The 115343-nt window shown below is 48.4% G+C and carries 110 protein-coding genes, 1 other RNA gene, 1 pseudogene and 2 other annotated features (2 of these 114 cut by a window edge); of the genes and pseudogenes, 98 read left to right on the forward strand and 14 right to left on the reverse strand.

Annotation, left to right across the window (positions count from 1 at the left end):
- The 4 genes from lonB to HP398_RS09270 all read left to right on the forward strand — a co-directional run.
- A protein-coding gene (gene lonB, locus HP398_RS09255; RefSeq protein ID WP_173622437.1) for an ATP-dependent protease LonB crosses the window boundary here: on the forward strand, nt 1-1240 show its 3' portion. The gene continues 458 nt to the left of window position 1, outside the view; the window shows 1240 of its 1698 coding nt (coding positions 459-1698); its start codon lies beyond the left edge, outside the window; it ends in the stop codon at nt 1238-1240.
- A 246-nt stretch (nt 1241-1486) separates the two neighbouring features.
- Complete coding sequence (lon, locus tag HP398_RS09260; RefSeq protein ID WP_017247497.1) at nt 1487-3826, forward strand: endopeptidase La; 2340 nt, start codon at nt 1487-1489, stop codon at nt 3824-3826.
- A complete protein-coding gene (yihA, locus tag HP398_RS09265) occupies nt 3823-4470 on the forward strand; it encodes a ribosome biogenesis GTP-binding protein YihA/YsxC (RefSeq protein WP_017247498.1) in 648 nt (215 codons plus the stop codon). The genes lon and yihA overlap by 4 nt, the downstream gene beginning before the upstream one ends.
- A 39-nt stretch (nt 4471-4509) precedes the next feature.
- Complete coding sequence (locus HP398_RS09270) at nt 4510-5862, forward strand: protein O-GlcNAcase (protein WP_173622438.1); 1353 nt, start codon at nt 4510-4512, stop codon at nt 5860-5862.
- Between the two features lie 48 nt (nt 5863-5910).
- Here HP398_RS09270 and HP398_RS09275 read toward each other — a convergent pair whose 3' ends face one another.
- Nucleotides 5911-6852, reverse strand: coding sequence for a DMT family transporter (locus HP398_RS09275; protein WP_305852147.1), 942 nt, complete (start codon nt 6850-6852; stop codon nt 5911-5913).
- Nucleotides 6853-7085: 233 nt separating this feature from the next.
- Between HP398_RS09275 and hemA the strand changes: the two genes are divergently transcribed.
- The 7 genes from hemA (at nt 7086) to HP398_RS09310 (ending at nt 14126) form a co-directional block, all read left to right on the forward strand.
- On the forward strand, nt 7086-8450 hold the full coding sequence (hemA, locus tag HP398_RS09280; RefSeq protein WP_173622440.1) for a glutamyl-tRNA reductase: 1365 nt from the start codon (nt 7086-7088) through the stop codon (nt 8448-8450).
- Between the two features lie 242 nt (nt 8451-8692).
- Nucleotides 8693-9511, forward strand: coding sequence for a cytochrome C assembly family protein (locus tag HP398_RS09285; RefSeq protein WP_017247503.1), 819 nt, complete (start codon nt 8693-8695; stop codon nt 9509-9511).
- A 24-nt stretch (nt 9512-9535) separates the two neighbouring features.
- Nucleotides 9536-10465: a hydroxymethylbilane synthase gene (gene hemC, locus HP398_RS09290; protein ID WP_173622441.1), complete on the forward strand. Its 930-nt coding sequence runs from the start codon at nt 9536-9538 to the stop codon at nt 10463-10465.
- Nucleotides 10462-11274 (forward strand): uroporphyrinogen-III synthase, encoded by an 813-nt coding sequence (locus HP398_RS09295; RefSeq protein WP_017247505.1) that lies wholly within the window; start codon nt 10462-10464, stop codon nt 11272-11274. Before hemC ends, HP398_RS09295 begins: the two co-directional genes overlap by 4 nt.
- Nucleotides 11258-12232 carry a porphobilinogen synthase gene (gene hemB, locus HP398_RS09300; protein WP_017247506.1) on the forward strand — a complete coding sequence of 325 codons (975 nt, stop codon included), beginning with the start codon at nt 11258-11260 and terminating at the stop codon, nt 12230-12232. Before HP398_RS09295 ends, hemB begins: the two co-directional genes overlap by 17 nt.
- Before the next feature lie 7 nt (nt 12233-12239).
- Nucleotides 12240-13529, forward strand: coding sequence for a glutamate-1-semialdehyde 2,1-aminomutase (gene hemL / locus HP398_RS09305; protein WP_017247507.1), 1290 nt, complete (start codon nt 12240-12242; stop codon nt 13527-13529).
- Between the two features lie 120 nt (nt 13530-13649).
- Nucleotides 13650-14126 (forward strand): GyrI-like domain-containing protein, encoded by a 477-nt coding sequence (locus HP398_RS09310; RefSeq protein ID WP_173622442.1) that lies wholly within the window; start codon nt 13650-13652, stop codon nt 14124-14126.
- Nucleotides 14127-14177: 51 nt separating this feature from the next.
- Here HP398_RS09310 and HP398_RS09315 read toward each other — a convergent pair whose 3' ends face one another.
- A complete protein-coding gene (locus tag HP398_RS09315; protein WP_173622443.1) occupies nt 14178-14855 on the reverse strand; it encodes an alpha/beta fold hydrolase in 678 nt (225 codons plus the stop codon).
- Between the two features lie 110 nt (nt 14856-14965).
- Here HP398_RS09315 and HP398_RS09320 point away from each other — a divergent pair, with 110 nt between their 5' ends.
- From HP398_RS09320 to HP398_RS09370, 11 genes are all read left to right on the forward strand, one after another.
- The gene (locus tag HP398_RS09320; RefSeq protein WP_173622444.1) at nt 14966-15757 is read left to right on the forward strand and encodes an alpha/beta fold hydrolase; all 792 of its coding nucleotides are present in this window, start codon (nt 14966-14968) and stop codon (nt 15755-15757) included.
- An 86-nt stretch (nt 15758-15843) separates the two neighbouring features.
- The gene (locus tag HP398_RS09325) at nt 15844-17718 is read left to right on the forward strand and encodes a bifunctional metallophosphatase/5'-nucleotidase (protein WP_017247512.1); all 1875 of its coding nucleotides are present in this window, start codon (nt 15844-15846) and stop codon (nt 17716-17718) included.
- A gap of 152 nt (nt 17719-17870) precedes the next feature.
- Nucleotides 17871-18200: a PadR family transcriptional regulator gene (locus HP398_RS09330; protein ID WP_017247513.1), complete on the forward strand. Its 330-nt coding sequence runs from the start codon at nt 17871-17873 to the stop codon at nt 18198-18200.
- Entirely contained in the window at nt 18187-18738 is a 552-nt protein-coding gene (locus HP398_RS09335) for an HAAS signaling domain-containing protein (protein ID WP_017247514.1), read from the forward strand. Before HP398_RS09330 ends, HP398_RS09335 begins: the two co-directional genes overlap by 14 nt.
- Before the next feature lies 1 nt (nt 18739).
- A complete protein-coding gene (locus HP398_RS09340) occupies nt 18740-19588 on the forward strand; it encodes a DUF4097 family beta strand repeat-containing protein (protein ID WP_173622445.1) in 849 nt (282 codons plus the stop codon).
- Between the two features lie 138 nt (nt 19589-19726).
- Nucleotides 19727-20764, forward strand: coding sequence for a uroporphyrinogen decarboxylase (gene hemE / locus HP398_RS09345; protein ID WP_017247517.1), 1038 nt, complete (start codon nt 19727-19729; stop codon nt 20762-20764).
- A gap of 17 nt (nt 20765-20781) precedes the next feature.
- The gene (hemH, locus tag HP398_RS09350; protein ID WP_173622446.1) at nt 20782-21714 is read left to right on the forward strand and encodes a ferrochelatase; all 933 of its coding nucleotides are present in this window, start codon (nt 20782-20784) and stop codon (nt 21712-21714) included.
- A gap of 12 nt (nt 21715-21726) precedes the next feature.
- The gene (gene hemY / locus HP398_RS09355; protein ID WP_173622447.1) at nt 21727-23136 is read left to right on the forward strand and encodes a protoporphyrinogen oxidase; all 1410 of its coding nucleotides are present in this window, start codon (nt 21727-21729) and stop codon (nt 23134-23136) included.
- 94 nt (nt 23137-23230) lie between these two features.
- Nucleotides 23231-24715 (forward strand): LysM peptidoglycan-binding domain-containing protein, encoded by a 1485-nt coding sequence (locus HP398_RS09360; protein WP_017247520.1) that lies wholly within the window; start codon nt 23231-23233, stop codon nt 24713-24715.
- 14 nt (nt 24716-24729) lie between these two features.
- Nucleotides 24730-25728 (forward strand): phosphotransferase, encoded by a 999-nt coding sequence (locus HP398_RS09365; RefSeq protein ID WP_173622448.1) that lies wholly within the window; start codon nt 24730-24732, stop codon nt 25726-25728.
- The gene (locus HP398_RS09370; RefSeq protein WP_017247522.1) at nt 25715-26710 is read left to right on the forward strand and encodes a protein kinase family protein; all 996 of its coding nucleotides are present in this window, start codon (nt 25715-25717) and stop codon (nt 26708-26710) included. The genes HP398_RS09365 and HP398_RS09370 overlap by 14 nt, the downstream gene beginning before the upstream one ends.
- A 40-nt stretch (nt 26711-26750) precedes the next feature.
- Here HP398_RS09370 and HP398_RS09375 read toward each other — a convergent pair whose 3' ends face one another.
- The gene (locus HP398_RS09375) at nt 26751-26933 is read right to left on the reverse strand and encodes a hypothetical protein (protein WP_007726679.1); all 183 of its coding nucleotides are present in this window, start codon (nt 26931-26933) and stop codon (nt 26751-26753) included.
- A 250-nt stretch (nt 26934-27183) separates the two neighbouring features.
- Here HP398_RS09375 and HP398_RS09380 point away from each other — a divergent pair, with 250 nt between their 5' ends.
- The 22 genes from HP398_RS09380 (at nt 27184) to HP398_RS09485 (ending at nt 51388) form a co-directional block, all read left to right on the forward strand.
- Nucleotides 27184-28386, forward strand: coding sequence for a PP2C family protein-serine/threonine phosphatase (locus HP398_RS09380; RefSeq protein ID WP_173622449.1), 1203 nt, complete (start codon nt 27184-27186; stop codon nt 28384-28386).
- Between the two features lie 25 nt (nt 28387-28411).
- Nucleotides 28412-29650 (forward strand): ATP-binding protein, encoded by a 1239-nt coding sequence (locus HP398_RS09385; protein WP_017247524.1) that lies wholly within the window; start codon nt 28412-28414, stop codon nt 29648-29650.
- A 107-nt stretch (nt 29651-29757) separates the two neighbouring features.
- Nucleotides 29758-30084, forward strand: coding sequence for an STAS domain-containing protein (locus HP398_RS09390; RefSeq protein WP_007726674.1), 327 nt, complete (start codon nt 29758-29760; stop codon nt 30082-30084).
- Nucleotides 30085-30143: 59 nt separating this feature from the next.
- Nucleotides 30144-30385 (forward strand) — a binding site (T-box leader).
- Nucleotides 30386-30442: 57 nt separating this feature from the next.
- Nucleotides 30443-33115 carry a valine--tRNA ligase gene (locus tag HP398_RS09395; protein WP_017247526.1) on the forward strand — a complete coding sequence of 891 codons (2673 nt, stop codon included), beginning with the start codon at nt 30443-30445 and terminating at the stop codon, nt 33113-33115.
- A 43-nt stretch (nt 33116-33158) separates the two neighbouring features.
- Nucleotides 33159-34532 carry a bifunctional folylpolyglutamate synthase/dihydrofolate synthase gene (locus HP398_RS09400; protein ID WP_173622450.1) on the forward strand — a complete coding sequence of 458 codons (1374 nt, stop codon included), beginning with the start codon at nt 33159-33161 and terminating at the stop codon, nt 34530-34532.
- A gap of 1 nt (nt 34533) precedes the next feature.
- Nucleotides 34534-35916, forward strand: coding sequence for a UDP-N-acetylmuramate--L-alanine ligase (murC, locus tag HP398_RS09405; protein WP_017247528.1), 1383 nt, complete (start codon nt 34534-34536; stop codon nt 35914-35916).
- A gap of 464 nt (nt 35917-36380) precedes the next feature.
- Nucleotides 36381-37376, forward strand: a complete 996-nt coding sequence (locus tag HP398_RS09410) for a ketoacyl-ACP synthase III (RefSeq protein WP_173622451.1) — start codon at nt 36381-36383, stop codon at nt 37374-37376.
- Between the two features lie 105 nt (nt 37377-37481).
- A complete protein-coding gene (locus HP398_RS09415) occupies nt 37482-37916 on the forward strand; it encodes a prepilin peptidase (protein ID WP_069850552.1) in 435 nt (144 codons plus the stop codon).
- A gap of 117 nt (nt 37917-38033) precedes the next feature.
- Nucleotides 38034-39326, forward strand: coding sequence for a hypothetical protein (locus HP398_RS09420; protein ID WP_017247531.1), 1293 nt, complete (start codon nt 38034-38036; stop codon nt 39324-39326).
- A 159-nt stretch (nt 39327-39485) separates the two neighbouring features.
- Nucleotides 39486-39725 (forward strand): DUF4321 domain-containing protein, encoded by a 240-nt coding sequence (locus HP398_RS09425; protein WP_069850743.1) that lies wholly within the window; start codon nt 39486-39488, stop codon nt 39723-39725.
- Between the two features lie 8 nt (nt 39726-39733).
- Nucleotides 39734-40321 carry a Maf family protein gene (locus HP398_RS09430; RefSeq protein ID WP_017247533.1) on the forward strand — a complete coding sequence of 196 codons (588 nt, stop codon included), beginning with the start codon at nt 39734-39736 and terminating at the stop codon, nt 40319-40321.
- A gap of 101 nt (nt 40322-40422) precedes the next feature.
- A complete protein-coding gene (gene radC, locus HP398_RS09435) occupies nt 40423-41121 on the forward strand; it encodes a RadC family protein (RefSeq protein WP_017247534.1) in 699 nt (232 codons plus the stop codon).
- 156 nt (nt 41122-41277) lie between these two features.
- Nucleotides 41278-42321: a rod shape-determining protein gene (locus tag HP398_RS09440; protein ID WP_017247535.1), complete on the forward strand. Its 1044-nt coding sequence runs from the start codon at nt 41278-41280 to the stop codon at nt 42319-42321.
- Nucleotides 42322-42335: 14 nt separating this feature from the next.
- Nucleotides 42336-43295, forward strand: a complete 960-nt coding sequence (mreC, locus tag HP398_RS09445) for a rod shape-determining protein MreC (protein ID WP_017247536.1) — start codon at nt 42336-42338, stop codon at nt 43293-43295.
- The gene (gene mreD / locus HP398_RS09450) at nt 43295-43819 is read left to right on the forward strand and encodes a rod shape-determining protein MreD (protein ID WP_017247537.1); all 525 of its coding nucleotides are present in this window, start codon (nt 43295-43297) and stop codon (nt 43817-43819) included. Before mreC ends, mreD begins: the two co-directional genes overlap by 1 nt.
- 21 nt (nt 43820-43840) lie before the next feature.
- Nucleotides 43841-46273, forward strand: a complete 2433-nt coding sequence (locus HP398_RS09455) for a peptidoglycan D,D-transpeptidase FtsI family protein (RefSeq protein ID WP_017247538.1) — start codon at nt 43841-43843, stop codon at nt 46271-46273.
- A 127-nt stretch (nt 46274-46400) separates the two neighbouring features.
- Nucleotides 46401-47102, forward strand: a complete 702-nt coding sequence (gene minC, locus HP398_RS09460) for a septum site-determining protein MinC (RefSeq protein ID WP_017247539.1) — start codon at nt 46401-46403, stop codon at nt 47100-47102.
- Between the two features lie 20 nt (nt 47103-47122).
- Entirely contained in the window at nt 47123-47917 is a 795-nt protein-coding gene (gene minD / locus HP398_RS09465) for a septum site-determining protein MinD (RefSeq protein ID WP_017247540.1), read from the forward strand.
- A gap of 58 nt (nt 47918-47975) precedes the next feature.
- On the forward strand, nt 47976-49106 hold the full coding sequence (gene rodA, locus HP398_RS09470; protein WP_017247541.1) for a rod shape-determining protein RodA: 1131 nt from the start codon (nt 47976-47978) through the stop codon (nt 49104-49106).
- A 308-nt stretch (nt 49107-49414) separates the two neighbouring features.
- Nucleotides 49415-49615, forward strand: coding sequence for a cold-shock protein (locus tag HP398_RS09475; RefSeq protein ID WP_005832370.1), 201 nt, complete (start codon nt 49415-49417; stop codon nt 49613-49615).
- Nucleotides 49616-49773: 158 nt separating this feature from the next.
- Nucleotides 49774-50559 carry a M23 family metallopeptidase gene (locus HP398_RS09480; RefSeq protein ID WP_173622452.1) on the forward strand — a complete coding sequence of 262 codons (786 nt, stop codon included), beginning with the start codon at nt 49774-49776 and terminating at the stop codon, nt 50557-50559.
- Complete coding sequence (locus HP398_RS09485) at nt 50552-51388, forward strand: M50 family metallopeptidase (RefSeq protein ID WP_069850542.1); 837 nt, start codon at nt 50552-50554, stop codon at nt 51386-51388. Before HP398_RS09480 ends, HP398_RS09485 begins: the two co-directional genes overlap by 8 nt.
- Here HP398_RS09485 and aac(6')-35 read toward each other — a convergent pair.
- On the reverse strand, nt 51385-51936 hold the full coding sequence (aac(6')-35, locus tag HP398_RS09490) for an aminoglycoside 6'-N-acetyltransferase AAC(6')-35 (RefSeq protein ID WP_017247544.1): 552 nt from the start codon (nt 51934-51936) through the stop codon (nt 51385-51387). The genes HP398_RS09485 and aac(6')-35 overlap by 4 nt on opposite strands.
- Nucleotides 51937-52043: 107 nt before the next feature.
- Here aac(6')-35 and HP398_RS09495 point away from each other — a divergent pair, with 107 nt between their 5' ends.
- From HP398_RS09495 to HP398_RS09535, 9 genes are all read left to right on the forward strand, one after another.
- Complete coding sequence (locus tag HP398_RS09495) at nt 52044-53519, forward strand: Rne/Rng family ribonuclease (RefSeq protein ID WP_017247545.1); 1476 nt, start codon at nt 52044-52046, stop codon at nt 53517-53519.
- Nucleotides 53520-53576: 57 nt separating this feature from the next.
- Nucleotides 53577-53655, forward strand: a sequence feature (ribosomal protein L21 leader region).
- 10 nt (nt 53656-53665) lie between these two features.
- Entirely contained in the window at nt 53666-53977 is a 312-nt protein-coding gene (rplU, locus tag HP398_RS09500; RefSeq protein ID WP_016739197.1) for a 50S ribosomal protein L21, read from the forward strand.
- 13 nt (nt 53978-53990) lie between these two features.
- Entirely contained in the window at nt 53991-54341 is a 351-nt protein-coding gene (locus HP398_RS09505) for a ribosomal-processing cysteine protease Prp (RefSeq protein WP_017247546.1), read from the forward strand.
- Between the two features lie 7 nt (nt 54342-54348).
- Nucleotides 54349-54642 (forward strand): 50S ribosomal protein L27, encoded by a 294-nt coding sequence (gene rpmA / locus HP398_RS09510; RefSeq protein WP_005832382.1) that lies wholly within the window; start codon nt 54349-54351, stop codon nt 54640-54642.
- Between the two features lie 108 nt (nt 54643-54750).
- Nucleotides 54751-55335, forward strand: coding sequence for a Spo0B C-terminal domain-containing protein (locus tag HP398_RS09515; RefSeq protein ID WP_017247547.1), 585 nt, complete (start codon nt 54751-54753; stop codon nt 55333-55335).
- Nucleotides 55336-55348: 13 nt separating this feature from the next.
- Nucleotides 55349-56626 (forward strand): GTPase ObgE, encoded by a 1278-nt coding sequence (gene obgE, locus HP398_RS09520; RefSeq protein WP_173622453.1) that lies wholly within the window; start codon nt 55349-55351, stop codon nt 56624-56626.
- Nucleotides 56627-56634: 8 nt separating this feature from the next.
- Entirely contained in the window at nt 56635-57300 is a 666-nt protein-coding gene (locus HP398_RS09525; protein ID WP_017247549.1) for a PilZ domain-containing protein, read from the forward strand.
- Nucleotides 57301-57590: 290 nt separating this feature from the next.
- Complete coding sequence (locus tag HP398_RS09530; RefSeq protein ID WP_173622454.1) at nt 57591-58046, forward strand: helical membrane plugin domain-containing protein; 456 nt, start codon at nt 57591-57593, stop codon at nt 58044-58046.
- Nucleotides 58047-58089: 43 nt separating this feature from the next.
- A complete protein-coding gene (locus HP398_RS09535) occupies nt 58090-59268 on the forward strand; it encodes an NAD(P)/FAD-dependent oxidoreductase (protein WP_017247550.1) in 1179 nt (392 codons plus the stop codon).
- 50 nt (nt 59269-59318) lie between these two features.
- On the opposite strand, the gene HP398_RS09540 is transcribed toward HP398_RS09535, so the two are convergent.
- Nucleotides 59319-59471: a hypothetical protein gene (locus HP398_RS09540; protein WP_007728640.1), complete on the reverse strand. Its 153-nt coding sequence runs from the start codon at nt 59469-59471 to the stop codon at nt 59319-59321.
- Nucleotides 59472-59656: 185 nt separating this feature from the next.
- Here HP398_RS09540 and HP398_RS09545 point away from each other — a divergent pair, with 185 nt between their 5' ends.
- The 6 genes and pseudogenes from HP398_RS09545 to HP398_RS30885 all read left to right on the forward strand — a co-directional run.
- Nucleotides 59657-60100 carry an ACT domain-containing protein gene (locus HP398_RS09545; protein ID WP_017247551.1) on the forward strand — a complete coding sequence of 148 codons (444 nt, stop codon included), beginning with the start codon at nt 59657-59659 and terminating at the stop codon, nt 60098-60100.
- Between the two features lie 38 nt (nt 60101-60138).
- The gene (locus HP398_RS09550; RefSeq protein ID WP_017247552.1) at nt 60139-61440 is read left to right on the forward strand and encodes a homoserine dehydrogenase; all 1302 of its coding nucleotides are present in this window, start codon (nt 60139-60141) and stop codon (nt 61438-61440) included.
- Complete coding sequence (gene thrC / locus HP398_RS09555) at nt 61440-62522, forward strand: threonine synthase (protein WP_173622455.1); 1083 nt, start codon at nt 61440-61442, stop codon at nt 62520-62522. The genes HP398_RS09550 and thrC overlap by 1 nt, the downstream gene beginning before the upstream one ends.
- Nucleotides 62519-63448: a homoserine kinase gene (gene thrB, locus HP398_RS09560; RefSeq protein ID WP_017247554.1), complete on the forward strand. Its 930-nt coding sequence runs from the start codon at nt 62519-62521 to the stop codon at nt 63446-63448. The genes thrC and thrB overlap by 4 nt, the downstream gene beginning before the upstream one ends.
- A gap of 22 nt (nt 63449-63470) precedes the next feature.
- Nucleotides 63471-64334, forward strand: a complete 864-nt coding sequence (gene pheA / locus HP398_RS09565) for a prephenate dehydratase (RefSeq protein ID WP_017247555.1) — start codon at nt 63471-63473, stop codon at nt 64332-64334.
- A gap of 149 nt (nt 64335-64483) precedes the next feature.
- Nucleotides 64484-64537, forward strand: a pseudogene (locus HP398_RS30885) (LysM peptidoglycan-binding domain-containing protein); the annotation flags it as partial.
- A gap of 125 nt (nt 64538-64662) precedes the next feature.
- On the opposite strand, the gene HP398_RS30890 reads toward HP398_RS30885, so the two are convergent.
- Nucleotides 64663-65082: a hypothetical protein gene (locus HP398_RS30890; RefSeq protein WP_254475992.1), complete on the reverse strand. Its 420-nt coding sequence runs from the start codon at nt 65080-65082 to the stop codon at nt 64663-64665.
- A gap of 147 nt (nt 65083-65229) precedes the next feature.
- Between HP398_RS30890 and HP398_RS31170 the strand changes: the two genes are divergently transcribed.
- Together HP398_RS31170 and HP398_RS09575 are read left to right on the forward strand one after the other, a co-directional pair.
- A complete protein-coding gene (locus HP398_RS31170) occupies nt 65230-65916 on the forward strand; it encodes a prolipoprotein diacylglyceryl transferase (RefSeq protein ID WP_256436333.1) in 687 nt (228 codons plus the stop codon).
- 183 nt (nt 65917-66099) lie between these two features.
- A complete protein-coding gene (locus tag HP398_RS09575) occupies nt 66100-67128 on the forward strand; it encodes a phosphotransferase (protein ID WP_017247559.1) in 1029 nt (342 codons plus the stop codon).
- A gap of 55 nt (nt 67129-67183) precedes the next feature.
- On the opposite strand, the gene HP398_RS09580 is transcribed toward HP398_RS09575, so the two are convergent.
- Nucleotides 67184-69172, reverse strand: a complete 1989-nt coding sequence (locus HP398_RS09580; RefSeq protein WP_173622457.1) for a bifunctional 2',3'-cyclic-nucleotide 2'-phosphodiesterase/3'-nucleotidase — start codon at nt 69170-69172, stop codon at nt 67184-67186.
- A gap of 217 nt (nt 69173-69389) precedes the next feature.
- On the opposite strand from HP398_RS09580, the gene HP398_RS09585 reads away from it, so the two are divergent.
- Nucleotides 69390-69962: a BofC C-terminal domain-containing protein gene (locus tag HP398_RS09585; protein WP_017247561.1), complete on the forward strand. Its 573-nt coding sequence runs from the start codon at nt 69390-69392 to the stop codon at nt 69960-69962.
- Nucleotides 69963-70048: 86 nt separating this feature from the next.
- Here HP398_RS09585 and HP398_RS09590 read toward each other — a convergent pair whose 3' ends face one another.
- Nucleotides 70049-71137 (reverse strand): hypothetical protein, encoded by a 1089-nt coding sequence (locus HP398_RS09590; protein WP_173622458.1) that lies wholly within the window; start codon nt 71135-71137, stop codon nt 70049-70051.
- A 129-nt stretch (nt 71138-71266) separates the two neighbouring features.
- On the opposite strand from HP398_RS09590, the gene HP398_RS09595 reads away from it, so the two are divergent.
- From HP398_RS09595 to yajC, 9 genes are all read left to right on the forward strand, one after another.
- Nucleotides 71267-71458: a hypothetical protein gene (locus tag HP398_RS09595; RefSeq protein ID WP_017247563.1), complete on the forward strand. Its 192-nt coding sequence runs from the start codon at nt 71267-71269 to the stop codon at nt 71456-71458.
- Nucleotides 71459-71621: 163 nt separating this feature from the next.
- Nucleotides 71622-72122 (forward strand): crossover junction endodeoxyribonuclease RuvC, encoded by a 501-nt coding sequence (gene ruvC, locus HP398_RS09600; RefSeq protein ID WP_017247564.1) that lies wholly within the window; start codon nt 71622-71624, stop codon nt 72120-72122.
- Entirely contained in the window at nt 72119-72736 is a 618-nt protein-coding gene (ruvA, locus tag HP398_RS09605) for a Holliday junction branch migration protein RuvA (RefSeq protein WP_012685581.1), read from the forward strand. Before ruvC ends, ruvA begins: the two co-directional genes overlap by 4 nt.
- Nucleotides 72737-72740: 4 nt before the next feature.
- Nucleotides 72741-73739 (forward strand): Holliday junction branch migration DNA helicase RuvB, encoded by a 999-nt coding sequence (gene ruvB, locus HP398_RS09610; protein WP_012685582.1) that lies wholly within the window; start codon nt 72741-72743, stop codon nt 73737-73739.
- Nucleotides 73736-73954: a DUF2905 domain-containing protein gene (locus tag HP398_RS09615; protein WP_012685583.1), complete on the forward strand. Its 219-nt coding sequence runs from the start codon at nt 73736-73738 to the stop codon at nt 73952-73954. Before ruvB ends, HP398_RS09615 begins: the two co-directional genes overlap by 4 nt.
- 173 nt (nt 73955-74127) lie before the next feature.
- Nucleotides 74128-76062, forward strand: coding sequence for a SpoIID/LytB domain-containing protein (locus HP398_RS09620; RefSeq protein WP_173622459.1), 1935 nt, complete (start codon nt 74128-74130; stop codon nt 76060-76062).
- Nucleotides 76063-76105: 43 nt separating this feature from the next.
- Nucleotides 76106-77134, forward strand: coding sequence for a tRNA preQ1(34) S-adenosylmethionine ribosyltransferase-isomerase QueA (queA, locus tag HP398_RS09625; protein ID WP_173622460.1), 1029 nt, complete (start codon nt 76106-76108; stop codon nt 77132-77134).
- Nucleotides 77135-77251: 117 nt separating this feature from the next.
- Nucleotides 77252-78382 carry a tRNA guanosine(34) transglycosylase Tgt gene (gene tgt / locus HP398_RS09630; RefSeq protein ID WP_007717557.1) on the forward strand — a complete coding sequence of 377 codons (1131 nt, stop codon included), beginning with the start codon at nt 77252-77254 and terminating at the stop codon, nt 78380-78382.
- Nucleotides 78383-78400: 18 nt separating this feature from the next.
- Complete coding sequence (gene yajC, locus HP398_RS09635; RefSeq protein ID WP_017247568.1) at nt 78401-78721, forward strand: preprotein translocase subunit YajC; 321 nt, start codon at nt 78401-78403, stop codon at nt 78719-78721.
- A 49-nt stretch (nt 78722-78770) separates the two neighbouring features.
- Here yajC and HP398_RS09640 read toward each other — a convergent pair whose 3' ends face one another.
- Entirely contained in the window at nt 78771-79187 is a 417-nt protein-coding gene (locus tag HP398_RS09640) for a TIGR04086 family membrane protein (RefSeq protein WP_017247569.1), read from the reverse strand.
- Nucleotides 79188-79318: 131 nt separating this feature from the next.
- On the opposite strand from HP398_RS09640, the gene corA reads away from it, so the two are divergent.
- Both corA and HP398_RS09650 read left to right on the forward strand, forming a co-directional pair.
- On the forward strand, nt 79319-80296 hold the full coding sequence (gene corA / locus HP398_RS09645) for a magnesium/cobalt transporter CorA (RefSeq protein WP_007717563.1): 978 nt from the start codon (nt 79319-79321) through the stop codon (nt 80294-80296).
- A gap of 67 nt (nt 80297-80363) precedes the next feature.
- Nucleotides 80364-81077 (forward strand): DUF421 domain-containing protein, encoded by a 714-nt coding sequence (locus HP398_RS09650; protein ID WP_017247571.1) that lies wholly within the window; start codon nt 80364-80366, stop codon nt 81075-81077.
- Nucleotides 81078-81080: 3 nt separating this feature from the next.
- Here the strand turns inward: HP398_RS09650 and spoVB are convergent, their stop codons facing one another.
- Nucleotides 81081-82667, reverse strand: coding sequence for a stage V sporulation protein B (spoVB, locus tag HP398_RS09655; RefSeq protein WP_017247572.1), 1587 nt, complete (start codon nt 82665-82667; stop codon nt 81081-81083).
- 87 nt (nt 82668-82754) lie between these two features.
- Here spoVB and HP398_RS09660 point away from each other — a divergent pair, with 87 nt between their 5' ends.
- The 8 genes from HP398_RS09660 (at nt 82755) to HP398_RS09695 (ending at nt 91990) form a co-directional block, all read left to right on the forward strand.
- A complete protein-coding gene (locus HP398_RS09660; RefSeq protein WP_017247573.1) occupies nt 82755-82991 on the forward strand; it encodes a post-transcriptional regulator in 237 nt (78 codons plus the stop codon).
- A gap of 185 nt (nt 82992-83176) precedes the next feature.
- Entirely contained in the window at nt 83177-84415 is a 1239-nt protein-coding gene (gene secD / locus HP398_RS09665; RefSeq protein WP_017247574.1) for a protein translocase subunit SecD, read from the forward strand.
- Entirely contained in the window at nt 84405-85322 is a 918-nt protein-coding gene (gene secF / locus HP398_RS09670) for a protein translocase subunit SecF (RefSeq protein ID WP_173622461.1), read from the forward strand. Before secD ends, secF begins: the two co-directional genes overlap by 11 nt.
- A gap of 164 nt (nt 85323-85486) precedes the next feature.
- A complete protein-coding gene (gene recJ, locus HP398_RS09675) occupies nt 85487-87835 on the forward strand; it encodes a single-stranded-DNA-specific exonuclease RecJ (protein WP_173622462.1) in 2349 nt (782 codons plus the stop codon).
- A gap of 12 nt (nt 87836-87847) precedes the next feature.
- The gene (locus HP398_RS09680; protein WP_017247577.1) at nt 87848-88360 is read left to right on the forward strand and encodes an adenine phosphoribosyltransferase; all 513 of its coding nucleotides are present in this window, start codon (nt 87848-87850) and stop codon (nt 88358-88360) included.
- Between the two features lie 383 nt (nt 88361-88743).
- Entirely contained in the window at nt 88744-90915 is a 2172-nt protein-coding gene (locus HP398_RS09685; RefSeq protein ID WP_173622463.1) for a RelA/SpoT family protein, read from the forward strand.
- Nucleotides 90916-90966: 51 nt separating this feature from the next.
- A complete protein-coding gene (dtd, locus tag HP398_RS09690) occupies nt 90967-91404 on the forward strand; it encodes a D-aminoacyl-tRNA deacylase (protein WP_173622464.1) in 438 nt (145 codons plus the stop codon).
- A 25-nt stretch (nt 91405-91429) separates the two neighbouring features.
- A complete protein-coding gene (locus HP398_RS09695) occupies nt 91430-91990 on the forward strand; it encodes a short-chain dehydrogenase (protein WP_173622465.1) in 561 nt (186 codons plus the stop codon).
- A 65-nt stretch (nt 91991-92055) separates the two neighbouring features.
- Here the strand turns inward: HP398_RS09695 and HP398_RS09700 are convergent, their stop codons facing one another.
- Together HP398_RS09700 and HP398_RS09705 are read right to left on the reverse strand one after the other, a co-directional pair.
- Nucleotides 92056-92550 carry a DinB family protein gene (locus HP398_RS09700; RefSeq protein ID WP_026042973.1) on the reverse strand — a complete coding sequence of 165 codons (495 nt, stop codon included), beginning with the start codon at nt 92548-92550 and terminating at the stop codon, nt 92056-92058.
- A gap of 235 nt (nt 92551-92785) precedes the next feature.
- A complete protein-coding gene (locus tag HP398_RS09705; RefSeq protein ID WP_017247582.1) occupies nt 92786-94675 on the reverse strand; it encodes an N-acetylmuramoyl-L-alanine amidase family protein in 1890 nt (629 codons plus the stop codon).
- Nucleotides 94676-94830: 155 nt separating this feature from the next.
- Between HP398_RS09705 and HP398_RS09710 the strand changes: the two genes are divergently transcribed.
- The 7 genes from HP398_RS09710 to HP398_RS09740 all read left to right on the forward strand — a co-directional run bounded on the left by HP398_RS09710 (nt 94831) and on the right by HP398_RS09740 (nt 102755).
- Nucleotides 94831-95001 (forward strand): hypothetical protein, encoded by a 171-nt coding sequence (locus tag HP398_RS09710; RefSeq protein ID WP_017247583.1) that lies wholly within the window; start codon nt 94831-94833, stop codon nt 94999-95001.
- Between the two features lie 94 nt (nt 95002-95095).
- Nucleotides 95096-96619: a coproporphyrinogen III oxidase gene (locus tag HP398_RS09715; protein ID WP_173622466.1), complete on the forward strand. Its 1524-nt coding sequence runs from the start codon at nt 95096-95098 to the stop codon at nt 96617-96619.
- A gap of 600 nt (nt 96620-97219) precedes the next feature.
- Entirely contained in the window at nt 97220-98494 is a 1275-nt protein-coding gene (gene hisS / locus HP398_RS09720; RefSeq protein ID WP_017247585.1) for a histidine--tRNA ligase, read from the forward strand.
- Between the two features lie 24 nt (nt 98495-98518).
- Nucleotides 98519-100309, forward strand: a complete 1791-nt coding sequence (gene aspS / locus HP398_RS09725; RefSeq protein ID WP_017247586.1) for an aspartate--tRNA ligase — start codon at nt 98519-98521, stop codon at nt 100307-100309.
- A gap of 50 nt (nt 100310-100359) precedes the next feature.
- Nucleotides 100360-100541: non-coding RNA, 6S RNA (gene ssrS / locus HP398_RS09730), on the forward strand.
- Nucleotides 100542-100634: 93 nt separating this feature from the next.
- A complete protein-coding gene (locus tag HP398_RS09735) occupies nt 100635-101390 on the forward strand; it encodes a tRNA threonylcarbamoyladenosine dehydratase (RefSeq protein ID WP_017247587.1) in 756 nt (251 codons plus the stop codon).
- A 6-nt stretch (nt 101391-101396) separates the two neighbouring features.
- Nucleotides 101397-102755, forward strand: a complete 1359-nt coding sequence (locus tag HP398_RS09740) for an AAA family ATPase (RefSeq protein ID WP_173622467.1) — start codon at nt 101397-101399, stop codon at nt 102753-102755.
- Nucleotides 102756-102771: 16 nt separating this feature from the next.
- Here the strand turns inward: HP398_RS09740 and HP398_RS09745 are convergent, their stop codons facing one another.
- Nucleotides 102772-102945 (reverse strand): hypothetical protein, encoded by a 174-nt coding sequence (locus HP398_RS09745; protein ID WP_016739245.1) that lies wholly within the window; start codon nt 102943-102945, stop codon nt 102772-102774.
- A gap of 97 nt (nt 102946-103042) precedes the next feature.
- Here HP398_RS09745 and cymR point away from each other — a divergent pair, with 97 nt between their 5' ends.
- The 7 genes from cymR to HP398_RS09780 all read left to right on the forward strand — a co-directional run bounded on the left by cymR (nt 103043) and on the right by HP398_RS09780 (nt 109827).
- A complete protein-coding gene (gene cymR, locus HP398_RS09750) occupies nt 103043-103462 on the forward strand; it encodes a cysteine metabolism transcriptional regulator CymR (RefSeq protein WP_017247589.1) in 420 nt (139 codons plus the stop codon).
- 27 nt (nt 103463-103489) lie between these two features.
- The gene (locus tag HP398_RS09755) at nt 103490-104635 is read left to right on the forward strand and encodes a cysteine desulfurase family protein (protein WP_017247590.1); all 1146 of its coding nucleotides are present in this window, start codon (nt 103490-103492) and stop codon (nt 104633-104635) included.
- Between the two features lie 168 nt (nt 104636-104803).
- Entirely contained in the window at nt 104804-106468 is a 1665-nt protein-coding gene (locus tag HP398_RS09760) for a methyl-accepting chemotaxis protein (RefSeq protein ID WP_173622468.1), read from the forward strand.
- A gap of 80 nt (nt 106469-106548) precedes the next feature.
- Nucleotides 106549-108810 carry an SF1B family DNA helicase RecD2 gene (gene recD2, locus HP398_RS09765; protein WP_069850476.1) on the forward strand — a complete coding sequence of 754 codons (2262 nt, stop codon included), beginning with the start codon at nt 106549-106551 and terminating at the stop codon, nt 108808-108810.
- 74 nt (nt 108811-108884) lie between these two features.
- Complete coding sequence (locus tag HP398_RS09770) at nt 108885-109364, forward strand: PRC-barrel domain-containing protein (protein ID WP_017247593.1); 480 nt, start codon at nt 108885-108887, stop codon at nt 109362-109364.
- 34 nt (nt 109365-109398) lie between these two features.
- Nucleotides 109399-109605 carry a hypothetical protein gene (locus HP398_RS09775; RefSeq protein ID WP_007717618.1) on the forward strand — a complete coding sequence of 69 codons (207 nt, stop codon included), beginning with the start codon at nt 109399-109401 and terminating at the stop codon, nt 109603-109605.
- Nucleotides 109606-109632: 27 nt separating this feature from the next.
- Complete coding sequence (locus HP398_RS09780; protein ID WP_228088569.1) at nt 109633-109827, forward strand: hypothetical protein; 195 nt, start codon at nt 109633-109635, stop codon at nt 109825-109827.
- 118 nt (nt 109828-109945) lie between these two features.
- Here the strand turns inward: HP398_RS09780 and HP398_RS09785 are convergent, their stop codons facing one another.
- Nucleotides 109946-110632 carry a TerC family protein gene (locus HP398_RS09785; RefSeq protein WP_017247595.1) on the reverse strand — a complete coding sequence of 229 codons (687 nt, stop codon included), beginning with the start codon at nt 110630-110632 and terminating at the stop codon, nt 109946-109948.
- A 379-nt stretch (nt 110633-111011) separates the two neighbouring features.
- Here HP398_RS09785 and HP398_RS09790 point away from each other — a divergent pair, with 379 nt between their 5' ends.
- From HP398_RS09790 to HP398_RS09800, 3 genes are all read left to right on the forward strand, one after another.
- On the forward strand, nt 111012-112076 hold the full coding sequence (locus tag HP398_RS09790) for an AI-2E family transporter (RefSeq protein WP_173622469.1): 1065 nt from the start codon (nt 111012-111014) through the stop codon (nt 112074-112076).
- Nucleotides 112077-112389: 313 nt separating this feature from the next.
- On the forward strand, nt 112390-115038 hold the full coding sequence (gene alaS, locus HP398_RS09795; protein ID WP_173622470.1) for an alanine--tRNA ligase: 2649 nt from the start codon (nt 112390-112392) through the stop codon (nt 115036-115038).
- A gap of 110 nt (nt 115039-115148) precedes the next feature.
- On the forward strand, nt 115149-115343 hold the 5' portion of the coding sequence (locus HP398_RS09800; protein ID WP_007727936.1) for an IreB family regulatory phosphoprotein. It continues 66 nt past the right edge of the window; the window shows 195 of its 261 coding nt (coding positions 1-195); its start codon is at nt 115149-115151; its stop codon lies beyond the right edge, outside the window.

Genomic DNA, 115343 nt, shown 5'->3' on the forward strand with positions numbered 1-115343 from the left:
TGATCCTATTTATCAAGGGGCAGGCTCGCTTGGGCAGGCGGGAATTCCGCAGCCAAAGCCAGGCGCTGTGACGAAAGCGCACGGTGGCATGCTTTTTCTTGATGAAATAGGGGAACTTCATCCTGTGCAGATGAATAAGTTACTAAAGGTTCTTGAAGACCGTAAAGTCATGCTAGAGAGTGCTTACTACAGCGAGGAAAATAACCAAATTCCTTCGCATATTCATGACGTTTTCAAATACGGTTTGCCGGCCGACTTCCGCCTGGTTGGAGCGACGACAAGGCTACCAGAAGAACTGCCTGCTGCGCTTCGTTCCCGTTGCCTGGAAATCTTTTTCCGCCCATTGAAGGCTGGAGAAATTGGGAGTATCGTGCGTACGGCCGTGCCTAAAATGAATATGAATATGGAAGATGGTGCTGTTTCCGTGATCGAGCGCTACGCGACCAATGGACGTGAAGCGATCAATACACTGCAAATCGCTGCGGGAATTGCCTTGACGGAAGACCGCAATGAAATCCAGGCTGCCGATGTGGAATGGGTGATGCACAGCAGTCAAAAATCGCCTCGCCCAGAAAAGCAGGTACATGATACACCGCAGGTCGGATTGGTCAACGGTCTTGCTGTGTACGGTCCGAACATGGGCAGTGTGATGGAGCTGGAAGTGACTGCTTCTCCCACCGCTGTTCCAGGTCAAGGTCGAATGGCGATGACAGGAATGGCTGAGGAAGAGGAGATGGGCAGCCGTAGCCGGACGATCCGCCGGAAGTCGATGGCAAAAGGATCGATCGAAAACGTTTTGACTGTCCTGAACAGAATGGGCGTCCGCCCGTATGATTACGATCTGCATATCAATTTTCCTGGAGGCATCCCTGTTGATGGTCCTTCTGCGGGCATTACCATTGCTACTGCGATCTACTCGGCGATTTTTAATCAGCCTGTCGATAATTTACTGGCCATGACTGGCGAAGTCAGTATTCATGGGAAGGTAAAGCCAGTTGGAGGTGTAGTTGCGAAGGTAGAGGCCGCCAAACAAGCGGGAGCGACCAGAGTCCTCATTCCACAGGAAAACTGGCAAAGCATTTTTTCAGACATGAAAGGGATCGAAATCATACCAGTGTCAACTGTCACTGAGGTAATTGAGCTAGCTGTACCGCAAGCTACTATGCAAGAAGAAGAGGCGACGGGATTTACTTTGCAAATCCCAGCAGAGGATCTCGCTTCCTCTCCGCTATCCCTGTAACAGTCGGGTATGCTCGCGGATTAGACATCGGATTGTGTTTGCGCTACAATGGAAAAAAGCTTCTGCTTGCAAAGAGCCTGAGGCCTTGCCCGGCCTGAAACGAGCTCCACAAAAAATGATTGCGAGATCTTTTTTGTCTCGTTTTTTGGGGCCGGGCGGGCGTTTGAAAAACGGCTTTGAGGGCCGTTTTTGTCTGTTATAAGGCTCTTTGTAAGAGGGTAGATCAACAAGGAGAGGTGCATCCGCTTGGGCGAACGTTCCGGTAAACGAGAATTACCGCTTCTCCCGTTGCGAGGATTGCTTGTTTATCCGACAATGGTACTCCATTTGGACGTTGGACGGGAAAAGTCCATCCGCGCATTGGAGCAAGCCATGGTAGACGATAACAAGATTTTGCTTGCGACACAGGAAGAGGTCCATATAGAAGAGCCAGATGCTGAGCAAATTTACAGTATTGGTACCGTTGCGCGTGTGAAACAAATGCTGAAGCTGCCGAATGGGACAATCCGTGTATTGGTAGAAGGCTTGCAACGCGCGAAGATCGAGGAGTATCTTCAACAGGAAGATTATTTCGTCGTGTCGATTACATATTTGCAAGATGAAAAAACAGAGCAAAACGAAGTGGAAGCATTAATGCGTTCCTTGCTGGGCCACTTTGAGCAGTACATCAAGCTGTCCAAAAAGGTTTCTCCAGAGACGCTAACCTCTGTGCAGGACATTGAGGAACCGGGACGTTTGGCAGATGTGATTGCTTCGCATTTGCCACTCAAGATGAAGGACAAACAGGAAATTTTGGAGACGACCAACATCAAGGAACGTCTCGAAATTCTTTTAACCATTTTGAACAACGAGCGCGAAGTACTAGAGCTGGAGCGCAAGATCGGCAACCGCGTGAAGAAACAGATGGAGCGCACGCAAAAGGAATATTACCTGCGTGAGCAAATGAAAGCTATCCAAAAAGAGCTGGGCGACAAGGACGGACGCCAAGGTGAAGTAGATGAGCTGCGTGCTCAGCTCGAAAAATCGGATGCTCCTGAGCGGATCAAAGCAAAGATCGAGAAGGAGCTCGAGCGTCTGGAAAAGATGCCGGCGACTTCTGCGGAAGGCTCAGTCATCCGTACGTATATCGATACCTTGTTTGCACTGCCATGGGCGAAGACGACCGAAGACAATCTGGATATTCATCATGCACAGCAAGTTCTCGATGAAGATCATTACGGCTTGGATAAACCGAAGGAGCGCGTCTTGGAGTATTTGGCAGTACAAAAGCTGGTAAACTCCATGCGTGGACCAATCCTTTGTCTGGTAGGCCCTCCGGGTGTCGGGAAAACATCTCTGGCCCGTTCCGTAGCGCGTGCAATCGGGCGCAATTTCGTTCGCATTTCCTTGGGTGGAGTACGCGATGAAGCAGAAATTCGCGGACACCGCCGCACGTATGTCGGTGCTCTCCCAGGACGAATCATACAAGGAATGAAGCAAGCAGGTACGATTAATCCTGTCTTTTTGCTGGATGAGATCGACAAGCTCGCGTCCGATTTCCGTGGAGACCCTGCTTCTGCGCTGCTCGAAGTACTCGATCCAAACCAAAATGATAAATTCAGTGACCACTATATCGAAGAGACCTATGATTTGACGAACGTCATGTTTATTACGACCGCAAACAGTCTCGATACGATTCCGCGTCCGCTCTTGGACCGGATGGAGGTCATCTCGATTTCCAGCTATACCGAATTGGAAAAGCTGAACATTTTGCGTGATTACCTCTTGCCGAAGCAAATGCAGGATCACGGTCTGGGCAAAGATAAGCTGAAAATGAACGACGATGCGATGCTGAAGCTCGTTCGTTTGTACACGCGAGAAGCGGGTGTTCGCAACCTCAATCGCGAAGCAGCTAATGTATGCCGCAAAGCTGCCAAGCTGATCGTGAGCGGGGAGAAGAAGCGTGTCGTGGTTACGGTAAAGACATTGGAGACACTGCTTGGCAAACCGCGTTACCGCTATGGACTGGCGGAGAAAAAAGATCAAGTCGGCTCCGTTACGGGTCTGGCTTGGACACAAGCAGGTGGAGATACGCTGAATGTAGAAGTCAGTATTTTGCCTGGAAAAGGTAAGCTCACCCTGACAGGGAAACTGGGTGACGTCATGAAGGAATCTGCGCAGGCTGCGTTTAGCTATATTCGCTCCCATGCAGATCAGTGGGGAATTGATCCGTCCTTCCACGAGAAGAACGATATCCACATCCATTTTCCAGAAGGGGCGATTCCAAAAGACGGTCCTTCTGCTGGGATTACCATGGCAACCGCACTCGTATCCGCCCTGACGAAAATCCCTGTGAAAAAAGAAGTGGGGATGACCGGGGAGATTACATTGCGAGGTCGGGTACTGCCAATTGGCGGGCTGAAAGAAAAATGCATGTCTGCTCACCGTGCAGGTTTAACCACGATCATTTTGCCAAAAGACAACGAGAAGGATATCGAGGATATCCCGGAGAGCGTACGCGGTGAACTGTCATTCTATCCAGTTGATCATTTAGATGAAGTGCTGCGTCACGCGCTAACTAAACAGCCAGTAGGTGACAAAGCATGAAAGTAACATCATCAGAGTTTATTATCAGCGCGGTTGGACCGAAGCAGTATCCTACGGATGGTCTCCATGAGATCGCGCTGGTAGGACGCTCCAACGTAGGGAAATCATCCTTGCTCAATAAAATGATGAACCGCAAAGGGCTTGCCCGGATCAGTTCTCGTCCGGGTAAAACCCAGACATTGAACTATTTCCGTGTCAATCAAATGCTCTACTTCGTTGACTTCCCGGGTTATGGGTATGCAAAGGTAGCGAAGACGATCAAGGAACAATGGGGAAAAATGATCGAGGGCTATTTGAAAAACCGGAAAGAGCTTCGCTTCATTATTCAACTGGTCGATATTCGCCATGCTCCGAGTAAAGACGATATTGCGATGTACGATTGGTGCAAGCAAATCGGGATCCCTACCGTAGTCGTAGCGACGAAAGGTGATAAAATCGCTCGCGGGCGTTGGCTACAGCATACGAAGATCATCCGTCAAAGCCTGAATTTGCGCGGGGATGATACGATCATTGTATTTTCCTCGGAGACAGGTCAAGGCAAGGATGAACTGTGGGCAGAAATCATGCGTCGTATCCGTGCTGGCGAGGAAATGGCCAGGGAGACGGCTGCCAAGGCTGAGGAGACTGCTCCAGCCAATGAGTAATTCTTAGACCCAATTCGTCGTGGGGAAGGGAGCATCTGAGTGAGCGGGAGTGCTTGCTTTGCTGTACGTGGTGTGATCGAAGGCTTCTATGGAACACCTTGGACACATGAAGAGCGGCTGGATATGATCGACTTTTTGCACCGACATGATTACAACGCGTATTTCTACGCTCCAAAAGATGACGAGTATCTGCGGGAACGCTGGATGGAGTCGCTCCCTACAAAAGCCAATCAACAGTTAGAAGAGTTGATCCAGCGGGCAAAGACTCGCAACATGCAGTTTATTTATTGTCTGGGTCCTGGGCTCAGCATGGAATATACGAATCGTCAGCACTTGGAGCTATTAGGCAGGAAGTATCGGGATTTGTATGATCGTGGTGTGCGTTACTTTGCGCTATTGTTCGATGATATCCCCATGCATCTGTTGCATGAGAAGGATGTAGCCGAGTTCGCCCATTTGGCGGAGGCGCATGCCCAGACGACGCTTTATGTGTGGGATTTGATACGGAGCTGGGGCGAACCAGTCAAGTTGGTTGTCTGTCCTACACAATACAACGGGATTGGAAAAGAAGCGTACATCATGTACCTCGGCCAGCATCTGCCGTCAGAAATTGATTTGTTTTGGACGGGACGATTCGTCTGCTCGCCCTACCTAACGGATGGTGATGCCATTCGCTTTCATGAGTCTACGGGTCATCAGCCATTTTATTGGGACAACTACCCGGTGAATGATTTGGCCATGGCGAATGAACTACATATCGGTCCATTGCGTCACCGCGATCCTGACCTGTGGCAATACGCAGCAGGCTATGTGGCGAATGCGATGTCTAGACCAGAATGCTCGAAGATTCCTTTGATTACGACGGCAGCTTATTTGCGAGATCCGATCGGCTACGATCCTGATACGGTATGGAAACAAGCCATAGAGGAAGTAGCGGGACAAAAGGATGCAGATGCTTTCTTTACCTTTGCGGATAATGTGCAAAGCTCGTTTTTATGCGAGGTGGAATCGCCGCGATTGCTAGAAGCGATCCTGACCTTCCGCTTTCATTTTTTGCAGGGAGATCGGCAAAAGGCCATTGCTGACTTGACGGCCCTTTTTCAGAAGATGGAGGATTCGGCAGACAAGCTGTTGGCAGGGATGACGAATCAGAAGCTTGCAGAAGAAACGAGGCCGTGGGTGGAGAAGTTCCATCTGTGGACAAAGGTCGGTCTGTCGGCAGTCGCTCTCATTGATCAGGGGACAAGAGGGCGACTTCCACAAGCAGCGTATCACTTGCTCCGGCTCAAACAGTGGCTCAAAAGAACGGAACGTTACCCGCAAGAAGTGTGCGGACCGATCATGCAGCTTTTTGTGGATGCCGTAATGCTAGAGGTCAAGAAGAGCTCATAAAAAAGTTCCTTTCCCGCAGGGGAGAAGGAACTTTTTTGCTTTTTCGAATCAGGCGGATTCACGACTCTCATTTGGTTTTCTCTGACGGAAATTCCGCAACCATTCTTGAATCGGCAGTTCAGCGAGAATCATGCCAGTGAAAATCAGGAGACATCCGGTCAGCTGTCTTCCATTCAATACTTCATGAATAAACACGTAGGAGGTGATTGCAGCAAAAACGGGCTCCAAAGCGAAAATGAGAGCGACCCGCGTCGAGCTGGTTTGTTTTTGCAAGGCCGTCTGCGCGAGAAAGGCCAGTGCCGTAGCGAAAATAGAAGTGACGATCAAACCAAAGGCCACCTCTGGGATGAACAAGATCGTCGGATCAAAAGCACGACTCCAATCCTCAAAGAAAAAGGCGTACAGCCAGCTCATAACAGCTACCGTGCCTAATTGCGTAATGGCAAGGGGCAATGCTGCAAAACGAGGTGCGTATTTGCCGGTAGAGACGATTTGCATAGCGAAGCAGATTGCACCGAAGAATACCAGGGCATCACCGAGATTAAAGGAGAACGACTGGCTCTGTGTCAGCAAATACAAGCCGAACGCTGCTAGAATCACGCCGACGATAGCGAGAGGTTTGACACGCTCACGCAAGAGCAAAAATGAGAAGAGCGGTACCAATACGACGGCTAAACCTGTGATAAAGCCAGCTTTGGACGGCGATGTATACAAAAGTCCTACGGTCTGAAAGGCATATCCCAGACAGAGCCAAAAACCGAGGATGACGCCTGCACGAAGTAGTGGCCCTCTCCATTCAGAGTTCTGCCCACGATAACGATTGCGGATGAAATAGATGATCAGTAAAAATAACGCAGCAATGGTAAAGCGTACGGCGTTAAACGTATTGGGAGGCAGCGATGCGATTGCCTGCTGTACGATCAAAAACGTAGTTCCCCAGATAACTGCGACGAGGAGCAGCGTTATGTCTGCCATCCAAGGTTTTCTCAAAGCTTCTTTTCTCTCCTTTCTGACATTTTCGCAATTTTTCTTCTGTTTTCATGTATAGCCGACATCATAAGGGATTCCCGGACGGAACGCAAGCGGATTATAAAGGATATACCCAAAGTGCACTCCGTTAAAAAACTTTTCACAATTACTCCTATCCGATTCGGGACATAATGATATAATAATAGTGCATTTTACATATGCCGCTAACAGGTTTGTTATTCTGGGAGGACATTATGGATATTCTTTTGCTGGGTCTAAACTATAAAACAGCTCCTGTCGAAATTCGCGAAAAGTTTACATTCAGCGACGATGGGACAGCACGCGCTCTTCATCTTCTCTCCCAGACGAAGAGTATCGCAGAATGTATCATCCTGGGGACGTGCAACCGGACGGAAATCTACGTTGTTTGCGACCAGGCGAATATTGGCCGAGACTATTCCCGCCGTTTTTTGGCTGAATGGTTCGGCGTGGAGAAAGAACAATTTAAGGATCATCTCTATATAAAAGAGAACGAACAAGCAATCGAGCACTTGTTCCGAGTCTCTTCCGGTCTTGATTCGATGGTAATGGGAGAAACACAAATCCTCGGACAAGTCCGGGATGCGTTCCTGTTGGCGCAGGAGCGTCAAACGACAGGGACTGTCTTCAACACCTTGTTCAAGCAAGCGATTACGTTCGCCAAGCGTGCCCATACAGAGACAGCGATTGGACAAAATGCGGTTTCTGTCAGCTACGCTGCTGTCGAACTGGGGAAAAAGATTTTCGGTTCCTTCGCAGGGAAGTCTGTCCTGATCGTCGGAGCGGGAAAAATGAGCGAGCTGACTGCCAAGCACCTGCACGCAAATGGATCGGAACGCGTCATGGTAGCGAATCGTACATTGGAGCGAGCGCAGCTTTTGGCAGAAAAGTTCAAGGGTGACTCCTGTACGATGGAGCAGTTGCCAGAGGCACTGCTCACAGCAGACATCGTCATCAGCTCGACCGGAGCGACAGGTTATGTCCTCGGCAAAAAAGAACTGGCTCCGATCATGAAACAAAGGAAGCATCGTCCGTTGTTCATGGTGGATATCGCAGTTCCTCGCGACCTGAATCCTGACTTGCATGATCTTGATAACGTATTTTTATATGATATTGACGATCTCGAAGGCATTGTCGCGAGTAACGTTGCGGAACGTTCTCGTGAAGCGGAACGTCTGGATGTCATGATTCAAGAAGAGATCGTGGCATTCTCGACCTGGTATCAAACGCTTGGCGTGGCGCCAATCATCGCTGCACTGCGTGACAAGGCAAACACGATCCAAAGCGAAGCGATGCGAAAAATCGAAAACAAGCTGCCGAATTTGTCTGAGCGGGAGATGCACATCATCCGCAAGACAACCAAGGGTATTGTCAATCAACTGTTGCACGATCCGGTCGTGCGTTTAAAAGAAATGGCAGCTACCAAAGATGGGGAAGAAGTGCTGGATATTTTCGAGAAAATGTTTGCGTTGGAGGAGATCCTGGAGCGAAAAGAACAGGAAGCAATCTGGGCTAACGATAAAAATAAACAGACATCTTCTTCTCGGGAGCAGGTATTGGCTTCCCGGTTCCCTGAATAAGCTGACCTGACAATCTATCTGCTACTAGAGGTTGTTCAAAAAGTCGTCTTTTGATCACGAAGTAGCTCAGTAAGCTAATTCGACATCGAATATGGCGTTCACCTCCGAAGTCCGGTGCTCATGTAGATTACCTACACTCCGCTCCTCCTTCGTTCGGTTCTCGCCATCTTCTCGGTGCTAAAAAGCCGACTTTTTGAACACGCACTGTTAGAAACCGATTGGGAAAGTGGGGGAGAGAGTGCATGGCCGAGGTGAGATGGATCTACGACTTGACGATCTTTCTCTACGCTGCAAGTGTTCTCTTCTATTTTAACGACTTCTTGCAAAGCAACCGGAAAGTCAATCGTCTGGCTTTCGGGTTGCTTGTTGTCGTTTGGGCCTTGCAAACCGCATTTTTTGTCTCGCAAGCAGTCATGAAGGGGTATTTTCCAGTCATTACGTTGTTTGAGACGCTCTTTTTTTATTCATGGGTGCTGGTAGGCTTGTCGCTTGCCATTCACTATTTTTTTCGGATTGATTTACTGGTTTTTTTTACTAATATTATTGGGTTCGTCGTGCTCGTCATGTCGATGTTTTTGCCGGAAACGCCGATTGAGGCTGTATCGAGCATCTTGACCTCTGAGCTATTGCTGACGCATGTGACACTGGCTATGTTCAGCTATGGGGCGTTCTCGCTCTCCATGATCTTCTCGGCCATGTACTTGCTTCAGCACAAAATGCTCAAAGAAAGACGTTGGTCGCCGTTGCTCAGGCGATTGCCTAGCCTCGATCAACTGGAAGGCTACGCGTACCGAATGAACATGCTGGGTGTACCGATGCTCTTGCTCTCGATTGTATTAGGGATCATTTGGGGTAAAATGGTTTTGCCGGAGAAATTTTTGTTTGACTCCAAAGTAGTGCTCTCCGTGCTAGTTCTTGCGATTTATTCGCTGTGGCTGTACCAACGCTATCGGGATACGGTGCAGATGCGCAGACTTGCGCAGTGGAACGTCCTGGCGTTTTTGTTACTGCTTATCAATTTTTTAGGCTTCACTACTTCTACATTTCACGACTGGTGGTAGGGGCTGTTCATCAAGGAGGCTGTCATGGGAAAATGGAAAGTGGGAACGCGTCGCAGCAAATTGGCGCTCACCCAAACGAAATGGGTCGTAGAAAAACTGAAGGGGTTCGCACCTGAAGCTGATTTTGAATTGCATGAAATCGTGACAAAAGGCGATCGAATCCTCGATGTGACCTTGTCCAAAGTAGGCGGAAAAGGGTTGTTTGTCAAAGAAATCGAGCAATCCTTGTTCGATAAGGAAACCGATTTTGCTGTACACAGCTTGAAGGATATGCCTGCTGAATTGCCAGAGGGCTTGGTAATCGGAGCGATTCCGAAGCGTGTTGATCCTCGGGATGTTCTGCTTTCCCAGGACGGCAAGACGTTGGATGAACTGCCGCAAGGAGCTTTGGTAGGGACTAGCAGCTTGCGCCGTTCTGCACAAATTCTCGCACATCGCCCTGACATTCAGATCGAATCTCTGCGTGGAAATATTGATACGCGCATGCGCAAGCTGGAGGAAGGCAATTTTGATGCCATTATCCTCGCTGCGGCAGGACTTGAGCGCGTGAATTTCGAAGGGAACATCTCGCAGTTCCTGCCTGTTGAAATCAGCTTGCCAGCAGTCGGTCAAGGAGCGCTTGCCATCGAATGCCGTGCAGACGATGAGGAGACACTCGCTCTCTTGAAGCAGTTTGATGACGCACCGACGCGTTTAGCGGTAACAGCAGAGCGCAGCTTCCTGCATAAACTCCAAGGCGGCTGTCAGGTGCCGATTGGCGCATATGCGACAGTTGGAGAGAACAATGAAATTACTATGACGGGAATGGTTGGCTCCCCAGATGGGAAGCAAATGTTCAAAAACACGGCGACTGGGCAAGATCCGTTAGCGCTGGGCATTCAAGTGGCGGAAGCCCTCCTGGCGCAGGGAGCGGGAGAAGTACTTGCGCAAGTATTGCGGGAGAATGAGCAATGATTGTCCACGGATCGCACAAGCCGCTGACTGGCAAGTGCATCATGGTCACGCGGGCAAGAAGTCAAGTTCGCGAGCTCGTTGAACATATCGAGCGGTTAGGTGGAGAAGCGTACGCATTTCCCCTGTTAAAAATGATGCCGCCGCCGGAAACTGCCAAGCTCGACGAGGCCATCACCCAGTTGCCAACATACGACTGGGTGGTCTTCACGAGTGTGAATGGCGTACGCTTCTTCTTGGAGCGCATGCGTGAGGTCGGGGTAGGACTCGAAGCGTTCACTGGCAAAATTGCTGCGGTTGGTCCGAAGACGGCCAAGGCGCTTGAGGATCACGGGCTCGGAGTAGCTGTCATCCCGTCTGATTACGTGGCGGAAGGCTTGCTGTCGAGCTTGTATGATCAGCTGCTTCCTGGTCAGCGTGTTCTGTTGCCTCGTGCAGATATTGCCCGCAAGGCACTGCCCAAGGAGTTGGCTCGCTTGGGGCTTGCTGTGACAGAGGTAGACGTGTATCACACTGTCATTGATGCAGAGCAGGCTCCAGATGCAGCGGAAAAGCTACAACAAGGTCTCATCGATATCATCTTGTTTACCAGCTCTTCAACGGTGACGCATTTCATGGCAGCGATGGAGTCCTATGCATCGTTTGACTGGCTCAAGCACGTTCAGATAGCCTGTATCGGACCAATCACGGCAGATACAGCAAGACAAAACGGGCTTTCTGTTCATGTGGTAGCGAGTGAGTACACCGTGGAAGGCTTACTAGCAGCTATCATAGAGAATCTGGGAGGGAATCGACATGGCACAAACATTTGACCGTCATCGCCGTCTTCGCAAAAGTGCGGCTATGCGCAATTTGGTGCGGGAGAACCACGTACGGGTGGAAGACTTGATTTATCCGTTGTTCGTAGTGGAAGGAAGCGGTATTAAGAATGAGATTCCGTCCATGCCAGGCGTGTATCAGCTCTCCTTGGACACTTTGGCCGAAGAGATGAAGGAAATCGTAGCTCTAGGAATTCAAGCTGTTTTGATGTTTGGGGTACCAGTACATAAAGACGCATGCGGAACAGAGGCGTACAATGATGATGCGATTACCCAACAGGCGATGCGTCTGATCAAGGAAGCCCATCCGGAAATGCTCGTGATTGCAGATACATGCCTGTGTGAATACACCGATCATGGTCACTGTGGTGTCATTCACGAAGGCGAAGTCGTGAATGACGAGACATTGAAGCTTTTGGGTCAGACCGCCGTTTCCCAAGCAAAAGCCGGAGCAGACATTATCGCTCCTTCCAACATGATGGACGGTTTCGTGATTGCAATCCGTGAAGCTTTGGACGAGGCTGGTTTTGAGCACATTCCGATCATGTCCTATGCGGTGAAATACGCTTCTGCTTTCTACGGGCCATTCCGCGATGCGGCAGGCTCGACTCCACAATTTGGCGATCGCAAAAGCTATCAAATGGACGCGGCCAATGCACGTGAAGGTCTTCGCGAAGCAGCTTCCGATGTAAAAGAGGGAGCGGACTTTTTGATCGTGAAGCCAGGTCTTGCCTTCATGGACATGGTTCTTCGTCTGCGTGAGAACTTCAACCTGCCGATCGTGGCTTACAATGTGAGTGCAGAGTACTCCATGGTAAAAGCGGCAGCTCTGAATGGTTGGATCGATGAAGAGCGTATCGTTATGGAAACATTGGTTGGCTTCAAACGTGCAGGTGCAGATTTGATCATTACGTACCATGCAAAAGATGTTGCAAAATGGCTGGCGAGGTGAGCATGAGATGAATAGAGAAAAATCTACTCAGTTATTTGCAGAAGCACAGCATTACATACCAGGTGGAGTAAACAGTCCGGTTCGTGCCTTTAAGAGCGTCGGAGGCAATCCTGTTTACATTGCAAAAGGAGAAGGCTCCCGCATTTTTGATGTGGATGGAAACAGTTATATTGACTACATCGGCTCGTGGGGTCCATTGATCTTGGGCCATGCACATCCGCGTGTCCTTGCAGCGATTACGGAAGTAGCTGCGCTTGGAACTAGCTTCGGCGCACCGACTGAGCGGGAAACAGAAATGGCAAAGCTCGTTTGTGAGATCGTGCCATCTGTAGAAGTCGTGCGCATGGTGAACTCCGGTACAGAGGCAACGATGAGCGCTCTGCGCCTTGCGCGTGGTTATACCAGACGCAATAAAATCATGAAGTTCGAAGGCTGCTACCATGGTCATGCCGACAGCCTGTTGATCAAAGCTGGCTCCGGTGTGGCTACACTGGGACTTCCAGACAGCCCAGGTGTACCTGAAGGAACAGCACACAATACGATTACGGTTCCTTACAATGATCTGGAAAGCGTCAAACTGGCATTTGAAGCGTTTGGCGATGATCTGGCAGCAGTTATTGTGGAGCCAATCGGCGGCAACATGGGGGTTGTTCCTCCACAGCCAGGCTTCCTCGAAGGACTGCGTGAAATTACAGAGAAACATGGGACACTGCTGATTTTCGATGAAGTCATGACTGGCTTCCGGGTAGCATTGGGCGGTGCACAAGAGCTGTACGGCATTACTCCGGATTTGACCACGATGGGGAAAGTCATCGGGGGTGGCTTGCCAGTAGGTGCATACGGCGGCAAACGTGAGATCATGCAGCAAGTAGCTCCTGCAGGCCCAATCTATCAGGCAGGGACGCTGTCGGGTAATCCTTTGGCGATGGCAGCAGGCTTGACTACCTTGCAAGAGCTCAGCAAACCAGGCGCATACGAACGCTTGGAGAAGATGTCCGCTCGTTTGGCTGAAGGCTTGGCTGACAATGCCAAGAAGCTGGGCATTCCGCACACGCTCAATCGCGTGGGTTCCATGGTTTGCCTGTTCTTTACAGAGACGCCAGTTATCAACTACGAAACAGCGAAATCATCCGATCTGGAGCGTTTCTCGGCGTACTTTAGCTATCTGCTGGAGGAAGGCATCATGATCCCGCCGTCCCAGTTTGAGGGTATGTTCGTTTCCTTGGCTCATACCGATGAAGATATCGAACGTACGATTGAAGCAAGCTTCAAAGCGATGAAAAGAGCGTTTGAATAAAGAATGAAAAGAAGAAAGCACTTCCTTGCTGATGCAGGAGGTGCTTTTTTTGATTTTTTGCAGGATTTTTCCACCCCTTGTCAAAATACGAAGGAAAATGCAGATGAATGAGGTGGAGACATGGAAGGGACGATCATTCACGTACCGCAAAAGCATCTGGTTGGCCTTAGCTTCTCTGGTTCGTTTCCTATGCTAGTGGAATACATGCCGAAGCTGTGGGAGACTTTTTTGAAGCGCCAGGATGAGATTCCTCTCGTGATTTCACCAGATGTTCGTTACGACATCAGCGACGAGAATCTGACGTACCAAATGTATACCGAGTACATTGTGGTGGAAGTGGAGCGCTTCGAGCATATCCCTGAGGGCATGCTCGGGTTCACGATTCCAGAGAGGACATACGCCCGCTTTACCCATACAGGGCCTATGGAGCAGGTGCAAAATACATACCACGGACTGTTTGGTTGGCTCAACGAGAATGGCCATCAGGTGGACGAGCAAGCTCGTCGCATGGAGCGCTACGATCAACGGTACGTTCCATCTGTGCATGAGTCTGCTCGGGTCGACAATGCGTATGAAATTTTTATTCCGCTTCGGTAAAAAAAAGAAAACAACACCGCTCATTGCAAGCAAGAGGTGTTGTTTTTGATGTCAATCTATTTGCTTGTCCAGGAAACGTGCTAGTTCACCCATGACAGACTGTAGCACTTGAAGGGAATCATCGACGTAGAGATCAACATCGAGGGAGTGCTTAGCGTCTGGCGGGAGATGGAGCTGGATGTTTGGTTTGGATGTGGCAAGCTGATCAACCACGCCCTGATTGTAGTAATGATCGGCGGTGCCTGAGACGAGAAATATCGGTTGGGTAAGAGTTAGCAATTCCGTATGGAACACTTCCTCAGTCAGCAATGGCGTCAATAAGATTGCAGATGAACAGGCAAAACGAGATTCCTTGAGCAATCCGCAGGTAATCGGCACCGTACCGAGTGACTTCCCGAGGAAGAAAACTCGTTCATATCCGTACACATCCAGCACATGTGAGACAACCGTTTGCATCTCCTCGCTGATCCAAGCACTGCGTTTGGCGAATGAGCTATTCCAAAAATCCGCATTGTCTCGTCCATACTCTGCGTGTACATAGACGAGATCGAACTGTTTACTCAAAAAAAGCATGGTAGAATAATACAGATAAGGCCTGTCGAACGAATAGCTGGCTCCGGGAAAGAAAAAACAGACGGAGCGAGATGGCGTCTGACTTGCCTGAATGTGCGTATACGCCATTTCTCTCCCGTCCCTGACGATCACGGAACCTGTTTTTGGGTATACCATCTACATGTGCACCTCTTTCATGTTCTTTTGAACAGGGGTTATTTTCAAATCGTAAGGGTAAGTAGCACTTGTTGACAAGAAGTAACCAAACAATAAAGGAGTATGATTCGATGAAAAAGGAAGTCCAACTGAGTAACGGCATCAAAATAGCCTATGTAGAAGAAGGAACAGGAGAATCGCTTGTTTTGATCCACGGTTTTTGCGGGAGCTCATCTTACTGGCATAAGCTAGTGCCGCTCCTGTCTAAAACGCATCGTGTCATTGCGATCGATTTGCGTGGTCATGGAAATAGCTCGGCCCCTGATGAACCGTATTCGATGGAGCGCTTTGCAGACGATCTGGCTTTGTTTGTAGATGAGCTGGGTTTAGCGAAGATTCATCTGTTTGGACATTCGCTCGGTGGCTATGTAACCTTGGCTTTTGCAAACCAATACGCGGACAAGCTGGCGAGCTTTGGCTTGATCCATTCGACGCCATATCCGGATGACGACGCTGCCAAGGCTAACCGGGATAAAGGAGCCCAGAGTATTCGGGAGAATGGGATGGAGCCTTTTATCAAAGCACTCATCCCGAAGCTGTTCGCACCTTCGCATATCGAATCGATGAGAGAAGAAGTCCAGCTGGCAAAAGAGATTGGCTTTGCGACGAGCCCGATTGGAGCCATCCAAACACTAGGCGCCATGCGTGATCGAGTAGATCGCAATCATGTGCTGCAAGAAACGACTTTACCTGTGCTATTAGTCGCAGGAACAGAGGATCAGATCATTCCTGCAGAAAAAACTTTTACAGTAGATAGAAATAGCGTCGAGCAAGTGCTGCTGCCTGATGCTGGGCATATGGGCATGGTCGAAGCGCCAGAGAAAATGGCTGAAGCATTGGGGAGCTTTCTCAACAAAAAGTAACAAAATCACACCATAGTCCTAGCAAATTTTGCTATAATGAAAACGTTATCCTATTTATTTATACATAGACGAGAGGGGAAATTATCATGAAAAAGGCACGTCGGATTACGATGACGGCGTTTGCATCTATCGTATTTGCATCGCTGATGTCTTCCTCAGCATTTGCAGCACCATTGCATCCCGTACAGCACGCTGACTGGATGGTGAAAAAGGCAATTGTATCAGCGGGTCAAAATGGCGATCTTGCTCTGGATCGTGCTGTGACTCTCGCGGAAGCTACTGTTGTTTTCTCCAAATTGAAAGAAGTAAAAGTGGGAGCTGCCGCTAAAGGTGCTCATTGGTCTGCTCCTTACTTCGACTGGGCAAAGAGCCAAGGCGCTCTCACACAAGACGACTATAAAAACCCTGCGCAAGTGGTAACATCTGCCAAGCTGACACAAATGGCTGACAAATTGGGCTACAAAATGAAGCTCGACAACAAAGCGACGGTAACGCGCGGTGAATTTTTCCAAGCATTGGGTGATGCGGCTACCACGCATGTAACGATTGCACACACCAACGATACACATGGTCATATTCAAGAAGACAAGAACCAAAAAGAATTCGGCTTTGCCAAAATCGCAACTTTACTCAAGGAATGGCGTGCAGAGAACGAAAACTTCTTGCTCTTGGACGCTGGTGATACCTTCCAAGGTACCGTTTTCGTGAACCAATTCAAAGGCGAATCTGTTGTTCCAATCCTCAACAGCCTCGACTACAACGTAATGGCTGCCGGTAACCACGAGTTTGACTTTGGTTATGAGCAATTGCTCAAGCTGCGTGACATGCTCGAGCATCCAGTCATCTCTGCTAACGTGTTCAAGGCAGATGGAAAAGAATTGCTGCCACCTATTTTCAAAGCAGAGATTGGCGGGAAGAAATTCGCCTTTGTTGGTTTCGTAGCGGAAGACACACCTGTATTGACTCACCCTGACAACGTAAAAGGGCTGACATTTAAAAATCCGGTAGAAGTGGCGAAAGTACTTGTACCTGAGCTGAAAAAAGAAGTAGATCACGTGATTGTTGTTTCCCATATCGGAGTGACCGTAGACCGTGAAATCGCGAAAAACGTTCCTGGCATTGACCTGATTGTTGGTGGTCACTCCCATACTCCGCTGAAAGCACCTGAACTCGTAAACGGCACGTACATCGTACAAGACTGGGAGTACGGCAAGTCTCTCGGACGCGCTGACCTCTACTACCTCGGCAAAGAATTGGTAGCATTCAGCGGCGGTTTGAAAGAGTACGATGAAGCAGTTGTGGCTGATCCAGACGTAGATAAGATGGTAAAAGAAATCGTAGGCAAGATCGATACAGTAATGAATGTTGTCATTGCGAAATCCGAAGTGCCACTCGATGGTGACCGTGCACTGGTACGTACGAAAGAAACAAACGTAGGTAACCTGATCACAGATATCATGCTGGAGCGCACGAAGTCGATCAAAGGCTATGAAGCAGATGTAGCACTTGCTAACGGCGGTGGAATTCGTACACAGCTGCCAGCAGGCGATATCACGAAAAAAGGTCTGTACACGCTCCTGCCATTCGAGAATAATACACTGGCAGTCGTAGAAGTAACAGGCGAAGAGCTGAAGAAAGCCCTCGAAAACGGCGTGAGCCAGGTAGAAGAGGGAGCAGGACGCTTCCCGCAAGTGAGCGGCATGAGCTTCACGTACAACCCATCCAAGCCAGCTGGCGAGCGCGTAGTAGAAGTAAAAGTTGGCGACAAGCCGCTTGACCTGACCAAAACGTATAAATTGGCAACGATCGACTTCCTGGCAGCAGGTGGAGATGGTTACGAATCGTTGAAAAAGCCATTCTTCAACACAGGATTGTCCATGTACAGCATTGTGGAAGAAGGATTGGTCAAGCGTAAAACTGTCAATCCAAAAGTAGAAGGCCGCATTGTTGAAGCAAAATAAGGTTTGACCGGACAGGGATGGAGAAAAACCTCCCTGTCCATTTTTTACGCAGTCGCAGTTCCTTGGTATGCTGCGAAAAAGAGGTTTTGTTATTATGAAGTACCTTGCAATATATAGTAGCTATTTGGTAAGCTTTGACATGGGTGATGTTGATGAACGTACAGTTTAAAAAAGGGGTTCTGGAGCTGTGTGTTCTCGTCTTGACAGCTAAGCAGGACAGATACGGCTACGAACTGGTTGCGAGCATCTCGGAAAAATTCCATATCTCTGAAGGAACGGTTTACCCCTTACTTCGCCGTTTGACCCAGGAAGGATTTTTTACGACCTATTTGGCGGAATCACAAGAGGGACCCCCACGGAAATATTACCAGCTGACAAATCGCGGTCGTCAATACATGAATGACCTCGTCTTGGAGTGGCGAATATTTAACCGCGGGGTAAATGAGATCATAGAGGAGGGACTCGGATATGACAAGGCGTGAGTTTATGGATGAGTTAAATGCTTTGCTTAGCGCTTTGCCTGATAAAGAGCGCTTAGACATCCTTGCCGATTATACAGAGCATTTTCTCTTAGGAATGAAACAAGGGAAGACGGAGGTTGAAATTGCAGAAGGATTGGGGAGTCCGAAGCTAGTGGCACGTGAACTTTTGGCTGGCTACCGAATTGATCAAGCACAGTCCAACGCATCCGTAGGGAATATGACGCGAGCGATTGTCGCGACGATCAGCTTGGGATTTTTCAATCTCGTCTTCGTTTTGGGGCCATTTTTAGGCCTGATTGGTATACTGATGGGGTTGTATGCAATGACTGCGGCGCTTTTGGTCGCCCCAGTCGGAATATTCTTGGATTACGGGATTCCTGCCCCTTCTCAAGAGCGACTTTTCTTGTTGTTCTCCAGCATGGTTTCCGTAGGATTGGGCGGAATGTTTGCCATCGGTTTGCTGCGATTGACGAAATGGCTGTATCGCCAGTTCTTACGTTATCTCCAGTTCAACGTGAAGATGATCAGGGGGAAATGAGATGAGAAATTTGGGGAAAAGACTCTTTGGAATCAGTCTTCTTTTGTTCATCATCGGTGTATGTGGAATCATCTGGCTCTTTACGAAGCAAGAAAATTTCTCATTTTCGTTAAAACAAGTCAATGAAGAGCACATGATCGAACAAGAGGTAAAAGCGATTGAGTTGCTGACGGAAACGGCTGATGTGGAAATCATGGCAAGCAAGCAACCAAAAGCGAGTGTACGGATGGTCGGGGAAGTATCCGAACAACAGCAGGAGCGACTGGAGTTTCGGAGTGTAGTCTCACAAGATGGTACGCTGCTCGTAGAACTGCGTGAACGTCCTCACGTCAATATGTTTTATCCTCGCAACGGGAAGGTAAAGCTGGAGCTCTTCCTACCCGAAAAAGTGTATGAGCGCGTCCAGCTTGAAACGATGACAGGGGATATCAAGAGCGGAATGCTGCATGCAAAGAACACGAAAATATCCAGCAGCAATGGAGATGTGGACGTGTTGGGCTATGAAGGAGAAGCGCTTAACGTCCAGACAGCTACAGGAGATATCAATCTGACAAATGTTCGCTCGGCCGTTACCATTGAAAGTTCTACAGGCGAGATTGATAAATTGACAATGCCAGAGTTAACCCATGACGTTTCTATTCGAACGGATACGGGGGATATTCGAGTGACAGTAGCCAAGGAGCCTGCTTCAGCACAGCTCGAAGTAACGACAGATACAGGAGGCATCGAAACCACCTGGTCTAACCTTACTTATGAAAAGAATGAGGAATACAAAGTGAAGGCATCGATTGGATCAGGTGGACCCAAAATGACGGTGCGAAGTTCTACCGGAGACGTTCGCATTCAATAGGAGAAGTTTGGAAACACTGATGGATAGGATTGGAAACGGAAGAAACGAAAAGATTTTGACACAAAAGAGACATTACTTGTCGAATGACGAATGGTATCATATTGAAGGAAACATAATTGTGCAAAGCGAGGTTTATTCATGACCGCAAAAACTTTTAACGATACGTTTTTGAAAGCATGTCGCGGTGAAGCGACAGAGCGTGTTCCAGTCTGGTACATGCGTCAGGCAGGGCGTTATCAGCCAGAATACCGCGCCATCCGCGCGAAGCATAGCTTTTTTGAAATGAACTACATACCGGAAGTTTGCGCGGAAGTGACACGTCTGCCCGTTGAGCAATTGGGCGTTGACGCTGCAATCTTGTTTGCAGACATCATGACGCCACTAAAACCGATTGGCGTGGATGTGAATATCGAATCTGGCATTGGTCCTGTAATCGCAAACCCAATCGAATCCTTGAAGGATGTTGAGCGTCTGCTTGAGCTCGATCCGGAAACACATGTGCCGTACATTCTTGAGTCCATTAAGATTTTGCGTCAGCAATTATCTGTTCCATTAATCGGTTTCGCGGGTGCACCGTTTACACTGGCTAGCTATTTGATCGAAGGTGGCCCTTCCAAGCACTATCATAAGACAAAAGCATTCATGTATACCGAGCCAGTTGCTTGGCAGGCGCTGATGGAAAAACTGGGCGATATGACGATCACCTACCTCAAAGCGCAAATTAAAGCAGGCGCGCAAGCTGTGCAAGTATTTGATTCGTGGGTCGGTGCATTGAATGACGAAGATTACCGCGAGTACATTACACCAGTTATGACGCGTATCTTCAACGCACTAAAAGATACTGGCGTGCCAACGATCTATTTTGGTATCGGCGCTGGTCATCTTTTGATGGATTGGAACCGCTTGCCTGTTGATGTGGTTGGTCTGGACTGGCGTACTTCGATTACGACTGCTCGTGAGATGGGTGTGACGAAGACGCTGCAAGGCAATTTGGACCCAACGCTGCTATTGGCTCCTTGGGAGAAGCTTGAAGCGAAGGCGAAGGAAATTTTGGATGAAGGCACAAAACAACCAGGCTTCATTTTTAACCTGGGACACGGCGTATTCCCTGACGCCAAAGTAGAAACGCTGCAACAACTGACGAAGTTCATCCATAGTTACAAAAGGGACGTCTAATCAGGAGGGGCGCTATCATGTCAAAGCAGAAGATCGGACTCTTGTTAATGGCGTATGGAACGCCACGCAGTCCTGAACAGATTGAACCATACTATACGCACATTCGTCGTGGTCGTAAGCCACCACAAGAACTGCTCGATGATTTGATGGCGCGTTACGAGGCTGTAGATGGATTGAATCGATTTGCAGACATTACGGATGAGCAGGTGCGCGCTCTCGAGCAGGAAATGAACAACCGCTACTCAGACCGTGAATTTGTAGGGTACCTTGGTTTGAAGCATATCGCTCCGTTTGTCGAAGACGCAGTAGAGCAAATGAAGCGTGATGGGATTACAGAAGCGATCAGTCTAGTTCTGGCGCCTCATTATTCCAGCTATAGCGTCAAAGAATACAATGGACGAGCACAGGAGCATTCCACAGCAATTGGCGGACCTGTCATCCACAGCATTGAGAGCTGGTATCTGGAACCAGGCTTCATCGGATATTGGGCTGATGCTATTCAAGCGACGTTTGCTACGATGACGGATGAAGAGCGTGGACAAGCAGTCGTGATCTTCTCCGCTCACAGCCTGCCGGAAAAAATCCTGAAGTCAGGTGATCCGTACCCAATGCAACTGGAAGAGACAGCAAAGCTCATTGCCGAGCAAGCAGGGATCACTTCCTATGCAATCGGATGGCAAAGCGCCGGAAATACACCTGATCCGTGGCTGGGACCAGATGTACAGGATTTGACTAGAGAGCTGTACGAAGCAAAAGGCTACCAAGCATTTGTTTACTGTCCAGTCGGATTTATCGCAGAGCATTTAGAAGTTCTGTTTGATAATGATGTGGAATGCAAAACGGTTACAGATGAGCTAGGGGTACATTACTATCGTCCAGCGATGCCTAACGCCAGACCTGCGTTCATTTCCTGTCTGGCTGATGCAGTCGGAAAGAAGCTGGCGAATTAGGGGATCGATCATATGAGCGATAATACCTATCATATTACAATTATAGGCGGCGGCATCACAGGGTTGACCGCTGCTTTTTACTTACAAAAGGAAATCGAAGCAAAAGGCTTGCCCATCCGTTTTCAACTGATTGAAGAGCAAGGGCGACTTGGTGGGAAAATCAAGACATGGCGTCACGAAGGGTTTGTTATTGAGCAAGGTCCCGATTCGTTTCTCGAGCGGAAAACGAGTGCGGCTGAGCTGGCAGTGGACTTGGGGCTTGCGGATGATCTCGTTCGCAACAGTACAGGCCAAGCGTATATTTGGCATCAGGATCGCCTGAAGGCTATACCAGAAGGAGCGGTCATGGGTGTACCGACGAAGCTCATGCCTTTTGTCACGACCGATCTCATTTCTTGGCCGGGCAAGCTTCGGGCAGCTTTGGATCTCGTTCTTCCTGCATCAAAAGGAGACGGCGATATCTCCGTGGGGGACTTTTTTCGGCGTAGGCTAGGTAATGAAGTTATTGATAATCTTATAGCGCCCTTATTGTCTGGTGTCTACTCCGGGGATCTCGACAAACTCAGCTTGCTTGCGAGTTTTCCTCAATTCGCGAAAATGGAGGAGCAGCATCGCAGCTTGATCGTAGCGATGAAGCATTCTCGCCCGCAAGTAAAAACGCAAGAAAAGCCAAAAGGCATCTTCCTGACGTTGAAGAACGGCTTGCAGTCCTTAGTAGAGGCAATCGAAAAGAGCCTGCCAGAAGAAGTTATCTCGAAGAATACCGGTGTCAAAGAACTGGTGAAACGGCCAGACGGGAAGTACACCTTGGTAATGAAAAATGGGGAAACGATCGAGACAGATACGGTGCTGTTTACCGTACCACATGCTGTCGCAGAGCCGTTGTTCCGTCCTTATGTACAAGTTCCTACCTTGCCACAAGCGAAGCCGCATATGGTCGCAACCATCGCTATGGCGTTTCCAGAGTCAGCGATTGATTTAGGAATGGAAGGGACAGGATTTATTGTACCGCGGCATTCTGGAGCAAAAATTACCGCGTGTACGTGGGCGCATCGCAAATGGCCGCATACGACGCCGAAAAACAAAGCCTTGCTGCGTAGCTTCATAGGAAGAGCAGGAGAGCAATCCTTCATGGAGCAGACAGACGAGGAAATTTTGGAGGTTGTCCTCCGTGATCTGCGCAAGATCATGACGATTCGAGCAGAGCCGGATTTTTATAACGTATCACGCTTGCAAAATGCCATACCATATGTGGTCGGGCATCAGGCTTGGGTGCAGGATATGAACAATCAATTAAAAGAAAAACTCCCTGGTGTTATCCTGGCAGGTGCGTCATACAGTGGCGTAGGTGTACCAGATTGTATTGATCAGGGGAAAAAAGCAATAGCAGAATGGATCGCGTCTGTAAAACCGGGGAGATAGATAACCCCGGTTTTTCCTTTTTTTTCGGTGCTAAACGGCTCGTCCTGTCCATATAGTATAGGGAAATGTCCTGCACTTGAAAGGAGGAGCACGAATGGCATTACAGGATGGGCAACTCTCTTTTGCCATCAAGGAGACCATTTTCCTCTCATCCGATAGAGCTGGAATAGGTGAATTGCAAGAGCTGGAATTGGTTCCAGATGTGGAAGTGTTGGAAAACGATTCCTACATCTCGATCACGGGTTGCTTGCAGTTAGTAGGGAAGTACGAGCCAATCAGGGAAGCCGCAGAAGCGACAGGCGGTGAAAGAGAATCGCTGGTTGAGGCCATGACTTTTACTCCCTTTCGCCAGGAAGCATCGGATCAAGCCTTTTATGGCTGGGAGGAACAGATTGGTCATCGCATTCCGTTGAACATCACCATTCCATTGGATCGGATTACCGAGATCGGAGACATCTACGCAATTGTGGACAGCTTTGACTATAAGCTAGAATCACCACATCAAATGCTAATCGATGCCGATCTGAAGATTTTGGGGATAGTCCTGGGGGATAGAGCTGAACAAGCAGAGCAGATCGAAACGCAAGCTGCCGGACCAGGCGAAGGAGCATGGGAATACACCTTCGCTGCTGGTGATGATGGGCAAGAATATACGGAGCAGACGTCCCTCGATGACATTGATCAAAAGCTGAGTGCGCTGGAGGAGGAATTGGAGCGTCAGGCATTGCCAGCATCCTATGAATCAACCGAATCTCCTTCCATGTTCGACACTCCGGCTATTGCTCAATCCAATGAGGATGAATACTACGAGCAATACGGTGATGTGCTGGAAGTGGCACAGTCCAATCCTCCAGAGTCCTGGGAGACTGCTTCTATTTCGTATGACTTAGATTCCCAACAATCTGCTTCGTACGATTCTTCTGTCGCCTATTCCGAGCAGTCAGTATTGGCTGATGAGCAAGAGCAGATGAGAGAAATAGCCGAAAAAGAACAAGAACATGAGGAGCCTGTACTGGCTATACACGATCAGCAGGCAATCGCATACCAGCAAGTTTCCAATGAATCTACTGGGGCGTCAGTCGAAGCAGAGTCGCAGGAAGCAGTGCAAGAAGCGGTGGAAGCCACTGTTGTTTCCGAGCAAGAACCTGAGCAAGAAGCAGAACCAGTCGTTGCACAACCAGAGGCTGCTGCGGAAGATGTAGAAGTGCGAGTGGCGATTTCAGGGAAACCCTCCTATGAAGAAAGAAGTCGAGTGAACATTACCTCCATCTTCTCACAAGCGAATCGTGCCAAACAGGAAGCGATGGCGTTGGAGGCGGAATCTTCATCTAGCTCTTCGAGACATGGATCTTCGGGAAATGTCAACGCTTCTACGATGGAGGCCATGCAAAATCTCACGTCGTTTGTCCGCAGAAAAGAAGAGCGATCGAGTCAGCTGAAAATGTGCATTATTCAGCGAGATGAGACGTTAGAGCATATTTCACAGCGATACTCCTTGCCTGTTTCCAAAATCGTGGAAGTAAACCGATTAGCTTCCGAGCAGCTAGTAGCAGGGCAGATTCTGTACATCCCACAATAGAGGAGTGGGGGACCGTGGATAAAATTGATCTCTCCGAGGTTTGCCAGCAATATCGGGCGCGCGTAATCCGAATTACGCCCCTAGAGGATTGCTATTTACTGGAGACAAACCGGGGCCCCAAAGAACTCCACGTTTGGCCGCGTGTAGATGTGATGCGCTGGTCGTTTGCCTGGCGCGAACGACTGGCTCGTCAGGGGTTTCGAGAAGTGGAGCGGTTTATTCGGACGAGAGACACCAAGCCATTTTTGATTTTGGGTAAACGCGGCGTTACCATGACCGACCATCACCGACAATTCGAAGACTATCAGCCCGGCCAGGACATTGCGAGGCAATGCGGACGCGTGATCGCGATGATGCATCAGTCTCAGCAGGAAAGTCCTTTACTGTCCGGAAGTGATTTACTCAAGCAGGAAAAACAGCAAGTAGAAGAAAAAGGAAGACGTGCCAAAGAGCTGGTCGAATCATTTCGAGCCAAATCTGGAAGGGATTCTAAAGAAAATCGTTGGGTATCGGAACTCATGACCCCTATGCTGCAACGAATGGACCGTTCCGCTGCGATGCTTGCCCATGAGCGAATTACTCCGGAGGCGGTTGCTGTATCCCATCGGGACCTTTTGCGTGACAACTGGGGAATGGTAAACGGGAAGCTGTACTTGAGAGGCTTTTTCCGGCCGATAATTTCAGTCCAGCAACGCGATGTTGCCACCTTTTTGCGCGATCATTTTTTAACCCATAAGGATCTGAAGCAGATTGACGCTTTTTTTGACGGCTATGAAGAAATCAAGCCACTCACCTATGGAAACTATTCGTTGATACTCGCCTTTATGGCTCGTCCTCGTGAAGTGTACAGAAGTATCGAATCGTATGTGAAGCGCGTATCGCTGGATCAAGAAGCGTCGATCGCTGGTATTGAGCACGCTTTGCAGAGCCAACAATCTGTTGACTTACTGCTTCGGCATATTGCAGAGCGGGCCGAGCGTTCGAGGAGGGAGGGAGTCTATGAGTCGGTATGATGACATTGCTCCTTTGTTCAAAGAGTATGACATGTATGCCCAGAGCATTGACGTTTTAAAGGAGCCAAATGTATTTAAGGCGACGACTCCCTACGGCTCCTTCGTATGCAAACGAGCGCAAATACCTGCTCAACGTCTTGTTTTCGTCAGCGATATGCTGCGTCAATTGCAGCACCGCGGATGGGATGGGGCCGTTCCTTTTACGTACACGAAATACGATGATCCATTTGTCCAACAGGGAAGCGCCGCCTTTTACGTAACCCCTTGGCAGCCAGGAAGTGAGGAATGGGCCGAGCAGCCTTTGGCTTGGGCGACTCCTGCTTTGGAGCGTATGGCGGAGCTTCATCATTTGACACAAAATTATCGCTACGATGATCCGAGACAGGTAGAGCCACTTGTCGACTCTTTGCTTAACCGTTGGCAATATTGGCAAGACCAAATGAATAAGGCGGCAACCCTTGCGCAGGAGCGCAAATATCCTTCCCCTTTTGACCTGGTGTTTTTGGCAAACAAGGAGTTTCTTGAGGAAATGGCTCAAACAGCGACAGACTTATTGACCGATTGGCGAGAGCGGCATGAGACGCACGCGCATTTTCGCCTATCGTTGATCCATGGTAACCCAAATCCTGAGCATGTTGTGCCAGATCGATCGGGAAAAGGACGGCTGCTTAATTTTGATCGTGCCAGCTTTGATACACCAGTGCGCGATTTGACACTATTTTATCGTACTTATTTTCAAATGGCGGGGGATGAGGTTGGGGCTTCTCAATTATTCCATCGCTACGCCGAGATTTTTCCGCTGCGACCGGAAGAAATTGAACTGATGGCTTCGTTTCTGTCCTACCCGGAGAGGATCATGAGGGACTTGGATATTTATTATCATCATCCCCGCGAGTGGAGCGAGTTTTACGCTGTCCAACGTTTTGAAAAAGATATGGACCGCCTGATGCGCCTGCATCGTTGGGTCCAGCAAGCCTTTTAATGAGCAACGTCTCACCGCGTGGGGCGTTGTTTTTCTTTTTTTATAACCATTCAAGAGAGATGGCAACATAGAGCATGGCTAGCAAACCGAGAAGGACGACATCAAAAGAGGTAGGAAATACAACGGTTCGGATAAACTGAAAAACCAACAGCGGAAAGAGCACCTGTTTGCATCCGTATTTGATCCGTAAATACGTGGGGTTATACTTCCAACGGAAATTCATCACAATCACCTCATTCCAGCATATGCGCGGCTACTTTGGACAGTGTCTACAACCTTGAGCAAATGCCTAAAACATTTTCATTGAAAGTAGATAGTGGTTTGAATGGTGTCTGAAAAGGGAAGGTGTAGGGCAGGAAGGCTAGGACGAAACGAATAAAGGTGATCACAATGTTTTTGAAAATTGCCATAACCCTTTTCGCAATTCCCGAAAGAAAGAATTATGCTAAAGTGTGTATGGGAGTGGCTCGGGGATGAATCATCAATTGGTCAAACTAATGGAATTAAAACAGAATTACGAGTATCTGGTGATGACCAGCAATGAGCAAAGCAAGCGCCAAGTCAATTACGAGAGCCTCATGCCATTTATAGAAGAGTTGGTTGATACGTGGTTCGTGAAGATGGACAAGCCTTGCTTCTTGTCGATCACGTTTGAATCGGCTCTAGGTGCTGTCTATTTTCGGATCGAGCGTGGCAACAAAGAGAGCGCAAAAGTGCAGCGCGAAGTAGAGGAGCGCATTGTTGTCTCGGAACAGTGTGACACCGCTCAAACACCGCGCTATGTCCGCTTGTTCGCCCAGAGTAACGTCAATGACCGTGAGCTAAAGGAACTGGAGAAATCTTTTTATGGGCTGCTCCTCGTGAACATTCGGGCGTTGATCCTCAGATGTCAACAGGACCAGTCATCAGGGCAGCGAGAAATCGAGATGGAGATGAAGCTGGCTAGACGTATGCAGTCGATGCTCATTCCCACAGAAGAGTTGCAGTTAACCAGTTTGCGAACAAGAACGGTTTACGTACCCGTCGATTATGTAGGCGGAGATTACATCGATTATAGACAAATCAATGATCGCTACACCTGTTTTATTATTGCGGATGTGTCTGGGCACGGTTTTTTGGCTAGTATTTGGGCAACGGGGATTAGGATTGCTGTACGGCAGGTTTTGCAGTCCAGCTATTCGCCGGATGAGATTTTGGAAAGACTCAATCAGTTGCTTTATGCTGATTTAGTAAAAACTCGTTCTTACATTACGATGCTGGTTGCTGTCTATGATGAGATGGAACACAAAATTCGATTTGGCAGGGCAGGACATCCACAGCCTTTTTATTTGTCCAAGTCGAATCAAACCATTTTAGCTAGCAAGGGTGGGGTCGGCCTAGGGCTTTTGCCCGATAGCACGTATCAAATGGAGGAGGTACCCTTAGAAGAAGAGGGCATGCTATTGCTCTACACAGATGGTTTGCTGGATACAGGGAGAAAAGAAGTATCTCGAGGCAGCAGGCATTGGCTAGAAGAACTATCCTCCTTATTAAATATGTCTGGTGAAAGTAAGCAGGAATCGATGAATCGAGTTGAGGCCTACTTAATGGGGATAACACAGCAGCGAAACCAAACGGATGATATTTCTGTGTTGATTCTTCAATTTGAGCCTGAAGAGAGTATAGCCCTCGTGTAGTTGCGCGTGAATAGGAGGATGAACTGTGATTTTGTGTGAGCGTTGTCCGGACAATCCCACTTGTGATAATTGCCTTGTCGCGCTACGTTCTGGCGGTGCAGCGAACAAAGTAGTTCCGCCCCGCACTGTAAAGGTGACGAACCTAGCGACGATGGAATCGTTCCAGGCGAAGCTGGTAGCAGTGAGCCGGACGACCATTGGGTTAAGCAGTTCTGATCATGATTTGCACGGACGCATAGAAATAGAGCTCGCCTATGATTTCCGAATTATCGGTAGCGGATTGCGCGGTATAGCAGGTGATCCGTACTACATTATCGATATCGAAAAAGTTTTGCGACGGGAAGATGTTCTGGAGCGATTGCTTCTGGAAGAATTTCATACATGGCACATGAGTGGCGAATTGGACCCGGCAGACGTCTTGTTACATTGGAAGGATCGAGACGACGAGCGGGGGCGATTAATAAAGCAAGAGATTCAGAAGTTATCCATACTGCGTCAGATCGAGACCGTTTTCCTCTATCTTTACGATGAAGGGAAAGTGCGTCCGTTGGGTGACGTTCGTGCGAGTTTGGAAGTAGAGCGAGAAATGCAACGACTGGTCGAAGATGTGGCTGGATCGGGTGGTCCTGTAAGGGAGCAAATTGTCACCTCTGATGGCACAAAGGTCTTTGAATTATACACATCTGTATTGCCAGATCGGACCTGTGGAATGGCTTTGATCGATGTCACTGCCGTTATTGCAGAAGAAAGAAAACGCAAAAGACGGGAATGGGAGATCTACAGAGATATTCTGGGTGTGGTCACAGAAGGTAAGCTATTGTTGCTAAGTGATGAAGAATTATTTTTCTTGCTTCGGGAAGGGCATAAGCTCTTGGCAATCGACATCCGCTTACCGGAGCAGCTGGCAGAACTGCGTAAATTGTTCAAGCAAGCTTTGGAACCACAAGGCATTTCTGATAAGCGCTTGCTACAGTTTCTCGTTGCGGTCAACGAAGCTGCTTCCAATACGTTGAAGCACGGAAATGGCGGTGTGGTCACGCTATACCTATCGAATGACAGGCAGATGTGTCGGGCTGTGATCCATGATGAAGGACAAGGAATTTTGCTCGAGGATATCCCGCGAGCTACCCTACAGCAAGGATTTTCTACGCGCCACTCGCTTGGGGCCGGTTTTCACGTGATCCTGCAATACTGTGATCGTGTTTATTTAAGTAGCTCCCTGGCAGGTACAAAGCTGATTTTAGAATGTATCCTTTCGCGTTAAGCTACGATTTCCCAAAAGCCAAATGTTTGCAAGTGAATGAAAATGGGTAATATAGTAAAAGGACGAGCAGATTGGGTGTACCGATACCTATTGAGAGGAGTTTGAGCATGGACTACCGCGCAACAGAGGCGAACGGACAGGCTACATTGTTTTTCGTCGGAGAGTTGGACATGGCTGTAGGAGATCGAGTAGGTGAATTGCTCCAACAGTATGGAGGGCGAAATCAATCCGTTACCGTCGATTTTCAAGGTGTCTCCTTTGTAGATTCTTCCGGTATTGGAAGCCTGTTTTTTACCACGAAAGAACTGTTGGCCATGGGCAAACAGGTAGAAATCGTCAATGTCCGAGAAGAAATTCTCGATATTTTGGGCGTGCTCGGTTTTACCGAAGCACTGGGCATTGCAGTTGGAAAAGTGGGCGAAACCCGGGTTTGACGCCAAACAGCGTGATTGTATATAATAGTGAAAAGCTAATCATACGACAACTACATACGATATGAACGATGAGTGGGAAGAGTAAGTCAGGACGCCTTAGCAGAGAGGAGAATCAGTTGCTGCGAGATTCTCTAAGGTTATGAATGGCTGAAGGTCGCCCAGGAGTTTTTTCGGTGAAAGCATGTGCCTAGCCGAGACCGGTTCGCAACCGTTATCTTGTCAGAGTGAACACGCCATAAGCATGACGTTTATCGTGTGTTAACAAAGGTGGTACCGCGAAAATAATCCTTTCGTCCTTTGCGATGAAGGGTTTTTTTATTTTTTGCAAAGAAAGTTATGCTAATAGGAGGAGTCGTACATGTCTACACAGCCAACAACCGACATCGACCAATTGCTGCCGAAAAACTATGATCCAAAGGCAGCAGAGAACAAATGGTATCCGTATTGGATCGAAAAACAATTTTTCAAGGCAGAACGTGACCCGAATAAACGTCCGTTTACGATTGTCATTCCACCGCCGAACGTAACTGGTAAATTGCACTTGGGCCACGCGCTGGATACGACTTTGCAAGATATCATTACGCGTACCAAGCGTATGCAAGGCTACAGCGCCTTGTTCTTGCCAGGTATGGACCACGCCGGTATCGCAACCCAAGCGCGGGTAGAGGCTACCTTGCGAGAAGAAGGCATCTCTCGTCATGATCTGGGCCGCGAAAAATTCGTGGAAAAAGTATGGGAGTGGAAGCACATTTACGCTTCACATATTCGTGAGCAGTGGGAAACGCTCGGTCTTGCCCTAGATTACTCCCGCGAGCGTTTTACGATGGATGAAGGCTTGTCCCAAGCTGTACGCGAAGTATTTGTTCGCCTCTACGAAAAAGGCTTGATCTATCGCGGTAACCGTATCATTAACTGGGACCCTGCAGCCCGCACGGCTCTATCCGATATTGAAGTAATCTACAAGGAAGTAAAAGGTGCGCTGCATCACATGCGTTACCCATTGGCAGATGGCACCGGTTATATCGAAGTAGCTACAACCCGTCCGGAAACGATGCTCGGTGATACGGCTGTAGCAGTACATCCGGAAGATGAGCGTTACAAAGACATGATCGGGAAAACCGTGATTTTGCCAATCGTAGGACGCGAAATTCCAATCGTCGCTGATGACTACGTTGATCCTGAGTTTGGTTCTGGCGCTGTAAAAATTACGCCAGCACACGATCCGAATGACTTTGAATTGGGTCTTCGTCATCAGTTGCCACAAATCGTTGTCATGGATGAGACAGGCACGATGAACGAACTGGCTGGTATCTACAATGGCTTGGATCGCTTTGTATGCCGGAAGCAAATCATCAAAGATTTGACTGAGCAAGGTGTTATGTTCAAGGTTGAGGAGCATATCCATCAGGTTGGACATAGTGAGCGAAGCGATGCAGTCGTAGAACCATACCTTTCTACCCAATGGTTCATAAAAATGCAGCCTTTGGCTGACGAAGCACTGGCGAATGCAAATAGCCCTGAAAGTGTGAAATTCGTCCCAGACCGCTTCAAGACGAACTACCTGCGTTGGATTGAAAACATCCGCGACTGGTGCATCTCCCGTCAGCTTTGGTGGGGCCACCGAATTCCTGCATGGTATTGCGGAGATTGTAACGAAACGATTGTATCTCGCGCGGATGTGACTGAGTGCCCAAGCTGCCACAGCCACAAGCTGGAGCAGGACAACGACGTTCTCGATACATGGTTCTCCGCTGGTCTATGGCCGTTCTCGACTCTGGGCTGGCCGGAAGAATCCGAGGACATGAAGTACTTCTATCCAACGAATGTCCTGGTAACAGGCTACGATATCATCTTCTTCTGGGTTGCTCGGATGATGTTCTCAGGTCTTGAATTTACTGGGAAAAGTCCGTTTGAATCCGTCTTGATTCACGGCATTATTCGTGACTCTGAGGGCCGCAAAATGTCCAAATCACTTGGTAACGGTGTCGATCCGATGGAAGTGATTGAGAAGTACGGAGCGGATGCACTGCGATACACACTGGCGACAGGGAATTCCCCAGGGAATGACCAACGCTTCTATTGGGAAAAGGTGGAGGCAAACCGCAACTTCGCGAACAAGATTTGGAACGCGTCTCGTTTTGCCTTGATGAACCTGGCTGACTTCAAATACGAGGAAATCGATTTGAGCGGTGAGCTGTCTACACCAGACAAATGGATTCTCTCCCGCCTGCAAGCGACAATCGCAGATGTAACCCGTCTGTCTGACGCATTTGAATTCGGTGAAGCAGGTCGTGTGCTTTACAACTTCATTTGGGATGACCTGTGTGACTGGTATATCGAGATGGCGAAGCTGCCGCTGTACGGTACAGATGAAGCGGCGAAGAAAACAACCCAATCCGTTCTGGTGACGGTTCTGGATCAAACGCTCAAGCTGTTGCATCCGTTCATGCCGTTCATCACGGAGGAAATCTGGCAGGCATTGCCACACCAAGGCGAGAGCATCACAGTAGCACCTTGGCCAACTGTTAACGAGCAATGGATTTTTGCTGAAGCAGAAAGCGAAATGAACCAATTGATGGATATCATCCGCAGCGTACGCAACATCCGTGCAGAAGTAAACGTACCGATGTCCAAAAAAATTGAGCTCTTGATCAAGCCAAGCGATGCATTGTCCGCTGAGCGCCTGACACGCGGTGAACACTACCTCGCCCGTTTCTGCAACCCTGAGCGTCTGGAAATCAGCCTGAATCTGGCTACGCCTGATAAAGCGATGTCTGCTGTGATCACGGGAGCAGAATTGTTCCTTCCACTGGCAGGCTTGATCGATATCGAGCAAGAGCTGAAGCGCCTGGAAAAAGAAGTGGCGACACTCAACGACGAAGTGGAGCGCATTGAGAAAAAGCTCAACAATGCTGGATTTATGGCCAAGGCACCTGAAAAAGTAGTCGCAGAGGAAAAAGCGAAGATGGCAGACTACATGGATAAGCGGGATAAAGTGATTACACGACTTGCCGAATTGAAGGGCGAATGATCCGCCATACCATCGCATATTTTTGAGAATGGAGCATTGTGGTATGCAAGCAGAAGAAGGGTTTGTAGAATACACGCAAGCGCTCGACTGGCTGCATGGACTGCTCAGGTTCGGTCAACGGCCGGGGCTTGAGAGAATGCAGTGGGTTTTGGAGCAAGTAGGAAATCCTGAGCGGAGAATCCCATTTATTCATGTGGCTGGCACCAATGGAAAAGGTTCAACCTGCGCATTCCTGACGCAAATGCTGATGGAAGCGGGATATAGTGTAGGTACATTTACCTCCCCTTATTTGGTTGATTTCCGTGAGCGCATCCGTTTCAACGGCAGCATGATCGCGGAAGAAGATCTATTGCAGCTGGTAAATGAGGTTAAGGTATGGGTGCAACGATGCGAACAAGAAACAGAGTTCGGTTCCCCTACCGAATTTGAAGTGATTACGCTGATCGCCATTCTTTATTTTTCAAGAGTGGCGAGACCAGCGGTAGTCGTATGGGAAACAGGACTAGGCGGGCGATTGGATTCGACGAACGTCGTCCTTCCGCTCGTTTCGGTCATCACGAATATCGGCATGGACCATACACAAGTGTTGGGAGATAGCTTGGAAGATATTGCCCGGGAAAAAGCGGGGATTATCAAGCCGGGTGTTCCTGTAGTCACAGGTGAGGTTAGGCCAGAACTTCTCGAGGTTTTTGAGGAGCGCGCGAGACAAACAAAGAGTACGCTATACCATATAGGTGAACATTTCCAGGCAGAGCAGGTAGAGGAGCAGTTGAATGACCAACAGTTTCGTTACAAAAGCATTCACCGTCGTGCAGAAGCATCCTACCGTCTCACCATGAATGGTATTCACCAAACAACCAATGCAGCCGTTGCTTTGATGACCATTGATATCCTGCGGAATTACTTCTCTTTCTTGCTGGAGGAAGAAGAAATATCTCGTGGTTTGCAACAAACGCGTTGGCCTGGTCGTCTAGAAGTCATCTCTCCAAGACCAATGGTTATCTTGGATGGGGCACACAATCAGGAAGGAATGGAGGCGCTTGTAAGCAGTCTGGATCGGTTGTTGCCGGACGGAGTACAGTTGCATTTGCTCTTTTCTGGATTGGCAGATAAGCCGCTTGCCAAAATGGCAGAGTCGCTCGCACCAGTAAAGTCAAAAATCAAAAAGCTGCATGTGACGACCTTTGACTTCCCGCGTGCAGCCGAAGCCAATAGCTTACAAGAGTCGTTTTTAGCCGGTGGCTGGGAGCAAGAGTTTCTCGATGCAGTCCCAGACTGGCGGGCGTTTCTCCTTTCTTGGATGCGGGAGAAGCAATTAGCGAAGGCGGATGACTGGTTGGTCGTCTGCGGTTCGCTCTACTTCATCGCCCAAGTACGCGCATTCTTTCCCACTATAGTAGAAGAGGCAGGTGAATAGGGTGGATCAGGCCCAACACGTCCACTTTGTGGGCATCGGCGGTTATGGCATGAGTGCCATTGCCCGCGTCTTGATCGACCTTGGATACAAGGTAACCGGCTCCGATGTCGCCATGAATGATTTGGCGAAAAAGCTGGAAGCAAGAGGGGCGGTCATTCATATTGGCCATAATGCTGCCCACGTGGAGGGAGCAGACAGCATCGTATACTCCACCAGTATTTCCAAAGACAATCCTGAGGTGATCGCAGGTCAAACATTAGGGATTCCGGTCATGCACCGTTCCCAAATGCTTGCTCGCATATTGAATGAACGCACAGGAGTAGCTGTAGCTGGAGCACACGGCAAGACGACTACGACATCAATGATCTCTCACGTGCTGGAAGAGTGCGGTGTAGACCCGACTTTCATCATCGGCGGTGAATTGATGAGTGCTGGTACCAATGCAAAGGCAGGTACCAGTGACTATGTGATTGCCGAGGCAGACGAGAGCGACGGTTCCTTTTTGGAATACAGACCGATGTATGAAATTGTGACGAGCATTGAACCAGATCATCTGGAGCATTTCGATGGCGACTTCAACAATTTGAAACAGGCGTATGTCCAGTTCTTGAGCCATCTCAAACCGGATGGAAAAGCAATCCTGTGCATCGATGATCCAATCGTGCGCGAAGTCATGCCATCTGTTGAAAAAACGGTCGTGACATATGCAGTCGATCCGAATTTTACAGCGCAAGCGGGGTTTTCTGCCGTTTCAATTGAATGTGGTGATCGTTGCAGCAAGTGCCAAATTTATCGTCAAAATGAGCTCTTGGGTGAATTATGCCTCTCGGTTCCAGGCAAGCATAATATTGCGAATGCACTGGCTGCGATCATTGTTTGCCTGGATGCTGGCCTTTCTTTTGATAAAATTGCTAAGGCACTGTCTACCTTTAGCGGTGCCAAGCGCAGATTTCAAATTATCGGGGATGCACGAGGCGTCCTAGTCGTAGACGACTACGCGCATCATCCGACGGAAATTATCGCTACACTAAGCGGGGCAAGGGCATCGGGCAGACGTGTAATCGCTGTTTTTCAGCCACAACGCTACACACGCACGTATTTCCTCATGGATGAATTCAGCCGTGCCTTTGCAGAAGCAGACGAAGTGATTATCACAGATATCTACTCTCCAGCCGGAGAAGAAAAAATCGAAGGAGTCACCTCCGAGGTTCTGGTGCAAAAAATCCGCACCAACAGCCACCCGCGTGCGCAGTACATTCCGACAAAGGAACAAATGCAAGAGCATGTCTTCAAAGGATTGCAAGAGGGCGATCTCGTGTTGACTATGGGTGCAGGAGATATCTGGAAATCTGCTTATTGGCTGGCTGAAAAGCTAGAAAAATAACGGATAGAGGCATATGAAGACTTGGAACCTACGGGTTTCAAGTCTTTTTATTTACTATCGGAAAGCTTTGGTATAATACTGCTAAGAATGATCTACCTAAAGGTTTTAAGAGGTATCGATAAACGAACAATGCTGGTGAGAAAAAAAGCACAGGGCTCGTAGACCTTGACAACGCCTACCCAGTCGGAACTACAAAAAGGGGACCACGCTTGTCGAACCCTTCTCCCTTGAGAAACTTCCGCCCGTAGGGTGGCTTTGGCTCGACGGTCCCCGTTTTGTAGTGGAGACGGCCAGTGAATCCCCCTGTTGGCGTGTCAGAGTCGAAGAGAACTGTGCTTTTTCTTCTCCTCCACTATGTTGACTGAATCCAAAATATCCTTCATAGATTTTTTAATCAAAAATTAGTACCAGATACTAATATCTAGTGTTATAATCAGATCATAAAAACGGAAGGTGATGATCCGATGATGACAATGGCAACCCCCTTCAAGTCGCGAATTACCGCTATCGGTACGTATGTGCCGAGTCGCGTTCTTACCAATACAGATATGGAAAAACTAGTGGAGACATCGAATGAGTGGATTTTACAACGAACAGGTATTCATGAGCGGCGTATGGCAAGGGAAGATGAATTTACCAGTGATCTGGCCATCGCTGCTATCCAAGATTTGATCGAAAACTATAAGAAGGATATCCGTGATGTCGATATGATTGTGGTGGCGACCAGTACGCCAGACTATCCATTTCCAAGTGTCGCAAGCCAAATCCAGGCGCATTTTCAAGTCGAGCAGGCAGGAGCCATGGATCTCTCCGCTACCTGTGCAGGATTTACGTATGCGCTCCATATGGCAAATGCGCTTATCAGCTCGGGCTTGCATCGCAAAGTGTTGGTAGTAGGTGCAGAAACGTTAACAAAAGTAACGGATTATACGGATCGTACGACGTGCATCCTGTTTGGGGACGGAGCAGGTGCCGTACTGCTTGAGCAGGACTCTACAGCTCCCGGTTTTTTGTCCGCCTATTTAGGCTCAAAGGGGGATGGTGGGATTCATGTATACCGATCGGGCTTGTCAACACATATGGACGGACGAGAATTGAGCGGGAATGGATGCATGGTTCAAAACGGGAGAGAAGTGTACAAGTGGGCTGTAACAACTGTTCCAAAGGGGATGCAGGAGGTAGTGAGCCGGGCGGGGAAAACGCTAGAAGATGTCGACTGGTTCATCCCGCACAGTGCCAATTTGCGCATGATCGAATCCATTTGCGAGAAGAGTCAGTTCCCTCTCGAAAAGACATTGTACAGTCTGACACATTACGGCAACACATCAGCGGCTACCATTCCATTGTCGCTCGCCTTGGGGATCAAGGAAGGCAAAGTAAAGGCAGGGGATACGATCCTGTTGTATGGGTTTGGCGGTGGTCTCGTCCACGCTGGCCTTTTGTTCACTTGGAATCCGTAAAACATGTTTATAAATCGAGAGACTGTCCAGAACATTCTGGGCAGTTTTTTTGTCCCAGGAATGAAAGGTATTCTTAAGGACAGTTTTCGACTGGGGGAAGAAGAAATGGCCAACGCTGTGATATTATTCGGACTCTGCCTTTACCTCTCGTGGATAGATTTTCGTTATAAACGAATACCCAATCGTGCATTAGGTGCAGGGTTTGTACTGATTTCTATTATGGAGTATGTTCTCTCTTCTCCTAGGGAATGGCTGATGGCTGGACTCTTTGCGATTCTCAGTTTACTGGTATTTGGATGGATCAGCTGGCACAGGCCGCTTGCGCTTGGGATGGGGGATGTGAAGCTGTTCGCGCTAGTCTGCTATGGACTTGGGGTCCGCGATTTTGTTCTCGTTCTTACGATTGCGAGCTTGGCAGCTTTTCTCGTCTCTCTCGTTTTGTTGCTGATACGAAAAGTAAGTATCAAATGCGAAGTGCCGTTTGCTCCTTTTGTGACGATTGGCTTAGCTGTGATTTTGTATATGAGCAAAACCTCTTGAAATAGCATGGTGAATAGTAGTAGAAACAAATTTAATAGAATCACTAGATAGAAGTCATAACCCGTCCGAGCAAAACGTATGCTAGTACAAAGAGCCTGTGGCTAGGAGGGCAAGCGTATGAGCGGACAAAATAAAAATCGTGTGACGGTCAAAATGAACGGAAGGTTCTGGGATGAAAAGCGGGACGACACCCCAAAGGAAGCAAGTAGAAAGCGCACTCCAAAGGATGATACGCCACGCGTTCGTTTCCAAGCACCTCCCTTGCTGTTTACTGACCCGTTGAAGGAGAAGGGCAACGAAGCATGGGAACGGATGATGCAGCTACGTGGATCTGCCACGAAAGAAACGAAGCCGAATGTTGAATTCGATCAGACGACAAACGACTCCTATGAATCCGATTATTCCTTCGAGGATACCGAAGAGAAGGGATACAGGAGTAGTCCGGTGAGTCGGCTTGCTACGTTATGGCCAAAGGGGCCCTTTTGGCGCACGACTTTAACAACAGGCGGGGCTGTAGCAATTGGCCTCTTGTTCGGATTTCTTGTTTTGACAGTCTTTTCCCAAAAGGAGTTTTCTGAGTCATACGGAAATGTTCTGAGTGAAACGGTTCAGACACTGACCGCACCAGGTGCAGGCACTGAACAAACGGCTGGGAAAAATGGCGTGACAGGTCCGGCTTCGCCTAATGAAAGCCAGCCAACACAAGAGACGCCGACGAATGGCAATGCAGTGGGTCAAAAAGCGATAGCTTTACAACTGCCAGCCGTAAACATGTACGTTGCACAGGCAGGAGTATTCCAGCCGGATGCGTCGCCGCAAACAGCTGTAGAACCACTGGAGAAAGCGGGGATTCCTCATTTGCTTTATAAGGACGCAAGCAAGCAGTACATGTTCGCTGCCGCTGCTCCTACAAGAGATGCTGTGCTAGGCTTTGCCGCCAGCCTGAAAAACAAAGGTATGGATATATACGTCAAAGAATTTTCCTTTCCCGCTTTTGAAGGGTCTGTCCCTGTCGGAAAAGCCGCTAACGCATCTGGTGACCCTAACGTGAAGGCCTTTTTCACCCACGGAGTCAAACTCGTCCAAACACTTTCGGCACAATCAGGGCTGATTATTACGACGGGTCAACTATCGCCAACGGCAAAAGAAACGGCAGAATTAAAAGAAATTCACCGCCAATTTCTGGAGGAAAGCCGTAAAATGGAAGCCAAGGAAGCCTGGAAGCCACTGCTAGATGGGATGGTAAATGGGGTGAATCAAGCGCTGGCAGCCAGGGACAAAATGGCAGAAGCAAGCGCAGGCAAAAAGGTGGAAAGCGCCGAATCCTATGCGTGGCAAGTACAGGCGGGTGTTCTTGCCTTTTTCGAGAGCTACGCAAGTTGGATGCAAAATGCACGTTCATCCACATAAATGCATGTTTATATGGTCTTCCGCAAGGTTTTCTTGCAGGAGGCCTTTTCTTTCTATACAGTAACTACCAAGAGCAATCAGGGATTGTTTCGCTTCTCCCCATTTGCTAAACTTATGTTTGGCAAAAAGAGAATCCCTTATAAAAAGGGAGTTGGGAAAATGGGGAAAGAAACGCTTACTCTCGTGTTTCTGTTGGTGAGTGGACTTTTGTTTGGCAGTATTATCGGGGAGATTTTAAGTCCCTGGCTACCTTTTTTGACCAAGAGCAAAGTGATTACTTGGTCGCCTGCGGCAGATTTAGAAATTTTGAAGTACGAACTGAACTTTCAGGTAAAACTAAATCTAGCCAGTATCGGAGGCTTAGCCCTCGCATTTTGGATACATCGACGGATAAAGTAGGTTGAAAAATGACGAAAAAAAATGTTCCTCTCATTCTGGCTTCATCTTCGCCGCGTCGAAGGGAGCTTCTGCAAGCTTTAGGTTTATCATTTACCGTTATCACCAGTGATGTAGATGAGACGACAGCAGAGCATTTATCTGCGAGCGAAGTAGTAGAAGAATTGTCTTTACGCAAGGCCAAGGAAGTGGCTTCTCGCTTGACGGAAGGCGTCGTTTTAGGATCTGATACGGTAGTCGTTCTTGATGGCCAAATATTGGGCAAGCCTGTTGATGAAATGGACGCATATCGTATGTTGTCCATGCTCCAGGGGCAAGAGCATACCGTTTATAGTGGAGTCGCCTTGATAGATGTGGAGACAGGCCGTGCGGAAGTCTCACATAGTCTAACACACGTAAGAATTCGAGCTTTAACAGAGCAAGAAATCAAGTCGTACATTGCGACAGGTGAGCCGATGGATAAAGCGGGCTCATACGCCATTCAGGGTATTGGAGCCACGATCGTGGAAGGAATAACCGGAGACTACTTCACAGTTGTTGGTCTTCCGTTAGGCCTGACGTCTACTCTTTTGACACGTTTTGGGATGCCGATTTTGTAAAGTTGTCATGCTTGAAGCAAGCGACGACGGCCATACGCCTCATGAACCTCTCCATGTCAGCCGTTTTCGATAATGTGAATATGGCTGGAGGCGGATATAAAATGGCAACAAATACCTGTAACAAAATGCTGTTGAAAAACGTCCCTTACTATGACCGTCCACGTGAACGACTGCTTCGCGAAGGAGCGGTCCATCTGTCTGATGCTGAACTTCTTGCCATTTTACTGCGGACAGGCAGGGAACAAGAGACGGCCCATCAGTTGGCTCAGCGCTTGTTAGCCAGGTTTGGAGACCTGCGTGGTTTAGCCCAAGCCTCTCATGCTGAGTTAACAGAGCTAAAAGGAATTGGTCCAGTCAAAGCGATTGAATTGCATGCTGCGTTTGAGCTTGGGCGTAGATTGATGGGAGTGCCTCGAGAGTATAGGGCTTCTATCCGTTTACCACGGGACGTAGCTGATTTGATGTCGCCAGAGCTTGCTCATTTGACACAGGAACATTTTGTCTGTCTCTTTCTGAATACCAAGAACCACGTGATTGGCAAGCAGACGATTTTCGTAGGCAGTCTGGACGCTTCCATCGTACACCCGAGAGAAGTCTTTAAAGAAGCGATCCGTCGTAGCAGCGCATCGGTGATATGCCTACATAACCATCCGAGCGGTGATCCGACACCTAGCAGGGAAGACATCGCGATTACGCATACATTGCGTGACGCTGGTGAACTGGTGGGGATTTCATTGTTGGATCATGTTATTATCGGGGAAGGCAAGTACATTAGTCTCAAAGAGCAGGGGTACTTGTAACATGTTTATACGCACAAGATTTTTCATCGAAACGTCTATGAATTCTTGAGCGCATAAAAACCTTCCACAAAAACGCGGTCGCTCTATCTTTTAGAGGCCTCGATAGAGGTTCTCTTATGCTTGTCATTTGGATTAATATTTGGAAGGAGTTTTTTTATGTTTGGTGGATTTACACGTGACTTGGGGATTGACCTCGGCACTGCCAATACACTTGTTTTTGTGAAGGGGAAAGGAATTGTGGTGCGTGAGCCTTCTGTTGTAGCGATTCGTACCAATAACAATTCCATTGAAGCAGTAGGGAATGCAGCGAAAAGTATGATCGGTCGTACGCCGGGTAATATCGTAGCGGTTCGTCCAATGAAAGATGGGGTTATCGCTGACTTTGATACAACTGCGACAATGATGCGCTATTTCATTAATCAAGCACAAAAAAATCAAGGGCTGTTTAGCCGTCGTCCAAATGTAATGGTCTGTGTACCTTCGGGAATTACTGCGGTGGAAAAGCGCGCAGTCGAAGATGCTACGAAGCAGGCTGGGGCGAAGGAAGCCCATACGATTGAAGAGCCGTTTGCGGCAGCGATCGGTGCAGACCTGCCAGTGTGGGAACCGACTGGAAGTATGGTCGTAGACATTGGTGGTGGTACGACAGAAGTCGCTATCATTTCTCTCGGGGGGATTGTTACATCCCGCTCCATTCGTGTGGCCGGAGATGAGATGGACGAGGCGATTATTCAGTACATCAAGCGCCGTTACAACTTGATGATCGGGGAACGGACAGCAGAAACACTGAAGCTGGAGATCGGCTCTGCGATTGCTCCTGATGAGGTCGAAAACGTTGACATTCGCGGTCGTGACCTTGTAACCGGATTGCCAAAAACACTCTCGGTAAGCAGCACAGAGATTGCCGAAGCATTGGCGGAAACCATTTCTGCTATTGTGGAAGCGGTGAAGGTAACACTCGAAAAAAGCCCGCCTGAGCTCGCGGCGGACATCATGGATCGTGGAATTGTACTCACAGGCGGCGGTGCGCTCTTGCGTAACATGGATCGCCTGATAAGTAAGGAAACGGGTATGCCCGTGCATGTTGCGGAAAACGCACTGGATTGCGTAGCGATTGGAACAGGTCGTGCATTGGAGAACATTCACCTGTTCAAATCCAAGCAAGGCATCACCTCTTCCCGACTAAAACGGGGTAAATAAACGGAGGGTAGGGCATGTCGTTTTTCGGGAATAAGCGGCTTATCATTGTACTTGTAGGCTTGGTCCTGCTTATCTCCGTCGTGGGCTTCACTTCTCGTGAACGGGTTAGCCTGACCTGGCCAGAAATGTTCTTTAAAGATACCTTCAGCGTGGTGCAGGGTTTTTTCTATCGCCCTGCCCAGGCTGTTTCTGGCTTTTTTCAGGAAATTGAAGAAGCGTACGGCGTATATGAAGAAAACAAGGCACTTAAGGCAAGCTTGGATCAATACGCCCGTCTAAGTGCCGAATTGCACACACTCAAAGCAGATAATCAGCGCCTTCGAGAAATGGTAGGGGCAAAAGATTCACTTAAATCTTACAACCTTCACTTTGCGGAAGTCGTGGCGAGAAACCCTGATACATGGAACAACGTCGTTACCATCGATCAAGGATTAAAAAGTGGCATTAAAAAAGATATGGCTGTCATTACAGCCAAAGGAATGATCGGGCGCGTACAGAGTGTTGCCAACTTTTCAGCTACGGTTGAATTGTTGACGAGCTATGAGCGACGTGACCATATCTCAGCGGATATTTTGACGGAGCAGATAGTCGACGGCAAACCTGTGTACCGTCAAATTAGTGGTGTCATTGAAGAATACGATCCGCAAGAAAGATTGCTCGTCATGCGCAAAATCCCTTGGGGACAAGCGATTAAAAAAGATCAGCAAGTGATCTCGTCAGGTTTGGGAGGAGTTGTCCCTCGCAATTTGCCGATTGGCTATATTGTTCGCGTAGAGCCAGATGATTATGGCTTGACTCAAACCGCCTACATCCAGCCAAGCGCTGATTTTTCACAATTGAATGAAGTCATGGTTGTGGAACGTGATTTTACAATCGCTCCCAATGGTGAATTGATCCCGCAACAGCCAGCCGGCCAGACACAAACACAGACAACTGTGCCTCCGGCTCCACCTGCTAGCGGGGGTGGTCAGTAATGGCTCGGTTTTTATTGACGTTGGGCGTAGTGGTCATGTTTGTTTTGGAAGGAACTGTGATGCAAGTATCTGCACCTAGTACATGGGGTCTGTCCTGGATGACGGTACCCCGGTTTGCGCTTGTGTGCTGCATCTTTATTTCGATGTATCTCGGTAGGCGCGAGGGCTTGTATTACGGGATCGCCTTCGGATTTTTACAGGATGTCCTGTTTGGGCAACTAATTGGAATCTATACCATGTCCATGATGGTGGCCAGCTACTTTGCAGGGATGATCGTTCTTTTGTTCCAGAGAGGATTCGGGATGGTTTTCATTACCAGCTTCCTGATTTTATTCGGACATGAGTGGCTTTTGTATTCCTTGTTCCGCTTGTTTTCCGCTGCCCCCTTCGATGTTCAATGGATTTTGACACATCAAATTTTGCCTAGTGTGTTGTTGAATCTCGCTTTTGGCTTACTGGTATACTTTCCGATCAAGAATGTATGCAACAAGATTCTGGCGAAAAAGGAAATGCACATGCAGTAAGGGCAAAGGAGAGGAGAGTTCGTGGAAGAAGTCAAAGAACCGAAAACAGACATACCTATTCGGCTCAATATATTGTTTGTGATTGTATTTTTGTTCTTCGCCGCCATTATTTTACGGCTAGCCTTTGTGCAACTGGTAGAAGGCGAACAGTACAAGCATGAATTGGAAAAGTTTAGTATCCGTGAACTGCCGATTTCCGCTCCTCGCGGCCGTATCTTGGATAAAAATGGCGAGGTACTCGTTTCGAATAAGCCTGTGTACACCGTTCAATACGTTGAAGAACAAGGGCAGGACATTGATGAAGAGAAAGTCGCGGATCGTCTGGCAAAAATCCTCATCCCCGATGGCGGCAAAATTGGTACGGATAAGGAACTGTTAAAGAAGACGATTGAACTGAGGTCAACCTTGCCTGTTGCTTTCAATGCACAAGAAACAAACGATCTCAAGGCAAAGGTTGCGGCGAAGCTAAAAGTCGTTCCAAAAGTAGAGACTGTCGATCAGATGTCGGACTTTGAGCTGGTAAAGACTGCTGTGTATCTCGGGATGCGTGTTCGTTCTCCTTTTGATGACAAGGAGAGAGCAGACCTTATTAAGAAACTGAATGCTGCCAAGCCGGGTACACCTGCTATTACGGAAGCGAATACTACGGATTTCGAACTGTTAAAAATGGCGATAAACGCTAATATGACCCTCACTCTGAAATTGGACAAGGAAGATCGTAATGACCTTGCAAAAAAAGTGAAGGATCAGATCGGAGTTTTGCCAACCCCCGGAGGCTTAGCAGAAAAGTCTGACATGGATTTGCTGCGCTATGCTTCGTTGTTCGACATGGATATCAAACTGCCGTTGACAGAGCAGCAACGCCAATTTCAGTGGCACAAGCTCTCGTTGCTGCAAGAGATGCGTTCACCGCAGATGGCTAGTTATATTCCGAGGCGTGTCAAGGTCAACATCACGGAGCAGGAAATGTTCCAGATCGAAGAACGACGCACCGAGCTGCCAGGAATTAGTGTGGAGCTGGAGCCTGTTCGCCAAATTTTCGAAGATCCGGATGGTACGGCATTTGGTACTCACTTTCTCGGGTACATCAATGCGATTCGTCCTGAGAGCTTGAAAGAATATCAGGCGCAAGGCTACAACGCGATCGACCGTGTAGGTGTAACCGGTCTGGAGAGCTCCTATGAACGTTATTTGCGTGGCAAAAACGGGATTATGGAAGTGCACGTGAACAAAAATTCGGAGACGGTAGAGAAGAAGATGCGCCAAGCCCCTGAGCCAGGAAACGATCTCGTTTTGGCTATGGATTGGCGTTATCAAAGCAAGGTAGAGGCCATCTTGAAAGAAGAGTTTGAAGCATTCAAGAAGCGCCCGACTACACCAAAAGAATTTAAGGACGCACACGTATTGGTGATGAATCCGAATACGGGTGAAATATTGGCGATGGCGAGTTATCCAGATTACAATTTGAATCTGTATTACGATCGCAAGAAATTCAACGAGAATTACGCCTCGCTTATTTTGCCGAACGAATCAAACCGATTCATTTATACGCCGTATCCACCTGCTTCTACCTACAAGCCATTGTCTGTCATGATTGCGCTTCAGGAGGGGCTGACTACACCGAACGAAGTCATCTATGACCGAGGTGGCTTGAATGTCGGTAACACGTATAAACGCAACTGGAAGGCAAGTGGTCATGGACCTGTTAACGCTCGTCGTGCCTTGCAGGTGTCGAACAATACGTATATGTATGAAATGGCGATTCGATTAGCAAGAAAAGGGAAAGAAGGCTGGGAGAAGCAGTTCTCTGTCTATGATTACTACAACGCCCAGTTTGGTCTTGGTGTGAAAACAGGTGTGGATCTGCCGAATGAACATACCGGTTGGGAAAACCAGAACCTTTACTACGGGAACTTGGCGGACGTGATGATTGGTCAATACGATCTGTTCACGCCGATGCAGCTGGGTCAATACGTATCGACCATTGCTAATGGAGGATATCGGGTACGCCCACATCTTGTAAAAGAAATTCGCAAAGGAACTACCGATCCGAAGAAACCAGGACAAACGCTCTCGGTTATTGAACCACAAGTGCTCAACCGGGTTGATATCGATCCGAAGCATATACAGGTGGTAAAAGAAGGGATGCGGCTGGTTACTCAGCCAGGTGGTACCGTTCAACGATTCAATGGGTTGCCTTTCACAGTTGCAGCCAAGTCTGGTACGGCACAAACGTCGCAGCCAGCGGAAAATGCACTGGTTGTCGGCTTTGCGCCTTATGAAAATCCTCAACTGGTTTTCGTCGTCATTGCGCCGAACAGTTTGAGAGACGGTACATCCAGTTCTGATGCGACTGGTCCGATCTCGCGTCGATTGCTCGAAGCTTACAATGAACTGAATCCAGGTGTCCTTACTGGTGGGGTTCCAAAGCCAAATCCAACGTCCGCAAAGTAAACACAATGGTTGTCCAGGGCAATCAAGCCCCAGAGAATAATGGAGTCAAGCTCTTGCAAAATGCCACCATCTGACCCAATTCGGCAATTTTTTCACGCAGAGCAGGAAAAATCTTTCTGCATGGCGAATGGTATCGGTCGAGGTGAAACCGGTGACGACTGTGAAAAGCAAGGTCACGATCAAAGGAACGAAAGAGGGTCTCGTCTTCTTTATGGATGATACCTGTTCCTTCGACGAACTGCTGGCCGATATGCGTGAAAAAATAGAGCATAGCCACCAACAGATTTTGTCTGGGCCACTCATTCGGGTATCTATAAAATTGGGAAAACGATACTGCTCACCCGAGCAACAAGAGCAGTTGACTCAAATTATTCGAACGAAGGGCAACCTGGTGATCCATACAATCGAATCTGATTTGATCACGCGGGAAGAAGCTATGGCTGAACGCCTGAAAACCCATTTTTCCATACAGGTAAATACGGTACGCTCTGGGCAAGTACTGGAGTTTGACGGTGATTTGCTTTTATTGGGAGATGTCAATCCCGGGGGGACGGTTCGCAGTACAGGAAGCATCTACGTGCTCGGTCATCTCAGAGGGTACGCGCACGCAGGTATTTCCGGTGACTCACAGGTAATTATTGCGGCTGCAGTCATGAGTCCTACCCAGTTGCGGATTGCAGATGTGATTAGCAAGCCGGGTGAGGAATGGACGAATAATTCCGGAGGCACAGAATTTGCCTATCTGGAAAATGAGATCATGCTGGTAGCGAAAATGAACTACTTGTCGCGAATCCGCCCTGATTTGGGTGAGAAAAAGCGTGAGGGTTGAGGGAAAGAGGAGGAACGGACGTGGGGATTGGAATTGTCGTAACTTCCGGTAAAGGCGGCGTGGGTAAGACGACCACTTCCGCCAATTTGGGAACGGCGCTCGCATTGTTGGGACAAAAAGTATGCATGGTAGATACCGATATTGGCTTGCGTAATTTGGATGTAGTCATGGGACTTGAGAACCGAATTATTTATGATCTGGTAGACGTTGCAGAAGGTGCATGCCGACTGCCGCAAGCTCTGATCAAAGACAAGCGGTTTGACAATCTGGCATTGCTCCCGGCTGCTCAGACCAAAGACAAATCAGCAGTAACTCCTGAGCAGATGGAGGAAATCATTACGCAACTGAAGCGGGAATATGATTATGTCATCATCGATTGTCCTGCGGGTATTGAGCAAGGCTTCCGCAATGCAGTGGCAGGGGCTGATCAAGCAATCGTCGTGACTACTCCTGAAAAAGCCGCTGTTCGTGATGCTGATAGGATTATTGGCCTATTAGAACGAGAAAAAATCGGAATGCCGAAGCTTGTCATTAATCGCGTTCGCTCCCATATGGTGAAAAATGGTGACATGCTGGATGTAGAAGACATTTTGGATTTGTTAGCCATTGACTTAATTGGTGTCGTGCCGGATGATGATCATATCATTAAATCCGCGAACCAAGGTGAGCCGGCTGTAATAAATCACGAATCGCGTGCTTCCATTGCGTATCGGAACGTGGCTCGTCGCCTTTTAGGTGAAGCTGTTCCATTGCAACCATTGGAAGAAAAAGCGGGCGTGTTTCATAAAATGCGTAAATTCTTTGGATTAAAATAGGTAATACTTGGCTCCCTTCTTTCTATAGAGGGGAGTCACGTTTTCTAGGAGGAAACGGATGGACCTGGAAAAACGTCATTTAAAAACAATTGACTGGACCATCATTTTGATTTTGGCAGGGCTGGGTATTTTCAGCTATTTGGGGATTTCCGGTTCTGCGGCAGGTGTAGATAAGGCACATCAGCAGGTCCTTTGGTATGTCATCGGCTTTATTGTGCTAGGTGTGACATTGTTATTTGACTATCGTCTATTCCACAACATGGCCTATGTCTTATATGTACTCGGTCTGATTCTTTTGATCGGGGTATTTCAAACGAGGCCCATTAACAATACGACGAGCTGGTATGACCTTGGTCCTGTCTTGTTTCAGCCTTCTGAACCGATGAAGCTGTTCACAATCATAACGGTGGCGCGCTTCTTGTCTAAGAGGGCAAATGATCCAGATCGGTTTTACTATTTCTATAAGCTGATTCCGGTATTGGCCTTGGTTGGTGTACCATTGCTTTTGATTTTGATTCAGCCCGATTTGGGTACGGCCATGGTTTACACGGGGATGCTTGCCACGATGCTAATCGTTGGTGGTATACGGATGAAGCATGTATTGTACATGGGAGGATTGGTCGGCAGCTTCTTTGCCGCCATGACGTTGCTGCATGAATACAAGCAGGATATCTTTTTCAAGATTATCAAGCCGTATCAGTGGGATCGAATCCTCTTTTGGATGAACCCGGATCTTGAACCGATGGGACGAGGATTCCAGCTCAAGCAAGCGTTGATTGCTATCGGCTCTGGGCAATTGTTCGGAAAAGGGATTGATACGCCGACCCAAGCGAGCTTTGGATGGGTGCCGGTAGGAGAGAGTGATTTTATCTTTACCGTCATTGCAGAAAAGCTGGGTTTTGTCGGAGCAGGCTTGCTGATGATTTTGTTTTTCGTCTTGATTTACCGAATGATCCGCATCGCGATGGAGGCAAAAGATCCGTTCGGCTCTTACGTTGTCGCAGGTGTCGTAGGGATGCTTACCTTCCAGATCTTTGAGAACATCGGAATGACGATTCAGTTGATGCCGATTACGGGTATTCCGCTTCCGTTCATTAGCTACGGAGGGAGCTCGCTTGTAACCAACTTCCTGATCATTGGTGTGGTGCTCAATATTGGGATGCGTAAGGACAAGTTACGTTTTGATTAAGGAGTTGTTCAAAAAGTCTTCTGGTTCTCGCCACTTTCCGGTGATGAATAGAAGGCTTTTTGTACACTCATGAAATGCGTGACAAATGCAAAAATTTATGCTAAAATCATCCTAAGTTAACCATTTTTACAAGTTATAGTGTTTGAGTGATTGGTATGGAGTCGTACGTATTGTGAGTGACGTCACCAATTGTCAATCGCAATTCGTATGACTTTTTTTCCTTGACGCAAAAGGCTTATCTGTAAAAAAGAGGTTAACGCTACACTCTTTCGCCTCGTGGGGCGTAATGTTCAGGGAGGTTTTGTTTCATGCAACAAGGTATCGTAAAATGGTTTAACGCAGAAAAAGGATACGGCTTCATCCAAGTTGAGGGTGGCGACGACGTATTCGTACACTACAGCGCAATCCAGTCAGAAGGTTTCAAATCTCTTGACGAAGGTCAAAAGGTTGAGTTCGAAATCGTTCAAGGTAGCCGTGGACCACAAGCTGCTAGCGTAACAAAACTGTAAAATTGACAGATTCAAAGGCAGTCTCTCAATGGGGAGACTGTCTTTTTTGCGTGTTTCCACCCGATACACTGGGTCGCTGGAGAGCGGCGATGGTCGTCATAAAGCAGGTAGACAAGTCATAGGATGATACTAAAGGCTTGGCCTGCGGAGGGATGGACATGTTTGAAAGAGTAGATCGAGTAAAAGAAAGACGGAGAGAGCGTTTGGAAAGAATCCGAACGCAGTCACGAGACAGCTATACTCCCTACGTCGATGATTGGAAAGATCCCATCGAAGAATCGCCAGACCCATTCAGTTACTCGCCACGTGAGAAAGATATGATGGAACAGCCACCGTCCCATGAAAAGTGGGGCGTGCAAATTTTAGCATCTGTTTTATTGATTGGTGCTGCTTATATTTTGTTTCAAACAACGCTGATCCCTGCTTCTTGGAAAAGCTCCGCGAGGGAAGTCATGACACGGGACTTTAATTTTTCAGGAGTAGCGGACTGGTATGAAGCGAGATTTGGTCCGATTCCGACGATGCTTCCTTCGATACCTACCAATCCCCCTGCTGTCCCAGCCACGAGTACAACAAAGGACGCAAATGCTGTGTGGAAGCTCCCCAGTAGCTGGAAAGTCGTAAAATCCTATGATCCAGAGAGTGCTAACGTGATCCTGCTTACGGGAATGAACGATCAAATCATGATTGGAGAAGCTGGCTGGGTCGCGTTTGTCGGAGAAAAGCCTGATTATGGGACGACAGTGATTGTTCGTCTAACCAAAGGACGGGAGATATGGCTGGGCAATCTCGATAGTATAGGGGTGACGAAGGACGAGGTCCTGAAACCTGGTCAAGTCATCGGAACCGCACGGGTAATGGACCAGACATCACGTCATTTGTATGTAGGGGCGAGAGTGAATGAGCAATTTGTTAATCCCCTGGAAGTGATACCGTTTGAATAGGGGAGGCTGGCTTGACATTCGGTTTCGCATTCACCTGCTATTTTGGGCAGTGATCGGCTTGTCCGTGGTGACAGGCCATTTTTTGGAGGTTATTACCTTGTTTGTCATCGTGCTGATCCATGAATTGGGGCATGTAGCGATGGCGCGCGAGCTCGGATGGACCGTAAAAGAAGTGCAGCTTCTTCCTTTTGGCGGAGTAGCGACGATGGAAGACTCGTACGCAACGGACCCAATGGATGAGATTGTCGTGGCACTCGCCGGACCCTTCTTAAATATGGTGATGATGGCTGCTTCGTACTTGTTTTGGTTTATGGGGATATGGACGGAAGAGTGGGCCCGCTTTTTCTTGGTAAGCAATTTGACGATTGCGCTGTTTAACCTGTTGCCAATTTGGCCGTTGGATGGCGGGAGAATCTTGTTGGCCGTTCTATGCTGGTTTATGTCGTATAGGCAGGCGACGATGATATCGATGACGGGGAGTACGCTGTTTGCTGGGATCATGGTGGGGATGTCCAGCTTGGAGTTGAAGTACAACTTAGCAGTAATCGGGATTTATTTATTGGTATTGAACATTCAGGCATTTTTGCGGTTTCCTTATCAATTTTTTCGCTTTCTTGTAGAAAAATACGATCGGCAGCAAGAAGAAGCTGCCGTTCAAGCGATACGCGTGCATCCTGAGGAGACGGTACTAGCAGTCTCACACAAGCTGCGGCGGGGATACTCCCATCTTTTCTACGTGCAAGGTGCAGGTCTCTTGGCAGAGGAACAGCTATTGTATGCCCTTTTGTTTGAGCAAAAGCACGACGCCGCAGTTGGCAAGCTCCTTTAGTCTCTAGTCTTATCAGCAGGAGAGGTCCATTCCATCAGCCAGCAATCACGCATGCTTCCTTCGTGCCATTCGTGCAGAGGAAGCTTTTTTACTTTTCGAAAGCCACATTTTTCATAGCAACGGAGGGCTCGTTCATTCCAGGCTTGCGGGTCAATCGCTACTTTTTGTACTCGTTTTTCCTTGTGGAGATAGTGGAGGATGGCTGTAACGAGCTGAGTGCCAATACCGCTATTCCAGTAAGCAGGCTCTCCGATGAACTGGTCCATGCCGTAGACAACGACGTCTTTTACGTACCCGTACAGTTGTTTTTCCGGAGTATCAAGTGGATAAAATTGCGCATAGCCAATCGGTTTGTCCGTGTACAAGATGAGGCAGCGAGTTTCACCGTCGTCTTCCGGAAAAAAGCTTTGCTGCACGAGGGACTCGTCATGTGGCCGATCGCGACCTTCATAATAGGTCAAAACGCGCTCGTCAGAAAGCCATTTGACTAAGTGAACGGCATCATCGGGGGATAAGGCTCTTATTTTTAAATCACCAGCATGAATCATGGATGATCTCCTTTACCTTGACTTAGCAGCTATGTTAGATTACTTCCTATGAGCCCGGTTATCCTTCTTTTGGGCAACGTTTGCACGGGGAATAAGGAGTGAAAACAGTGAAGCAAGTAGCGATTAGTGCACAAGGTAGCAGCATCCGCGTCGCATTCATGGAAAACGGGAAATTGCAGGAATGGCGTACACAGGATGTGGGAGCACACGCAAGCGTTGGTGACATTTATCAGGGACGAATCGCGGATGTGAAGCCTGGTATCCAATCTGCCTTTGTTGATATTGGTACAGGCCAAAATGCTTATTTGTATGTAGATGACACAGTCGGTGTGGAGTCAGGTGGAGCAGCGAAACCAAGTATTGCGGAACGCGTTCATGTAGGGCAAAAGGTATTGGTTCAAGTGAGTAAAGAGGCGTTGGAAATGAAGGCGCCAAAAATCACGATGCAGATCAGCTTGCAGGGGCGGTATCTGGTATACCTTCCGACTGAAGAAAGCATATCGCTTTCTCGTAAAATAACCGATGATACCAAGCGAAAACGACTGCAACAGGTGATCTCTTCGACAGTAGCGCAAGGAGAAGGCTGTATTCTGCGCACGGAAGCGGCGGAAGCAGAAGAGCAGACACTCATTAGCGAGCTGGTCTATTTGCGCAATCGCTGGCAGGAAATGCTGCGAACAGCGGATGGACTCCGTTCGACCGGACGGATTTTTCAGGATGCAGAGCTGATTGAGATGGCGCTCCGAGATGGCTTGGCAATTGGCATGGATGAGCTGTTGGTAGAAGGTGCGACGACTCATCAGCAGGTAAAAGCGGCGTTGGTAGCTTTTGCTCCAGAAGTACAAGAGAAGCTTCGTTGGTATCAGGGCAAACAGCCGCTCTTTGACTATTTGGGTGTCGAGGCGGAACTGATTCGTGCTCGTGATCGACATGTGCCGCTCAAGAGTGGAGGGTCCTTGGTCATCGACAGGACTGAAGCGATGACGGTCATCGATGTAAATACCGGTTCATTCACAGGTGGAGGAGGGCAACAGCGGGAGCAGGCAGTGACAGCGACCAATCTCGAGGCTGTAACTGAAATTTCCAGGCATCTGCGGTTGCGAGACATCGGTGGCATCGTGATCATTGATTTCATCGACATGAAAGAGCAGAGCAATAAGGAGCGAGTGATCTCGCGATTGAAACAAGAGCTGGCAAAGGACCCTGTGCCTTCGACTGTCCTCGGGATGACGTCGCTTGGATTAGTCGAGATGACGCGAAAAAGAGTGCGTGCGAGCCTGACGGAGCGGCTGACGGAGCCGTGTGAGGCATGCAAGGGCCGAGGGAGAGTTTGGCGAGTAGACGAGCTGTTCCGGCGCATGTACGCCGAAGTCACCGCATTGGCAAAGAGCCAAGATGCGGAGGCTGTTCTCGTGGACATGCCGCCAAGATTGTTGGACATGATAGAGGAGTGGGAAAAAGCAGAAGCAATCACATGGCCTGTCCATGTCTATAAGCAGCTTGTTCCTGCGATGAGCCCGGATGAGTTTCGAATTGGATACGTCGGAAATCGGGCAGAGGCGGAGCGTTTACAATCGAAATAACTTGACTGGGCTATTGTAGCTATGATAACCTAATGGTTGTCATGCAGATATGCCTCGTGCATACTGTAACCGCACGAATCAGGTACATAAGCCGTCGCTCGTCGACGCACCTGTAAAGGCGAGTCTGAGTATAGGAGGTGCACACAGTGTACGCAATTATCGAAACCGGTGGAAAGCAATACAAAGTTGAAGAGGGAGCAGTTCTCTTCATCGAGAAATTGGCTGGCAACGAAGGAGACGTTGTTACTTTTGACAAAGTTCTCTTCGTAAGCAAAGACGGCAAAGTTACTGCAGGAGCTCCTACAGTAGCTGGTGCAACGGTAACTGGTAAAGTAGAAAAACACGGTAAATCTGCAAAGATTATCGTGTACAAATACAAAGCCAAGAAAAACTACCGTCGCAAGCAAGGTCACCGTCAACCATTCACTAAAGTTGTGATCGAAAAGATCAACGCTTAATTGGTGACTTGTTATGATTGAAGTGATCGTGAGCCGTGCGTTGCACGGTATCCATGAAATTAGTATTTCCGGACATGCCAATGCGGGTGCCTATGGGGCAGACATCGTTTGTTCTGCTGTATCAGGCATCAGCTTTGGTATATTAAACGCCATCCAACCTTTGACGGGCATCACTCCTGATGTCGCTGTCGCACAAGAAGGCGGTGGGTTCTTGAAGTGGAGCCTTTCTTCTTCGGATGATGAGACTGCACGAGAGAAACAACAGCTTTTGGCAGAGAGCATGGTTATTGCTCTTTTGTCGGTTGAGGCGAATTACGGCAAATACGTAAAAGTAAATGATCATAAATGGCAGGGAGGTGTCTGATATGAACATGCTGTTTAACTTGGACCTTCAGTTTTTCGCATCGAAAAAAGGGGTAGGTTCGACAAAGAACGGTCGCGATTCCATTTCCAAACGTCTGGGCGTGAAACGTGGCGACGGGCAATTCGTTACTGCTGGTAACATTCTCGTTCGTCAACGCGGAACAAAGATTTACCCAGGTGCGAACGTAATGAAAGGCGGAGACGACACTCTGTTTGCAACTGCAGATGGTGTTGTTCGTTTCAAGCGTCTGGGCCGTGATCGCAAACAAGTTGTGATCGAGCCAGTTGCTTCTGAAGCGTAAATATTTGTTAAGAAAAACCCAGCGATATAGCTGGGTTTTCTTTTTGTCCGGCTCTTTTTTATGGTACAATAGATGGGAAAGATATTCTTATCGACTTGGGTGAATGTGATGGGGGACGAGCGGAGGCTGTTTACGCATCAGACAGACCAACTGCTGACCGTTCTGAACAGGCAGCGGCATGACTGGTTGAACCACGTTCAGGTTCTGCTCGGCTATTTGCATTTGAACCGTACTGAACAAGGAGAGGCCCATTTGAAACGCATTGCACAGATGGCGATGCAGGAATCGATGGTTGCCCGATTGAATAGCTCCTTGTTGTCCGTCTTCTTCTTGACATTTAATGCACTGAACAATGAATTGCTTTTAGAAGTAGACGTGTGCAATCATGTGGATCTCACGCGAGTAGTTTTGAACGAGCAAGACTTGTTCCAGTTGGTGTCAGAGATATTATGCACAGTGAACGATCATGTAGATCAGAGCGGGTACGAAGCAGCCAGCATGCAGGTAAGCTTGCAAATGGATGAGCGTGGCGTTCATTTTCGTTTTGACCTGGCCGGTGTACTACGTGCATCCGGAATGGAAGAATTGGAAAAGCTGATACGTAAAAGCGAACAGAGTACGGTGGAGGTCACCGAGTGGATACATACGGAAGAAGAATGGGTCCTGAATTTGGTGATCCCATTCGCGGAATGAAAGAGGTGACACCATGTTTGTCGATCAGGTAAAAGTATATGTAAAAGGCGGGGACGGTGGTAGCGGAGCTGTCTCCTTTCGCCGGGAGAAATACGTACCGCTGGGTGGTCCAGCGGGTGGAGATGGCGGTCAAGGTGGAGATGTCGTGTTTGTCGTGGACGAAGGTCTGCGTACACTGGTAGATTTCCGCTATCAACGACATTTCAAAGCACCTCGCGGAGAGCATGGCCGCAACAAATCTCAGCACGGAGCTGGCGCGGAAGATATGGTCGTGCGCGTGCCACCGGGAACAACTGTCATTGATGATGATACTAAAGAAGTGATTGTCGATCTCGTGGAGCAGGGTCAACGTGCTGTGATCGCAAAAGGCGGACGTGGTGGACGAGGCAATATTCGTTTTGCCAACTCTTCGAATCCAGCCCCACACATCTCGGAGAACGGAGAACCAGGTCAAGAGCGTTACATTGTCATGGAGCTCAAGCTGATTGCAGATGTGGGCTTGGTTGGCTATCCGAGTGTAGGAAAATCCACCTTGCTGTCTAGTGTAACAGCGGCGAAGCCAAAAATTGCAGCGTACCACTTTACGACGCTGACACCGAATCTGGGTGTTGTGGACTTGGGCGAGCAGAGCTTCGTAATGGCTGACTTGCCAGGATTGATTGAAGGCGCGCATGAAGGTGTGGGTCTTGGTCACCAATTCCTGCGTCACGTAGAGCGTACGCGCTTGATCGTTCATGTGATTGACATGGCAGCGGTAGATGGACGCGATCCATACGAGGATTATTTGCAGATCAACCGAGAGCTGACTATGTATAACCTGAAGCTCGAAGATCGTCCGCAAATTGTAGTCGCGAACAAAATGGAACTGCCAGAAGCAGAGGAAAACCTGCGTATTTTCAAGGAAAAGGTTCCAGATGTGAAGGTGTACGAGATCTCTGCTGCAACCCGTCAAGGCGTACAAGAATTGATGTATGCAATCGGGGATGCCTTGGCGACGATTCCGGACAAGCCTGCGGTAGAGGAAGTTGCGGAAGTGGAAGAGCGCGTGGTGTTCCGAGCAGAAAAAGAACCAGAGGAATTCGAGATTACGCGTGATAACGAAGTATTTGTTGTCAGCGGTGAAAAGATCGAGAAGCTCGTACGCATGACCAATCTGACCAGCTATGATGCAGCCCAGCGTTTTGCAAGACAAATGCGCTTTATGGGTGTAGATGATGCTCTGCGCAAGCTGGGAGCAAAAGACGGGGATACCGTTCGGATCGGCAAATTAGAGTTTGACTTTGTGGAGTGACAAAAACCATGATTGATGTCCCATCACTGAACCCATTTTTGGGGGATAAACGACTCCAACGCGGTGCGATGCTACCGCTAATCATCTCCAAGCAGGTGAAGACACCTGTCCAAGTTATGGTTGAACATGCAAAGGGCAGTTATCTCGTAGTTTCCTACGAGATGAAGGCTGAAACGAAAGCAGAGCTTCTCGGATCAACTGTACGCATTCGTTGGGAAACGGATGCGGCAGTGAATACCATTGATTTGGAAGTAGTTTCAGAGCAAACGCTTTGGCCGATCAAGCTTTTAGGGATGATTCCGATTAGTATAGGGGTAGAAATTACACAAAAGCGCAAGCAGGATCCCATCTCCCCAGATCTCGGTATTTCTGTCCCTTACAAGGTGATGGGAGCTAGACCGATCGAAGAAAAAGGCGAGGCAGTGTTGCTGAAATTTTCTCCTACCCGTCTTGTTTTGGGAACGGACGGTTATGTGTCGAAGGGCGATTTTCTCCACTTGTCTTTCAAGATACCGAAGCAAGCGCAGGAGATCGTCATGATGGCGAAAATCGTGGAAAAAACGTTCCAAGACAAACAATCGATCATTGAATTAATCTTTACGGATATCAATGAAAAGCACCATGAACTCATCAAAGATTACTATAAAAAGCTCTCAACTACCGCTTCTTCCTAAGGAAGCGGTTTTTTTCCTTTGATGTTCCTGTGAAGAAGGTATATAGTAGAGTACATAGAGTTCTACATCGAGCCTGTTCACTTCATGATTTGTTGTGTACGCTTTCCTGAATAAATACTTGTGAAATCATTCACTTTTTATTATTCGAATCCGTTTTCTGCTTAACTTTGTGAAAAATGTTACAAGCAATTTTTTACCGGATTTTCAGGGAGAATAGCGGCCGTTACTCGTATGAACAGGCATCGAGAATAAAAGGCCTCTATTCCAAAGCAAAGGAGGACGTTTTTTTTATGTCTCAAACAACTACGCAACAAGCTCAAACTGCTGCTGAAGTAGCAAGCACTGCAACTCTGGCACCAGCGCAGCAACAAGATGTACTCGATCAGTTGATGAAACCAGAAATCCAAGAGTCACTTAACGTATTGGTGGCGAACCTGCCTAAATTGGCAGAACTGACAACTCTTTTGACCAAAACATATGATTTGGTACAAACAGTAGCAAATGATCATGTGTTGATCGACGACATCAAAGGCGGAATGGAAGAGTTCGTAAAACCGATCTCTGATAAAGCGAAAGGTATTGCGCAAGCAGCCATTGAAGCCAATGACCGTGTTCATGTTGAAGAGTCTACTATCGGTTTGTTCGGTATTCTCAAAATGCTCAAGGATCCGCAAGTACAAAAAACTTTGCGTTTCGCACAAGCATTCCTGGAAGTATCAGCAGAACGTCAACAACAAAAACGCTAGTATTTTTTATTATGGAATGTAAGACAAGGACGGAGGATTGGGCATGGCGAAGCATATTCTGATTCTAGGCGGCGGTTATGGCGGTTTGCTCAGCGCATTGACTGCACGTAAATACATGACGGCTGAAGAAGCGTCGATCACGGTGGTAAACCGTTTTCCTACTCACCAAATCATTACGGAACTGCACCGCTTGGCAGTAGGAAACCTGTCTGAACAAAACGTGGCGCTCCCTCTGGAAAGATTGCTGCGTGGCAAAGAGATTAACCTCGTAGTAGACACGGTAGAAAATATTGGTCTCGACTCCCAACGCGTTACACTGGGGAGTGGCGAGTCCATCAAATACGATGCTTTGGTGATTGCGCTGGGTAGTGAAACCGCATTCTTCGGAATCCCAGGTCTGCAAGAGTACAGCTTTACACTGAAGTCGGTAGAAGAAGCAAATCGTCTGCGAGCACACCTCGAAGAGCGCGTGATTGAATACAAGACGAGCAAAAATAAAGCAGATGCTACCTTCGTTGTAGGTGGTGGCGGTCTGACCGGTATCGAGCTGGTTGGGGAATTCGCTGATATGTTGCCAAATCTGTGCCACAAACACGGCGTAGACTTTGCAGACGTATCCATCTACTGCGTAGAAGCAGGTCCATCCATTTTGGCTGGTTTTGCTCCTGACCTGGTTGAACGTGCGAAAACGAGTTTGGAAAAACGCGGTGTTCAGTTCCTGACAGGCGTACCTGTAACGGAAATGAAAGAAACCACAGTTTGTCTGAAAGATGGCGGTACCATTGAAACCAAAACAATGGTATGGACAGGTGGCGTACAAGGAAATCGCGTAGTGGCTGAGTGCGGCGTGGAAGTAAACCGCGGACGTGCAACTGTTACAGAATTCCTGCAATCCACTTCTCACCCTGATGTATTCCTTGCAGGTGACAGTGCGGTCGTAATGGGGCCAGAAGGTCGTCCATTCCCTCCGACTGCGCAACTGGCATGGCAAATGGGCGAAGTAGTAGGTCACAATCTCTTCGCACACTTCAACGGCACCAAAATGGATACCTTCAAACCGGTATTCTCCGGTACATTGGGTAGCCTGGGCCGTAAAGACGCGATCGGAACAATCGGTGCAAGCCAACTGAAGCTGAAAGGTCTGCCTGCAACCTTGATGAAAGAAGCGAGTAACGTTCGCTACTTGACTCATATCAACGGTCTGTCCTCTTTGGCATACTAATCGAATCAGGAAAACCCGGGATCATGGTATCCCGGGTTTTTTGTGTTTGTTTATCCGTTTCCGCTTGGATCTTCAATCACGTTTGGGGATTGTGCCATCTTTTTGCCACGCATGTCATTGCCAAACTGTTCGAGACTGCTTGGCTTACCAGCTGGGTGATTGTTACGGCGCTCCGATTTATCTGACTTTCCACGTCCGGCCATTTGTCTTTCACCTCCTCCATACGATACGCATTATTGTGCGCGAAGAAGCTCCCCCTCATGTAATCAAAGTAAACCAAATGTGATCCGATGAAAAAAAGTGGCGGATAAGGATTGTCACATTCCATGCTTTCCGTTATAATGTCCTCTATGAAGAAACAACTGTTTTTCTCAGGAGGACACAACGCATGAAAAAGGAAGAAAAATTCTACTTGATTCGATCTGACATCCTGCCAGAATCGATTGCCAAAACGATTGAAGCCAAGAAGATGCTGGAATCCGGCGAAGTGGATACTGTGAACGAAGCGGTTGAACGGGTGGGATTGAGCCGCAGTGCTTTTTATAAGTACAAAGATGGCATTTTTCCGTTCAATTCGATGATGAGCGAAAAAATTATGACGTTTACGTTCTCTTTGGATCACATGTCAGGTTACTTGTCCAAAGTGCTCACATATGTAGCAGATCAAGGTGGAAACGTATTGACCATCAATCAGACGATACCACTTCAAGGGATTGCTACTATATCCATGTCAGTCGATATGGCTAATCTTCGCGTATCTAGCACGGAGTTTTTGGATAGCTTGCAGCTGATCCCGGGCGTTCGCAAAGCGATGATCGTCGGTAGAGGCTAAGCAAAAAAACAATCAAAGAAAAGGCAGGGGAGAGAGACATGGAGAAGCAGAGCATTAAATTGGGATTAATGGGTTTTGGAACAGTAGGGACTGGTGTAGTACGCATCATTCAAGCGCATCAGGAGGATTTGCAAAAGCAAACCGGCCTCAGTATTGAGGTTTCCCGTATTCTTGTTCAGGATGCGGAAAAATCTCGCAATATTTCATCCATGGAGGGCGCGCTGACCACAGATCCTGCTAGTCTTTTGGATGATCCAGAAATTGAAGTCATCGTAGAAGTAATTGGTGGCATTCACCCTGCAAAAGAGTACATTTTGGGTGCACTCGAACGAGGCAAGCACGTAGTAACAGCCAACAAGGATCTGATGGCGTTGCACGGAGCCGAAATTTTAGAGAAGGCGCAAGAAAAGGGCTGTGACGTTTTCTACGAGGCAAGCGTGGCTGGTGGAATACCAATTTTGCGTGCGCTAGTAGAGGGGTTTTCCTCAGACCGTATCGCGAAAATGATGGGGATTGTCAACGGGACGACCAATTACATCATGACCAAAATGAGTCAAGAGGGCGCAGAATATAGTGAGGTATTGAAAGAAGCGCAAGCACTGGGCTACGCGGAGCAGGACCCAACCTCCGATGTGGAGGGCTTTGATGCCGCCCGCAAAATGGCGATTCTGGCAACACTGGGCTTCCGTGTACCGATGAAGCTCGAAGATGTGGACGTAAAAGGGATCAGCTCCGTGAGCAAGGAAGATATCGCTTATGGCAAACAACTGGGCTACGAAATCAAGCTGCTCGGCCTGGCTCGTCGTGACGAAGAGGCGATTGAGGTAAGTGTGCAGCCGACTCTGGTTCCAAAATCCCATCCACTCGCTTCCGTAAATGGTGTCTTTAATGCCGTGTACGTACATGGGGAAGCGGTAGGAGAAACCATGTTTTACGGGCCGGGCGCAGGTGAAATGCCGACTGCTACCGCCGTTGTGTCTGACCTGGTCACTGTCGTCAAAAACAGAAAGCTAGGAGTGAATGGACGCGGAATGGTTGCTCCCTACAAAGAAAAAGTATTGAAAGAAGACAGCGAAAAATTCTCTAAATACTTCCTGCGCATCGTAGTTGCAGATAAACGCGGTGTTCTTGCTCAAATTACGCAGCTATTGGCAGACAAAAATATTTCCCTTGAGCAGGTCATCCAGCAACCGTTCAACAACGGACGTGAAGCGGAGATTATCATGATTACACACCTGTCCTCAAAAAGTGACATGGATGCGGTACTGGCTTACATGGAGCAGATGGATATCGTATCAACTGTGCAGAGCTGCTACCGTGTAGAAGGGGGAGACAAATAATGGCTTTTGATCGACAGTCTGGCATCTTGGCACGTTATCAGGAATTTCTCCCGATCACAGAAAAAACTCCGCTGGTCAGCTTGCATGAAGGAAACACACCCCTAATCCATGCTCCGAATCTTTCCAAACAATTGGGGGTGGAGCTGTACGTCAAGTACGAGGGGCTCAATCCGACTGGCTCTTTCAAAGATAGAGGCATGGTCATGGCTGTAGCCAAAGCGGTAGAAGAGGGAAGCAACACAATCATGTGCGCTTCGACGGGAAATACATCAGCAGCAGCAGCTGCGTATGCGGCACGCTCAGGATTGCGTTGCATCGTCCTGATCCCGAACGGCAATATCGCGTTAGGCAAGTTGGCTCAGGCTATCGCCTATGGTGCAGAAGTTATCGCGATTGACGGTAATTTTGATGAAGCGTTGGATATCGTTCGCGAAATCACAGCGAAAGAGCCGATTACACTGGTGAATTCCGTGAACCCTTACCGGATCGAGGGACAAAAGACCGCGGCGTTTGAAGTGTGCGATGCGCTGACGGACGCACCTGACATTTTGGCCATCCCAGTTGGCAACGCAGGAAACATTACAGCATATTGGAAAGGCTTCGAGGAATATTTCGCAGCCAAAAGATCGAGCCGCTTGCCTAAGATGTACGGTTTCCAGGCAGCGGGAGCAGCGCCGTTGGTTCATGGCAAACCAGTAGCCAACCCTGAAACGATTGCGACAGCCATTCGCATTGGTAACCCGGCGAGCAAGGATGGCGCTTTGAATGCCATTTCGAAATCAAGCGGTCTTGTTGATAGTGTAACGGACGAAGAAATTTTGCATGCCTATCATTTGCTGGCGAAGAGTGAAGGTGTGTTTTGTGAGCCTGCCTCGGCAGCATCGCTGGCTGGCATTATCAAGCTGCATGAGGCGGGCAGGCTTCAACCCGGCAGCCAGATCGTGTGTGTACTGACTGGAAACGGACTAAAAGATCCAAATATCGCTTTGAAGCTGGTAGGTGAAGAGCCCCGTTCTGTTCCGGCGACACATGAAGCTGTGATGGAGCTGGTTCGTCAAAGTGGGAGAGAATTTGTATCATGAATGGACAACGTGTAAAAGTAACCATACCAGCAACAACAGCGAATCTGGGACCGGGATTCGATGCGCTGGGAATGGCTTTCCAGTTGTATTCTGTCGTAGAAATGGAAATCAGTGATCATACGACAGTAGAGATGATGGGCAAGGAGCTGCAAGGAACACCGACGGACAAAAACAATCTCCTGTACAAGGTTGCGGCGGGATTGTTTCAAGAAGCAGGTCTCGCCATTCCTGAGCTGGCGATTCGTGCTTCCAGTGATGCTCCCCTGACGAGGGGATTGGGGAGTAGTGCGGCTGCGATTGTAGGTGCACTTGTAGCGGCCAACCATCTCGCTGGCGAACCATTTACTCGTGAGCAATTGTTTGAAAAGGCAACACGCCTAGAAGGGCATCCGGATAATGCGGGAGCTTCGATGTTTGGCGGTATCATTGTTGCGACGATGCCTGAAGTACCAGGAGACCCCATTCCATATGTGCGGTTTTCTGCTCCGGCGGGATTGCAAACACTCGTCGTGATCCCAGAATTCATGCTCTCGACAGAAAAAGCGCGGAACGTCTTGCCGCAGGTGTACAGCAGAGAGGATGTTGTATATAATGTGGGTCATAGTAGTTTGCTAGTTGCTGCACTGGCACAAGGCAGACTCGACCTGATGGGACGGGCAATGTCGGATCGGTTGCATCAGCCGTATCGAGCAAAGCTTGTACCTGGATTGAACGAAATCCTGGACAAAGCGACTGAACACGGGGCACTGGGGGCTGCTTTAAGCGGCGCGGGACCGACGATCCTCTGTTTTTTCTCTTCGGATGAAGAATTAGAGAAGCTGCGTGCATTTGTGGACAGAGTGATGAAAGGGCACGACATCTCGTACCGCGTGATGATCTTGCAACCGGACGAAAATGGCGTACAGGTAGAAATCCATCAGAGATAGACCATAGTGGATAGGAGTAGCCATGGAGAAGAAACTTGCTTTTCTAGGACCGCGTGGAACGTTTACCGAAGAAGCAGCGAGGATATTGTCGCTCGGACAAAAGTTATCTTTCGTTCCGTACCCAAGTATTATTGAAGTACTAGACGCTGTTTCCAAAAAGGAAGTGGCATACGGTGTCGTACCGATGGAAAACTCCATTGAAGGAACAGTCAATTCTACACTGGATTGGCTCATTCACGAAGTAGATTTGCCCATTCTGGCGGAGCTCGCACTACCGATTACGCAAAACTTGCTGGTGGCAAAAAGAGAGCACCCATTGCCTTTGTCAGCGATTACGAGAGTGTTGTCACATCCTCAAGCGATTGCACAAAGCCACAACTTTTTGCGTGAGAATTTGCCGGAAGCAGCGATCGAAACGGTAAACAGTACGGCATTGGCAGCCAAAATGGTGAGTGAGCATCCAGAAGAGCCGTGGGCTGCTGTTGGTACTCGATTGAATGTAGAGATTTATCCATTGGAGTTTGCGCGTGAACAAATTCAAGATTATTCGAATAACTACACGCGTTTTGTTCTCGTTGGTCTGGAAAGTCTTGATCTGCCGGTTTCCCGCAAGGAAAAGACGACGATACTGGTCACGCTGCCGGAAGATTTCCCGGGAGCATTGTATCAAGTGCTGGCTGCTTTTGCTTGGAGAAAGGTCAACTTGTCTCGCATCGAATCACGTCCGACGAAGAGGGCACTCGGAAGCTATTATTTTGTCATCGACATTGAGCAGAAGATGGACGACGTCTTGTTGCCAGGAGCGTTTGCGGAGATTGAAGCCATTGGTTGTCAAGTTCGTCAGCTCGGGACGTATCCATTTTATATGCATCAGACCAATTCCTAGAGGGATTGGTTTTTTCTTTTTCTGGCTCCCTCCCAACAAAGGAGTGGCGTCAAGGAGCAAAACGCCCATGACTGCATACGATGTTAGGGAGTTTGGTGCAAGGGAGGAGAAAAACATTGAGAATACACATCGTCCAAAAAGGCGATACGATGTGGAAGATCGCCAAAAGATATGGCGTCGATTACAAAGAACTGTTACGCCTTAATAGTCAATTAAAAACTCCCGATACAATTTATCCTGGAGCGAGAATCAAGATTCCGGCGAAACAAGTTCCTGTCCGACCACAGCAAAGAACGACGCCCCCCCATCCAATGAGTGAAGCGGCCCCTTATGTGAAAGAAAGACCGATTACGGAAGAGGAAGAGATGGAGGTACCGCAGCAAATCGAAAGGCGGCCAATTGAGCCAGAAGAATCAGGAGAGGTGCAAATCGAATCAAGGGAGGAGATCAGGCCTACTCCACTGCCAGCTCCCATTCCTACGAGGCCACCCAAGGAGATGCCAAGACCACCAGTCCCTTCTGTTTCACCAGAGGTAGTCAGGCCAACAGCACCACCTACATTACCACCTCCACCACCAACACAGCCTATTCCAAAACCAACGGAGCCGATCGAAAAACCAATCGAAAAACCAATCGAAAAACCAATGGAAAAACCAATCGAGAAGCCAACACCGTATAAACCACCGAACATTTCAGGCAAGCCAAATGTGCTTCCTCCGGTTCCTCCTGTTCCTATACGTCCACTCATACCGACTCCACCTCCAACCGGAGTGAGTCCGTATATTTATCCACCAGCGATTCCACCGAATCAAAATGTGCCTAGCATTCCATATAGACCACCAACTCAGGTCTTGCCATTACAGCCTACAAGACCGCCAGCATATGCATGCCCACCTTGCCCACAGCCAAATTATCCACCACAACGGGTAAGTCCATTGCAACCGATGCAGCCAAACTATCCACCACCACGGGTAAGTCCGTTGCAACCGATGCAGCCAAACTATCCACCACCACGGGTAAGTCCGTTGCAACCGATGCAGCCAAACTACCCACCACGAGTAAGTCCGTTGCAACCGATGCAGCCAAATTATCCACCACCGCGGGTGAGTCCGTTGCAACCGATGCAGCCAAACTATCCACCATCACGGGTGAGTCCGTTGCGGCCGATGAAGCCGCCTTCAAAGGTGAGCCCACAACAGCAGCTCAAGCCACCTTCAAAAGTGAGTCCGCAACAGAAGCTGAAGCCATCGACGAGGGTAAGTCCAGAGCAAGAGCGCAGGCCAATGCCACAGGTGCGTCCGTTCCCGCCATTCCCACCGCCGTTCATGCCACCATGCCCGCCATTTCCGCCTTGCCCACCGTTCGGGAACCCGTGGATGGGCCCGTTTTATCCAAATCGACGACCGATTGTGAGTCCAGAACAAATGCGACCAATCAATCCATTTCCAATTGTCCCACCACCAATCAGACCGATGCCGCCGTTTCCTTATCCATGCCCACCACCATTTCCACCCATGCCATTAAAGCGGCCACGAGCGAAAAGGCCTGTGTGCCCGGAACCAGTGGAGTCATCATCATGTGAGTGTTCTTCTGAAGTCCGGGAGTACAAAGGCCGAAAAGGCAAGTACAATCGTTCTCCACAGGATATTCACAATAACATGATGTTCCCGCCTTCCCCGTGTATGGCTACCATGCCTGAACAAGGGGTTTGGCCGAACTGGGGAGATGGGCATGAAGATTCCTCTTCTTACTGAGAGGGTATGGGATGAACAAAGGAATCTTATCCACCATTGAAAAGGCTTTTCGCTGTCAAATCTACGGTGTGAAGCCGAAGCGAAACGTCAACCTGTTAAAAACAGACAGGGGCCACTGGATACTCAAAGGATATAAGCAGGTCGAAAAAGCTGTGTGGGTGACAGAGTTAGCGGATGCACTACATGAGAAGGGCTTTCATCATACTGTGCAGTATGTGGAGAATCATGAAGGATCCAAAATTTTTGCATTTGAAGACCGTCATTACACCATCATGAAAATGATTGATGGGCATGAAGCAGATAACGCTTCTCTTTTCGATGTCAAAAAAACAGCAGAAACATTAGCCCGTTTTCATGTTGCAGCTCAGGGTTTTCCTATTGCTCATACGTATGCGTATGAAGGAAAACCGGCTCTTTTAGATAAATGGGAGAGCCGCTTGGAATACTTTGAGCGGTTGATGTGGTCGATTGAACAGAAAGGACCCCAGAGCAAACTGGAGCAACTCATTTCGCACCAGGCAGATCACGTTCTTCGAGATGGCAAGGAGCTGCTGCAATCTGCCTACAAGCTGCCTTTGACGCCAGAAATGTTTTTAGCCATGGAGAAGGGGACACTCGCGCACAGAGACGTGGCGAGTCATAACTTTCTGCTTACGGAGCGAGGCAATTGCTATTTGATTGACCTTGATACAGTAGGTCATGATCTTCAGCTTGTTGACCTTGTACAATTAATGTCACGAATGCTGTTGATGCAAGACTACCGCATGGATTCCTTTGTGGAAGCGATGGAAGCCTATAGTAACATCAACTATTTATCTGATACCCAGATATGGGCTGTTCATCAATTGCTTCGCTATCCGGATAATTTCTTGCGGGAGGTAACGGGCTTGTATAGTCAGCGCCCAGGCTACCACATGAAGGGCGTCATGCAGCTGATCCAAATGGAAGGCAAAGTGATGGCGAATCGCCAACGTTTTTTAAACGATGGAGAACGAATTTTCCAGCACTCTCCATGGGGGCATTACCATTTTGTCGGATAGTCGGATAAAACAAAACATCCCTCTCGAAAGAGGGATGTTTGTGTTGGTGACAAGCTTACTTGGAAGCAGGCTTGGACAGATCAATAGAGAATTTCGCAAACCCAGTTTCCAATACGTTGATGAACTTGATATTGGACAATTTTTCAGCGAATGGTTTCGCGTCAGGAGAAGAAGTGAATGTAACGTTCAGCTTCGCATTTACTGGAGCAAAAGACCAGTTGTTGTCTGCTGCTGGGTCGATATTTTTTTGGTTCAGGATGTAGTCGATTACGATTTGACGGTTTTCATCTGGAGAATCGATTACGATGTTTTTGCCATCCAGACCTGGGAACGCACCGCCGCCGCTTGCACGGTAGTTGTTCGTTACGACGATGAATTTGTCTTCAGGTTTTACTGGTTTGCCATTAAAAGACAGGTTTTTGATGCGGTTTGCATCTTTGCTTGCTACTTTTCCATCTACAGCGTATTTGGATGGCTGTGTAACATCGATTTGATAAGTAACACCGTCGATTACATCAAAGTTGTACGTTGGGAAAGACTCGTTGATGAGTGGTTGCTCATCCGTTTTCTTCAGATCGATTTGGTTGAACTGTCCAGCGGAACGCTCCAACCATTCTTTCACCGTAGCTCCATCGACCAGAACCGCTTTCAATGTGTTCGGGTAGATGTACAGGTCAGATACGTTTTTGATGGCGATTGTACCAGCTGGGATATTGGAGTAGTAGCTTACCCCGTTACGGCCGCCTGCTTTAAATGGTGCACCAGCAGACAGAACAGGAATGCCTTCGTATTCTGTACCCTTCACGTTTTTCTCAACGAACCATTTTTGTGCATTGGTTACGATTTGGATAGATGGATCATCTTGCACAAGTGCAAAGTAGCTGAAGATCGGGGAAGATGTTTTCCCTACAGCAGAACGAACCCATTCAACTGTTTTATCGTGATCTTCTTTTACTGCATCTACGATAGTTTTGTCTGCATCAGCCAAGGATGCTTTGTTCGCTTTGTCATAGATTGGAACTACTTTGGTAGCGGACTCAGCCACTTTCCATTTTCCATTTTCTTGTTTCAGCGTCAGGTCGATCACACCGAGGTGGTTACCCCAGAAGCCAGGCATAACGGCTGGTTTACCATTGATCGTTCCTTTTTCTGCATCAACGCCTGGAATTTTATCGAATCCAGGACCAGGGAATACGGAGTGGGAGTGTCCGAACAGGATCGCGTCGATACCATCTACTTTGCTCAGTTGGTAGCTAGCATTCTCCAATTGAGGACCACCCTCGGTAGGGCCAATTCCGGAGTGAGGAACCGCGATGATGATGTCTGCACCTTTTTTCTTCATTTCAGGTACGAATTTGTTGGCAGTTTCTACGATGTCTTTCGCGATAACTTTTCCTTCCAGGTTAGCCTTGTCCCACTGCATAATTTGTGGTGGAACAAAACCGATTACGCCTACTTTGAGTTTTACATCTTTGCCGTTCTCATCTTTAAATGTGCGCTCCAGGATTTCGTAAGGAGTGTACATGTTTTTGTCATTGTCAGGGTTTTTGTCCTTGTCGTCTACATACACGTTGGAGTTTATGTAAGGGAATTTTGCACCCTTCAAGCTGGTATCCAAGAACTCCAAACCAAAGTTGAACTCGTGGTTACCGATATTGGCAACATCATAGTCCATCAGGTTCATTGCTTTGTAAGCAGGGTGAGTGTCTCCAGCTTTCAACGGGTCGATTTTTGCCACGTAGTCGCCCAATGGGTTTCCTTGCAACAAGTCACCGTTGTCGATCAGGATGCTGTTTTTCGCTTCTTCTCTTGCTTTTTTGACCAGTGTCGCTGTTTTTGCGAGGCCAAACTCGTCTGTGTTTTTGTCTTGATAGTAGTCATAGTTAACGATGTTGGTGTGGATATCTGTCGTTTCCAACAGGCGGAGCTTCAGGACAGAATCTGTTTGTGCGCTTACAGGAGTAATAGGAAAAGAGAGAGCGCCAACAACCAAAGAAGTGCTGAGGAGGAAAGCAGTCAGCATTTTTTTGTTCGTTTTTTTCATGTTTGAAATGACCTCCATAAGTTTACAATAATGCCAAGCAAAAATAGTTTATCATTAGAATAGGACGCTGGATAGATAGCTAGATGAAATAGTATATTAATTTTTTGTATTGACAAAAATAAAAAAATATAACGTCAATCCGCCATAGGTCGCGTATGCCCCTCTTTCTTTGTGGTAATGATAGGAAGAAAAGCCTATATAAAAGAAGGGGTTCTATGTGACAGAGAAAAAACAGTGGGTGGTTTACGCGACATGGGGTGCAGCATTAGCCACTGGCGTCGTAATCGGTATCCTGTTAGTAGGAAAGGACGGAAACGATTCGGGTCTTGCTCGTTTACTGAACCATTCAGGCAAAGCAGATGTAGTCGCGGGGACGTCGTACGAACTGGTTTTAGCTCGCCATTATTTGTGTGGGGTGCGAGACGAAGAACATGTGGCAGTTCGTACCAATCAACTGGCAGACGTCATGGGCAACTATAATGGATGGGAAATTGTACAAGCAGAACCTGTCAAGATGATCTTAATGAAACGCGAGCAGGATATAGCGCCAGCGTGCAAGGAGAATGGACATATCGGAATAGCGTCAGACGGCATGCTTGCCCTGTTTCATGGTCTGCCTGCTGAACAAGATGTCGTACAGACCTTTTATCGAATCGATACAGCAAAAATGGAAGCGAGTCTGCCAAAAGAGGAATGGGAGAATCTGAAACGAGGGATTCGCATTCGGAATCTGGCAGAGTATAACAGTGTATTGTCCACCTATGGCGAATACCAATGGAGTGGCCAATGAAAACGGGTGGACCTAAAAGAAATCCCTTTCGAGCCTTTCGTGTAACAAGCACGTATTGGACTGGAAAGGGATTTTTGTTTCAATTGCTATGGATTCAGTTCAACCGCAATGATTCGCCAGCGTTCCCCCGGGACTTCGCGGCGCAAAAGAAACTTCCATGTTCGTCGGAAATTACCGCCTTCCCGGGCGATGTACGTGAGCCGAACAGGAACCTCTATCAAGAGGGGGCCACGTTCATCTGACGGGATGACGATTTCTGACGTTCGCACAGATTCGATCGCGGACAGCCCTTCAGGAAGTGTGAATCCGTCCGTTGTCATTCGCATTGCATGGGTGTCGTGCTCATGCAACGCGGTGAGGAAATAACCGACCAGCTCTTCTGGAGACGCCCCTTTTATTGTAGTCGCAAGTGCTCCGGAGGCTTTTAGAATCATCATGCTGTGACTAGGATCGGGCTCTGTGCGTCGATGGGTGGAGCTGCCGAAAAAGTGGATGCAAAAATGCCCCGGGAATTCATTTCCTTTAATCGCGCCAGCGCCGTGAGGCATTCCGTGCATGGATGCTGCAAAATAAGTACCGTCTACCTCTACCAGAATAGCTCTGCGCTTCCACGACCATTTTCCCTGATAAATGTTCTTCATGATCTGTGTATCCTTGCGTGTCAACGGTTGGACATCGGCATGGCGACTACCTGCTCTGCGCTGGACATCAAAACGTTGTCCTGTCTCTAAATCAATCACGGTACCGAATTCCATCCGTTTCAACGTTTTTTTCACCTGTTCCCAGGGTATGGCATGTGCAAAATGGACTGCCTCAACGGACTTGGCCATTTCTTCGATCCGCTGGCGAACATCGTTTGCCAAAACATAACGGCGGGGCATTTCTTTTTCATAAAGCTGTCCATCGTGATCATATACATACGTTCGTTTTTTTACGGTCAGTGTAGCTCGTATCCAGTGGGGGTTGTAGGAGGCGACTTCGGTAGTAGAGCCTAATAGCCGCTTCGTAAATTGCTTTTGATCACGGAAGGACATGGTCGTTTGGAAAGAGGACTCAGGTGAGACTGAAACGGTGACCGTGATGTCATTCTTGACCTTGGCAAATGCAGAGTGTGGCATTGACAGTGCGATTACGAAAAGGCATATACAAAAAATAAGGACTTTGCTTCGCAACAACCAACACCTCCACTGCTTATCGTTTCAATTAAATGTCTGACTCATGTTGCGTAAATCTTGGTATCATAACGCCCTTGCGCTTACGCCATACTGATTTCATACGGTGATCGAAGGAGGAGTCTTTAGACCATGTCTACCATGCCTAGAGGTAGCTACAAAGACCAGTTCCATCAGCGTTTGTACGTTCAGTTGAACCAGGGGCACAACAAGCTCAATTACCAACAGATCAACAAGATCAAAGAGCACATGCAAAGTGGCGTGGACGAATATGCCCACTTGCAGCATGATGTGTCGGATTCACTCGGAATGAACAAACACTAACAGACACCGTATAACCCGTTCCTTTTATAAGGAGCGGGTTTTTTATAAGATTGTTCAAAAAGTCGACTTTTTGAACTCGGATATAAAATGGAAATACACGTTCGCTTTCTGGATGCTTTGTGTTACAGTAGAGAGTAGAATCTTTGCTCACGGAGAGTGGACTATGCGCATTTTAGGAATTGACCCTGGTATTGCGATTGTTGGCTTCGGGGTTGTGGATAAAGAGGGCAGCCAATTGCGTCCCGTCCAATATGGAAGCATCCAGACAGAAGCAGGATTGTCAGTACCGCTTAGATTGAAACAGATTTTTGAGGCAATGCAGAGCCTTCTGGAAACATATCGTCCCGATGAAATGTCGGTCGAAAAACTTTTCTTTAATAAAAATGTGACGACGGCTTTTACAGTTGGTCAAGCGCGAGGGGTTATTTTGCTTGCGGCAGAGCTGGCTGGTGTGCCGGTCTATGAATATACCCCGATGCAGGTCAAGCAAGCCGTGACTGGCTACGGGGGAGCAGAGAAGAAACAAATTCAGGAAATGACGAAGCTCCTATTGCGGTTAAAAGAAGTACCAAAGCCTGACGACGTGGCGGACGCATTGGGTATTGCTATTACGCACGCACAGTTTCGCGCGTTCATTTCCATTTCGGAAGGGGTCAAGAAATGATTGATTTTGTAGAAGGTACACTTAGTTATCTCGATTCGGAATACATAGTTATCGAAACGGGCGGAATTGGTTATCGACTGTTTTGCCCAAACCCGTACCAATTCGTTCGGTATGAAGGCAACAAAACCAAATTGTTTACCCACCACCATGTGCGGGAGGATGCCATTCTGCTGTACGGCTTCGCTACCCGTGACGAACGCGATTTGTTCCGTAAACTGCTTGATGTTAGCGGAATCGGGCCAAAGGGCGGATTGGCCATTCTGGCTGCAGCGACGCCTGAGCAGTTGGTGATGGCGGTTCAACAGGAGAATGTTACCTATTTGACGAAATTTCCGGGGATTGGGAAAAAGACTGCCCAGCGCATTATCCTTGATTTGAAGGATAAATTGGTAGGATACACACCATCTGCGATTTTGACTGTTGCAGCGGGTGATTTGACAGCAGGCGAGCAAGCTGTATCTGCACTGAACGAAGCGCTCGATGCATTGACCGCACTGGGTTACTCTGATGGTGAACTGCAAAAAATCAGAAACACGCTGTCTGAGAAATCAAAAGAGGGCGATGGTGTAGAAAAGCTCATCAAACAAGGGCTTGCGTTGCTCATGAGGGGGTAGGATTTTGGATTCTCGGATCATCACGACGCATATGAATTGGGAAGAAGATGCGGCGGAGCTGAGCCTCCGTCCTCGCTATTTAAACGAATACATCGGTCAACAACACGTAAAGGAAAACCTGAAAATTTTTATTGAAGCAGCGAAAATGCGAAAAGAGTCATTGGATCACGTACTGCTGTACGGTCCGCCTGGTCTAGGGAAGACGACCTTGTCGCAAATTATCGCAAATGAGCTGGGTGTGAACATCCGCACGACGTCAGGTCCGGCTATTGAGCGTCCGGGTGATTTGGCGGCGATTTTGACGAATTTGCAAGAAGGCGACGTCCTGTTTATCGACGAGATTCACAGGCTCAACCGAAGCGTCGAGGAAGTTTTGTATCCGGCTATGGAGGATTTTGCGCTGGACATCATTATCGGTAAGGGGCCAAGCGCTCGCAGTGTTCGTTTGGATTTGCCGCCCTTTACACTGGTTGGGGCCACGACGCGAGCTGGAATGCTGTCCGCGCCGCTTCGAGATCGCTTTGGGGTTGTAAATCGCCTGGAGTTTTATACAGTTCCGGAACTGACCTTTATCGTTTCGAGGGCAGCCGACATCTTGCAGGTCGTCATTCGAGAAGGCGGGGCAGAGGAGATTGCCAGACGTTCGCGTGGAACACCCCGGGTGGCAAACCGTTTGCTGAAGCGGGTTCGCGATTTTGCCCAAGTAAAAGGTGAAGGCGTCATTACGACAGAGATTGCCAAAGAAGCACTGGAAAGATTGCAAGTGGATGCCTGTGGTCTTGATCATATTGACCATAAACTGTTGCTAGCGATTATTGATCGCTTTGACGGTGGACCGGTTGGGCTGGATACAATCGCAGCAACAATTGGAGAAGAGTCACAAACGGTGGAAGATGTTTGCGAGCCATATCTCATGCAGATCGGCTTTATGCAGCGGACGCCGCGGGGGCGTGTACTCACCCCGAGTGCGTACCAACACTTTGGTCGGGAGATGAAATCGTGAATCCTGTAGCCAAGCTACTTATTATTGGTGGTGCTGCTTTAATCGTAATCGGTCTTTTGTGGCAGGTAGGAGGCAGATTTTTGCCACTGGGGCGTTTGCCGGGAGATATCGTGGTAGAAAAGGAAAACGTCAAGTTCTACTTTCCGATTGTGACTTGTATTGTGATTAGCATCGTCCTGTCTCTTGGCATGTATTTATTCCGGCTGTTTAAATAGGCAAGTGTGAAGGCCATCGGAGCTCATTGTTCCGGTGGTCTTTTTGCATGCGGGTGTTTGGTCCCATTTTACCAAAAAGGCAGGAGATCAGCCTGCGATTGTCGAAAAACATGGGAAGACATGCCAATTTTTGACGAAATCAAGCTTAGACAAAATCAGGTGGAGAAAGGACAATGGACGACATGAGAAAGAAATGGATGGGGAAAGTCCTTTCGGTGGGCCTGCTATCAGTAGTTCTCGTAGGAGGACAAGTACCAGCGCAGGCTGCCGGCGACAATATCAGAGTTGCGCTATTTGTCGATACAGGACAAGGCTATCGGGGAGTAGTTCCTTCCGTTACGCTAACTGCTGAAAATGGAATGGGAGTCGTGCTCAATGGACCCGAGGGCAAGACAGATTTACCTGAATTAAAGGGAGATGCAGCTCGTTACCGGGTTGATGAATATCATTTGATCGTTGCCGAAACAGGTGACTGGAATCGCGCACAGCAGATTGCACAGCAAATGAGCCAACGAAAATACGAGGGCTCAATCCAGATGACAAAACGTAACAGTCAGACCGTCTATCAGGTCGTAAGCGGAACGTATGACACGTATCAGGCTGCAGCCAATCAGGCAAAAACGGTTGCCCAAGCAATCGGGCAGAATCCGCTGGTAAAAGGTCCGCATCGACTCGAAGCGGGTAAATTCAAAAGCTTAAAGGAAGCGCAAGAATGGCAAGCATCATTTGAAGCAGCCGGTATTCCTGCTTATCCCGTGATGGTATCAGATGGGGATAAAGTCAAATATGCGGTTTGGATCGGAGACGAGGTTAGTCCTGATGCTGTGAAAGAATTGAAACGAAGAGCAAACGCCGCATTTCCTTCTTTCTCCTATCAGGAGCCAGCCAGTCAATCTTATGTTATATTGAAGCAGGATGTATACGGATCACCAGATGAAATGATTTGGAAATATGTATTCTCCCCTCAAGTAAAGCTGACAGTTGAAGCGAATAAAGCAGGCGATGAATCGGTGATTGGCGTTGTAGAACGAGAGCAGCGCACATATCGCGGCGAGATGGAGCTGTCGGAATACAATGGTCACTTGACGCTAGTAAATGAGCTTCCAATGGAAGAATATTTATATGGAGTCGTTGGCTCTGAGATGGCTCAAGGCTGGCCGGTGGAAGCTTTGAAAACACAGGCGGTCCTGTCGAGAACTCGTGCTGTGTGGCAAGGCAATAAGTATGAAGTTGCCAATGTGTCCGATACGGTTTTCGAACAGGCGTATTATGGCTATACAAAAGAGTCTGATGATGTACGTGAGGCTGTCGACGAGACAGAAGGCGAAATCATTTACTACCAAGGCAAACCAGCTGAGTCGCTCTTCTATTCCAATGCGGGCGGTATGACGGCGGACGGCACAGAAGTATGGGGCAATCCAGTTCCTTATTTGCGATCTGTCGAGAGTAAAGACACATATCCAATGGACAATGCGAGCGTATGGTATCGCGTGGCTTTAGCAGATGGATCGCTCGGCTATGTAAGAAATGATCTAGTCACCGAAACAGGCCAGAGCAATTCAGAGGGACAAAGAATAGCGGTCATTTCGACCGAGAATACCAATTTGCGCTCAGGTCCAAGCACAACAACTCATCGTGTGTTGTCGGTACTCCCTACTGGCGCAGAAGTAACAATCCTCTCAGAAGTAAAAGAAGAAAATGCGTATTCGTGGACGCGTGGACCGTTTACCTCTACAGAGGTTGCAGCCATGATCAATGCCGCGCATGACAAGAACAAAGCTCCACGCATTTCAGGGAACGTAACGAGCCTGAAAGTGACAGAACGCGGTCCATCTGGACGTGTGATCGCGATGGAAGCAAATGGGACGCCGATCGTCGTATCTTCACCGGATGCTTTCCGATCTGTTTTTCAACAAGGTGGCTCCTCTCTGCGCAGCACGAAGTTTGAAGTAGAAATGATCAATGGTTCGCAATTCATCTTCCGTGGTACTGGCTTTGGGCACGGACTTGGTGTTTCGCAATACGGAGCTCGTGCGATGGCAGAGGAAGGGTATGACTACAAAGATATCTTGCAACACTACTACCAGGATGTGACAATCGAAAAGTAAGTCGTTTGCCACAAGATCTACCGCAAAAAGGAGTAACGATTTCGTGGACGTGCAACAATTTGATTTTGATTTGCCGGAGCATTTGATTGCCCAGCACCCGTTAGAAGACCGAACATCATCGAGATTGCTCGTATTAGAGAAACAAACAGGTAATATCGTTCATCAGCAATTTACCAATTTAATCGATCACCTCCAGGCAGGGGATGTACTCGTCATGAATGACAGCCGCGTTTTACCTGCCAGATTGATTGGAGAAAAGGCGGAGACTGGTGCAAAAATAGAAATCCTTTTGTTGAAATCACTGGGGGATGATCGCTGGGAGACGCTGGTGAAGCCCGGGAAGCGGATGAAGCCGGGGACAGAAGTGGTTTTTGGTAACGGTCTATTGCGTTGTCTATGTGAAGACGTGACAGAGACGGGTGGACGAATCGTGCGCTTTTTGTACGAGGGTATCTTTTATGAGATTCTCGACCAATTAGGCTCGATGCCTTTGCCTCCGTATATTCACGCACAACTGGAGGACAGTGAGCGTTACCAGACAGTCTATGCGAAGGAGCGCGGCTCGGCAGCAGCTCCGACAGCCGGTCTCCATTTCACGAAGCCGTACTTGGAGCAAATCGCTGCCAAAGGCGTACAGCTGGCTTACGTGACCCTGCATGTGGGACTTGGGACTTTTCGCCCTGTATCAGCCGATTCCGTGGAAGAGCATGTCATGCACGCGGAGTACTATGAGATTCCCGAGGAAACAGTAAAGCTGGTGAATCAGGCAAAAGCAGAAGGTAGAAGAGTAATCGCTGTCGGGACGACATCATGCCGCACATTGGAGACAGTAGGGCGCGCGAATGGAGGAAAGCTGGTCGCAACCTCTGGTTGGACGGATATTTTCATTTATCCGGGCTACACGTTTTCCATTCTGGACGGGCTCCTGACGAATTTCCACTTGCCGAAGTCTACGCTGGTTATGTTAGTGAGTGCTTTGGCTGGAAAAGAAAATGTGATGCGTGCCTACAAAACGGCTGTGGAAGAGGAGTATCGCTTTTTCAGTTTTGGCGATGCGATGTTCATTTTATAAAAATGTGAACAACCCACCTGTATAAGTGTATACTTATTAGTCAGGTGGGTTTACTTCACCCAGAAGTTTTTCTATAATAGGTAAGACTTACATACATAGCTTGAGGAGTGCAAAGATTTGGCTGTACGCTACGAGTTAATCAAAACATGCAAGCAAACTGGTGCACGTCTCGGTAAGCTACATACCCCTCATGGGACGATTGACACCCCTGTCTTTATGCCTGTCGGTACACAAGCGACAGTAAAGACGATGAGCCCCGAGGAGTTAAAAGCACTTGGCGCGGGCATCATCCTCAGTAATACGTACCATTTGTTTCTTCGTCCAGGGCATGAAATTGTTCGCGAGGCGGGTGGATTGCACGGCTTCATGAATTGGGACCGTGCCATTCTGACTGATTCCGGCGGGTTTCAAGTATTTAGCCTTAGTAACCTCCGTAAGATCACGGAGGAAGGGGTATCCTTCCGTTCTCACCTAAACGGAGAAAAGCTGTTTATTGGTCCTGAAGAGGCTACGCAGATTCAAAATGCGTTGGGTGCCGATATTTTCATGGCATTCGATGAGTGTGCTCCGTATCCTGCGGAGTACGATTACGTAAAAAAATCAATGGAGCGAACAACCCGCTGGGCAGAGCGTTGCCTGAAGGCACATACTCGTCCAAACGAACAAGCTTTGTTTGGAATCGTTCAGGGTGGCATGTTCAACGATTTGCGCGCACAAAGTGCACGCGATCTCGTTTCCATGGATTTCCCAGGATACGCGATCGGCGGTTTGAGTGTGGGAGAACCATTTCCTTTGATGTATGAAGTGCTGGAGCACACCGTTCCACTGCTTCCGACAAGCAAAGCCCGCTATTTGATGGGGGTTGGTTCACCAGATGCGCTTATCGACGGAGCGATCCGCGGCATCGACATGTTTGATTGTGTGTTGCCGACAAGAATTGCCCGCAATGGGACATGCATGACAAGCCAGGGAAGACTGGTCATCCGCAATGCAAAATACGCGCGCGACTTTACCCCGCTTGATCCAAATTGCGATTGCTACACCTGCAAAAATTACACCCGTGCTTACATCCGACACCTGGTCAAGTCGGAGGAAACTTTTGGCATCCGATTAACTACCTACCACAACTTGCACTTCTTGGTGAAGTTAATGGAACAGGTGCGTCAGGCGATTGCCGAAGACCGCTTGCAAGATTTCCGCGACCAGTTTTTCGCTCAATATGGATTGGGTGAAGATAGATCTTTTTAATCGAGGGGGATTTTTTTCATGGATGGCTTGACTCAGTTTTTACCGATTATCATCATGTTTGCGATTTTTTACTTCTTGCTGATTCGTCCGCAACAAAAGAAGGCAAAACAACGCAACGCTATGCTTGGTGCTCTGAAAAAAGGCGACAAGATCGTAACAATCGGTGGAGTGCATGGAACGATCCAAGACCTGTCTGACGATACTATCACTTTGCGTATTGCTCATAACGTGAACGTTACGTTCGATCGTGGTGCGATCAACAGCGTAGTTTCTTCCAGCAACGAACCTGCAAAGAGTGAACCAGCGAAGAGCGAAGAAGCAAAAGAAGAATCCAAATAATACATGCGAAAAGCAGGTGGGTGATCCACCTGCTTTTTTCTGTCTTGTTTTAGCGGCGAGGCTTGATAACTTTAGGTTTACCGCTTTTATGCTTGTTGTTGGAATTGGCCGAATTCACGCCGAGAATCCCACCTAACGCAGCCACTCCGAAAGCGCCGAACAAGAACAGGAAGGTCCCCCATTGCATCGGTGCGTCAAAGCCGAGGAAACCGATCAAGAGGATGAAAAGGAAGTAAGTGAGTCCGGTAAGTCCGCCGTAGTACCAGCCCCTGCCGCCGCAACGACGTCCAGTAACGAATCCCCCGATCAAGAGGGCGATGGCATTGATCACGTACGTAAAATAGGGCAGCGTGCCTTCCCGTAACGAGGTGAAGCTAAGGAGCAAGGTCGCGAGCAACGCTCCAACTAAAACAAGACATGTCGTATACAATAGACCTGTCAGTACAGAGGTAGATGCACTTCGCACGGTATGTACCCCCTTTATTGGAAGTGTTTGTACATCTATATGAGAGGCTTGGCTCACGTATTCATCTTCGCGTTGAACATTGATAGGAATTTTCGTATGATGGATGGGGAACGAGACGGGGGTGAGGAAGATTGATCAAAACGTACTTTTATAATCACTCTGAACAGAAGATGTTTCACGACGTTGATCTGGCAACGAAAGATCAATGGCTGAAATCACCAGAGGATCTACTCTGGATCGATCTGTATGATGTGGGAAACAATGAACTGCCCTATATTGCCAAGATTTTCGACTTTCACCCGCTGGCAATTGAGGACTGCCTGCACGTCAGTCCACGTGCCAAGGTAGACAAGTACGATGACTACTATTTCTTCGTTTTTCACGCCCTGCGTTACAATGAAGAAAGTGATGACGAGATCACAACGGTAGAACTGAACGTTTTTCTCGGCCCTAACTACATCGTGACGATCCACAAGTCCCCGATGAATACCATCGGTCGGATCGCTGCCATGTGTCACCGCAATATTTCTTACTTGAACAGAGGTCCTGACTATTTGCTGTATGCCATTGTAGACGGGATTACCGATGAATATTTTCCCATTATTGATCGGATTAGTGTGCGGATTGACGAGCTGGAGGACGAGATTTATGAGCATCAGATGGAGGAAATTACCGAAGAGTTCTTGGCGTTGAAGCGAACGATTATTTTAATTAGGCGTGTGATCATGCCGCAAAAAAGAATTTTCGCGAACGTCAATGGCCGTTACTCCTTCGATATTTCCGAGGAAAACGTTCCGTTCTACACCGACCTAACAGACCACTTGGAGCGGATTTCCGATTCAACGGAAACCTTCCGTGATCTGGTAAACGGTGCGTTGGATACGTACTATACCATCATTAGCGCCAAAACAACGGAGACGATGCGGGTTCTTACGATCATCTCCACGATCATCCTTCCGTTGACATTTATCACCGGACTATTCGGGATGAATACTTTCGCATGGCTGGGTGAAGAAGCAGAACCGTATATGCTGATCGTGGCACTCGTGATTATGCTAGCCATGACGTTTGCCATGCTTCACATTTTCCGCAAGCGAAAGTGGCTGTAATTGGTGCTAATACTTTCCCTGCCCCCTGTTGAACACTAGTATCAAATGTTCTTGGGGGGCAGCGTAAGTGGATAATCTTACAATGGTGTTACTTCGCACCCTTTTCTCGTATTTTTTCCTCCTGATCTTAGTGCGGTTGATGGGAAAACGGGAATTGGGAAAGCTGTCCGTTTTTGATGTGGTCATTTCGATTATGCTTGCAGAAATGGCTGCACTGGCGATTGAGGATGTCGATAAGCCTGCCCTTCGGTTTTATTTGCCGATGCTGTTGATTGCCTTATTGGAAGTCGCCTTCGCTTATCTGTCATTAAAGAGCAAGAAATTCCGCGATACAGTGGACGGCTCTGCCGATTTGATTATAGAAAATGGGCAAATCAGGGAGCAGGCGATGCGTCGCAATCGCTTGAACATGGATGATTTGATGGTACATCTGCGGCAAAAAGACGTAAAAAACATTGCCGATGTTGAATTTGCGTTGTTGGAGCCAACTGGACAGATGAGTGTGTTTTTAAAGGAGCAAAAAGAAAAGATTACGAGGGAAGATTTATCGTTGATGAAGAAGCCACAAGTCGGTCCTATCTCGTACAAAGGTCTGCCCATCCCACTGATTCTCGATGGCAAGGTGAGGACGGAGGCATTGAACAAGATCGGACAAAACCAGCTGTGGCTGAAACGAGAAATCCGGAAATATGGAATCAAAGACATTCGAGATGTCTCTTTTTGCAGCATTGACGAACGTGGCATCATGTATTTGGACAAAAAAGACAAGCCGCTGCAATAAGCGCTAGCGGCGAGGGAAGAACACGGCGAGTTGTTCGCCGATCCACGGAATGCGACGCACGTCTTGTTTGCCCAAGACACGCATGGCGACGAGCAGGACAAAGTACAGCAAGGTGCTAATGAAGGTGCTTGCAGTCAATAGCTGACCAATGGATACGTCCATAAACCAGTGCTTGGCAATATAGGAACCAGAATAACCCATGAGAAGCATGGCGACCGCGATTTTGCCGAATTCACGAAGGTCGATCGTAAACCCGATTTTTTTGATCAGGCTGGCAAAATGCAGTAATGTCCCAAGTGTAATGCCGATATTAAGAGCAACGACAGCGCCGTGAATGCCGAATGCTGGATGTGCCGTGAAAAAAAACATGGCGACAGTTTTGACGATGGCACTGATCAGTGTATTTCGAAAGACGACCTGAGCGTAATCGAGGCCTTGCAAGGCGGCTGCAAGCGGTGCTTGGAAAAACAGGAAGACGGAGAACGGTGCCAGCTCTTTTAGCAGTACGCCAACCTCCCGATACTCATTGCCGTAGAGCAGGACACATAAAGGTTCTGCAAAAATGGTGAGCAAGACGGTACAAGGTGCTCCTATGACGAGTGTAATCCGCATGGCTTGATAAATGCGGCGATGCACGAGTGGAGCATTTTTTTGATAGGCCGCTTCCGCCACGGCAGGAACGAGGGAAACGGACAAGGAATACGTTAAAAAAGTGGGAAAAAGCAACAAAGGAACGGCCATTCCGGCAAACTGTCCGTACAAACCAGTTGCAGTCGAGGTGGTAAAGCCTGCGATGACGAGCGCATACGGTACGAGCATCGGCTCTAGTACGTAAGCGATGGAGCCGATGATACGGCTTAGCGTGACAGGGAGTGCGACATGGATGAGTTGCGACAAGCTCTTTTTGCTTGCTGAAACCGTCATGAGAAGGGGCTTATCCAGAAGCTGAGCTGCTGCTTTTTTGCTGCCTTTACGATACTGCCAGAGAATGTACAAGAGTCCGGCGGCTTCTCCAAAAATAATGCTGGCGACAGCCCCTGCTGTGGCGTACTCAATCCCTGCCGATAGAAACGACATCGTCATGACAACGACCAGTGCCATTCGGACGACTTGCTCCACAAGTTGAGAGACGGCAGTAGGGATCATGTTTTGCTTGCCTTGGAAGTATCCTCGCAGGACAAGAGAAATGCCGGAAATCGGGATCACCGGAATGGCTGCAAGCAGAACAATGTGTGCACGAGGGTCCGCGAATAGCATTCCGGATATCCATTGAGCGAACAAGAGGAGCAGGACACAGATGAAGAGGCTAATCCCGCCTGTGACCGACAAGGCTAGTAACAGAAATCGGCGAGTCAGCCGCGGATTATTAGCTGCTTCCGTCTCTGCCACTTGCTTTGCAATGGCAACTGGAAGTCCGAATGTCGTCACAGTAATCAGAAAGTATAAAAGGGGCACAACCATTTGATAAAGCCCCATCCCTTCCGCTCCGATAATGCGCGACAACACGATCCTGTGAGCAAAACCAAACACTTTGGTGATGCCACCAGCAATAATGAGGATGACCGTTCCGTAAAAGAAGGATTGTTTCATGGAAGGCTCCTTTGCAAGGATAAATTCACTCAGTAAAGAATATGGACGTGCCGCTGTCGGCATGACTACTTTGAGGGGGAAATTGGGATGGACCAAGCGCAAAAACAGGAATGGTATGGACAAGTCGCAAGTCTTTGTGTAAGCAAGGCAGAGGAATTTGCTCTTTTGGGGTACGACAACGTGGCACCTGAAGACGTTTGGGAATGCGTCACGAACAGCTATAAAGAAATGCCACCGATACACCAGCTTGTCAACGACATTTTGTCCTTGAAGCCTAACAAGTATATGAATTACCTCATGATTCAAATGTATAAAAATTCGTAGCGATTTTATAGAAACTTCCGGGCGGCCTCTTCGTATACGTACATGTCGCGAAAAACGCAAGGGGTTGGTTACCATGGTTCACTTTTCCAGCAATAATTGACACGTTTTTTTGTACTTCGTTATAATGGGCATATTGGTTTCTCGTCTAGGACGGGACCCTGTTAGGAAAGAGGGGTATTACTACTATGATTAAATGGGGAAGATTCCTCCTGTTTCTGGTCGTTGTAGGGCTTTTGGCTACGCTTATAACAACTACGACCAAGCAGGTGGCAGGAAACATCACACTCGGTCTGGACCTGCAGGGCGGGTTTGAGATTCTGTATGAGGTAGAGCCTCTCGAGGCTGGGCACAAAGTTGATATTGAGCTTTTGAAATCAACAGCACACATGATTGAAAAGCGGATTAACATCGGTGGCGTGGCTGAGCCAGTCACCACTACTGAATTGCCAAACCGGATTCGTGTTCAAATCGCATCACAAACAGCGGATCAGGACAAGCTTCGCGACTTGATCGGAAAGCCTGCACATCTGACGTTCCGTGATGAAAATGGCAAGATTATGTTGCAAGGAAGTGACTTGGCTCCAAACGGGGCAGCAGTTGGTTATGACGAGCTGAAACGCCCGCTCGTTACCCTGAAATTCTCTGAGCCGAAGAAGCTAGAAGATGTCACACGTGCAAACCTGCACAAGCCAATGGCGATCTATTTGGATGAGACGATGCAAACCAATCCGACCATTCAATCGGTCATTACTGGTGGTAGCGCGCAAATTACTGGAAATTACACACAGGAAACGGCACAGGAATTGGCTGATCTGCTGAATTCCGGTGCGATGCCAGCCAAACTGGTTGAGAAGCAAGTAACCTCTGTGGGTGCTTCCTTGGGAACTCTGGCTCTGGAGAAAACCTTGTATGCAGGGTATATCGGAGCTGCGCTGATCTTTATTTTCATGATAGTTGTTTACCGTATGCCAGGTATGATTGCGAACATTACCTTGGCTGGGTTTACCTATTTTTGTATGGTCGTACTCGACTGGATGAATGCGACGCTGACGCTGCCAGGTATTGCTGGATTTATTTTGGCCGTGGGGATTGCCGTGGATGCTAACATCATTACATATGAGCGCATCCAGGAAGAAATTCGTTCTGGTAAGACAGTCCTCTCTGCCTTCCGTGCAGGTGAACGCCGTTCCTTGGTTACGATTATCGATGCTCACGTGACGACACTGATTGCAACGGGCGTACTGTTCTTTTTCGGGACGAGCTCCGTACAAGGCTTCGCTGTTGTATTGGCGATGACGATTATCGTAAGTATTATTACCAACGTGTTTGGGTCTCGCTTCCTCCTTTGGCTGGTTGTCCGTTCCAACATGTTTAAAAAGCCGTTCTGGTTCGGGGTAAAGGAGAGTGAGATCCGTGAGCTATGATAAAGACCATACTGTAGTCAGATTCGACATCGTGAAAAATCGCAAGAAGTTTTTCATTGCTTCCTCTGTGATTATTATCATCGGCCTTCTGTTTACGCTATTTCAAGGGCTTCACCTCGGCGTTGACTTCAAGGCAGGAACTCGCTTGGATATGTTCATAGGAAAAGAATTCAATCCGACAGATTTAGAAGCAGTGATCAAGAAAGAGGTTCCTAATGTGAATTTCAGCAAGGTCACTCCGTATGGTAAAAATCAGGCTTATACACGTTTTGACCAAACCATTTCATCCGACACACTGATGAAAGTGGAAATAGCTCTCAAAGCAAAATATGGCGAGCAGGTCTCGAAGCAGGTTTCGTCGGTTGATCCGAGTATTGCGCAAGAGATGGTGAAAAAAGCAGGGATTGCGGTTGCGATTGCTGCTGTGGGAATTGCCATCTACATCGCGATCCGCTTCCAATGGCTGTTCGGTATAGCATGTGTCGTGGGGCTTGCGCATGACGTGTTTATTCCGATTGCGTTGTTCTCTATTCTGGGGTTGGAGGTAGACATTACCTTTATCGCCGCGCTTCTGACGATCTTGGGTTACTCGATTAACGATAAAATCGTTATTTTTGACCGGATTCGGGAGAACTTGAGAACGATGAAATCCAAGACAATTCCTGAACTGGAACATCTGGTGAACGTGTCACTGTGGCAAACCATGCGCCGTTCTGTATACACGGTAGCGACTGTATTCTTCACAGCTCTTGCACTTGCTGTTTTGGGAAGCGAGAGCATTCAAAACTTCTCCTTGGCCCTGCTGTTCGGTCTGGTGAGTGGTACGTATTCCTCTATCTTTATTGCAGCCCAAGTATGGGTGAATTTGAAAGAACGGAATATGAAAAAGAAAAAAGAAGTAGTGTAAAGGTGGACGAAACCGCAGGTGAACCCTGCGGTTTTTCTATTCTCTGTTTCTGTATTTGCCGCAGTTTGAAGCCACATGAGAGTTTTGCAAAAAACGGCATGTTTTATGCAGTTGTCAGCTTCCTGCTCCATCCTCTATAATGAATGAGGATTGGAGGAAAGCCCATGCTGAAAGCGAAAACACGCTGGAAACTGGCCACCTATGATGAGCAGCTAGCTGCTAGTATTGCCGCAGATTGCCAGCTTACTCCGCTCGTATCCAAGCTACTGGTGATACGTGGCATTGACACATCACAAAAGGCTCGTGACTTTTTGCAAGCCGGTCCAGAATTGTTTCATGACCCTTTCTTGCTGGATGGAATGGAACAAAGCGTGCATCGTATTCAACAAGCCATTCAAAGGCAAGAACCGATTTGCATATACGGCGATTACGACGCCGATGGGGTTAGCTCCACATCGCTAATGGTACATCTACTGCGCCAACTCGGCGCTGTTTTTGACTACTACATTCCCAACCGTTTTACAGAAGGGTATGGGTTACATAAAGACGCATTGGCGCATCTGCATCATAGCGGCTATAAGCTGATCATCACTGTCGATACAGGGATCAGTGCAGTGGAGCAGGTAGCGTACGCGAACCAGTTGGGTCTTGACGTCATTGTAACCGACCATCACGAACCTCCGGCAATCATCCCGGAGGCATTTGCTGTGATTAACCCCAAGAAGCCCGGCTGTTCGTACCCGTTTGATATGTTGGCGGGAGTGGGGGTCGCCTTTAAAGTGGGGCATGCCTTGCTGAAAGAACCGCCACTGCATTTGGCTGATTTGGCTGCATTGGGGACGATAGCGGATCTGGTGCCGTTGGTAGATGAAAATCGCATTCTTGCTCGAGCTGGATTAAAGCGCTTAAATCATACAAGGAACCTTGGTCTGCAAGCCTTAATCCGAGTTTGTGGGTTAGCGGATACCGAGCTGTCTGCGGGACATGTAGGCTTTGCGCTAGGACCGCGTCTGAATGCGAGTGGAAGGCTGGAGACGGCTGAATCCGCTGTGAAATTGCTGACGACTTCGGATATGGACGAAGCAGAGAAATGTGCCCAGGCGCTGGACGACTTAAACCGCGAACGTCAGGAAATCGTCGCAGCGATGACTGAGGAAGCTGTACAGATGGTGAATGAGCTGTATCCACCAGACCAGAACAATGTTCTCGTTCTGGCAAAAGAAGGCTGGAACGTGGGCGTGGTAGGGATCGTAGCTTCCCGATTGGTCGAGCTTTTTTACCGTCCAACGATTGTTCTTGGCATTGATCCGGAAAAAGGAACGGCAAAAGGTTCGGCAAGAAGCATTGCAGGTTTTGATATGTATGAAGGTCTGACTGCTTGCAAGGAATGGCTACCGCACTATGGCGGTCATACAATGGCAGCGGGGATGACCTTGCCTGTAGAAAATCTCGACTTATTACGCCAAAAATTAAACGAGCTCGCTGGAGAGTGGTTGTCCGCTGAAGACTTCACGCCGATGACCAAAGTGGACGTTGCGATGAGCATGGAAGAGATCAGCTTGACGGCAGCGGAGCAACTTGAACAGCTCGCCCCATATGGAATGGGGAATCCAACACCACTTGTTTTATTAGAAGAAGTAGAAACACAAGGGATGCGCACCATTGGGCGAGATGACAATCATTTGAAGTGTACATTGAACAAAGCGGGAACCTCTTTGGATGCAATTGGCTTCAACTGGGCACATGTAACAAAGAGAGTAACGCCCAAGGCACGTTTTCACGTATTGGGAGAATTGTCTGTAAACGAATGGAACGGAAATCGAAAGCCTCAACTGACGATCCGTGATTTGTCTGTTGGACACCAGCAAGTGTTTGACTGGCGAGGCAGTCGTGACAAGATAGAGAAATGGCAGCAAGTGATGGTGGAGTCAAATTCGGTGACTATTCTGTTTCGCGAGGATAGCTATGAGCCATTGGCAGCGAAAGCGACAAGCGATCAGGTGAATTCCTTGTTTGTGGTTGGTCGAGAGGGGACGAACATCACAGCCTCTTCCAACGTGATTTTGTATGATTTGCCGAAGCATCGTTCCGAATTGGAAGTGGTTCGAGTCTTGCTCAAACAAGCGGAGCGTATATACTGTTTGTTTGGTGATCCGGATTTGGGAATGGAGCGGCTTTCCTGTCCGGGCCGGGATCATTTTAAACAGTTGTACCAGTTTTTCGTCCAGGTGCCAACTGTTAAAAAAATCCATATGGATGCATTGGCCAAAAAGCTGCAATGGAAAAGAAATCTATTAGACGGCATGATCGCCATCTTTATGGAGCTGGAGTTTTTAGTAGAGGAGGCCGAGCAGTACACGTTGCAGACCAACACTGCGAAAAGGCCGCTCGAGAGCTCTATGCTCTATGCGAATTGGAAAGAAGAGGCACAGCTTGCTACGGATTTATTGCTTTCTTCTTCTGATGCAATGATTCAAGCGCTTCATCAATTGGTGGAACCAACCACCGTTTAGGAGGAATTTTTCATGGATTTTAAACAATACATTCGTGTTATCCCAGATTTTCCACAGCCAGGTATTCGTTTCAAGGACATCACTACTCTGTTGAAAGATGGCCCTGCTTACAAAGCTGCGATTCAAGACTTGGCTGTCTTCGCTCGTGAAGTACAAGCAGACGTGATTGCGGGTCCAGAAGCACGTGGATTCGTAGTAGGTGCTCCATTGTCGTACGAAATGGGAATTGGCTTTGTGCCGATCCGCAAATCTGGCAAGCTGCCATATGAATCCATCAAGGCAGATTACGACCTGGAGTATGGAAAAGATGCACTGGCTGTACACGTAGATGCTATCCAACCAGGTCAGCGTGTTCTGATTGCAGACGATTTGCTGGCGACTGGTGGAACCATTGAGACAACAATCAATTTGATTGAGCAACTTGGAGGCAAAGTAGTAGGAGCTGCCTTCTTCATCGAACTGTCCTACTTGGATGGACGTAGCAAAATTGGTGAAATTCCTATCAAATCGCTCGTTCAATATTAATTGATGCAACAAGGAAAAACGGGTGAAATGCCCGTTTTTTTCTTTTTTCTGCGGCTGTACATACTTTACAGGGGAATTCAGCTTTACAAGACGAACGACATACAAGATAATAGTATGAAATAGACAGACATGATACGTGCAAGTAAGCCTTCGCCTGCGCCAAAAGGCTTGGCAAAGCCCAAGTTTTCTAGACGTATAGGAAAGTTCAAGTGCTTCACAGTGCATAATGCGTCCAGGCTTAAACTTTCCGGAGCGCATCACGAAGTGCCTCAGCGTCTGCTTCCGGCAATACTTCGGTGAAACTTTCCGCTATAATGCGGTCGCTCCTCCGTGAGAAGGCCTCGATTGAGGTTATTTTACTGAGAGGATAAGGGAAGGAAACTATGATTACCGGCATTGATGAGATAGTAAAAAAAGCAAGCACCTATTTATCACAATCGGATATGGATCTGATTACGCGTGCCTATCAGCTTGCCGAAAAAGCGCATGAAGGGCAAATACGCAAATCAGGTGTTCCTTACATTATGCACCCAATCGCCGTGGCTGGTATTCTCGCAAACCTGCACATGGATGCCGTTACGATTGCGGCTGGATTTTTGCATGATGTCGTGGAAGATACTGAGATTACGCTTGATCATCTCCGTGAGCAGTTCGGACCGGATGTAGCTCTCTTGGTAGATGGAGTGACCAAGCTGGAAAAAATTAAATACAAGTCAAAAGAAGAGCAGCTCGCCGAAAACCACCGCAAGATGCTGGTTGCCATGGCACAGGACATCCGCGTCATCATGATCAAGCTGGCAGACCGTCTGCACAACATGAGGACACTTCGGCATATGTCGGAGGAGAAGCAACGCGAGATTTCCGATGAAACGCTGGAAATCTTTGCGCCACTTGCCCATCGCTTGGGGATTGCTTCCGTTAAATGGGAACTGGAAGATACGGCGCTTCGGTATTTGAATCCGCAACAGTATTATCGGATTGTAAATTTGATGCAAAAGAAACGGGTGGAGCGCGAAGCCTATCTGAATGAAGCATCAGATACGATCAGAGAAAAGCTGGGCGAGTTAAATATCGAGGCAGAAATTTCGGGACGTCCGAAGCATATCTACAGCATCTTTAAAAAGATGACAAGGCAAAACAAGCAGTTCAATGAGATTTATGACCTGCTAGCATTGCGTATCATCGTGAATGACATCCGCGACTGTTATGCGGTTCTCGGTATCGTGCACACCTTGTGGAAGCCGATGCCAGGCAGATTTAAAGATTACATTGCCATGCCAAAGACGAACATGTACCAATCTCTTCATACGACAGTGATTGGGCCAAAAGGTGAGCCATTGGAAGTGCAAATCCGTACATGGGATATGCACCAGACAGCTGAGATCGGGATCGCGGCTCACTGGGCGTACAAGGAAGGCAAAAGCATCGTGCAAGGCTCGTTTGCAGAGAAGCTGGGCAGTCTGCGGGAGATTATCGAAGGCGGATCGGAAGAGGCTCCGAACGCGCAAGAGTTCATGGAAAGTCTCAAGCAGGATCTTTTCTCCGATACGGTTTTCGTCTTCACACCAAAAGGCGATGTAGTCGAGCTGCCAAAAGGCTCTGTTCCGTTGGACTTCTCCTACCGGATTCACTCTGCCGTAGGAAACAGAACAATTGGCGCCAAAGTGAACGGCAAGATCGTACCGCTCGACTATGCGATGAAAACAGGCGATATCGTCGAAATCCTGACCTCCAAGCATTCGTATGGTCCTAGTCAGGACTGGCTAAAAATGGCTAAATCCGCGCATGCTCGCAATAAAATTAAACAGTGGTTTAAAAAAGAGAAGCGGGAAGAGAACGTCGCCAAAGGTCAGCAGATGGTGGAAGCGGAGATCAAGTCGCGCAGCTTTGATGTAAAAGAAGCGATGACGGAAACAAACCTGAAGGAAGCGGCAGCCCGGTTTAATTTCCAAGGGGCTGAAGACATGTTTGCCGCAGTCGGCTATGGCGGCATCACGGCTTCGCAAATTGCGACTCGTCTTCTAGACAAACTCCGTCGGGAGCGCGAAGAACAAAACCCGACCATTCTTGAGGTCAAACCCAATCCAGCAAATCGTTCTGCCAAGAGTGAGTCTGGCGTCAAAGTTCGTGGCTTGGATAATTTGCTCGTCCGTATTTCTCGTTGTTGTACACCTGTCCCAGGAGACCAGATTATCGGTTTCATTACAAGAGGTCGTGGGGTATCGGTGCATCGATTGGACTGTCCGAACGTACTGACGGACGAATGTACAGAGCGTCTGATTGATGTCGAATGGGATACCGATTTCAAACATAATTTCCATGTAGAGATCGAGATCACGGGCAATGATCGGAGCGGATTGTTAAACGATGTATTACAGGTTGTAGCAGAGACAAAGACGAACATTGCGGCTGTCAGTGGCAAGTCCGATAAAAATCGAGTAGCAACGATTCATATGACCATCTCGATTAGCAATGTGGATCATCTGTTGAAAGTAGTAGAGCGCATCAAGCGCATCAAAGATATTTACTCGGTTCGCCGGATACTGAGCACCTAATCCCTCGTGGATTGGGTGTTCTTGTTTACATAACAGAAAGGATGAGTCAGTGTGAGGATTGTCGTACAAAGAACGAGAGAAGCGAGTGTTACCGTAGCAGGTGAAGTCGTCGGACAAATTGATCACGGCTTAATGCTGCTGGTAGGAATTACGCATGAAGACACAGAAAAAGAAGTAGAATTTGTCGCAGACAAAATTGCGAACTTGCGCATTTTTGAAGACGAGGAAGGCAAAATGAACTTCTCTGTATTAGATAAGGGTGGTCAAATTTTGTCCGTATCCCAATTTACGCTGTATGGCGATTGCAGAAAGGGCAGACGACCGAACTTCATGGCTGCCGCACGACCAGATCAAGCTGAACCGCTGTACGAGCTGTTTAATGCCAAGCTGCGTGAAAAAGGGCTCCATGTGGAAACAGGACGTTTTGGCGCAATGATGGACGTACGTCTGTTAAATGATGGTCCTGTTACACTGATTGTGGAATCGTAATTACAACCATCAGGGGGGTGGCAACATGGCGCAAGAAGCATTGGTAATAGGTGCGAGTGGCATGCTTACAGAGGTCTCCCGATGGCTGGCTCACCAAGATTATCAAGTAACTGTGCTTGGTCGTGATCCGGGCAAATTAGGACATGTCAGAGACGGTTCAACTCATCCAGAGTCGATTCATTTGCTGCCACAAGACTACCACCAGACAGACAGCTTGCGTCAGGCTATCGCCGATCTCGTAGAGAAGAGAGGGCCGATGGATGTGGTTGTCGCGTGGATTCATTCGACTGCGCCGCATGCACTGCCTGTGATCGTAGAAGAACTGTCGCGTCCTGAGGAGCGCTGGCAATTGCTGCATGTGTGTGGGAGCGCTGCTTGGAAAAATCCAATGACAGAGCCTACATCAGAATACTGTATGTACCGACGGGTCATCCTCGGTTTTACATGTGCAGGTGAGCATGCACGCTGGCTGACAAATGATGAAATCGCAGCTGGGGTGATTGACGCTTTGCAAGCAAAAGAACGGCAAGTCATCGTCGGTCAGGTCGAGCCGTGGGAAAAACGCCCGGTGTATTCATCCATATAGCGAAGTCAACAACAAAAAACGATTGCCGAATGCAATCGTTTTTGTCGTTTCAGTACTGATTCGGGTCAGTGAATGAAATTGGTTGAAGGGAGAATCAGATTTTTGCCGATCAGGTTTGCGGAAATCGGCTTTTTCCCGATTTCTCGTGCCCAAATCGATAGCTGTCCGACATGGTGGATTTCATGAGCGATCATGTGTCGCATAATTTCACCCCATGTGTATGTAGCGATGCTGCCGTCTGGCTTCGTATCCTGAAAGGCTCTTGTTTCCATACTTTCATCCCAATTGCGCAAAAATTGAAGCACATCCGGGCGAAAAGTCGCCTCCAGCTCACGAACCTTTTCCAACCGGTTGTGAAGATCGAAGCTTTCTTGAAAATCTGGCCTTCCTAGCATGACTTGAATCCAGCTCCACTCTACATCAATAACATGGAACAATGTGTGCAAAATACCCCCGACACCCCCGATGCGCGGACGAAGCAATTCTTCCATCGGAACATCCTCACACCATTTCAGCCATTCTTCACGAACCATCCAATTGTACTCAAACATGGTTTTAATAGAAATCACTCCATTTTCAAAGGTTAACTTGTGATCACCTGCGTCCATACCGTGCGTTTGCTGATATTGTGATTGTTTTTCATCCGTCATCAATCCTTTCGATGCCTTATGATATTCGCAAATCCTTTTGGAATTCCTGCCTTGCCTTGATGTGATCGGATGCGCCATAAAAGAAACCCCCATAGGAGAGAGCTTGAGCAGCTTCTTTCGCATGGGGGTTTTTGTCAGAGAGGGATCAGCCTCCCTGATTGCTTTGTGTATTAAAGTACTGGACAATCCCTTTGAATAGACCTTCTGCGGCAAGATCCTGTTGTTTCTCGGAACGTGCGCGAATCTCATCGTTGTAATTGGATAAGAAGGAGATCTCGGCCAAAATGGACGGCACCGGGTTTTCGCGTAGAACGAAATAGTTTCCGTAACGATAATTCATATCCTTGTAGCTCGTCGCTTTCACCAGTTCCGTTTGAACCAGGGAGGCGAGCTTGCTAGAGTTACCTTGGCTGTAGTAGAAAATAATCGAGCCATTCGTTGCTGAGTTTGGATGCGTATTGTGATGGACGCTGACAAAAATATGAGCCTGATTTTGAATCGCAATGTCGACGCGCTGTTGCAGAGTCAGCTTGCGATCATCAGCTCGTGTCATGATGACTTTGGCGCCTGCTGCTTCCAACTTGTTACGCAGGAGCAGAGATACTTGCAGATTGACTGTTTTCTCTAAAGTAGAGAAGCTGGAGCCAGTCGAGCCACCATCAGTACCACCATGACCAGCGTCGACGACGATGACTTTGCCGGCAAGATCATTACTGCGTACCACTGCTGGCGCACCATTAGCTGAAACAAGCCAGCCTGCAATGTAGCCTGTTGAGCCGTCAAGGAAGTTTACTTGGAACCACTCGCCTGATTTATTGGCAATTCCGTATTTCTCACCAGGCTGCACCTGTTTGATAATATCGTGATCTGTACTCGGACCAGAACGAACATTGGTATCTGGATTCATGATCGTCACGTATGGGCCACTCGGAGTAGGCATGCTTGGTTGGTTCACCGAAATGTGCCAGCCTGCCACCCAGCCAGTTTTTCCGGCTGCCGTGTTGACGCGGTACCAGTCTCCTTGTTTTTCCAAAACAGTCAACTTGTCTCCGACTGGAAGTGTAGCTTGAATAGCACTCGTTGTGTTCGGTTCACTGCGCAGATTCAATCCGTCCGTTTTTACTGTGGCGGTTTGACTCGAAGAAGATGGTTGCCCAGTCTGAGGTTTCGTGCTTCCATTTCCATTTTCGGGCAGAGTCGGTTGACCTGTGTCCGGGTTGGTTTGATCGGTGGAGAGCCAAGCGTTGACTCCATCGTATGGGAATTGAATCCAACCATTTTGTCTGTTCAAGACCGTGATTTTCTCGCCCGCATGTAGTTGACCGATAGCAGGTGTACTGGCATCTGGCGTGGCGTATACGTACGGAGCGAAGTCCAAGGTGAGGCTGGCTCCTTGTACGGCGGGAGGCTTCGGTTGTGAGCCTGTCCCCGCAGGATTGGTTGTTGGGGGTGTGCTACCAGTAGAGGGAGGAGTAACTGCTTGTCCCGTACCTACTTCTTTTACAAGCCAGTTTGCGACCCAGCCTTTTGTTCCTGCGTTGAGTTGAATTTGGATCCATTCGCCACTCTTTTGCACGATGGGGTAGCGCGTACCTGGATTGATTGTTTGTACGACTGCATATGTCTGACCGGGTCCAGAACGAACATTGACATTCGTCGTGGTGCTCTCTACTTGCTTGGCAGATGCAGTTGCTGGTTTCTGTTGCTGCTGCTGTGTGCTGACGAGCCAGTTCGCTACCCAACCGTTTTGGCCGTTCGGAAGCTTTACCTGAATCCAGTCATTTTTGGTGGAGATGACAGGCAGCACAGTTTTGTTCGGCAGTGTAGTGACAATAGCGTCTTGGAGGCTAGGACCTGAACGGACATTGAGCTTGTCCACGGTGACCTGAACAGAACCGGCGGCCCAAGCTGCAGAAACGGGGAGGGAAATGGCACAGACGACAGTCAGGAGACTCCTCAGGATCTTTTGACGAACAAACACGATAGACATCCTTTCCGAAATAAGTAGCTTCTTGAATTCCTTGTGATTTTTCATGTTTTTACCAAAATAATCACTTCGCTATTTCTCCTGCTTTTTCCTGCAAAAAACGACAAAGTTCTGCATGGCTTCCCTGATTGCTTTTCGGCAGGCAAGGCAATACTAGATTTTACTAGACGCTAGCACACGCAGCTTTTCAGGAGGAATTCATCGTGAGACAGTCAAAGAAGGAAACATTCGCGCAAGGATTGAATCGGCAGTTTTTGTCTGTTGATTTTCAAGACGATTTGGAGAAAGAAATGTCACTCCAAAATGTAGAAATGGCCCAAGATTTTCATCCAGGCTTGCGGGATATCCAACATCCACGGCAAAAACGGCGATGACTTGCACATGATGCCACAACTTGTCTAGTTGACCCGAGTAATTCTCGTCGGCTATGATGAGGAGTGGCATTTTTGAAAAAAGCAGGTGAACTCCATGATACAGATCGTATGTGAGGGACACGCATTCGAGCGGGAACTCTCCTTAATTCTCGCGTTATTTTACGAAGATCCAGCGCTCACTTTTGTGCCGGAGTGGACAGGTGAGGCTGATTTGAAAATCATGCTGGCATTGACCGTGTATGAAAATGGAGTCGTAGCTTCGGGAGAGTTATGCGATGGCAAACGAAGCATCTCTCATCAGGTGGAGCGAGACTACGTAGCACGTGATGAAAAAGCGATGAAAAAGACGGCCAAGCAAGCTCTTTGCTATGCGCTGTTATTGATGTTGGAAGAATACACGGGCATGGAGCAAGGCTGGGGTATTTTGACCGGGATACGCCCGACGAAACTGCTGCACCAGTTGAACGCCGCTGGTGTAGACAGACAGGAAGCACATAAGCGATTGCAGCAGGATGTGATTTTGCGTCCATACAAGCTGAACCTTTTGCAAGAAATCGTAGACAAGCAGCTCTACGTCGTGCCTGACTTGTATCAAATTGATCGTGAACTGTCTGTGTATATCGGCATCCCATTTTGTCCGACGAAGTGTGCGTACTGTACGTTTCCTGCTTACGCGATTCGCAGTCATACGGCTTCGGTTAATCCGTTTCTCGAAGGTCTCCATTACGAGATGGAGCGGATGGGAGAGTGGCTTCGCGCGAATGACCAACGGATCACGTCCATTTATTTCGGGGGCGGAACCCCTACGAGTATTACCGCAGATGACATGAACCAGCTGTTTGAGACGATGCATCGCTCTTTTCCACACATGGGAGATGTGCGTGAGTTGACAGTTGAGGCGGGAAGACCCGACACGATTACACGTGAAAAGCTTGATGTGATGAAGCAGTGGGAAGTGGATCGGATCAGTATTAATCCACAGTCGTTCACGCAGGAGACGCTCCAGGCAATCGGACGTCATCACACCGTCGAAGAGACGATTGAGAAATACCATCTTGCTATGGAGATGGGCTTGACTAATATTAATATGGACCTGATCATCGGGCTGCCAAATGAAGGCGTAGCCGAGCTGGCGCACAGCCTCCAAGAGGTAGAAAAGCTAATGCCTGCCTCGCTGACGGTGCATACGCTGTCTTTCAAGAGAGCATCTGAGATGACGCAGAACAAAGAACGCTACAAGGTCGCTAGTCGCGAAGAAATTAGTAAGATGATGGATATGGCTTCCGAGTGGACAGCGGCGAACGGCTATGACCCGTACTATTTGTATCGGCAAAAAAACATTTTGGGAAATTTGGAGAATGTCGGATATGCCAAGCCAGGGCAGGAGAGCATCTACAACATCATGATCATGGAAGAGGTACAAACCATCCTTGGTCTCGGCTGTGGTGCCGTATCCAAGCTGATGGCTCCAGGAAGCGGCAAGCTGACGCGCTTTCCGAATCCAAAGGACCCAAAAACGTACAATGACACATACAAGGTTCTGGTTGAAAACAAGCTTCGTGATTTGGATCAAATCTATTCGGGTGCGAAAACGGCTGGACAGGTATGTGGCAAGTAAGTGATGGATATACTGTTGATTAATAAAAAAACCTCTATCGAGGCTTTTTCAAGGAGGAGCGACCGCGTTTTTGCGGAAAGTTTTTATGCGCTCCAGAATTTATTAGCATGTCGCTAATAAATTCTTACACGTTAAAAAAAGTTTTATTCGAGCGCCTGTTGACGGCAGTTGGCGGGTTTGCTATGATTCACATTAAGCTTTTTTATTGAATAAGAAATGATCTGATGACGGGAACAAGTATCCAGGAACCGGATGCCCAGAGAGAAAGCGCCGTGGCTGAGAGTGCTTTCGTATAACGGCTTGGTGAATGACATCCCTGAAGACCGCAGTGAACGGCTGAAAGAAATCTCTTTCCCCAGTAACTGGCAGGCGTGTGCCGGCGTTAACGGCTAATAAGTGGGATAGCCTTTTGTGATTGTAAGGCTATTCAAACAGGGTGGCACCACGGGAGTATAACCAGTCTCTCGTCCCTGACATGCGGCGATTTGCTAAATGTCAGGAGACGGGGGACTTTTTTATTTGGTCAAAAATAAAGGTTCCTTGATCCTGAAGGTTTGGCTTTAGCCCGAGTTTTTGAAAAGACATGGAGGTTCGAGAGGAATGACTAGAATCCAGATCCCACGCGGTACGCAGGATATCATGCCTGGTACTGTAGAGCTGTGGCACTACGTGGAGGCCAAGGCCCGCGATCTGTGTCGCCGCTCCAATTACGCGGAAATTCGTACGCCGCTGTTTGAGAGCACAGAGTTGTTCCAACGGGGTGTAGGCGAGACCACGGATATCGTGGAAAAAGAAATGTACAGTGTAGCCAATCCGCGCAGTACGGACGCTCTCACGCTGCGTCCAGAAGGGACAGCGGGTGTTGTTCGCTCCTACGTGGAAAACAAGCTGTACGGTGTGCCTAATCAGCCTACCAAGCTGTACTACCTGGGGCCGATGTTCCGTCACGAGCGTCCGCAAGCAGGCCGCTATCGCCAATTCGTCCAATTCGGTGCAGAAGCGATCGGTTCAAGCGATCCAGCGATCGATGCAGAAGTCATTGGCCTTGCGATTCGTCTGTATCAGGAGCTCGGATTGACAGGACTTTCTGTGGAATTGAACAGCGTAGGTACGGTAGAAGACCGGGCGCGTCACCGGGAGCATTTGCTCGCACACTTGAACGGTGTTCGCTCTGAGCTGTGCGAGGATTGCCAATCTCGTATCGATCGCAACCCGCTCCGCGTGCTCGATTGCAAAAATGAAAAATGCAAAACACTGACGATGGATGCGCCGTCCATTTTGGACTACTTGAGCGAAGAATCCGCGACACACTTCGAAGCCGTACAAAACTACTTGACCGCGCTGGATATTCCGTTTCATGTAAATCCGCGTCTGGTTCGCGGCTTGGACTACTACACACTGACCGCATTTGAAATCAAAATGGCAGAGATCGGTGCGGTAGAAACGCTTTGTGGCGGTGGGCGCTACAACGGACTGGTTGCAGAGCTGGGCGGCGACGATATGCCGGGCATCGGCTTCGCACTCAGTATCGAGCGTCTGCTGTTGGCTCTGGAAAAGCAAGGTGTTCAACTGCCGATCTCGGGTGGCATCGATTGCTTCGTAGTGGTGCAGACACCAGAAGCGAAAACGACAGCTTTTGTTCTCGTCGACCAATTGCGCCAAGCTGGGATTGCGGCTGAGCTGGATTATCTGGATCGGAAAATGAAAGCACAGTTGAAGCAAGCAGATCGTCTACAGGCTCGTTTTACGGCGATCATCGGCGAGTCTGAATTAACGAATGGCACGGTTGTTCTAAAGGAAATGGCAACAGGCGAGCAACAAGAAGTGAAACGCGAGGAACTCGTTTCGGTACTCGCTGCAAAAGCAAATCAATAAAACAAATCGTTGGGGGAAATGATCATGTCTTGGCAATATCGCACCGTACATGGTGGAGAAGTAACAACAGCACACGTTGGGCAAGAAGTCGTACTGAACGGATGGGTACAAAAGCGTCGCGACCTCGGGGGCGTAATCTTCATCGACTTCCGTGACCGCACAGGCATCGTCCAAATCGTATTCAACCCGGAGTACAACAAAGAAGCTTGGGAAGCGGCTGACAAAGTGCGTAGCGAATACGTACTGGTTGTAAAAGGGAAAGTTGTAAACCGTGCACCAGAAGCAATCAATCCGAAGCTGAAAACCGGCGAAGTAGAAGTGCACATCTCTGAAATCGAAATCTTGAACGATGCAAAAACGCCTCCGTTCCTGATTGAAGACGAGATCGATGTAGATGAACAAGTTCGTCTGAAATACCGCTACCTGGACTTGCGCCGTCCAGAAATGCAGCGCTCCCTGATTTTGCGCAGCAAAGCAGCGAAAGCGTTCCGTGACTACCTGGATGAGAACAACTTCCTGGAAATCGAAACACCAATTCTCCAGAAGAGTACGCCTGAGGGCGCACGTGACTACCTCGTGCCTTCCCGTGTACATCCAGGCGAGTTCTACGCACTGCCACAATCACCACAGCTGTTCAAACAGCTTTTGATGGTATCCGGTTTGGAGCGCTACTACCAAATCGCTCGTTGCTTCCGTGACGAAGACCTGCGTGCTGACCGTCAGCCTGAATTTACCCAAATCGACATTGAGACCTCTTTCCTGTCTATGGAAGAGATCCTGCCGATGATGGAAAAGATGGTTGCTCACGTATTCAAGCAAACGGTTGGTGTAGACGTACCAACTCCATTCCCGCGTCTCACGTATGCGGATGCAATGGCGCGTTACGGTTCTGACAAACCAGACGTACGCTTCGGCATGGAGCTGACAGACGTATCTGATCTGGTTGCGACAAGCGACTTCAAGGTGTTTGCGGCAGCTGTAGCTGGCGGCGGACAAGTAAAAGCGATCAATGCAAAAGGTTGCGGACACTACTCCCGTAAAGAAGCAGACGACCTTGGCAAATTCGCTTCCCGTTATGGCGCGAAAGGCTTGGCTTGGATTGGCTTCAAAGACGGCGAGATCAAAGGGCCAATTGCGAAGTTCTTTAAAGAAGAAGAAATCAACGAGATGAAAGCACGCTTGGCGGTAGAAGAAGGCGACTTGCTCCTGTTCGTTGCTGACAAACCAAAAGTAGTAGCAGATGCACTGGGTGCCCTTCGTTCCAAGCTGGGTGCTGAACTTGGCCTAATTGACCAAAGTAAGTTCGCATTCCTCTGGGTAGTAGACTTCCCGCTGGTTGAGTGGGATGAGGATGCAAAACGCTACGTTGCCCTGCACCATCCGTTTACTCGTCCAAAAGACGAAGATCTGCACCTGTTCGACACCGATCCAGGTCAAATGCGCGCACAAGCGTACGACATGGTTCTCAACGGATACGAGCTCGGCGGAGGTTCCATGCGGATCTTCAAGCGCGAAGTGCAAGAAAAAATGTTTACCGCACTTGGCTTCTCACCAGAAGAGGCACGTAAACAATTCGGCTTCCTCATGGATGCATTCGAATACGGTACACCTCCACACGGTGGAATCGCTCTCGGCTTGGACCGTCTGATCATGCTCTTGGCTGGCCGCACTAACCTGCGCGAAGTCATCGCATTCCCGAAAACAGCAAGTGCGAGCGACCTGATGGTAAACGCTCCAGATGTAGTAGATGGAAAACAATTGAAAGAGCTGTCCATTGCAACAATTGTCACAGAAGAAGAAAAGGTGGAAGCGTAATCGACTTGCGCAACTGCATTGCTCTTTGATACATTGGTAATACTATGATGAAAGCCCTGCTATGCTCGTGACATCCGATAGTTTTGAGCCACAAAGTTTGTTTAGGGAGTTTTTCGTCCGTGATTGTAAAGGCATGCCTCCTTAGAGTGGACGTCTGTAACAGTTCGGCAAGACACCCACCTGCGATGAGCAGGTTCAAAACTAAGGAGCAACACGGCATAATGGGGCTCCTTTTTTCTACTTCAATCCTACTTTTCCGATTGACTATAAGTGCGTGTTGAACAACCCTAATAATCTCGCTTGCGAATGAAAGGTGACACGAAATATGCTTCATCAATTTTCTCGTTGTGAATTGGCCTTCGGTCCCGAAGGTTTGGAAAAAATGAAAAATAGCCGCGTTGCTGTATTAGGAATTGGCGGAGTCGGTTCCTTTACAGTAGAAGCACTCGCGCGTACAGGTGTAGGCAAGCTCGTTTTGGTAGATAAGGATGTAGTAGACATCACGAACATCAACCGCCAAATCCATGCGACGCTGAACACAGTCGGTCAAAAAAAGGCTGAGCTTATGAAGGAGCGCATTGCGACGATCAATCCTGAGTGCGAGGTCGTAACTCTCAATATGTTCTACAATGAAGAAACAGCGGATGCGCTGTTTGAGCATGAACTGGATTACATCGTGGATGCCATGGACACCATGTCCGCGAAGCTCCATGTAATTAAAGAAGCGAAGCGTCGCAATATCCCTATTATTTCTAGCATGGGTGCAGCCAACAAAATGGATCCGACCCGTTTTGAGGTTGCCGATATTTCCCAAACGAGTTATGATCCGATTGCAAAGGTCATTCGTCGTGAGCTGCGGAAAAGCGGTATCTACAAAGGGGTAAAAGTGGTATATTCCCGTGAGATTCCCGTAACCGTACGTGTAGATGTACGCGAACAGATCGTTTCCAACCCGAATTCACCGATTAGCAAAGTGCGGATGCCTCCAGCAAGCAATGCTTTCGTGCCTTCTGTGGCTGGTTTAATTTTGGCCAGTGTAGTGGCAAGAGATATTTTGGAGTGGCAGCCTGTAAAAGGATAGTGGAACATGGATGATTTATTCACGTTTGCCTACGACCAACAGGGTGGCGGCAAACAGAAGCCATTGGCTGCACGGATGCGGCCGCAAACGATTCAAGATGTAATCGGGCAATCGCATATTTTGGCTCCTGGAAAGCTGCTCCGACGCGCGATTGAAGCAGATCAAGTGTCCTCTGTCATTTTTTACGGACCTCCTGGTACAGGGAAAACAACGCTCGCAAAAGTCATTGCCCGGACCACACGTACGCATTTCTCCGAGTTAAATGCCGTTACGGCCGGTGTTGCTGACATCCGCAAAGTGGTAGATGCGGCAAAGGAGCGGCTCGTCATGGACAGTCAGCGGACAACGTTGTTCGTAGACGAGATTCACCGCTTTAATAAGTCGCAACAGGACGCCCTTCTTCCTTATGTGGAGGAAGGCACGATCATTTTGATCGGCGCTACGACGGAGAATCCTTTTTTCGAGGTGAATCCGGCGCTTTTGTCGCGTTCACAAGTGTTTTCCCTTCAATCGCTTTCTCATGAGGAATTGAAGCAGGTCATGGATCGGGCGCTTACTGATGAAGAAAACGGATTGGCGGAGCTATTTGTCAGCGTAGAACCGGAAGCGGCAGAGCATTTGGTTCAATACGCGGAAGGGGATGCCAGACGTTTGCTGAACGCATTGGAACTGGCAGTGACAACGACGCAACCAGGAGCGGATGGACGAATTACAGTGACGCTGGACGTCGCAGTAGAATCCATTCAACGCAGGGCTGTACGCTACGATAAGAGTGGGGACAACCATTACGACACGATCTCCGCTTTTATTAAATCCATTCGTGGTTCTGATCCGGACGCAGCTCTTTACTGGTTGGCGAGAATGATCGATGCCGGAGAAGATCCGCGGTTCATTTCTCGCCGTTTGGTCATTTCGGCTTCAGAGGACATCGGCAATGCAGACCCGCAAGCGATCACAGTTGCGATGTCCTGCTTTCAGGCGGTAGAATTGGTGGGGATGCCTGAAGGGCGTATCCCTTTAGCACAAGCGACGACGTACCTGGCAACTGCCCCCAAAAGCAATGCCGCTTACAACGGAATTAATTCTGCGTTGGATCGTATCCGAACGGATGGTCACAAGCAAGTACCGATTCATCTGCGAGATTCTGCTTATAAGGGAGCTGCGAAGCTGGGACACGGTCAGGGATATCTGTATCCGCATAACTATCCATATGGGTATGTACCTCAACAGTATCTGCCTGACGGTGTAAACTACTCGTTCTACCAGCCAAAGGATCACGGCTATGAGCGTCACATTCGCCGTTTCCAGGAAGAAAGACAGAAGATGGATGGACGTGGATTGCCAAGGAAAAACTCCCCCGAATAATAGGGGGAGCTAACATTTACGTGCGGACGTTTCCGCCTGGTTTATTGGGCAAGTCACCGTTTTCATTCGGTTGTTTGCTCTGCTCACTCGCTCCGTAACGGGCTTTGTGAGCAATCGTGCCTGCGGGTTGGTCGTACAAGGTTTCGGACGGGTGGTTGGGACCTCGTTCCGAGCGTTTGTTCGTTGTCATCTGCATATCACCCCCTAAGATGTTAGTGTGTCCCACGATACAGAAGACATGTAGGGGGCGGGCGCGTATTACCGATACAAAGAGGAGAGTTGTTAACGTGAAGATTTCGACGAAAGGACGTTACGGGCTGACGATCATGATGGAATTGGCCAACCGTTGCGGAGAAGGGCCGACTTCACTGCGGAGCATCGCCCAGAAACACGATTTGTCCGAGCATTACTTGGAGCAATTGATTGCACCTCTGCGTAACGCGGGTTTGGTAAAAAGTATTCGTGGCGCATATGGCGGTTACGTTCTGGCAAAGCAGCCGGATGAGATTTCTGCTGGTGATGTGATTCGCGTGCTGGAAGGACCGATCAGCCCTGTGGAATTTGCAGAGGAAGAAGACCCGGCTAAGCGTTTTTTGTGGCTGCGTATTCGGGATAGTATTTCTGCTGTTCTGGATTCGACTTCCCTTCAGGACTTGATCAGCTTTGAAGACGATGGTCCTGCCGATAATTATATGTTTTATATCTAGAATATAAGTTGGTAGAAGGTGACAGCAGTGTCAGATCTAATGTATTTTGACCACGCAGCGACTACGCCGGTACATCCGCGTGTAGTTGCTGCAATGACTCCCTATTTGACTCAAATATTCGGGAATCCATCCAGTGTCCATGGTGCAGGTCGCGAAGCGCGAAAAGCGTTGGAGCATGCGAGAGACACGATTGCCGACTTTATGGATGCTGATCCACAATCGCTCATCTTTACGAGTGGCGGGACAGAAGCGGACAATATGGCAATCATCGGCGCAGCAATGGCACAGCGCGAACGTGGTCGTCACGTCATTACTTCGCAAATCGAGCACCATGCAGTCTTGCATGCTTGTGAATTTTTGGAGCAGGCTGGATTTGAAGTCACGTACTTGCCTGTTGACCAGACAGGCATGATCTGCTTGGAAGACCTAAAACAAGCGGTTCGCCCGGATACGGTACTGGTGTCCATTATGTACGGGAACAACGAAGTAGGAACGATCCAGCCAATCGAGGAAATCGGTACCTTCTTGCGTGAAAAAGGGATTGTTTTTCATACGGATGCCGTACAGGCTTTTGGTGTACTGCCTATCCATGCACGGAAGCTCCCAGTTGATATGCTCTCGGTATCCGCTCATAAAATTAATGGTCCAAAAGGAGTCGGCGCTTTGTATGTAGCGCGTAAGGTCCCGTTTTCCCCGATTTTGCACGGCGGTTCACAAGAGCGCAAACGCAGAGCGGGAACGGAAAACCTGGCCGGGATTGTTGGGTTTGCCGAAGCGACAAAGGTCGCTGGCGAGGAAATGACGGAGCGGGTTGAAAAGTATGAGCAGATGAAAGCAGCGATGATCGCAGTCTGGCAGGAAGCAGGAATTACGTTCTGCCTGAATGGACATAGCGAGCAGGCTTTGTCACATATTTTCAATGTGTCATTCCCTGGTGCACATACAGAAACCATGCTGATGAATCTGGATATAGCCAAAATTGCAGCAGCGAGCGGCTCAGCTTGTACATCCGGATCATTAGAGCTGTCACACGTGCTGAAAGCGATGCACGTGGACGAGAAGATTCTGCATTCAGCTATTCGTTTCAGCTTTGGAATAACGAATACGGTGGAAGAGGCGAGACAAGCTGCTACAGTGATTGCTGGGATTGTAAAGCGCTTGGTACGCGAATAACGTAGAATGAAAGCCGTTTGGATAAGCCAAGCGGTTTTTTCATTTGAGTAAAAGCGGGTTTCTTATTGGAGTTTGTGGTGAATTGTGGAAGAGGATGGTAAAATGATGCTGTGGTACTAATCCTGAAGAACTATACAATTCGGATCATCCGATAAGGAGAGGACTTTCATGTTGCCCAGACGCTACTCTATTCGCTACAAACTGGTGTTTACGATACTAATCCTAACCATGCTTCCATTAATGGTCGTCGGCTATATCCAATTTGAAAATGCACGCAGCGCGCTATACAAGCTGGCTGTATCTGACTTGCAATACATAACGGAAATGAAGGCACGTGAGCTGGCTGTATACGCTCAAGATGCAACGATTAATGAGGGGAACAGACAGAAAATTAATGAAATAACACGCGAGGTGGCCGAAAAATATTACAAGCCAAATGGCATGGTTGGCTACGCCTATATCTTGGATGCGAGTGGAATTGCCATCTTTCATCCAGACCCGAAAGTCGAGAATACCTCTTTGGCGAATGAAGAATTCACGCAAGTCATGCTCGCTCAAAAAAACGGATGGATCGAATATGACTTCGGCGGCTCTACCAAAGTGGCGGCGTATAAGCAGCTACCAAACGGGTGGATTCTAGCTATTGGCAGCTATGAGAATGATTTGCTGACGACGATTGAGAGCAGTCGTCCAATGATGTTTCTCCTCAACCTGATAAGTGCCACCTTAGCGCTGGTCACAGGCATTTTTATTGTCAACAAGCTGGTACGACCACTAAAAGAGCTGGTATTGGCAATGAAGCGTGCAGAGACAGGAGATTTGACCACGCAAGTGACTGTCCGTTCCCGGGACGAGCTTGGGGAATTATCGTCGATGTACAATGAGATGATGGGTGTATTTCGCAGCATGGTCAACGCGGTGCAGCGAGTAGCCCAGCAGGTAGCGGCAGCTTCGGAAGAATTAACAGCGAGTGCGACAGAAAGTGCACGTGCTTCCGAACAGATTTCCATGGCTTCTTCGGAAATTGCTACAGGTTCCGAACAACAAAAACAAACGGTGACGGATACAGTACGCTTTTTGTCTCGCATCGGTGGAGATATCCAACTCATTGCAGCCTCGACTTCTCAAGTAAATGCTGATGCGACAGACGCGAATCAATTGGCACAGATTGGTGAAGGCAAGCTGCAAGAGCTCGTACAAGAAATGGATCAAATCACGGATCATGCCCGTAGTACGGAGCAGGTTATCCGCGAGCTTGGCTCTCAATCCGAGCAAATCATGGGAATCATCACGATCATTCGTCAAATATCCAACCAGACGAATCTATTGGCTTTGAATGCCGCCATCGAAGCTGCACGGGCGGGGGAACAGGGACGCGGCTTTGCGGTTGTTGCCCAGGAGGTACGTAAGCTGGCTGAGCAATCGGGTGAGGCTGCAGAAGAGATCGCAGGCTTGATTCATACAATCCATACAGATATTCTCACTGCTGTAACGGCAATGGGAACGACTGCAGTCGCTATACAGGATGGACGCGAAGGAGTGGCTCAGGCAGGAGACAGCTTCCAGCAAATCTTGGTGGCCGTTCAAGACGTCAGCCAGCAAGTACATCGTATGAACGATGCAGCCCAAGGGATTCATCGCGATACAGTCCAATTGGTGAGTCACTCCGAAAAAATAGCTGGACTTGCGGAAATAGCGGCCAGAGATACACAGGAAGTGGCAGCAGCGTCCGAAGAACAGTCTGCAACATCCGAGGAAATGACGGCAGCATCAGAAACACTTGCGAAAATGGCCGAGCAGTTGTCAGAACAAGTAAAACGATTTACAATTTAAGACGAGCATATGAGAAATCCACTTTCAAGAGAAGTGGATTTTTCCTTTCTGGAACGGTTTTTATGTCAGGAGGCGTTTAGATGGACGAGCAGCAGTCAATCTCGCTGTTTGCGGAAACCTACATTCGAGGATTTGTTTCTCAAGAAATTTTTTACAATGATGAAACCTGGTACGGAGTTATCCGTCTAAAGATAGAAGAGACTACCGAATCGATTAAAGAATCGGAGGTCATTATTGTCGGTAATTTTCCTCGGCCACATCCAGATGAGCTGTACACCTTTTACGGGGAATGGAAGACACACGCTCGTTTTGGCCAGCAGTACGTAGCAAAGCGCTATGAACGTGAAACACCGAAAACATTGGCAGGGGTTGAGCGATACTTAGCCAGTGGCTTGTTTCAAGGGATCGGAAAAAAGATGGCCAAACGAATTGTCGAGCAGCTTGGGGTAGATGCGCTGTCGATTATCGCGGACTTCCCGGAGCGATTGGCTGAGGTACCAGGCATTTCTGAACAACGTGCCAAAACAATCTATGAATCAGTAGTCGAGCATCGTTCCTTGGAAAGTGCCATGGTTTTCTTGTACGACTTCGGCATTGGTGTGAACATGGCGCTGCGTATTTATCAGACCTATAAGCTGGAAACGATGACAGTACTGAAGGAAGAGCCTTACCGGTTGATTGAGGATGTCGTTGGAATCGGCTTTAAGCGGGCAGATGACATTGCACGAGCAACTGGAATCGATGCTTCCTCAGAAGAACGTGTGAAGGCGGCAGCTCTCTTTATGTTGCAGGAGGCTTCGTATTCAGAGGGACATGTTTATTTGCCTGTGGAGGAGCTGTGTGAAAAAACACTGCGCCTTCTCGAAGAGTGCGGCGGGCACGTTTTTTCTGGAGACGATATTCGACTGGCAGTGGAAGCCCTGTTTGTGTCCAGTAAAATTGCCTGGGAAGATGAGCGGGTGTATTTGCCTTCACTGTTTTTTGCCGAACTCGGTCTTGCCAAAAGACTGCGTCACTTCGCTGCGCGGGATGAATTTGGTACGTTCCCGACATCGGAATTTTACCGTGCGTTAGGGGCGGTCGAGGATGAGCTGGGGATTACATATGCCCAGACGCAGCGTGATGCCATTGAACAGGCGATCAAAGCAGGTCTGATGCTTCTCACAGGGGGGCCTGGGACGGGGAAAACGACAGTCATTCGAGGGATTTGTCGTGTCTTTTCTCAGCTTCATGGATTGTCTCTGGACTTGAAAAAATACAACGAAGAAAATCCGTTCCCGATCATACTTGTAGCTCCTACTGGGCGTGCTGCAAAACGTATGACAGAGACTACGGGTTTACCTGCAATGACTATCCATCGCTTACTCGGTTACAAAGGAGAGAGCTTCGAGCATGATGCGGAGCACCCAATCCGTGGCCGGCTATTAATTGTGGATGAAATGTCCATGGTTGATATCTGGCTCGCCAATCAATTGTTTCGTGCGGTTCCAGATGACATGCAGATCATCATGGTAGGTGACCCTGATCAGTTACCTTCCGTAGGACCAGGCAACGTCCTATTGGATATGATTCGATCTGGATTGCTACCTTTGGTACAGCTGACAGAAATTTATCGGCAAGCAGAAGAATCAACCATTATTCGGTTGGCCCATGATGTACGCAAGGGGAATGTACCGGCAGATTTGCTTCACACCACCCCGGATCGGCGATTCTTCACAAGTTTGCCACAAGAAGTTCCGGAAGCAGTGAAACAAATTTGCTTCGGAGCCGTAAAAAAAGGGTATACGGCAAAAGATGTTCAGGTATTAGCCCCTATCTATAAAGGTAATGCCGGTGTGAACCGGTTGAATGAAGAATTGCAGGAGCTGTTTAATCCGAAAACGCCGCAAAAGCGTGAAGTTACTTTCGGTGAGACGACTTTCCGTACAGGAGACAAGGTTCTGCAATTGGTGAACAATGCTGAAGAACAGGTGTTTAACGGTGACATGGGTGAGATCGTCGCCATCTTTTTCCCGAATGAAAATGCGGAGAACCAGGAGATGCTGGTCGCTGCCTTTGATAACAGGGAAGTGGTGTACAAGCGTTCGGATTATCATCAGCTGACGCTTGCCTACTGCTGCTCGGTTCATAAGTCTCAAGGCAGCGAATTTCCGATTGTGATCATGCCGTTTGTCAAAAGCTACTACCGTATGCTCAGACGTAAGCTGGTCTATACCGGGATTACCCGGAGCAAATCATTCCTCATCATGTGTGGAGAGCCGGATGCGTTCCGCGCTGCAGTAGAGTCTGATGAGGAGGGAGTACGGTACAGTTACCTGGAGGAACGGCTAAAGCAAGAGTGAAGTTGGAACCATTTGCGCCGAATGGACGTGTCCTTTTCGCCTGATACTAACAAGGCGGAAGGGGGATGTCCCACATGCGCAAGGCAATGGATGCAGTCGGATTGCCAGTTGTTTGCCTTCAAACAGGGGAAACGATTGGAACCGTGCGCGACATTCTTTGCGACTCCACTTGGCATGTACGAGGAGTCTTGCTGAGCGAACAGGGCTGGTTCCAATCAGGTACCTATATTCCTACCGAACATATTCATGCGGTTGGGGAGTCCTGCCTTACCGTATCGGGAAAAGACGCGATCACGCCCTTACCTCATCTCGCCGGACTAGAGCCTGTCGGCATTGTGACGGGAAAGACGAAGTTAAAAGGAAAAGCGGTGATTACCGCATCCGGAGAGTGTTTGGGGAGGCTGGAAGACGTTTACTTTTCAGCCAACTGGGAGAAACTTGTAGGGTACGAACTATCGAATGGCTGGCTTGCAGATATTACGGAAGGACGAAAGCGCCTCCCTGCACCAGCATCCGTTATCGTCGGGGAAGAAAACCTGATCGTGCCGGACTAGTTCGTGGCCAGGCGTGAAAGGGAGGAAAAGCGTGATGCGTGTCATATGCCCGAATTGCAGTTCCAAAGACGTAGGAAAGATTGGAACCAATCAATACTATTGCTGGAACTGCTTTATAGAAATGAGCGTTTCCAATGAGCAGATCGCTTCTGTCTACCAGGTTGAGGAAGATGGATCTTTGCATTCGCTCAACGATCTGTTTATTGAGGATCAGACAGTAACCGCTCACTTGAATATGTAGTGGATTTGAGCGGCAAAACCAATGGAGGTGGCACGCTTGTTCATTCGAGGCCTGTTGCGGGTTCTGGCCACAAGCGGAATTGTGGCGATCATTGGCTATTGGATGGCTCCGCGACGTCGCAGTCGGTTTTCATTGAATTGGAATCAGTTGCCCTTCTCCATGCGTGATGTAACGCGTATGTGGAAATCAGGTCGCAAGCTGATGCGTGCCGTGACTCGTTAACAAAATGTGAATTGGAACGTAAATAAACACCCGAACATACACTGTGTTCGGGTGCTTTTTTTACATCGCCATACATGAAAAAGCTCCGTCGCGTAAAACGACGGAGTCTTGCTTTGCATTAAGATTGTTCTGCCAAACGTTTTTGCTGTTGGCTTTTCATGCGTCCGATCAACAGGACACCAACCACAACAGCTACGATGAATAACCATTTTACCCAAGGGTAAGCGGCAAAGAATGGTGTGAGGAACTTCTCGCTCGTTACCATGTTCGCAGCGGTATACGCCAATACGGCAGAACCGATATAAATAACGATCGGATATTTCTCGATCAGCTTCAAGATCAATGTGCTACCCCAAACCATGATCGGAACACTGATGATCAAACCGATAACTACCAGAAGGAAATCACCATGTGCTGCACCAGCAACCGCGATAACGTTATCCAAGCCCATTACCGTGTCGGCTACGATAATCGTCCAAATCGCTGCTCCAAGTGTTCCGCTTGCCTTCATATTCTCATGACCATTATCTTGAACCAGCAACTTGAGGGCGATCCAAATGAGAATCAAACCACCTACAAGCAGCAGACCAGGAATTTTCAGTAACCAAACGACAGCGAGTGTCGCCAATGCACGAATGACAATTGCACCAACCGTTCCCCAGATGATAGCTTGCTTTTGCTGATGAGCAGGCAGGTTACGAGCCGCCATCCCGATGACGAGGGCATTGTCCCCGGCCAGCACGAGATCGATGATAACGATAGAGAGTAATGCAGTCCAAAACTCAGGGCTTAACAATAAATCCATTTCTACTCCTCCTCCTAATCCATTTTAGAAGCGAATAATCCGCTGGCCGTTTTCTTGATACCTCCTGTAGTGTGTGTAAAGGGGCGAAAAAGAAAACGACCTTTCCCGGGACAGGAAAAGGTCGTTTAAAATACAAAAATAGACCTTTTACCTGGTCGGCAAAGGTCTTGCTTACAACATTTACGAAAATGTTGCCAACATAGCCGGGGAAAAATCCCGTAATGACGACTATGTTGCGAAAAAGCTACTCCCCTTTGGAGATATCCTCTTGTAATTACATACTACTGAACACGAAATTGTGTGTCAATAGGTTACATGAAATTAATGTGAATGAGACAAGCTAAAAAAGATGTATGCAAATAGAGAGGAGTTGGGGAAGGTGGATGAACTTCGGCGAAGTCGTCTATTTGCTGCTGCTGTTTGGCTCATCGCACTTTTGGTCATCGGCAATCTGCTTTGGCTGCTCCGACCAGTCCTTTCACAGTTGTTTTCGCTCATGAAGGAAGTGCTCGTTCCCGTCATATTGGGACTCGTTATCGCTTACTTGCTCCATCCGGTCGTGCAATTGCTAGAAAAAAGAAGGGTTCCGCGCTTAATGGCAGTGCTGCTCATATATGGATCATTTGTATTGGTGATTACCATTGCGATCATTAACGCCATCCCTGTTTTTACGAAACAATTGGTGGAGCTGTCAGACGATATTCCCCGCCTGATGGATTGGTACTATACATGGATGAGTGAGTGGGAGGCACGAAAGTATTTCTTGCCGGATAGCATCTCGAAGGGTGTGGACCGGGTGATCATCCAGTCGAATGAGGGAATGTCTCATTCCGTATCGAAAATCGTGGATAATGCTCGTCATTCGATGGGAAAGCTGTTTGCTTTTGCTATCGTACCATTTATCGCTTTTTACTTTTTGAAGGATATGAAGCAATTGCATGAGACGGGGATGTCGATTGTTCCAAAGGCTTACCGGAAGCAAGTACTGATCGTCCTTCGGGATATTAATGAATCCTTGGGCAAATACATACATGGACAAATGATTGTCGCCCTGATCGTAGGTGTTTTTGCAAATCTGGGCTACTGGTGGATCGGCATGCCGTATCCTTTTGTACTGGCTGCATTCGTATGTCTCACCAACATCATTCCGTACATCGGACCATTGATTGGGGCGGCCCCGGCAGTTGTGATCGCCATTACGATTTCAACCAAGACACTACTACTCGTTCTCGTTGTCAATCTCATCATTCAAATCGTGGAAGGGAACATTTTGTCCCCGAACATCGTTGGTCGTTCGTTGCATTTGCACCCGCTTCTCATTATCTTGGCCCTGCTAGTAGGGGAGACTGTAGGGGGCATCATCGGGCTAATCGTTGCTGTCCCGATTCTTGCCGTTTGCAAAGTGATCGTCAGCCGAATCGCTGTCATGATGCATGAAAGTTGACAGTGATCAGGTAAAATATTTATAATATGGACAAAGTGATTTATGTGAAATCAATGAGGGAACGAGTATGTTGCAGACCTTTTACAGAGAGGGCGCTCCATGGTTGAGAGGGCGACCAAAAGAAGAGCAGCAGAAGGCTACTCCTAAGACCGGGCAAAACCCGGCGGCTTGGCACCGTTAGACGCCACTTAAGCGACAGGCCTTGGCTCAGATACGTGTAGCGAGCCTGTAAGCAGGGTGGTACCGCGAGAAAATCAGTTCTCGTCCCTGAGGGGATGGGGGCTTTTTTTATTTTTAGATGAGGAGAATGTAGATGAAGAAACTGACAGGCAATCAAATCCGCCAGATGTTCCTCGACTTTTTTGTAGAAAAAGGACATCGCATTGAGCCTAGCGCTCCATTGGTTCCAATCGACGATCCTTCCCTTCTGTGGATCAACAGCGGTGTAGCGACTCTCAAGAAATATTTTGACGGCCGAATCATCCCGGACAACCCGCGCATCACGAACTCACAAAAGTCTATTCGTACCAACGATATTGAAAATGTGGGACGTACTGCTCGCCACCATACCTTTTTCGAAATGCTGGGTAACTTCTCTATTGGCGAGTACTTCAAGGAAGAAGCGATTGAATGGGCATGGGAGTTTTTGACGAGCCCAAAATGGATGAGCTTTGATCCAGAATTGCTTTCCGTTACCATTCACCCAGAGGACGAAGAAGCATTTGAGCTGTGGAGCAAGAAAATCGGTGTTCCAGAAGAGCGAATCATCCGACTGGAGGGCAACTTCTGGGATATCGGAGAGGGCCCGAGCGGACCGAACACGGAGATTTTCTATGACCGTGGAGAAGCATTTGGAAACGACCCGAGCGACCCTGAGCTGTACCCAGGTGGGGAGAATGAGCGTTACCTGGAAGTATGGAACCTGGTATTCTCCCAGTTCAACCACAATCCAGACGGTACCTACACGCCGCTGCCTAAGAAGAACATTGATACGGGGATGGGTCTTGAGCGCATGGCGTCTGTCATCCAAGGCGTAGACAACAACTTTGAGACAGACTTGCTGTTCCCGCTGATCGAAAAGACCACGGAAATCTCCGGTGTGAAATATAAAACAAGCCCTGAGATGGATGTAGCCTTGAAGGTAATCGCTGACCATGCACGTACGGTTGTGTTTGCGATCGGTGACGGGGCGCTTCCATCCAATGAAGGACGTGGCTACGTCATTCGCCGTCTGCTTCGCCGTGCCGTACGTATGGGGAAAAAGCTGGGCGTAGAGAAGCCATTCCTGTACAGCTTGACTGAGACAGTAGGCACGATGATGGGCGAATTCTACCCAGAGGTTGTCCAAAAGCGTGTGTTTATCGAAAAAGTTATTCGTGCCGAGGAAGAGCGTTTCCACGAGACACTGAACGACGGTCTGGCGATCCTGTCTGACATGGTGAAGGCAGCAAAAGAAAGCGGAAAGACACAACTGTCTGGTCAAGATGTGTTCAAAATGTACGATACGTATGGATTCCCTGTTGATTTAACAGAAGACTTTGCTGACGAGCAAGGGCTGACTGTCGATCGCGATGGCTTTGATCAAGCGATGGAAGAACAGCGTGAGCGTGCACGTGCAGCACGTCAAGATGTAGACAGCATGCAAATCCAAGGTGGTCCATTGTCTGATTTGACGGTTACGAGCCAATTTGTTGGTTATACTGAATTGGTAGCAACAGGTAAAGTTGAAGCGATTATTTTGGACAACCAGCTGGTAGAAGAAGCAGAAGAAGGTCAAACCGTACAACTCGTTCTGAGCCAAACTCCTTTCTATGCAGAAAGCGGCGGTCAGATCAATGACGAAGGTTTCCTGATTTCTGATATCGTGAAAGCACGTGTGACAGATGTACAAAAAGGACCAATGGGTCAAAATGTACATTCCGTCATCGTCGAAGCAGGTACCCTGCGCAAAGGCGATGAGGTTCGCGCGGAAGTGAACCGTGAAGCACGTCTGGCTATCACACAAAACCATACAGCGACTCACTTGCTGCATCAAGCACTCAAGGATGTCTTGGGAACGCATGTCAATCAGGCAGGTTCCTTGGTAGCACCAGAGCGTCTCCGTTTTGACTTCACGCACATTAGCTCCATTACTCCAGAAGAGCTGGAGCGTATCGAAGCGATCGTGAATGAAAAAGTGTGGGCAAACCTGAGTGTCGAGATCTCCAACAAATCATTGGCTGAGGCAAAAGCGATGGGCGCGATGGCGTTGTTCGGTGAAAAATACGGCGACGTTGTACGCGTTGTAAAAGTGGGCGAATACAGCTTGGAGCTGTGCGGTGGATGCCATGTGAACAATACCGCAGAAATCGGTCTGTTCAAGCTGGTTAGCGAGAGCGGTATCGGCGCAGGTACACGCCGGATCGAAGCAGTAACAGGACGCGGCGCTTATCAGTTCTTGAACCAGCAGTTCACTACACTCAAAGAAGTGGCGCAAGCACTCAAAGCACCAGTACTGGCAGAAGCACCTGCACGTGTAGAAGGTCTGCAACAACAATTGAAAGAAGTACAGCGCGAAAACGAGTCCCTGCGTGCAAAACTGGGGAACATCGAGGCAGCGTCGTTGACGGATAAACTCCAACAAGTAGACGGCATGAATGTACTCGCTGCACGTGTTTCCGCTGTCGATATGGACAACCTGCGCGGCATGGTAGATGAGCTGAAAAACAAACTCGGCTCCGCTGTCATTGTGTTGGGTGCAGTCGATGGCGACAAGGTGAACCTCGTTGCAGGTGTAACCAAAGATCTCATGGATCAAGGCATTCACGCTGGCAAGATCATCAAGGAAGTCGCAACTCGTTGCGGTGGCGGCGGTGGTGGACGTCCTGATATGGCACAAGCCGGCGGTAAGGACCCATCCAAGCTGCAAGAAGCACTGGATGCAGTGGTTGACTTCGTGAAGAGTCAAGCAGTAGGGAAATAGTGCGATTGCACGAGAAATTTGTATAATCGACAGGAGTAAACGAAATCCGAGTCGAATACAAAAAAGAGTATAAAACTAAAAGAGTCTCAAAGGAAATCGAGGTGTTGATTGTGAGTTCGTTGGATAATACCATGAAATTCACGGTGCCCAAGGAAGCGAATGCGGCGGATGTGCAAGAAACATTGACAGAGGTGTACAAAGCCCTGCAGGAAAAAGGATACAACCCGATCACCCAGATCGTCGGTTACTTGCTTTCTGGCGACCCGGCGTTTATCCCACGCCACAACAACGCGCGGAGCCTGATC

The sequence above is a fragment of the Brevibacillus sp. HB1.4B genome (assembly GCF_013284285.1).
GTDB lineage: Bacteria > Bacillota > Bacilli > Brevibacillales > Brevibacillaceae > Brevibacillus > Brevibacillus porteri.

Excerpts from the sequence above, each read along its gene's own strand:
- HP398_RS09775 (WP_007717618.1), top strand. The coding sequence starts at position 109,399 with ATGCGTGTCATATGCCCGAATTGCAGTTCCAAAGACGTAGGAAAGATT.
- secD (WP_017247574.1), top strand. The coding sequence starts at position 83,177 with ATGATTAAATGGGGAAGATTCCTCCTGTTTCTGGTCGTTGTAGGGCTT.
- HP398_RS09395 (WP_017247526.1), top strand. The coding sequence starts at position 30,443 with ATGTCTACACAGCCAACAACCGACATCGACCAATTGCTGCCGAAAAAC.
- HP398_RS09375 (WP_007726679.1), bottom strand. The coding sequence starts at position 26,933 with ATGAATTTCCGTTGGAAGTATAACCCCACGTATTTACGGATCAAATAC.
- HP398_RS09550 (WP_017247552.1), top strand. The coding sequence starts at position 60,139 with ATGGAGAAGCAGAGCATTAAATTGGGATTAATGGGTTTTGGAACAGTA.
- HP398_RS09480 (WP_173622452.1), top strand. The coding sequence starts at position 49,774 with ATGTTTGAAAGAGTAGATCGAGTAAAAGAAAGACGGAGAGAGCGTTTG.
- HP398_RS09415 (WP_069850552.1), top strand. The coding sequence starts at position 37,482 with ATGGCCAACGCTGTGATATTATTCGGACTCTGCCTTTACCTCTCGTGG.
- HP398_RS09620 (WP_173622459.1), top strand. The coding sequence starts at position 74,128 with ATGGACGACATGAGAAAGAAATGGATGGGGAAAGTCCTTTCGGTGGGC.
- hemE (WP_017247517.1), top strand. The coding sequence starts at position 19,727 with ATGACCGCAAAAACTTTTAACGATACGTTTTTGAAAGCATGTCGCGGT.
- HP398_RS09325 (WP_017247512.1), top strand. The coding sequence starts at position 15,844 with ATGAAAAAGGCACGTCGGATTACGATGACGGCGTTTGCATCTATCGTA.
- HP398_RS09430 (WP_017247533.1), top strand. The coding sequence starts at position 39,734 with ATGACGAAAAAAAATGTTCCTCTCATTCTGGCTTCATCTTCGCCGCGT.
- HP398_RS09425 (WP_069850743.1), top strand. The coding sequence starts at position 39,486 with ATGGGGAAAGAAACGCTTACTCTCGTGTTTCTGTTGGTGAGTGGACTT.
- HP398_RS09785 (WP_017247595.1), bottom strand. The coding sequence starts at position 110,632 with ATGGATTTATTGTTAAGCCCTGAGTTTTGGACTGCATTACTCTCTATC.
- HP398_RS09545 (WP_017247551.1), top strand. The coding sequence starts at position 59,657 with ATGAAAAAGGAAGAAAAATTCTACTTGATTCGATCTGACATCCTGCCA.
- HP398_RS09285 (WP_017247503.1), top strand. The coding sequence starts at position 8,693 with ATGGCCGAGGTGAGATGGATCTACGACTTGACGATCTTTCTCTACGCT.
- hisS (WP_017247585.1), top strand. The coding sequence starts at position 97,220 with ATGACTAGAATCCAGATCCCACGCGGTACGCAGGATATCATGCCTGGT.
- HP398_RS09505 (WP_017247546.1), top strand. The coding sequence starts at position 53,991 with ATGATTGAAGTGATCGTGAGCCGTGCGTTGCACGGTATCCATGAAATT.
- HP398_RS09360 (WP_017247520.1), top strand. The coding sequence starts at position 23,231 with ATGGCATTACAGGATGGGCAACTCTCTTTTGCCATCAAGGAGACCATT.
- recD2 (WP_069850476.1), top strand. The coding sequence starts at position 106,549 with ATGGACGAGCAGCAGTCAATCTCGCTGTTTGCGGAAACCTACATTCGA.
- thrC (WP_173622455.1), top strand. The coding sequence starts at position 61,440 with ATGGCTTTTGATCGACAGTCTGGCATCTTGGCACGTTATCAGGAATTT.
- HP398_RS09770 (WP_017247593.1), top strand. The coding sequence starts at position 108,885 with ATGCGCAAGGCAATGGATGCAGTCGGATTGCCAGTTGTTTGCCTTCAA.
- HP398_RS09475 (WP_005832370.1), top strand. The coding sequence starts at position 49,415 with ATGCAACAAGGTATCGTAAAATGGTTTAACGCAGAAAAAGGATACGGC.
- HP398_RS09515 (WP_017247547.1), top strand. The coding sequence starts at position 54,751 with ATGGGGGACGAGCGGAGGCTGTTTACGCATCAGACAGACCAACTGCTG.
- HP398_RS09760 (WP_173622468.1), top strand. The coding sequence starts at position 104,804 with ATGTTGCCCAGACGCTACTCTATTCGCTACAAACTGGTGTTTACGATA.
- HP398_RS09745 (WP_016739245.1), bottom strand. The coding sequence starts at position 102,945 with ATGACAACGAACAAACGCTCGGAACGAGGTCCCAACCACCCGTCCGAA.
- HP398_RS09410 (WP_173622451.1), top strand. The coding sequence starts at position 36,381 with ATGATGACAATGGCAACCCCCTTCAAGTCGCGAATTACCGCTATCGGT.
- recJ (WP_173622462.1), top strand. The coding sequence starts at position 85,487 with ATGCTGAAAGCGAAAACACGCTGGAAACTGGCCACCTATGATGAGCAG.
- HP398_RS09685 (WP_173622463.1), top strand. The coding sequence starts at position 88,744 with ATGATTACCGGCATTGATGAGATAGTAAAAAAAGCAAGCACCTATTTA.
- yihA (WP_017247498.1), top strand. The coding sequence starts at position 3,823 with ATGAAAGTAACATCATCAGAGTTTATTATCAGCGCGGTTGGACCGAAG.
- HP398_RS09575 (WP_017247559.1), top strand. The coding sequence starts at position 66,100 with ATGAACAAAGGAATCTTATCCACCATTGAAAAGGCTTTTCGCTGTCAA.
- hemB (WP_017247506.1), top strand. The coding sequence starts at position 11,258 with ATGGCACAAACATTTGACCGTCATCGCCGTCTTCGCAAAAGTGCGGCT.
- mreD (WP_017247537.1), top strand. The coding sequence starts at position 43,295 with ATGGCTCGGTTTTTATTGACGTTGGGCGTAGTGGTCATGTTTGTTTTG.
- HP398_RS09740 (WP_173622467.1), top strand. The coding sequence starts at position 101,397 with ATGGATGATTTATTCACGTTTGCCTACGACCAACAGGGTGGCGGCAAA.
- HP398_RS09340 (WP_173622445.1), top strand. The coding sequence starts at position 18,740 with ATGAGAAATTTGGGGAAAAGACTCTTTGGAATCAGTCTTCTTTTGTTC.
- pheA (WP_017247555.1), top strand. The coding sequence starts at position 63,471 with ATGGAGAAGAAACTTGCTTTTCTAGGACCGCGTGGAACGTTTACCGAA.
- obgE (WP_173622453.1), top strand. The coding sequence starts at position 55,349 with ATGTTTGTCGATCAGGTAAAAGTATATGTAAAAGGCGGGGACGGTGGT.
- HP398_RS09330 (WP_017247513.1), top strand. The coding sequence starts at position 17,871 with ATGAACGTACAGTTTAAAAAAGGGGTTCTGGAGCTGTGTGTTCTCGTC.
- HP398_RS09715 (WP_173622466.1), top strand. The coding sequence starts at position 95,096 with ATGATACAGATCGTATGTGAGGGACACGCATTCGAGCGGGAACTCTCC.
- HP398_RS09580 (WP_173622457.1), bottom strand. The coding sequence starts at position 69,172 with ATGAAAAAAACGAACAAAAAAATGCTGACTGCTTTCCTCCTCAGCACT.
- hemC (WP_173622441.1), top strand. The coding sequence starts at position 9,536 with ATGGGAAAATGGAAAGTGGGAACGCGTCGCAGCAAATTGGCGCTCACC.
- HP398_RS09295 (WP_017247505.1), top strand. The coding sequence starts at position 10,462 with ATGATTGTCCACGGATCGCACAAGCCGCTGACTGGCAAGTGCATCATG.
- HP398_RS09540 (WP_007728640.1), bottom strand. The coding sequence starts at position 59,471 with ATGGCCGGACGTGGAAAGTCAGATAAATCGGAGCGCCGTAACAATCAC.
- HP398_RS09320 (WP_173622444.1), top strand. The coding sequence starts at position 14,966 with ATGAAAAAGGAAGTCCAACTGAGTAACGGCATCAAAATAGCCTATGTA.
- HP398_RS09735 (WP_017247587.1), top strand. The coding sequence starts at position 100,635 with ATGCTTCATCAATTTTCTCGTTGTGAATTGGCCTTCGGTCCCGAAGGT.
- HP398_RS09660 (WP_017247573.1), top strand. The coding sequence starts at position 82,755 with ATGGACCAAGCGCAAAAACAGGAATGGTATGGACAAGTCGCAAGTCTT.
- HP398_RS09595 (WP_017247563.1), top strand. The coding sequence starts at position 71,267 with ATGTCTACCATGCCTAGAGGTAGCTACAAAGACCAGTTCCATCAGCGT.
- ruvA (WP_012685581.1), top strand. The coding sequence starts at position 72,119 with ATGATTGATTTTGTAGAAGGTACACTTAGTTATCTCGATTCGGAATAC.
- rpmA (WP_005832382.1), top strand. The coding sequence starts at position 54,349 with ATGCTGTTTAACTTGGACCTTCAGTTTTTCGCATCGAAAAAAGGGGTA.
- HP398_RS09420 (WP_017247531.1), top strand. The coding sequence starts at position 38,034 with ATGAGCGGACAAAATAAAAATCGTGTGACGGTCAAAATGAACGGAAGG.
- hemL (WP_017247507.1), top strand. The coding sequence starts at position 12,240 with ATGAATAGAGAAAAATCTACTCAGTTATTTGCAGAAGCACAGCATTAC.
- HP398_RS09705 (WP_017247582.1), bottom strand. The coding sequence starts at position 94,675 with ATGAAAAATCACAAGGAATTCAAGAAGCTACTTATTTCGGAAAGGATG.
- thrB (WP_017247554.1), top strand. The coding sequence starts at position 62,519 with ATGAATGGACAACGTGTAAAAGTAACCATACCAGCAACAACAGCGAAT.
- HP398_RS09310 (WP_173622442.1), top strand. The coding sequence starts at position 13,650 with ATGGAAGGGACGATCATTCACGTACCGCAAAAGCATCTGGTTGGCCTT.
- mreC (WP_017247536.1), top strand. The coding sequence starts at position 42,336 with ATGTCGTTTTTCGGGAATAAGCGGCTTATCATTGTACTTGTAGGCTTG.
- aspS (WP_017247586.1), top strand. The coding sequence starts at position 98,519 with ATGTCTTGGCAATATCGCACCGTACATGGTGGAGAAGTAACAACAGCA.
- HP398_RS09525 (WP_017247549.1), top strand. The coding sequence starts at position 56,635 with ATGATTGATGTCCCATCACTGAACCCATTTTTGGGGGATAAACGACTC.
- yajC (WP_017247568.1), top strand. The coding sequence starts at position 78,401 with ATGGATGGCTTGACTCAGTTTTTACCGATTATCATCATGTTTGCGATT.
- minC (WP_017247539.1), top strand. The coding sequence starts at position 46,401 with ATGGTATCGGTCGAGGTGAAACCGGTGACGACTGTGAAAAGCAAGGTC.
- HP398_RS09400 (WP_173622450.1), top strand. The coding sequence starts at position 33,159 with ATGCAAGCAGAAGAAGGGTTTGTAGAATACACGCAAGCGCTCGACTGG.
- rodA (WP_017247541.1), top strand. The coding sequence starts at position 47,976 with ATGGACCTGGAAAAACGTCATTTAAAAACAATTGACTGGACCATCATT.
- ruvC (WP_017247564.1), top strand. The coding sequence starts at position 71,622 with ATGCGCATTTTAGGAATTGACCCTGGTATTGCGATTGTTGGCTTCGGG.
- HP398_RS09530 (WP_173622454.1), top strand. The coding sequence starts at position 57,591 with ATGTCTCAAACAACTACGCAACAAGCTCAAACTGCTGCTGAAGTAGCA.
- HP398_RS09695 (WP_173622465.1), top strand. The coding sequence starts at position 91,430 with ATGGCGCAAGAAGCATTGGTAATAGGTGCGAGTGGCATGCTTACAGAG.
- HP398_RS09390 (WP_007726674.1), top strand. The coding sequence starts at position 29,758 with ATGGACTACCGCGCAACAGAGGCGAACGGACAGGCTACATTGTTTTTC.
- radC (WP_017247534.1), top strand. The coding sequence starts at position 40,423 with ATGGCAACAAATACCTGTAACAAAATGCTGTTGAAAAACGTCCCTTAC.
- alaS (WP_173622470.1), top strand. The coding sequence starts at position 112,390 with ATGAAGAAACTGACAGGCAATCAAATCCGCCAGATGTTCCTCGACTTT.
- HP398_RS09440 (WP_017247535.1), top strand. The coding sequence starts at position 41,278 with ATGTTTGGTGGATTTACACGTGACTTGGGGATTGACCTCGGCACTGCC.
- hemH (WP_173622446.1), top strand. The coding sequence starts at position 20,782 with ATGTCAAAGCAGAAGATCGGACTCTTGTTAATGGCGTATGGAACGCCA.
- hemA (WP_173622440.1), top strand. The coding sequence starts at position 7,086 with ATGGATATTCTTTTGCTGGGTCTAAACTATAAAACAGCTCCTGTCGAA.
- HP398_RS09535 (WP_017247550.1), top strand. The coding sequence starts at position 58,090 with ATGGCGAAGCATATTCTGATTCTAGGCGGCGGTTATGGCGGTTTGCTC.
- HP398_RS09370 (WP_017247522.1), top strand. The coding sequence starts at position 25,715 with ATGAGTCGGTATGATGACATTGCTCCTTTGTTCAAAGAGTATGACATG.
- HP398_RS30890 (WP_254475992.1), bottom strand. The coding sequence starts at position 65,082 with ATGAGTGGACGTATAGGAACAGGAGGAACCGGAGGAAGCACATTTGGC.
- HP398_RS09380 (WP_173622449.1), top strand. The coding sequence starts at position 27,184 with ATGAATCATCAATTGGTCAAACTAATGGAATTAAAACAGAATTACGAG.
- spoVB (WP_017247572.1), bottom strand. The coding sequence starts at position 82,667 with ATGAAACAATCCTTCTTTTACGGAACGGTCATCCTCATTATTGCTGGT.
- HP398_RS09335 (WP_017247514.1), top strand. The coding sequence starts at position 18,187 with ATGACAAGGCGTGAGTTTATGGATGAGTTAAATGCTTTGCTTAGCGCT.
- HP398_RS09315 (WP_173622443.1), bottom strand. The coding sequence starts at position 14,855 with ATGGTATACCCAAAAACAGGTTCCGTGATCGTCAGGGACGGGAGAGAA.
- hemY (WP_173622447.1), top strand. The coding sequence starts at position 21,727 with ATGAGCGATAATACCTATCATATTACAATTATAGGCGGCGGCATCACA.
- HP398_RS09680 (WP_017247577.1), top strand. The coding sequence starts at position 87,848 with ATGGATTTTAAACAATACATTCGTGTTATCCCAGATTTTCCACAGCCA.